Raw genomic sequence first — 113509 nt, 5'->3', positions numbered from 1 at the left:
GCCGACTACCGAGCCCCCCGCCAAACCGATGCCGACCCGCTTCAACCGCCGCGCGTGAAATGCCGCTTGTTGAAAACGCGGCAGCCCTTCTACATCCGCCCCATCCGCATCCAGATCGACTTGCATACCACCCCAGCCTGTTGTTGCCAAAACCCAGGCCTGTGGATAAGTCCCAGGCCGCTGCGAATATCACATTTCGTTACGATATAACGATGGTAATGAAATTTTCTCTTCGCACCTATCCTTTTGTCTGCACGGCAGTGTCTGTGGATAAGCCCTTTCCATGGGGCTTGACCAAAAGCGTACAACCGAAACATATTACGAGCATAATTTTTTTGTGCGATCTAACTTCCTGACCTGCCACCCGCACCCGACACGCTCTGAAGCGTTGCGTCAGGCGGCGATGAATGTGGAGGGGATGGCGACGCAGATCCAGTTTTATACGGTGGGAGTTTATGTTGGTTGTTCAACCGTCTTCGCGGGCAAGCCTCGCTCCCACATCAGTTATTCGGCGAACACAAAATGTATGCCTCACACAGATCCGTAGGAGCGAGGCTTGCCCGCGATCGACTCAATCCGGCAAATGCCCCAACGGCAATGGCCCGGGGGTTTTCACTGTGTGGATCGCGAAGTTGCTGCGAATGTCGCTGACGCCCGGCAGTTTGAGCAAACTGCCGGTGAGAAAGCGTTCATAGCCACGCAAGTCCGGCACCACGACTTGCAGCAAAAAGTCCGACTCGCCCGACACCAGAAACGCTGAAATCACCTCGGGCAACGCCGTCACCGCCTGGCGAAAAGCTTCGGCTTGAGCATCGTTATGCCGCTCGACCTTGACCCCGACAAACACCGTCAAACCCAGGCCCACCTCGTCGCGATCGAGGTTGGCCTGATAGCCGCGAATCACCCCGGCCTCTTCCAGCAATCGAACCCGACGCAAGCACGGCGAGGCCGAAAGACCGATCTCGTCGGCCAATTGTACGTTGCTCAGGCGTCCGTCTCGTTGCAGGGCCGCCAGGATTCGGCGGTCGTAGGCGTCCAGTTTCATGATTGGCATATCCTGACTGTTCTTGTTCATCACTTGGCAGATTATGCCAAGTCTAACCACTTTACTGGCTTACTACGCAAGCACCTACCCTGCCCGTCGGGCATAGACTTTGATCACCGAATCGATAACGAATGGGGTGGCAAGGTGGCAGAACTCTGGATGTTTTTTTTGGCTCTGGCGGTGGTGTATCTGCTGCCGGGCCCGGACATGATTCTGCTGCTGCAAACCGGCGCGCGTCAGGGCACAGCCACGGCGCTGGCGACTGCCGTGGGGCTGGCGATTGCCCGTGGTTGCCATGTGGCCTTGGCGGCGTTGGGCCTGGCGACCTTGTTCAAGGCCGCGCCCTGGACCTTTGAGGCGGTGCGCCTGGCGGGTGCCGCCTACCTGCTATGGCTGGGGGTTCAGTGTCTGCGCTCCAACATGTTGCCGAGCCTGAATTCAGCCGGTGCGTCCACCCGGACCTTGCTGTGGCGTGAAGCGATCCAGCGTGGGTTGCTGACCAACCTGCTTAACCCCAAGGCGTTGCTGTTTTGCTCGGTGCTGCTACCGCAGTTCATCGACCCGCAAGCCGGCCCGGTAGTGGCGCAGTTCGCCAGGCTTGGCGTGGTGCTGGTCATCGTTGGGCTGTTGTTTGACAGCTGTTACGCACTGGTCGGGACCAGGCTCGGCCGCTGGCTCGAACGCAGCCCCTCGGCGCAGCGGGTGCAGCAATGGCTGTTCGGCAGCTTGTTGATCGGTTTTGCCCTGCGCCTGACGTTCGTTCAGCAGGCGTAAAGCCCTGCACTTGGCAATCGGCCGGTACTTGCAGGATCTATGCGATGACTTCGGAATGAAACAAGGGCCTTTCAAGGCCCTTTGCGTCACTGGCCAGTACCCTGCTCAGCCAGGCTTGCGGGCAATGATGACCTGACTTTTCGCCACGACCGCGTCTAGCGCCTGCTTGATCTGCGCGCCACGCGGCGAGGACAGAACCGCCTGCCAGGTGTCGGCCCAGTGATTGAGCAGCGGATGATCGGCGTTGCCGAAGTCGACCTTGGCTTCCCAGAACAGCAGCATCCACATCGACCAGTAGAAACCGTACTGGCTGTGGCTGATCACTTCCAGACCGGCATCGCTGACCATCTGCTTGAACTGGTCTTCGCTGATGATCCGGATGTGGTTGGGTTTCTGGAAGTATTCGGGTGCAGCGATGTCTTTTTGCAGGTCTTCGGAGCTCGGATGCGGAACGCTCAACAGGTACAAAGCACCCGGTTTGCCGACTCGCACCAGCTCGCAAAGAAACTGCGCCGGATCGTCTACGTGTTCGATGACTTCAGTGGAGACGATACGTGTCGCGATGGCATCGGCCAGCGGCAGCGGGTTGCAATCAGTGACATGGGATTCGATATCGCGCGCCGGGGTGTCGCTCATGCGCTGGCGAGCGGCCTCGACTTTGGCCGCGTCGATATCGGCGATGATGATTTTCGCCCCGCGCATGGCACAGAAATGCACGTTACCGCCGTCACCGCAGCCGACATCCAGCACCGTATCTTCGGTGGTGATCGGGAATCCGCTGAACAGCTCGCCGGTTTGCTGATTGAACCAGCCGCTGAGCATCGCATCGTGCAGCCCCAGCATGTACGGGTCGACCTTGTCGGTCGAGGTCTGGGACTGCACTGGTTCGGGTACTTTGCCCGCCGTGAGTTTCTTCAAAAGGCTCAGCATGAGGTAGCTCCAGAGGGTTGGACGGCGGTTCGGCTGGCGTTCAAGCGCTCAACCCGGCGTGTGCCCCGGTTGCGCATGGGCAGCTCGATGAATCGATAATTGAGCTCGCTCAACAGGATGATCAGGGTCATGGCGAGGAGGATGGTCAATATGGGATGACCGGCCGGGCTCGGCAGCCCCGCCGACTGCAGCCGGAAACAGAGTTCGCGGACCAGCAAATAGGCCGGTACATGGATCAGATAGATCCCATAGGAGCGACTGCCGACCCAAGTAAGCAGGTTTTTCAGCGGGCCACGCGGGAACAGGTAATCGCGGTTGTAAGAGGCGACCCAGACCAGTACGGCGCAGAGGACTGCCATTGCGCCAATGCGGTAGCTGGCGAACGTGTAGGGTTCAGTACCCAACACGCTCAGCATCAGCCCGATGCCAATCAGCAACGGCACGCCGAGCCACGGACGCCGCAATACCGTGGGTTCCCAGCGAGCGTGGCTGGCGTGCGCACCCCAGATCGCCAGCAATACCCCGAGGGCCAGGGCATCGGTCCTGATCACCATCAGTAAAGGCGTACGCAGGGTGAGCAATTGCATGGCAACCAGCGCCAGCAGCGCCCAGACCAGGCGTTTGCGGAACACCAGAATGAACGCCGGCAGCAGCACATAAAACTGCTCTTCCAGCGACAGGCTCCAATAGACAAAGCTGGCCCCGTATTCATAGCGGAAGAAACTGTCGGCGAAACGGAAATTGGCAAACTGCAGAAAACCCGCCTGGGTCGCTTGAAGGTTGGCGGACAGGCTGCCGAAAGCCCCGGACTGATTGAGGAACGCGCACGCCAGCAGAATCAGCACCAGCCACAACCAGGCTGAAGGCAACAACCGGAAGGCCCGGCGAATCCAGAAATTGCGGGTCTGCTGCCAAAACTGCTGGCCCGAGGTGCAGCCTTGCAACACCGGGATCAGACTGCGGGCGATGACGTATCCGGAGATAACGAAAAACAGGTCAACGCCCCACCACGACTGAACGTGCGCATTGATGGCCTCCAGCAGCGGGACAGGCGTGGGGAACATGCTGCCCTGCAAGTGGTGAAACAGTACGCCGAGCACGGCAATCGCCCGCAGCAGCTCAATGTCCATGATTCGCTTGTTGTTCATCACGTGCGTCCTGCTTCTGGAGCGGATTGAGCAATGCCCGGTTTGCGCGCAATAATCACCTGACTTTTTGGCATGAACTGATCCAGCATGCGTTTGATGGCCAGCCCATCGGGCTGCGCCAGCAGGTCTTGCCAGGTTCTCGCCCAACTTTCCATCAGTGGCGGATACGGCGCCTGAATCCGGTCGCGTACAGCCCCACCAAGATCGCGCCCGGCGGCCCGTTCGCTGGCCCAGAAAAAAATCATGCCCATGACCCAGAAGAAGCCGCTGGCCTGACGATGCTCGATGACCAGGCCGGCGTCCTCGATCAACGCGGCGAAGCGCTCACGGGAGAAAATCTGAATGTGGTTGGGGGACTGGTAATAGCCCCGCGGCGCAATACCCTGTTGCAGATGCTCGCCCACGGCGTCCGGAACGCTGATCAAATACTGGGCGCCGGGGCGGCCCATTCTCACCAGTTCAGCCATGAACTGCTCGGGCTGGTCGACGTGCTCCAGCACTTCCATGCACACAATCTTGCTCGCACAACCGTCGGCCAAGGGCAGCGGCAGGCTGTTGCTGACCAGGCCCAGCGACGGAGCCTGTGTCTGAGCGCAAACCTGGCGGGCAAGGTCTCGAACCTTGTCGAATTCGCTGTCGGTGAAAATAACCGAAGCGCCCTGACGGACCGCGAACAGCGTCGCAACGCCCTCGCCGCAGCCTACGTCGAGCAGCGTATCGCTTGCACTGATGGCGAAACCTTTGAGCAGTTCGCCGCTGTCCGCCAGAAACCAGCCGTCATGCATGGCGTCGTGCAGACCAATATCACGCGGCGACACTGCGGGCGCGGGCGCAAGCAGCGGCTCAGCCTGTACACCACACAGACGTCTGAACAGTGCACGGATCATGCTTCCGGGGTTTCCACTGCTAGCGTCTTGCGACTATCGAACAGTTGCACGAAAAAGGCCTGCAAACGCTCCTGCGCATTGGCCTGGCTGCAGAACTTTTCCAGGCTGCGTACGGCATGCGCGGACATGTGTGCGTAGCGCTCGCCATCCAGTTTGGCCACCTCATAGCTGGCCCGATAAGCCGAACACAATGACGCCCAGTTGGTGATGTAGCGCAGGGTGCGAAACGCCTTGCGCGGATCATGGGGCCAGGCGGTCAGCTCTTCAGTGGAGTCGATGATGAAGCTGTTGTCCGCGTCCATGTAATCAATCATCGCCGTGGTGCAAGGCGCCACCGCAGGTTTGCCACAGGACATGAACTCCATCAGCGGCAGGCATTGTCCTTCGCCGTAGGAGGTATTCACCACGTAGCTGGTGGCTTGCACCAGGCGTTCATAGTCGGGGTCAGCCAGATAGCCGTAAATCAAGACGATCCGGCAACGGTAGGATTGATTCTTGTAGAGGTGGTGAAGGATATCGCTCAGCGCTTGCTCGGCATCGTGATGGGTCAGCTTCAACACCAGCGTTGCATCCTCCACCTCGCGGAACGAGACACAGAAAGCGCTGAGCATGTCTTCCCAGTTCTTGCGACCATCACTTGGGTTGAATACCGAGGTGTAGACCACGCCATCGAGTACCAGCTCACGATCCTGAACCGGAGCATCGAAATCGATTGCAGTGCCATTGCGCAAGTGCGCGGGCCCAAAGGCGCACAGATCGAGCTGGCGGCTGTCGACCAGCAGCCCCTTCAGATTGAGCTTGACCTGATGAGCCTGTGGCTGACGCTCAAGTTGTTGGCCCCGCGCTGCAAAACGATCCCAAACCGGGGCCGGGATGGCGCTGATGGGGTAGTCCGCGCCCATGGCGTCGCACACAGCTCTTACCGTGTAGCTGGAATGGGTAATCGCCGCGCCCGCTGCGCCAAGGACGTTGCGCCAATCGTTTCGGGGTTCGCCGTCCCAGCTTTCGTTGGGAATCGTGCTGAACTCCCAGGCAAACACCGGAATGGTCGGGCAGGCATAGTGGATCGGTGTGCGATGAGGCGGTGAAAACGATAGAAACACGCACTCTTCGCCACGGCCCAGACACTCACGGTACAAGTGATCCACCTGCTCGTCGGGGTCGATGATTTCCACCACCGTGCCCAGCCGCTCGAGCACCGGGCGGTATTCCTTGAGCACGAAGTAATAGCTGTATTCAGAGCGGCCAAGATTCTGCGCGATGGTGCTCTTGTTGGTTTCCGAATGAATGAGGATCAGCATGATGCGTTGTCCGCCACAGCGACTGTCGGTGCAGTCCCGAGCGCACCTGTCAGGGGAAGCTCGAAGAACGCCCAGAGACGCTTTTGTACGGGGGTGAAGGCGCAATAGTCACGCATGCGCTCAATCGCCGCACGGGACATGTTCTGGTAGACGTCCGGCTGTTCCTTGGCCATTCGATAGCTGTCCTGATAGGCAGTTTTCAGCGAGCCCCAGTCCGGTCGATGACGCAGGGTGCGATAGATAATGCGTGTGTCCTGCGGCCAGATCGTCAGCTCCTCGCTGGACTTGACGACAAAAGCCACTGTCTCATCGATGTAGTCTTCCATGGCGGTATGGTTCGGTGCGATCACCGGTTTGCCGCTGGCCATGAATTCCATCAGTGGCAGGCAAAGCCCCTCACAGCGTGAGGCGTTCACATAAAAACTGGCGGCCCCATACAGACGGGCATATTGCGGGTCATCGAGATAGCCATGCATGACGACCACCCGGCAGGCGAACGGCGAAAGCTGCGCCAGCAGAGTCATCAGCTCGGTGTAGTAGCAAGACAGATCGTTATGGGTGATCTTCAACACCAGCGTGGCATCGTCGATCTCACGAAAGGCCCAGCAGAAGGCGGTGATCAATTGATGCCAGTTCTTGCGGCCGTCCTTTGGGTTGAACACGCTGACATACACGACGCCATCCACCAGGGTTTCGACGCGCTGACTGGTGTCAGGCAGGTCCAACGCAGGTTGCTCCGGTTGCGGCACGGACTGAGGACCGGCCACACCCGGCAGGTACCTGGCCAAGCGTGAATGCTGCTTGTACGACAGCAGGTCGCGAATACCTTCCCAATACCACTGACTCAAATACAACGTACGGCTGGCAGGCCCCGACTGCGACTGGCCGCGAACCGCTTCCAGGCACCACAGGCGCAGGTAATGCTTGGCGATGACAAAGCGTCGCTGCCAGGTCAATGGCGGCGGCCGCAAGGCATCCAGCAGTTCCTGCTCCTCGGGGGTCAGCCGCGGTGCAAGCAGCGCATCGGGAGACAGACCGAGCAACCGTGTGTCGAGAATGCAGCCCTTGATGTCCAGGGTAGTCCCCGGATTGATCGGCGCGCTGGAGTACTGATCGCGAATGGTGGCGAAATTTTCCCAGAGCGGCGTGGGCAGTACCAGGACCGGAAAGTCCTCACCCAGCGCCCGACGGACGGCTCGAGCGGTGTGGCTCGATAACGTAATGACCCGGCCATGACGAGCAAGTGTACGGCTCCAGTCCTGATGCGGGTCGTTATCCCAGTGTTCGTCGGGGATCGAATCGAACTCCCAGGCCACCACGCAAATGGTCGGGCAGCTCAGGTCGGTCGGGGTTTTCTGGGGTGGCGTGAACGAAAGGAAGAGACTCTCCTGGCCTTCACGCAGGAGTTGCCGATAGAGCGGATCGACTTCAGCGGTCGACTGCACCACGTGAACCCGCCCAAGGCTTTCGAGTACCGGACGGTAGGCCTTGAGCACGAAGTAGTAACTGTACTCCGGACGGCCGAGGCTCTGGCTGATCGAACTGTCGTTTACGTCCGAGTAAAGAATAAAATTCATGGCATCCCACGATGAAGCCGCCGTTGGGCAACTTCACTCTATGACGGCAGAGCCATTGACGAAGTCCTGTATTTCCAGTGGCTTCGCCGATCGTCCTCATGCCCGTCTACGTTCTTGTTTTATTGGTCAGCTTTCCCTGGCCAAAAGCAGCCATGCTGATCGCTGGGCGGTCGCGACGAGGGGCATTCTAAACACATCCGTTGAGGGTTCGTGAACCGGCGGGCGACAAATTTTGCGCTACGCTGACGAGAACTGACTGGTCACAATTGGACTTATTGAAATTGCCGGGCAATTGGAACAGATTGTCTCAAAACAACTACAACAATAACTTCGCACGCCACTGAATCTGGAACAACTACTAGAAATTACCGGATTTTCTCAGCAAAGACTGGGGTGATTTGCCGAAGTTTGATAATTGAGGGGGCTGCTGTTTGAAGAAGCGTCTGTTCGTTACGGGTCTGACTGGATTCGTAGGACGTCACATCCAATCCCGTCTGAGTGCTCCCGATTCGGTTTGGGATCTCCTGCCTGTCGCGTCCGGCTATGACCTTTCCCAGCCACACAGCCTGGAAGACCTGTGGCCCGAAATGCCCGACGCCGTCATCCACCTGGCTGGCCAGACCTTCGTCCCCGAAGCGTTCCGTGATCCGGCCAAGACTCTGCACGTCAACTTGCTCGGGACGCTGAATTTGCTGCAGGCGCTCAAAGCCCGCGGCTTCAACGGCACCTTCCTGTATGTCAGCTCTGGCGACGTTTATGGCCAAGTGAGCGAATCCGCGCTGCCTATCGATGAAGACCAGTCGCCCTGCCCGCGTAACCCATATGCTGTCAGCAAGCTCTCGGCGGAATTTCTATGCCTGCAATGGGGGATGACCGAGGGCTGGCCGGTGATCGTCGCACGCCCCTTCAACCACATCGGTACCGGACAAAAGGACAGTTTCGTCATCGCCAGCGCCGCACGCCAGATCGCCAGGATCAAACAGGGTCTGCAAGAACCACGACTGGAAGTGGGCGATATCGACGTGACCCGCGACTTTCTCGATGTGAGCGACGTGGTGTCTGCCTATCTGGCCATGCTGCAGCTCGGCTCACCCGGTCAGACCTATAACGTCTGCTCAGGCAAAGAGCAAAGCATCCGCAGCTTGATCGCACAGCTGGCGGACATCGCACAGGTCGACATCGAATTGATTCAGGACCCTGCGCGTCTTCGCCGCGCAGAGCAGCGTCGCGTCTGTGGTAGCCATGCCAGGCTGCAACACGCCACTGGGTGGACACCTGAGATAACTACACAACAATCCTTGCGGGCGATCCTGTCCGACTGGGAGTCACGAGTACGCCAAGAATGACAAAAAGTGCACTGATCACTGGGATCACCGGACAAGACGGCGCCTATCTGGCCAAGCTGCTGCTCGACAAGGGTTATCAGGTCCACGGTCTGGTGGCGCGTCGCAGCAGCGATTCGCGCTGGCGCTTGCGTGAGATGGGTATCGAGGGCGAGATTCGCTATCTGGATGGCGACATGGCCGACGCCTGTTCAGTGCAGCGCGCGGTGATCAAGGCCGCTCCCGATGAAATCTACAACCTGGCGGCACAGAGCTTTGTCGCAGCCTCCTGGGATCAACCGGTGACCACCGGAATCGTCGATGGGCTGGGTGTGACCCACCTGCTCGAGGCGATCCGTCAGTTCAGTCCGCACACGCGTTTCTACCAGGCCTCCACCAGCGAAATGTTCGGCCTGATCCAGGCCGAGCAACAGGACGAGAACACTCCGTTCTATCCACGCAGCCCCTATGGTGTAGCCAAGCTCTACGGTCACTGGATCACGGTGAACTACCGCGAAAGCTTCAATTTGCACGCCAGCAGCGGGATTCTGTTCAACCACGAATCGCCCCTGCGCGGGATTGAATTCGTGACGCGCAAAGTGACCGATGCCGCCGCGCGTATCAAGCAGGGCAAACAGCAGGAGCTGCGCCTGGGGAATATCGACAGCAAGCGCGACTGGGGTTTTGCCGGCGATTACGTCGAGGCCATGTGGCTAATGCTGCAGCAGGAAAAGGCCGACGACTATGTGGTGGCGACCGGTGTCACCACCACTGTCCGTGAGATGTGCCGTATTGCGTTCGATCACGTCGGCCTGGACTACCGGGACTTTGTGAAAATCGATCAGGCATTCTTCCGTCCGGCCGAAGTTGACGTGTTGCTCGGCAACCCGGCCAAAGCGCAACGCGTCCTGGGCTGGAAGCCCAAAACCAATCTCGAGAATCTGATCCGCATGATGATGGATGCGGACATGAAACGCGTCGCCAAGGAGTAAGGCATGCTGATTCCTGTGATTCTTTCCGGTGGTGCCGGGACTCGTTTGTGGCCGGTTTCGCGCGAAGGTCATCCCAAGCCGTTCATGACCTTGCCCGATGGCCAGACCTTGCTGGGCAAGACCTACCGACGCGCGGCCGGGCTCCTGGCTGCGGGCGGCAATATCGTCACGGTGACCAACCGTGACTACTACTTTCAAAGCAAGGATCACTACCAGGCGGCCAGACTGGAACGCCACCGCGGGCACTTTCTCCTGGAGCCTGTGGGACGCAACACGGCACCGGCGATTGCTGCCGCTGCACTGTCCTTGCAAGCCTTGCACGGCGACGATGTGATTCTGGTGGTGATGCCGGCCGACCATCTGATTCAGAACGAAGACGCTTTCGGGCGCTCTGTCGAACATGCCGTACAGCTGGCGAAGGCTGGGCATCTGGTCACGTTCGGCATCACCCCGACCGCGCCGGAAACGGGTTTCGGTTACATCGAAACCGGCGAACAACTGGATGAGCAAGGCGCGGCCAGGGTTCAGCGCTTCGTCGAGAAGCCCGACCTGCAGACCGCGACCCACTACCTGGAAAGCGGCAATTTCCTATGGAACTCGGGCCTGTTCTGCTTCTCGGCCGCGACCTTGCTGGCTGAGTTGCAGATCCATGCGCCAGCGCTCCTGGAGCTAGGCAAAGCCTGCCTGGCGGCCAGCGCCCCGGTCGAGACAAGCGGGGGCATTCAGCAGGAATTGTCAGCGGCGCACTTCGCCGACATGCCGGATATCTCCATCGACTATGCCTTGATGGAGCTGTCCGACAAGGTTGTGGTGGTGCCTGCGGGTTTCGACTGGAGCGATATCGGCTCCTGGGGTGCGGTCAGCGACTTGATCAAGGCTGATGCCCAGAACAATCGGGCCAGTGGCGACGCGCTGTTCATCGACAGCCACAACAATTTTGTCCAGAGCGAAGGACGTCTGGTAGCCACGGTCGGCGTCGACAATCTGATCATCGTCGATACCGCCGATGCGGTTCTCGTCGCCCATGCCGATCGCGCGCAGGATGTGCGCAAGGTGGTGAAGCAACTCAAGGATAAAAAGCACGAAACCTATCGCCTGCACCGTACGGTCAGTCGCCCCTGGGGCACTTACACCGTGCTGGAGGAAGGTCCGCGCTTCAAGATCAAGCGCATTGTGGTGAAGCCTGGAGCCTCCCTCTCCCTGCAGATGCACCACCATCGCAATGAACACTGGGTCGTCGTCGAGGGCATGGCCAAGGTCACCAACAACGGCGACGGCTCGCACTTTGTCGCCAAAAACGAATCCACCTTCATTGCCGCCGGGCACAAGCATCGTCTGGAAAACCCGGGGGTGATCGACCTGGTCATCATTGAAGTTCAGAGCGGCGAGTACCTGGGAGAGGACGATATCGTTCGCTTCGAAGATAAATACGGAAGGACGGTCTGAATGCTGCTCAATCTGTACCGCTCGCTGTGGGGCTATCGGGGTTTCATCCTCGGTAGCGTCAAGCGAGAGTTCCAAGCCCGCTATCGCAACTCGCTGTTCGGTGCCCTTTGGACCGTCCTTAACCCGCTGTCGATGATCGTCGTCTACACGGTGATTTTTTCCCACGTGATGCGTGCGCGTCTTCCCGGCGTGGATGACGGGATGGCCTACAGCATTTACCTCTGCGCCGGTTTGCTGACCTGGGGACTGTTCTCCGAGATCACCCTGCGCAGCCAGAACATGTTTCTGGAAAATGCCAATCTGCTGAAGAAGATCAGTTTCCCGCGCATCTGCCTGCCGGTGATCGTGCTGCTCAATGCCGGGATCAACTTCGCAATTATTGTGTCGTTGTTCCTGGGCTTTCTGCTGATCACCGGGCGCCTTCCCGGTATGGCCTTGTTGGCATTGGTGCCGTTGCTGGCGTTACAGGTTATTTTCTCGGCCGGTCTGGGGATGATTCTCGGCGTGTTGAATGTGTTCTTCCGCGACGTCGGGCAGTTCTTCGGGATTTGCCTGCAATTCTGGTTCTGGTTTACGCCCATCGTCTATCCGATGTCGATTCTCCCGGAGCCGATCCAGCGGCTGCTCTGGCTCAACCCGATGACTGCCTTGATGGTGAGTTACCAGAACCTGTTTCTGTATGGTCAATGGCCGGTCTGGAGTTCGCTGTTGCCGGTCCTGATCATCGGCGTGCTGTTCTGTGTCCTGGGGCTGCGGCTATTCCGCCGACGAGTGGGTGAAATGGTGGATGAGCTCTGATGGGACACATACGCGTTAGTGGCCTGAGCAAGGCCTACAAGCAATATCCGACACGCTGGAGCCGCCTGCTCGAATGGATCATCCCCTTCTCTGCGGCGCGTCATCGCGAGCACTGGATCCTGCGTGACATCGACTTTGAAGTCGCCCCCGGTGAAGCCGTAGGGATCGTCGGGGTCAACGGTGCCGGCAAGAGCACCTTGCTGAAGATCATCACCGGTACCACCCAAGCCACTTGTGGACAACTTCAGGTGCAAGGACGGGTGGCCGCGCTACTGGAACTGGGCATGGGCTTCCACCCGGATTTCACTGGTCGCCAGAATGCCTTCATGGCTGGCCAGCTGCTGGGCATGCAGGTAGAGGAAATCGAGGCGCTGATGCCGGAAATCGAGGGTTTCGCGGAGATTGGCGAAGCCATTGATCACCCGGTGCGCACCTATTCGAGCGGCATGCAGATGCGTTTGGCCTTCAGTGTCGCGACTGCGCGTCGGCCGGATATTTTGATTGTCGATGAAGCGCTGTCGGTAGGCGACGCCTACTTCCAGCACAAGAGCTTCGAACGTATCCGCAGTTTTCGTCGAGCAGGAACGACCTTATTGATCGTTTCCCATGATCGTTCAGCGATCCAGTCGATCTGCGATTCCGCGATCCTTCTGGAAAACGGTCGCATGGCCATGCACGGTAAACCCGAAGAGGTCCTGGACTACTACAACGCCCTGATGGCCGAGCGCGAGGGCCAGACGGTGCGTCAGGAAATGCTCGCCACCGGCCAGGTCCAGACCATCTCCGGTACCGGTGAAGCAGGCATCTTGAGTGTGCGCCTGCTGGATGCACACGAGCGATCGGTGGAGGTCGCCGAGGTGGGCCAGCCGATGGTGCTGGAAGTGCAGGTCGAGGTACGCCAGGACATCGAGCGGCTGGTGCTGGGCTTCATGATCAAGGATCGCCTTGGACAGTCCATGTATGGCATCAACACCCATCGGCAGGGACAAGCACTGACGAACTTGAGTGCCGGTGAACGGGTCACGTTCCGATTTGCCTTCACCATGCGCCTGGGCAAGGGTAATTATTCCGTAGCCCTGAGCCTGTCGCGCCTGGACTCGCACCTGGACCGCAATTTCGAATGGCGAGACTACGGCCTGGTCTTCCATGTCCTCAACAACCGTCATGAAGACTTCGTCGGCTGCTCCTGGCTCGAAGCCCAAACCACGATCACCCGTTCGACCGTTGCCCCTGCCGGGTCAGTCGCCTTGCAGGCCACGCCATGACGCGCCTGTTGGTCGAATGTACCCATGTGTTCGAGCACCCCAAGGTCAACTCGGGTATTCAACGGGTGGTGCGCAATGTCATCAAGCAGTTGCCCGAGGCCGTGGAGGGTGTGGAATGCCTTCCGGTGGTGATACTCAAGGGCAAGCTCTACCGGGTGCTGAGTCTGGCACCGCTGGATACGCCTTTTTTCAATGCGCTGATGGGTTTCGGTACGCGCCTGGAGCGGGTCGCCCACAGGTTCTGGCAACTTCACCAAAACCTGGAACAACGCTGTCAGTCGCGTTTCGCCCGGCGCGCGCTGTACGTGATGTATCGGCTCACAGCGCTGGCCTGTTTCAGTGTGCCGTTACGTCTGATCGGGCTGGTGAACCAGAAACAACTGCCGAAACGTTGCACACCTTTGCAGCATCAGCCGGGTGATCAACTGGTGCTGCTGGATTCGTCCTGGCACGCCAACTTTTTTCCCATGGCCGAACAGCTCAAGCGTGAAGGGGTGGACATCGTCTCGGTAATCTACGACCTGATCCCGCTGACCCATCCACAGTTCTACGACACCCGGCTGGTGCAGATTTTCAACGAGTGGTTCGACTGGATCGCCAGAACTGCAGACGGATATGTCGCCATTTCGGCAACCGTGCGTGACCAGGTCCGCGAAGAGCTTCTGCGCAGGCTTGGACCGCAGCAGGTCAAAACGCTCTGGTTCGATTATTTCCACCTCGGTTCCGAACTGGACCTGAGCAACGATGGGGCAGTTGTGGAGCCGCGTCTTGTGCGGCTGTTCGAAGGGCAAGATCCGGTTTTCCTCATGGTCAGTACCATTGAGCCGCGCAAGAACCATGACTACTTGCTCGACGCCTTCGAACGCGCCTGGGCCGCGGGCTCAAACGCCCGGCTGTGCATTGCCGGGCGTATTGGCTGGAAGTGCGATGCGCTGGTCGACCGCGTTCGCCAGCACCCGGAGCTGAACAAGCGACTGTTCATGTTCAACACACTCACCGATAAAAGCCTTGAGCATGCCTATGCACAGGCAACAGCGCTGGTATTCCCGTCCTGGGTCGAAGGCTTTGGCTTGCCGCTGGTCGAAGCCATGCAGCGCGGGCTGCCGGCGATGGGCAGCGATATTCCGGTCTTTCGTGAGATTGGTGGCGAGTTCATGGCCTATTTCGATCTGGCCGATCCACAAAGCCTTGCCAATCTGGTTGCGCGCATGGAAAGCACTGGTGAGTTTCCGGCAGTGCGCAATGTCAGCGAGTGGCGCTGGCTGGGCTGGCGCGAGGCCAGTACCCAGTTTGTCGAACGCATCCAGCGCAACTTGAAGAAGGTGCCTGCGCCGGTAGAGAGGCAGCATGCGGATTGCCCTTAACGCACGGATTCTCCAGGCACCACGCACCGGCATAGGTCATTACCTGGCCGAACTGGCGACGGCCCTTATGGCAGAGCCGGACCTGGAGCTCTCGCTGTTCCATGGCTGGGGCTGGAGTGCTGCCCTGCCGGCCGCCGCCATGCCCGGCTATTCCCGAATGACACCTTGGTTGCGACGAGTACCGGGGGCCTACCAGGCCCGTCGTTGGCTGGAGCAGCGGCGCTTCGACCAAGGACAGTCCCAAGCCATCGATCTCTATCACGAGCCGAGCCTGTGGCCCCTGGCGTTCAAGGGTCCGACCATCATCACCCTGCACGACCTGACCCACCTGCACTATCCCTCGACCCAGCCATCGGCCCGGTTGAAAGAGATAGAGCGCCGACTTGGTCACGGCGTGCAGCAGGCACGATTGATTTTGACCGACTCGCAGTACGTGGCCGATGAAGCCCAGCGCTATTTTGGCCTTCCCCATGAACGCTTTGTCGTTGCACCGCTTGGGGTAGCCGCGCGCTTCCATCCACGCTCGATCGAGGCGTTGCAGGAGGCACTCACACCCCATGGAGTGCAACCGCAGGCGTATTTCCTCTGTGTAGGAACGCTGGAACCGCGCAAAAACCTGTCACTGGCCTTGCACGCTCACGCGCGATTGCCAGAGCTGATGCGTCAGCGTTTTCCTTTGCTGATTGTCGGAATGGCCGGTTGGGAACGTGGGCAGTTCAGTGATGAGTTGCAAAAGGCCTTGGCCTCCGGCTATGTCCGCCTGATGGGTTATCTGCCGGATGAACAGGTCGCACAGCTCGTGGCCGGTGCCAGAGCGCTGGTGTTCCCGTCTCTCTACGAGGGCTTTGGCCTTCCGGTTCTGGAAGCCATGGCCAGTGGTACTCCGGTGATCCTGACCCGACGCTCGGCAATGCCGGAGGTCGCAGGTGACGCGGGCAATTATATTGAACCTGACGATGTAGACGGCTTGCGCGACGCGATGAGCCGATTGATCGACGATCAAACGCATTGGCTGGAATGCCGAGAGGCTGGATTGCAGCAAGCGAAGCTTTTTTCCTGGGGGCGCTGCGCGAAGATAACAGCAGGCGCATACCGTCAGGCTATGGGAGGTTGAATGCGCGTTCTACATTTCTTCAAGACATACCTGCCTGACTCGGTCGGCGGTATCGAACAGGTCATCTTTCAGTTATGCGAAAGCGGATCCCGGCACGGCATTGAGAGCCAGGTTCTGACATTGAGCGCCGAGCCCACGCCTGCGGTCGTCAAGATCGGTCAGCATGAGGTGCATCGGGCCAAACTGGATGTGCAGTTCGCTTCCACCGGTTTTTCCTACAGTGTCTTCAAACAGTTTCGCGAAATGGCCGCGGAGGCGGACGTGGTCAACTACCACTTTCCTTGGCCATTCATGGACCTGGTGCATTTCATCAGCGCCACGAACAAACCGTGCGTGGTGACCTACCATTCGGACATCGTTCGTCAGCAACATTTGCTCAAAATGTACCGCCCACTGATGAATCGCTTCCTCAATAGCGCCGACCGGATTGTCGCCGCCTCGCCCAACTACTTCCATACCAGCGATGTCTTGCAGAACCACCGGGAAAAGACCCGGGTCATTGCTTATGGCTTGAACAAGTCAGGTTATCCACAACCCGAGCCGGAGCGCCTGGCCCATTGGCGGCAACGTCTGGGTGAACGCTTCTTCCTGTTCGTCGGTGTGATGCGTTATTACAAAGGACTGCATATCCTGCTCGATGCACTTAAAGAGGTGGATTACCCGGTCGTGATCGTCGGCGCAGGCCCGCTTGAGTCGGAGTTACATGCCCAGGCAGCCGCTCTGGGCTTGCGCAATCTGCACTTTCTAGGACGCCTGGGTGAAGAGGACAAAGTGGCGCTGCTACAACTGAGCTACGCGATCGTGTTCCCATCGCATCTGCGTTCCGAAGCGTTCGGTATCTCATTGCTTGAAGGCGCGATGTATGGAAAACCGATGATCTCCAGTGAGATCGGTACCGGGACCAGTTACATCAATATCCATGGCGAGACCGGTTTGGTCGTTCCCCCGAGTAATCCACAGGCCTTTCGTGAAGCAATGCGTACCTTGTGGGAAAACCCGCAGCGTGCGGCAGAAATGGGACAGCGAGCCGAAGCCCGCTATCGCCAACTGTTCACCGCCGATGAAATGGGCCGTAAATGGACAGAGTTGTACCAAGAGCTGTTGGAGGAAAAGGCACTTTCCTACGCATGACGTTGGTTGGCGCCAACTGCTGCCCAACGCCTAATCCTGCAAACGTGTCGTGGCCTGCTCCCAAGTTCCAGTCATTCGGCTATTGGGCGAGAAACCCTCGAACCGCCAGCGCAAACCCAGCGCTGCCGGTCGGCGCACCATGTGCTCCACATACAGCTTCCAGAGCCGCTCGGCGCCCTGAAAGGCACTGATTTGCGGCCCGTCGAGGATAATTTCGGTGCGCCCGCTGACCTGCAGCAAATCGCCCGAAGTGAAATCGATGAACAGCAAGCCGGCGCGCGGATTGAGCAACAGGTTGCCCAACGTATTGAAGTGCAAGTTGCCGGAGAAATCGGGAATGGTCAGGCAATTGCCGTCTACCTGGACGAAACCGCTCTGCCCTCCCCGATGAGAGACGTCCACCGAGCGTTGGTTTTCAACGTCAACGTAACTGGCGACAAAGAAGGTGTCGGCTCCACGAATCATCGCGCTCGCCTCGTCATCCAGTTGACTCAGACGCTGCACCACACGCATCGACGGATCTGCGACAGGCACCGATTCAAATTGGCGCAGCTGGATGTACTTAGGGCAATTGCCGAAAGCCTGTTGGACCGCCACGGTAAAGCCGTTATCGGCCATTTCGCCGACCTGGCCATTGATTCGGTTCCGCCGCCGCGTGTGCAACTCGATACCCAGCAGGCCGATAGCCGCGCCAGTGTGTAATTGAGCGGGGTCGTTCTGCCCTGGCAGACTGTCCAGCTGCAACAGGGCAGGCTCGGGAGAACAGGCAAAACCTGGTTGCCCCTCGAGAATACTGGCCCAAGGATTACCATCTACATCCACCGCGCCAAATAGCATGAAGGGCAATTGCTGATAGAACTGACGATGTTGATCAGGCAAGTAATTACGGATGACCTTGGGTCCGAACGCTTCCATACGCTCAGCGACACCGACGTGCGCCTGCAGCTGCTTTTCGCCGGCATGCCAGGGTGATTGAAGGTTCATCGCGTTTCTCCCCTGCGCCGAGGGCACAGTCTGAAGGGCACAGCCAGGCTGGGCCGCAGTCACTCATATCAGGCAGTCTGCAAGCCGGCCACCGTGCGCGGCATCGCCACAAAACCGGGCAAGGCTTCGATGCGTGCCAGCCAGGCCCGCACATTGGCATAGTCAGCCAGAGACACATTGCCTTCGGGCGCATGGGCGATATAGCTGTAGCCGGCGACATCAGCAATGGTCGGTTCATCACCCGCCAGATAGGCAGTGTGAGCCAGTTCCTGATCAATCACCTTGAGCAGGCTGTGGGAACGGGCGATCACCTCTTCAGCGTTGTAAGGCGCGCCAAACACAGTGATCAGTCGAGCCGTGGCCGGTCCTGAGGCAATCTGCCCGGCCGCGACCGACAACCAGCGCTGAACCTTGGCCGCACCGACCGGGTCCGCCGGCAACCAGCGGCCTTTGCCATATTTCTGCGCCAGGTACACCAGAATCGCGTTGGAGTCAGCCAGCACCACGCCTTGGTCATCGATGACCGGAACCTGGCCAAAAGAATTCAGCGCGAGGAAATCCGCCTGTTTGTGAGCACCGCTGACGAGATCGATGAACACCAGTTCAGTCGGCAGTTCGAGTAAGGACAGCATCAGCTCGACACGGTGAGCATGACCGGAGCGCGGGAAGTTATAGAGTTTGATGGCGGGCTTGGACATGGTGAACTCCGCGGGGCGATCGCGCAGTTCAGGAGAGATCCGCGCCGATGGGAGCTACCTTCCACTTTCGATTAAAACAACAGAATAACCAAAAAACACAATCCATTATTTCAACAGGTGCAATAAAGTGTCAGGCCTGCAACGCCGGATGTTCGCGAAGCGCCTTCACCGCAAAATCCACAAAGCTGCGCACCCGCGCTGGTGCCTTGCGCCCCCCCTGATACACCACATGGATCGGCAGCGGCGCCAGCTCAAAGTCTTGAAGAACGATTTCCAGCTCGCCTGCGGCCACCTTGCTGGCGACCTGATAAGACAGTACCCGGGTCAACCCCCAACCCAGACAAGCCGCAGTAATCGCCGCCTGATTCGCAGTGACCACCAAACGCGGCTCCGGACGAATGCTCAGGGCTGTTCCTTGCTCCACAAACTGCCAGCTCCTGACCTGCCCAATGGAAGAGGTAGCGACAATCCGTGCCTGGCACAGGTCATCAGGATGCCGAGGTCGACCGTGGCTTGCGAGGTAACCGGGAGACGCGCAGATCACACGTCGTACTTCACCCACCTGGATCGCGTGCAGATTGCTGTCCGGCAATTGTGCGATACGCACCGCGACATCAATCCCCTCCTCGACCATGTTCACCACACGGTCGACGAGTACGGCATTGATACTGACCTCGGGGAACTGATCAAGGTAACCGACCATCACTGGCGTCACGAATAGCTCACCGAACAACACCGGCGCCGTGACGGTCAGTTGCCCCCGGGGCTGGGCGTGGCTGCCTGCCGCCGAGGCTTCCGCCTCCTGGAGCTCAGCCAGAATGCGCCGGCAGTCTTCCAGATAACGCTGACCGGCCTCGCTCAGGTGAATACTGCGGGTAGTGCGCACCAGCAGCTGGGTGCCTATGCGCTTTTCCAGCGCCGCGACCGCCCGTGTGACGCTCGCAGCCGACATGCTCAAGCGCCGCGCGGCAGCAGAAAAACTCTGCTCTTGCGCCACGGTGAGGAACACCTGCATTTCCTGAAACCTGTCCATGGAGCAAACCTCTATTGGTGCCGAACAAAATATTGTGACAACGCAAGACCAAACCAGATAGCTGCCGAGATGTCAGCACTTTAGAGTGCACAGCAGTGTGGCTCATTGCGCCAATTCCAAATAATGGCATCAACCTACCGATCCAACAGAGTCCCAATAAAAAGAACAAGTATCGGAGGAGTCAGCGTGACCTCCCTCCCCAATACCTACTGGCAAAAGTGCATTCCAAACGGCTGTGTCGTTCAGTTCTGGTCGCGCCAAAGGAACGGGCCGGCGGCTCACAAGCGAACCGTCGGCCCGTGGCCTGCCGTCACGAGGAGCGGCGGACCGTTTTCGATGCGTGCGCCTGAGCGCTACCGATCACGACGCCTGCGCGACGCTGTACTGTGACGACAGGTAGCGCCGGATATCGTCGGGCGCGTTGATGAAGCGCGTGCCGTTGTGCTCCTGAACCGCGATGGACGTGTCCTTCGGTACCTGCCCGTTGCCGAGCACGATCACTGGCGCAGACTGGTTGTCTTCGCCGATCAGCGCGACGATCGCGTTGCGCGGACGAGGCGCGTCGATGTAAGCGACCTCGACCACGTCTCGAAGCTGTGGGAAGAAGCTCAGCAAGCCTTCGACGGATACCGAGTCGCCGCAGTAGAACGGGCCTTCGGCGCCGCTGAAGAAGCCCGGACGAAGAATGAGCAGTTTGTCTTTCATGATTGTCTCTCTGTGGGTGGGTGTAGAAAGTTGAGGTGATTTGGCGGCGATGCGCGTGATCGTCGCGTCGCAAACCGAAGCATCGATACGCGAATCTTCGACCTGCGCAAGGCGGGTCAGACTTCCATTCGTGTCAGCCCAGCGGCGCGCAGCCGTGAGAATGCGGCTTCGAGATCGGCGATCATGTCGTCCGGGTGCTCGAGGCCCGCGTGAATTCGTAGCAGCGGGCCTTCCCACGGCCATTGCGTCGCCGTGCGGGAGCTCGCCGGGTTCAACCGGAGAATCAGGCTCTCGAAACCGCCCCAGCTATAGCCCATGCCGAAGCAGGTCATGCCGTCGAGCATCGCGCGCATCGCTTCGTCCGATTGCGGATTCAGCACCACGCCGAACAGGCCGCTCGCACCCGTGAAATCGCGCTTCCACAGCGCGTGCCCAGGTGAATCCTGCCGCGCCGGATACAGGATCTGAGCGACTTCCGGCTGCTGCGCGAGCCATTCCGTCAGAGCATGCGCGTTGCGCTGGTGCCGCTCGAGCCGCAGCGACAGCGTGCGCAAGCCGCGCAGTGCGAGATACGCGTCGTCGCCGCTCACGGTCATGCCGAGCTGCCGATAGAAACGGTTGATCTTCGCAAAGAGCGCCTCGGTCGTGAGGATCGCGCCCATTAGCACGTCGGAGTGCCCGGAGATGTATTTCGTCGCCGCGTGAATCGATACGTCGACACCATGCTCGAATGAACGGAAATGCAGCGGCGTGGCCCAGGTGTTGTCCATCAGCACGATTGCGCCGTGCCGATGCGCGATCCGGCTGATCGCCGGAATGTCCTGCACCTCGAACGTCAGCGAGCCGGGCGACTCGACGAACACTGCGCGCGTGCTCGGACGTATCAGCGCTGCGATGTCCGCGCCGATCGACGGATTGTAGTACGTCGTTTCGATGCCCAGGCGCGCGAGCGTCTCGGCGCAGAACGCGCGAGTCGGATCGTAGACCGAGTCTGTCATCAGTAAATGATCGCCGGGACCGAGCACCGCGAGCAGCGATGTCGTGATCGCGCTGAGCCCGCTCGGCGTGAGCATCGCTCGATGCGCGCCTTCGAGGCGGGCGAGCGCGTTTTCGAGCGCGCGGGTGGTCGGACTGCCGCCGCGGCCGTATGCGTTCGGCGTGCCGCTCGCCGTTTTCAGCGCCTCGATGCTGTGAAAGAGCAACGTCGATTGCCGGTAGACCGGCGGGTTCACCGGCGCGCCGAGCTGGCTGTGCGTGCGGCCCTCGTGGACCAGAACGGTGTCGGTCGAATACGTGGTGTTCAAGGCGTGATCCTTTTTCGTCGGTTCAATCGAGGCGAATCAAGCGGTGCCGCATCGTCGCGGCAGTCGCTGTGCTTGAGGACATGTTAATTGCGCGAAGACGAAAATAGTTTCCAAAGAATGTCGCCGATCCAGATAAGATTAGAAAAAATTTCTACCTCGGAGGCGATATGGACAAACGCGATGCACAGATGCTCACGATGCTTCAGGCGGATGCGACGATCGGTCTGAACAACCTGGCGAAGGCGGTGAATCTGTCGCCGACGCCATGCTGGCGAAGGCTGCAGAAGCTGCGGGACGACGGCGTGATCTGCCGGCAGGTTGTGCTGTGCGATCCGGCCAAGCTGAACTTGGGGCTCACTGCATTCGTGACGGTGCGCTCGAACCAGCACGGCGATGCGTGGACATCGCATTTTGTCGAGGCTGTTTGTGCGATTCCGGAGATCATCGAGATCTACCGGATGAGCGGCGACGTCGATTACCTGCTCAAGGTCGTCGTGCCGAATATTGCCGGATACGACAGAGTCTACAAACGGCTGATCAAGAGCGTCGAGCTGATGGACGTGAGCTCGGCATTCGCGATGGAGGTGATCAAGCGCACGACCGCGCTGCCGACCGATTACATCGTGACGGAATGATGCGAACAGCGCCGCCCACGATCGGCGACGAGCGGCGCGTTCTGCGTTATTGCGGCGAGGAGACGGCCGTGAAGTCGAGCCCCGCCGCAGAGATCTGCTGCTCGAGCTCGAGGCCCGCGCGAACGTAGCCGAGCGCATTCGAGCTGCCAATCGGGATCACGTATGGGCGACGGCCTTCGTCGCGCAGACGCTGAGCCGCAGCGTCGAGCTGCCGGTCCGTAGTGTCGATGCGACACACGCCGCCCGGCGAGCAGGCCCGTCATCATCCCCGTCAGCGCGCATTCACCGTCCGGCCTTTGCCTTTATTAACCTTGGCTCTGATATAGCCCTCTTCCTCGAGTTTGTTTACCCACTTCCAGCAGGGGAGTTGTTGAAAGGTTGACGGCCTCGGCCAGTTCTTTGAGGAGGATGGTGGTATCGCGTTGCAAGAGGGAGAGGATGTGGCGATCGAAAATATCAATTCCTCTAATGACGGCAAATTGTAGAAATTTTTTCTAAAAACCGGCGTAAAGAGCAGGAAGTTTAAAACTCTTTTTCTGGTGGGCGACGGTAAAATTTATCCCATGAAACGTGCCCGGAGAGCCCCGAATATGAAGAAGATCATCACCACCCGCGCCGCTCCTGAGGCGATTGGCCCTTACTCGCAGGCCGTAAAATGCGCAGCCACCCTTTATGTTTCCGGTCAGATCGCCCTGGACCCACAGAGCATGCAAATGGTCGAAGGCATCGAAGCACAGGTCCGGCAAGCCTTTGCCAACCTGGGTGCGATTCTCGAAGAGGCCTCAATGGGCTTCGCCGATGTGGTCAAGCTGACCATCTACCTGACTGACTTGAGCCATTTCGCCTTGATCAATTCGGTGATGGAAGAGCTGTTCGCCAAACCCTATCCCGCACGAGCGGCGATCGGCGTGAGTAGCTTGCCGCGGGCAGCATTGGTGGAAATTGATGCGATCGCTGTGGCCGCATGCTGAGCCGGGGGAAAACCATGATGAATGAATGGATCCGGTCTGCGACCAGGAGTATCTCCTGCGACCTGTTACGCTCCGCCGACACCCATATCCACAAGCTGGACATTCCGGGGTTGAAGGGCGTCGACATCTACCTCAAGGACGAGAGCACACATCCAACCGGCAGCCTCAAGCACCGGCTGGCACGCTCGCTGTTCTTGCACGCCATTTGCAGCGGCAAGATCCGCGAGGGCACCCATGTGGTCGAGGCGTCCTCGGGTAGCACGGCCGTGTCCGAAGCCTATTTCGCCAAACTGCTTGGCCTGCCCTTCACCGCGGTCATGCCGCGCAACACCGCGAGCAAAAAGATCGTACAGGTTGAGCAGCTCGGCGGACGTTGCCACTTCGTCGATCAATCGTCCCAGGTCTATTCCGAGGCGCAGCGCCTGGCGCGCGAGAGCGATGGCCACTACATGGACCAGTTCACCTATGCCGAGCGGGCAACAGATTGGCGCGGCAACAACAATATAGCCGACAGCATCTTCCAGCAGATGACCGGCGAGCCACATCCCATTCCCCACGCGATTGTCATGAGTGCAGGCACCGGCGGCACCTCTTCGACCATCGGCCGCTACATCCGCTACAAGGGGCACGATACCCGATTGATAGTGGTGGACCCGGAGAACTCGGTGTTCTATGAAAGCTACCGAACAGGCGATTCAAGTCTCACCAGCACCCATAGCAGCCGCATCGAAGGCATCGGTCGTCCCCAGGTGGAGCCGTCCTTCCTGCCGGACGTGATCGACGACATGCTGAAGATTCCCGACGCTGCCAGCATCGCCACCCTCTACTGGCTGGAAAAGTTGCTCGGCAAGAAGGCCGGTGGCTCCACCGGTACCAATATGTGGGGCGCGCTGAGTGTTGCGTTGCGGATGCAGGAGCAAGGTCTGAAGGGCTCTATCGTGACCCTGATGTGCGATAGCGGCGAACGCTATCTGGACACCTACTACGACCATGACTGGGTCGCTCGTACTATCGGCGACATCACACCCTATTCGAAACAACTCGATCGCTATCTTTAGTCTTCGCAAGGTATTACCGACTATGAGCCAGAACAAGAGCAACTTTTCCACCCAAGTGATCCACGCCGGCGAACAGTCGACCTACGCGGACAACACGATCTTCCCGTCGATAGTTACCTCCAGTTCGTTCATCAAGCGCAGCCTTGACGACAGTCCAGACTATGCCTACGGGCGCGTCGGCAACCCCACCCGGCATGCCTACGAGAGCTGCATTGCACAGTTGGAGAGCGGCCGTGGTGCTGTGGCCTGCGCTTCGGGCATGGCTGCCACCGCCACCGTGCTCGAGCTCTTGCCGAAGGACTCCCATGTGATCGTGATGGCTGGCGTCTACGGTGGCACCTTCCGCCTGATGGAGGACTACCGCAGCAAGACCTCCGGGCTAAGCGCCAGCTACATTGACCTCAACGACCTTGAGGCCCTGGCAGCGAGCCGTCGCGACAACACCCGGATGATCTGGATCGAAACGCCGACCAACCCCCTGCTGCAACTGGTCGACATCCAGCGCGTGACAGAGTTCGCCCGCGCTCACGGCATCCTGACCTGCGTCGACAACACCTTCTGCTCGCCCTGGAACCAGCGCCCGATCGAGTACGGCGTCGACCTGGTGATGCACTCGGCGAGTAAATACATCGGGGGGCACTCCGACCTGATCGGTGGCGTGGTGGTCGCGGCTGACGAGTCACTATTCGCTCACCTGCGCTCCATCAGCATGGCCATCGGCGCGGTCCAGGGGCCGTTCGACTGCTATCTCGCCCTGCGCGGGCTGAAGACCCTTGACGTGCGCATGGAGCGCCAGTGCAGCAATGCGGCGAAGATTGCCCACTTCCTGAGCACTCACGCGCAGGTCGAGGAAGTATTTTACCCGGGGCTGGAAAGCCATCCGCAACACGCGCTGTGCAAACACCAGATGCGCTCCGGCGGCGCGGTGGTCTCGCTGAAGTTGAAGGCCGACCGTAAAGCGCTGACCCCCTTCATCGAGCAGTTGTCAATTTTTGTGCTGGCCGACTCCCTGGGCGGGGTGGAAAGCATGATCAACCACTCCTACAGCATGTCGCACAACTCCTTGAGCCATGAACAGAAGATCAGCCTCGGCATCACCGAGAACCTGATCCGGCTGTCCATCGGACTGGAGCACGTCGACGACCTGATCGCCGACTTGAGTGCGGGCTTCGAGCGGCTGCGTACTGCTTCGGCCGAATAACTAATACCACTATCGACAAGAGGCACCTCGACGTTCGCTCCACCCAATGCTGACTAAAACTGGAATGCTTTTTCACAATAATAAGGTCAAGAAAATGCAAACGAACCGCGTAGTCAAAGCCCACTGGAAAACTGCAGTACTGGCCCTGGCGCTTGCAACAAGTGTCTCGGCGTCAGCCGACCAACTCAGCGATATCAAGGCAAAGGGGGAGTTGGTCTGTGGTGTGCTCGGCACCGATGAGCCGTTCAGCTTCATGAAGAACCCGGCAACTCGCGAAATCGTGGGTTACGACGTGGATCTTTGCACTGCCATCGCCGCGAGCATCGGTGTCAAGCCGGTGGTGAAGCAATTGGCGAACACAGCACGCATACCCGAGCTGCAGCAGGGCCGTGTCGACCTCCTGACCGCCTCCTTGACCCATAGCAAGGAGCGTGAGGCATTGATCAACTTCTCGCTCTCGACCTTCATCACCGGTCAGAAGGTGATGGTCAAGGCTGACAGTGGCATTGATCAACTTGACCAGCTGGCAGGCAAGAAGATACTGACGATCAAAGGCACCACGATGGAGCAGAGCGTCAGATCGAAGATCCCCACCGCCCAGATCGTTTCGTTCGACACCAATCCTCAGGCCTTGCTCGCTCTGCAACAGGGCAAGGGTGTGGCTTACGCCAACGACGAGACTTCATTGGCCGGTAATTTCGCCAAGCTCGGTGATGCGGCAAAAGACTATCGGATCCTCCCGCAGAGCTTGTCGACCGAGCACTTGGCGTTGGGCCTGAAGAAAGGCGAGCCCGCCTTCCAGGAGCAGGTGAACAAGACTCTGCGTGATCTGGAGTCTTCCGGCGCGGCCGACAAGCTGTTCATAAAATGGTTTGGTCCGGACTCCAACATGAAGTTCGCCAGCCGGTCGTTCAAGATCGAAACCGACAACATCAACTGACTTGTTGAAGGCCCGGCCTTCGGCCGGGCCACGGGCCCATTTATGAATACGTTTGATTTGTCGATCGTGCTGTCCGGGCAGTATCAGGAATGGCTTGTCAGTGGCTTCCTGCTGTCCATCCAACTCGCCCTGATTACCTTGGTCATCGCGCTGCCTCTGGCTATCTTTCTGGCCGTCTTGCGGCTCGCTCCCTACGCCCCGTTACGAGGCATCGCGATCACCTACGTGGAAGCGATCCGCAACGTGCCGCTGCTGGCGCACATGCTGTTCTGGTATTTCGGCGCACCGGAGCTGCTGCCGGCCCCCATCAAGTCCTGGATTTACCAGCACAACATTGAGGCGGTCAGTGCGGTCATCGCCTTGGTGCTCTATACCGCGGCCTATATGGCCGAGGACATCCGCAGCGGCTTGCGTTCCATTCCCAAGGAGCAAATAGAGGCGGGCCGCACCCTCGGTTTTGGCTTTATCAGCACCATGCGCCTGGTGATCCTCCCGCAGTCGTTGCGGGTGACGGTGCCACCGCTGATCAGCCAGACGCTGAACCTGTGGAAGAACACCAGCATCGCCATGGTGATCGGCGTCGCTGAAATGATGTATCAGGCCCAGCAGGTGGAAAGCGCCACCTTCCGGGGGTTTGAGTCGTTCGCCGTAACCACCGCCGGTTATGTCAGCGTCTCGATCGCCATCACCCTGCTGTCCAGCTGGTACCAGCAACGCTATCCCGTACGGAGTGCCTGACGATGCTCGATATCATCCAAACCTATGGGCTGTACTACCTGATCGGCCAGTATCCGAACGGCCCTTTGGGTGGCTTGTTGATGACCCTGATTCTGGCGGCATTGGCACTGGTACTGGCCTTTCCAGTCGGGGTGCTGCTCGCACTTTGTCGCATCAGTCCATTCGCGTTTTTACGCGTGCCGGTCACTGGGTTGGTGCATGTACTACGTGGCACCCCGTTGTTGATGGTGATCTTCTGGGCCTATTTCCTCCTGCCGACTATTACCGGTCAACGCACCGATCAATTCGGCACCATGCTCGCAGCCTTGGTGATTTTCGATGGGGTCTACCTCGCCGAAATCATCCGCGCCGGAATTCTTGGATTGCCGCGCGGGCAAATGGAAAGCGCTCGCTCACTGGGCTTCTCGTACCTGGCCTCGATGCTGTTGGTGATACTGCCCCAGGCCTTTCGCAACATGCTGCCCTCCCTGGTGAATCAGTTCGTCTCCACCATCAAGGAGACCTCGCTGGGCTACATCATCAGCCTCTCCGAAGTGTCGTTCGTCGCATCGCAGATCAGCGCTCAGCTGCCGACCAAACCGGTCGAGATCTATGCACTACTCGGCCTCACTTACTTCGTCATGTGCTTCAGCCTGTCGCGCTTCGCCTTCTGGCTGGAAAAGCATCTCGCCGTCCGTTCTGCAAAGGTTTAATCCCATGATCAAACTAGAAAACGTCAACAAGTGGTACGGCAGCTACCATGCTCTGGCTGACATCAACGAAACCGTGGCCAAAGGTGAAGTGGTCGTGGTCTGTGGCCCGTCTGGTTCAGGCAAGTCGACGATGATTCGCACCCTCAACCGGCTGGAAGCCATCCAGAGTGGCAACATTTTCATCGACGGCGTGGACATCTATGAGCGCTCCGTCAGTGTCAATGCACTGCGTAGCCGGATCGGCTTCGTGTTCCAGCAGTTCAATCTGTTTCCACACCTCACCGTGTTGCAAAACTGCACCCTGGCACCGCGCCGCTTGCGCAAGCTGCCCGCCAAGGAAGCGGACGACCTGGCCATGAGCCTGCTGGAGCGCGTCGGCCTGGCCCACAAGGCCGGCGCTTATCCCGGTGAGCTCTCGGGCGGTCAGCAACAGCGCGTGGCCATCGCCAGGGCACTGGCGATGAACCCGCCGGTGATGCTGTTCGATGAGCCCACCTCCGCGCTGGATCCGGAAATGGTCGGCGAGGTGCTGCAAGCGATGAAAGGTTTGGCTAAGGAAGGTATGACCATGGTCTGCGTCACTCACGAGATGGGCTTCGCCCGCGAAGTGGCCGATCGAGTGATCTTCATGGATCAGGGCAAGGTGCTCGAACGCGCGACGCCCGAGACATTTTTCCAGCATCCAGAGCACCCGCGCGCGCAGCGCTTCCTGTCCGATATTCGCTCGCCATTGGCCGGCGGCGCTATGTCGCTGGCGTCTTGAATGGAGTGCAGCAGTGCGGCTCAACCGCCGCGCTGCTGTACGTTACCGGCAGTACTGACCCAGACGATCCGAGCGTGGAAAAGTGACTATGCAGTTTGACGTTAAACCTGTCTTCGACCCGGATAGCTGCACCTACAGCTACCTGATCAGCGACCCGAAGACCCGCCGCTGCGCGATCATCGACCCGGTGCTCGACTACGATGCCGCCGCCGCCCGCATCTCGTACGCCAGTGCCGACCGCCTGATCGAACAGGTGCGCACCAACGGGCTTGTGCTTGAGTGGATTCTGGAAACCCACGTGCATGCCGATCACCTCTCGGCCGCACGCTATCTGCAGGAGCAATTGGGCGGGCAGATCGGCATTGGCGATCGCATTCCTCAGGTACAGAGCACCTTCGCCAGGCTGTTCGACGCCGAAGACGGATTCAAGGCAGACGGCAGTCAGTTCGACCGCCTGTTCGCCGACAGCGAAACATTCCACATCGGTGAGTTGGCCGTCCGCGTACTGCACACCCCCGGCCATACTCCGGCTTGCGTGACCTATTTGATCGAAGATGCGGCTTTCGTCGGCGACACCCTGTTCATGCCCGACTGCGGCACGGCCCGCTGCGACTTTCCCGGTGGCGACGCACATCAGTTGTACCGTTCGATTGGCCGGCTGTTCGAGCTGCCAGGTAGCACCCGCCTGTTCATGTGCCACGATTACAAATCCCCCAGCCGCGACGTCTACCGTCACCAGACCACGGTGGACGAGGAGCGCGCGCACAACATCCATGTCGGCCAAGGCATCGGCGAAGTTGAATTCGTTGCCTTGCGCACTGCGCGTGACAAAACCCTGAATCAGCCCAGGCTGCTGCTGCCGTCAGTGCAGATCAACATGCGAGCCGGGGAGAGCCCCGTGGCGAAGGCCAATGGCATCAGCTACCTGAAGATTCCGCTCAATGTGTTCTGAATCCTTTTATTGAATTCAGGCAGCGCGACATGGATAACCTCTTTAAGAGTCTAAATGGCATGCAAGTCACCACTCATAGCAAAGATTTTGCAACAACCGGTCAAATAGCCCCGGAAGATCTCAACGAAGCGGCCAGGCTAGGGTTTAGCTCAATCATCTGTAACCGACCGGATCATGAAGGTGGCGCGGATCAACCTGCCAGCGCAGCCATTCAAGCCGAAGCCAAACGGCTGGGCCTGGACTTTGCCTATCTCCCGGTCCAGCCCAATAACATCAGCGACCGTGAAATCCAGCAGTTCGGCCAACTGTTGGGTACTCTACCTGCACCCGTTTTGGCGTTTTGTCGTACCGGTAATCGCTCAACCCAGCTCTACCAACAAGCGTCGGCGAGCGCCGCTCGCAGCGAAGTCGCCACAGGTCGCGCCGATATCAGCGCCGACATCGTGGTCATTGGTGGAGGATCGGCGGGCATCGGGGTCGTGGCAAGCCTGCTCAAGCGTGCTCCCGATCTGCAGATCACGCTCATTGAGCCCAATGACAAGCACTACTACCAACCGGCCTGGACGCTGGTTGGCGGGGGGGCGTATGACGTGCGCAAGACCGTCAGACCCATGTCGCAGGTCATTGCGCGTGGCGCAACCTGGATCAAGGCTGCTGTAGTCGAGGTCCTGCCAGACAGCAAGCGCCTGTCGCTGAGCGACGGTAAAAGCGTCGCTTATCAAAACCTCATCGTCTGCCCGGGGTTGAGGCTTGCCTGGGAAAAAATCGAAGGGCTGGAAGAAACCCTGGGCAAGAATGGGGTGACGTCCAACTACCGCTATGACCTATGCGCCTACACCTGGCAGCTGGTGAAGGGGTTACGCCGCGGTACAGCCCTCTTTTCCCAGCCAGCCATGCCGATCAAATGTGCCGGCGCCCCGCAAAAGGCCCTGTACCTTTCCTGCGATCATTGGCAAAAATCAGGCGTGCTGCAGGACATGGATGTCGAGTTCAATCTCGCTGGCGCAACGCTGTTCGGCGTGGCGGCCTTTGTCCCGCCACTGATGAAGTACATCGAGAAGTATCAAGCGCAGCTGAAATTCGGCTCGAATCTGGTCAAAGTCGACGGCCCGGCCAAAACAGCCTGGTTCGAAAGCCTGGACGAGCTCGGCAAGCCCACTCAGTGCGCCAAAAAATTCGACATGCTCCATGTGGTCCCGCCACAGGTGGCCCCCGACTTCATTCGCAGCAGCCCCTTGGCTGACTCAGCAGGCTGGTGCGAGGTAGATCCGGCGACGCTGCAACACAGCCGCTATCCGGACGTATTTGCGCTTGGCGATATCTGCTCCACCAGCAACGCCAAAACCGCTGCTGCAGCCCGCAAGCAAATCGTCGTAGTGGCCAACAACCTCCTGGCGTTGCGCCGCCATCAACCTATGTTGCTGCGCTACGACGGCTACGGGTCGTGCCCGCTCACGGTCGAAAAAGGCAAGGTGGTGCTCGCAGAGTTCGGCTACGGCGGGAAATTGCTGCCATCGTTCCCCCTGGACCCGACTGTAGCCCGGCAGTGCGCATGGTTCCTGAAAGCCAGATTCCTGCCCTGGTTTTACTGGAACGGCATGCTCAAGGGGCGTGAGTGGCTGACCAGTCTCTCCAAGGCTGAGTGAGGGTCCAGCATGCTACTTAGTGCAATGTTCGGGACAGTCATTGGCATCATTCTTGGCCTTACCGGTGCCGGTGGCGGCATTCTGGCCGTACCCGCACTGGTGATCGGCTTGGGCTGGTCCATGACGGCGGCAGCCCCTGTGGCGCTGTTTGCCGTCAGCGCTGCGGCGACGTTAGGGGCCATGGATGGACTCAGGAAAGGGCTGGTACGTTATCGTGCAGCCCTGGTGATGGCGCTGTTGGGCGCCGTGTTCTCGCCCCTGGGCGTGCACATTGCCCATTCGCTGCCCAACACTGTACTGATCTCCCTGTTCAGCATGGTGATGGTCGTTGTGGCGATACGCATGATTCGACAGACGCGCGGCAGTAAGGCTGAAACCGCAGACACTGAGCAGCGTTGGCAACACAAAAACTGCATGCTCAACCCTGAGACCGGCCGCCTACGCTGGACACTGAAATGCTCAACCACCTTAGCCCTCGTCGGCTCGCTCTCAGGGCTGTTAACGGGGATGCTCGGTGTGGGTGGAGGGTTCCTGATCGTGCCTGCATTTCAACAATTTTCAGACATCAGAATGCATGGCATCGTGGCTACCTCGCTCATGACCATTGCCCTGATCTCAGCCACTGCGGTGACGGGTGCTATTCACGCAGGTGCCCACATAACGGCTACAGGTGGGGTTTTTATAGCCACCAGTGTCGGCGGGATGCTGTTGGGAAGAATCATCTCCCCCAGGATTCCCGCCAAAGCCATACAACTCGGTTTTTCTGCGGTGTGCGTTGTGGTTGCTGGCTACCTGATGCTCAAAACCTGGATGTAGAAAACATAATCAGGATGGCCGCTGCTTACTTTTCCAGGGAGTGCGGCTGAATTACGTCTTCATCTGCCAGATGGCTGCGGGTATTCCATCCGGCGGCATTGCCTGACGTTGAATGCCCCCCAGCGACTACTACGCCTGGTTGGGAGAACCAAAGTCTGCACACGGCAACCAGACGAAAGCGGGATGAGGAAAACGGACAAACGGCTCTCTAAACAAGCAGAACCCCCCGAAAATCGGGGGGTTTAGGCATTGTGTCTAACTATGTTGTCTTGTGTCAGACAGACCGCTGGCTGTGGATAACTCACTCCACCGTTACAGATTTCGCCAGGTTGCGTGGCTGGTCAACGTCCGTGCCTTTGAGCACCGCGACGTAGTACGACAGCAGTTGCAGCGGGATGGTGTAGAGGATCGGCGACAGAATGTCGTGGATGTGTGGCATGTTGATAACGTGAGTACCTTCGCCATTGGTCATGCCGGCCTGTTCGTCAGCAAAGACGATCAACTCGCCGCCACGGGCGCGAACTTCCTGCAGGTTGGATTTGAGTTTCTCCAACAGCTCGTTGTTCGGCGCCACGGTGACCACCGGCATGTCGTTGTCGACCAGCGCCAATGGGCCGTGCTTCAGCTCACCGGCCGGATAAGCTTCAGCGTGAATGTAAGAGATTTCCTTGAGCTTGAGCGCACCTTCCATCGCCACAGGGTATTGCGCGCCACGGCCGAGGAACAGGGTGTGGTGTTTGTCGGCAAACAGCTCGGCAATTTTCTCGACCGTGCTGTCCATCGCCAGGGCTTCACCCAAGCGAGTCGGTAAGCGACGCAGCTCTTCAACCAGCTTGGCTTCCATACCATCTGCCAACGTGCCACGTACCTGGCCCAGGGACAGGGTCAGCAGCAACAGCCCGACCAGCTGAGTGGTGAAGGCTTTGGTCGAGGCCACGCCGATTTCGCGACCAGCCTGGGTCAGCAGGGTCAGATCGGACTCACGCACCAGTGAACTGATCCCAACGTTGCAGATCGCCAGGCTGGCGAGGAAGCCCAGCTCCTTGGCATTACGCAGCGCCGCCAAGGTGTCGGCAGTTTCGCCGGACTGCGAGATGGTCACGAACAGGGTGTCCGGTTGCACCACTACTTTTCGGTAGCGGAACTCGCTGGCGACTTCGACCTGGCACGGAATCCCGGCCAGCTCTTCCAGCCAGTAACGGGCAACCATACCGGCGTGATAGCTGGTACCGCAGGCGACGATCTGCACGTTACGGACCTTTGCAAACAGCTCTGCAGCCTGCTGACCGAATGCCTGGACCATTACCTGATTCTGGCTGAGACGACCTTCCAGCGTACGTTGCACCACAGACGGCTGTTCGTGGATTTCCTTGAGCATGAAGTGGCGGAACGCGCCCTTTTCGGCCGCTTCGGCGCCATCGCGATATTGCACGGCTTCGCGTTCGACCGACTGACCGTTGACGTCCCAGATCTGCACGCTATCGCGATGTATCTCAGCGATGTCGCCCTCTTCCAGGTACATGAAACGGTCGGTGACCTGCCGCAACGCCAATTGATCGGAAGCCAGGAAGTTTTCGCCCAGCCCCAGGCCGATCACCAACGGGCTGCCACTACGTGCCGCTACCAGGCGATCAGGTTGGCGGGCGCTGACAACCGCCAGGCCATAAGCGCCGTGCAGTTCTTTGACAGTGGCTTTGAGTGCCACGGTGAGGTCACTATGGTGTTTGAGTTTGTGGTCCAGCAGGTGGGCGATGACTTCGGTATCGGTCTCCGAAGTGAACACATAATCCAGCGCTTTCAATTGCTCGCGCAGAGCTTCATGGTTCTCGATGATGCCGTTGTGCACCACCGCCAGATCACCGGAGAAATGCGGGTGGGCATTGCGCTCGCACGGTGCGCCGTGAGTTGCCCAGCGAGTATGAGCGATACCGAGCCGACCTGTTAGCGGCTCACCGGCCAGGGCTTGCTCCAACTCGCTGACCTTGCCCGGGCGGCGAACGCGCTCAAGCTTGCCGGCATTACTGAAAACCGCCACGCCCGCGCTGTCATAACCGCGGTATTCCAGGCGCTTGAGGCCTTCGAGCAAAATGGCGGTGATATTCCGTTCAGCGACTGCGCCAACAATTCCACACATGCTATTTCTCCTGGCTGACTGCCGCGCAAATCAAGTTAATGCCGCGGGCCTGAATCTGTTCGCGTGCCTCGAGTGGCAAACGATCATCAGTAATAAGGGTATGGACGCTGCTCCATGGCAGCTCCAGGTTGGGGATTTTGCGGCCGATCTTGTCGGCCTCGACCATCACGATCACTTCACGGGCCACTTCCGCCATCACCCGGCTGAGGCCAAGCAGTTCGTTGAAAGTGGTGGTGCCACGAATCAGATCAATGCCATCGGCACCGATGAACAGCTGGTCGAAATCATAAGAGCGTAGTACCTGCTCGGCGACCTGCCCCTGGAAAGACTCTGAATGCGGGTCCCAGGTTCCGCCGGTCATCAACAGCACGGGTTCGTGCTCCAACTCGCTCAAGGCATTGGCAACATGCAGGGAGTTGGTCATGACCACCAGACCTGGCTGTTGGCCGAGTTCCGGGATCATCGCGGCGGTAGTGCTGCCGCTGTCGATAATGATCCGCGCGTGTTCGCGAATCCGCGTAACGGCGGCGCGTGCGATGGATTGCTTGAACTTCGAGACGGGCTGGCCGATCTCGCTGACCAACTCTTGCGGCATGGTGATCGCGCCACCATAGCGGCGCAACAACAGACCATTGCTCTCCAGGGCAGCCAGATCCTTGCGAATCGTGACTTCAGAGGTTTCGAAACGTTTGGCCAACTCATCCACACTGACTTCGCCCTGCTCATTGAGCAAAGCGAGAATGTTATGACGACGTTGTGGTGTATTTCGTTTCGACATGGACTTATAAGTTTCGTTTCGAAAGATAGCGAAGGCAATCAAAACCTATCTGAAGAAAATCGTCAAGCGGGCGGAATGAAAAAGATCTGTGGATAAAAGCATCGCGGGCAAGCCTCGCTCCTACAAATGATAACGTCTGTAGGAGCGAGGCTTGCCCGCGATAGCTATCTCATGAGCGCCACAGACGCCGAATCCGAAACGCTCTGTGGATAACTCAGCTCTTCTTGATTTTCACCGGCCGTTTCCAGCCATCGATATTGCGCTGACGAGCGCGGCCGACTGCCAACTGCTCGACACCCACGTCAGAAGTAATGGTCGAACCCGCCGCCGTGGTCGCTCCAGATGAGATATCCACAGGCGCCACCAACGAGTTGTTGGAGCCGATGAATACGTCTTCGCCCAGTATCGTCTTGAACTTGTTAGCGCCGTCATAGTTGCACGTGATGGTGCCAGCGCCAATATTGGTGCGCGCGCCGACCTCTGCGTCGCCCAGATAGGTCAAATGACCAGCCTTCGCGCCTTCGCCCAGATGGGCATTCTTCAGCTCTACAAAGTTACCCACATGGGCGCGGGCTTCCAGCACAGTCCCCGGACGCAGTCGAGCAAACGGGCCGGCATCACTGCCCTCGCCCAGGACTGCACCTTCGATATGACTATTGGCCTTGATTACCGCACCTTTGCGCAGGGTGCTGTCTTTGATCACGCAGTTCGGACCGATGACCACATCATCTTCGATGACCACCCGACCTTCGAGAATCACGTTGATGTCGATCAGCACATCACGACCGACACTGACTTCGCCACGCACATCAAGGCGCGCCGGGTCACGCAACGTCACGCCCAGCGCCATCAAGCGACGACCTTCACGCAATTGGTAATGGCGTTCCAGCTCAGCGAGTTGCTTGCGATCGTTGGCGCCCTGCACTTCCATGGCGTCATGGGGTTGCTCGGTGGCGACGACCAGACCATCGTTGACCGCCATTTCGATCACATCGGTCAGGTAGTACTCGCCCTGGACGTTGTTGTTCGACAAGCGGCCCAGCCAATCAGCCAAACGCGCGCCAGGCACCGCGAGAATCCCGGTGTTGCCTTCGCAAATGGCCTTCTCGGCGTCAGAGGCATCCTTGTGTTCGACGATGGCAGTGACGTTACCCTCGGCATCGCGGACGATCCGGCCGTAACCGGTCGGGTCTGCCAGGGTTACGGTCAACAGTCCGAGTTGTTCAGGGCTGGCTTTCTTCAGCAGACGCTGGAGCGTCTCAACTTCAATCAGTGGCACATCACCGTAAAGGATCAGCACATTTTCAGCCGTCAGAAACGGCAAAGCCTGAGCGACGGCGTGACCCGTGCCGAGCTGCTTGTCCTGCAAGACGAAATTCAGATCGTCTGCGGCGAAACGTTCGCGCACCACATCGGCACCATGGCCGATGACTACGTGGATGCGCTGTGGATCAAGTTGCCGGGCGCTGTGGATAACATGACCAAGCATGGAATTGCCCGCGACCGGGTGGAGAACTTTCGGCAGTGCCGAACGCATGCGAGTGCCTTGACCGGCAGCGAGAATAACGATTTCGAGAGACATGACTGGCTACCAATCCTGGGTGGTCAGCGGCTGTGACCAGAAAGTGAATTGCACAAAAAGAAAAAGGGTAGCCGAGGCTACCCTTTTTAATCAATCACACAAAAAGCTGATGGCTTAGCCGCCGAACTTCTTGCGGATCTGCTGGACGGTGCGCAGCTGAGCTGCAGCCTCGGCCAGACGAGCGGCAGCAGAACCGTAATCGAACTCCGCGCCTCTTTCATGCAGGGCCTTCTCGGCAGCCTTGACGGCTTCCTGAGCGGAGGCTTCGTCCAGGTCGGCAGCACGTTGCACAGTGTCGGCAAGAACCTTGACCATGTTCGGCTGAACCTCGAGGTAACCACCGGAGATGTAAAACACCTCGGCTTCCCCACCCTGTTTGATCAGGCGGATCGGACCCGGCTTCAGTTCAGTGATCAGCGGAGCGTGACCTAGAGCGATACCAAGATCACCCAGGCTGCCGTGCGCGATCACCATCTCGACCAGACCGGAAAAGATTTCTCCTTCCGCGCTGACGATATCGCAATGGACTGTCATAGCCATCTGCTTGCCTCAACCTGATTAGCGCCCGTTGCCGGGCGCCGGGATTACAGTTTTTTGGCTTTCTCGATCGCTTCTTCGATGCTGCCGACCATGTAGAACGCTTGTTCTGGCAGGTGGTCGTAGTCACCGTTGAGGATGCCTTTGAAGCCAGCAATGGTGTCTTTCAGGGAAACGTATTTACCCGAAGCACCGGTGAAGACTTCAGCCACGAAGAACGGCTGCGACAAGAAGCGCTGGATCTTACGAGCACGGTTTACCAACTGTTTGTCGGCTTCCGACAGCTCGTCCATACCCAGGATCGCAATGATGTCCTTCAGCTCTTTGTAGCGCTGCAACACATACTGCACGCCGCGAGCGGTGTCGTAGTGTTCCTGGCCGATAACCATCGGGTCCAGCTGGCGCGAAGTCGAGTCCAGTGGATCGACCGCTGGGTAGATACCCAGGGAAGCGATGTCACGGGACAGTACGACGGTGGCGTCCAAGTGGGCGAAGGTGGTCGCTGGCGACGGGTCGGTCAAGTCATCCGCCGGTACGTATACCGCCTGGATCGAAGTGATCGAACCTTCCTTGGTCGAAGTGATACGTTCTTGCAGAACGCCCATCTCTTCAGCCAGGGTCGGCTGGTAACCTACTGCCGAAGGCATACGGCCCAGCAGTGCGGATACTTCAGTACCGGCCAGGGTGTAACGATAGATGTTGTCGACGAACAACAGTACGTCGTTACCTTCGTCACGGAACTTCTCGGCCATGGTCAGGCCAGTCAGTGCTACGCGCAGACGGTTACCCGGCGGCTCGTTCATCTGACCGTAAACCAGTGCAACTTTGTCCAGAACGTTGGAATCCTTCATCTCGTGGTAGAAGTCGTTACCCTCACGGGTACGCTCACCCACACCGGCGAACACGGAATAACCGCTGTGCTCGATGGCGATGTTACGGATCAGTTCCATCATGTTTACGGTTTTGCCTACACCGGCACCACCGAACAGACCGACTTTACCACCCTTGGCGAACGGGCAAACCAGGTCGATAACCTTGATACCGGTTTCCAGCAGGTCGTTGCCGCCAGCTTGTTCAGCGAAGGATGGCGCAGGACGGTGAATGCCCCAGCGCTCTTCGGTGTCAATCGGGCCTGCTTCGTCGATCGGGTTGCCCAGAACGTCCATGATCCGGCCCAGAGTCGCTTTACCGACCGGTACGGAGATGGCTGCGCCGGAGTCGATAACGCCCAGACCGCGCTTCAAGCCTTCGGTGGAACCCATCGCAATGGTACGAACTACGCCGTCGCCCAGCTGTTGCTGAACTTCCAGGGTAGTTTCCGCGCCTTGTACTTTCAGCGCGTTGTAGATGCTCGGTACGCTGTCGCGTGGAAATTCCACGTCGATAACGGCGCCGATGATTTGAACGATACGTCCGCTACTCATAGCTGGATCCTCTGAATATTTGAACCGTTAAACCGCGGCAGCGCCGCCGACGATTTCCGAGATCTCTTGGGTGATCGCAGCCTGACGCGCCTTGTTGTAGATCAGCTGCAAATCGCTGATCAAATCACCGGCGTTGTCGGTAGCGTTCTTCATCGCGATCATCCGCGCTGCTTGTTCAGCTGCGTTGTTCTCGACCACCGCCTGGTACACCTGCGACTCCACGTAGCGCACCATCAAGCCGTCAAGCAGCTCTTTGGCGTCTGGTTCGTAGAGGTAGTCCCAGTGATGCTTGAGTTCTTTTTCCGGGGTCGCCACCAATGGAATCAACTGCTCCACGGTAGGCTGTTGCGTCATGGTGTTGATGAACTTGTTGGATACCACGGACAGGCGGTCAATACGGCCGTCCAGGTAGGCATCCAGCATCACCTTGACGCTGCCGATCAGATCATTGATCGACGGCTCTTCACCCAGGTGGCTGATAGCAGCGACTACGTTACCGCCGAAGTTGCGGAAAAATGCCGCACCTTTGCTGCCGACCACGCACAGATCGATCTCTACGCCGCGTTCGCGGTTTACCGCCATGTCCTTGATCAAAGCCTTGAACAGGTTGGTATTCAAACCACCGCACAAACCACGGTCACTGCTCACTACGACATAACCGACGCGCTTGGTTTCGCGGTCGATCATGAACGGGTGGCGATATTCCGGGTTGGCGTTGGCCAGATGACCAATAACCTGGCGGATGCGCTCCGCGTAAGGACGGCTAGCAGCCATGCGCATTTGTGCCTTGCGCATTTTGCTGACCGCCACTTTTTCCATGGCGCTGGTGATCTTTTGCGTGCTTTTGATGCTCGCAATCTTACTGCGAATCTCTTTTGCGCCTGCCATGTAACACCTATCAGGTTAGCAAGCGGGAGCCTCTCGGCCCCCGCTGCGGCTTACCAGGTTTGGGTGGCCTTGAACTTTTCGATACCGGCTTTGAGGCCAGCGTCGATTTCGTCATTGAAGTCACCCTTCACGTTGATCTTCGCCATCAAATCGGCGTGATCGCGGTTGAAGTAAGCAATCATGGCCTGCTCGAAGCTACCGATTTTTTGAATCTCGACGTCAACCAGGAAGCCACGTTCAGCGGCATACAGGGACAACGACATGTCGGCGATGGACATCGGCGCATATTGCTTCTGCTTCATCAGCTCGGTAACGCGCTGACCATGCTCAAGCTGCTTGCGAGTGGCTTCGTCCAGGTCAGAAGCGAACTGAGCAAATGCAGCCAGTTCACGGTACTGAGCCAGAGCGGTACGGATACCACCGGAAAGCTTCTTGATGATCTTGGTCTGAGCGGCACCACCCACACGGGATACCGAAACACCGGCGTTCACAGCCGGACGGATCCCGGAGTTGAACATGGCCGATTCCAGGAAGATCTGACCGTCGGTGATGGAAATCACGTTGGTCGGAACGAACGCGGAAACGTCGCCAGCCTGGGTTTCAATGATTGGCAGAGCGGTCAAAGAACCGGTCTTGCCAGTCACGGCACCGTTGGTGAACTTCTCTACGTACTCTTCCGAAACGCGGGATGCACGCTCCAGCAGACGGGAGTGGAGATAGAACACGTCGCCTGGGTAAGCTTCACGGCCTGGTGGACGGCGCAGCAGCAGGGAAATCTGGCGGTAGGCCACTGCTTGCTTGGAGAGATCGTCATAAACGATCAGCGCGTCTTCACCGCGGTCACGGAAGTATTCGCCCATGGTGCAACCGGAGTACGGTGCCAGGAATTGCAGCGCAGGAGATTCGGAAGCACTGGCAGCCACGATGATCGTGTTTGCCAGGGCGCCGTTTTCTTCCAGCTTGCGAACCACGTTAGCGATGGTCGATTGTTTCTGACCGATTGCTACGTAGACGCAAAAGATGCCGCTGTTTTTCTGGTTGATGATCGCGTCGATCGCCAGAGCGGTTTTACCGATCTGACGGTCACCGATGATCAGCTCACGCTGGCCACGGCCGACAGGGATCATGGCATCGACAGCCTTGTAGCCAGTCTGTACAGGCTGGTCTACCGACTTACGCCAAATCACGCCTGGTGCAACTTTCTCGACCGCATCGGTCTCGGTGTTGTTCAGCGGACCTTTGCCGTCAACTGGGTTACCCAGTGCGTCGACTACGCGACCCAGCAGTTCCTTACCAACTGGAACTTCGAGGATGCGGCCAGTGCACTTGGCGCTCATGCCTTCAGCCAGAGACTGGTAAGAGCCCAATACAACGGCGCCTACAGAGTCTTGCTCCAGGTTGAGGGCCATACCGAAGACGCCGCCCGGAAACTCGATCATCTCGCCGTACATAACGTCGGCCAGACCGTGAATCCGCACGATACCGTCAGATACGCTGACGACAGTGCCTTCGTTACGGGCTTGGGAGGTCACATCGAGCTTGTCGATGCGGCCCTTGATAATTTCACTTATTTCGGAAGGATTGAGTTGCTGCATTGCTCTGCTGCCCCTTCAAACTCAAGATTTCAATGCTTCGGCAAGGTTCGCGAGTTTGCCGCGAATCGAGCCATCGATAACCAGGTCGCCGGCGCGAATGATGACACCACCGATAAGGGTGGCATCCTCCGCAACTTGCAGGCGCACTTCCCGGTCGAGTCGTGCACTGAGAACCTTGGCGAGTTTGTCTTGCTGTTCTTGGTTCAATGCAAAAGCACTGGTGACTTCCACGTCTACCGATTTCTCTTGTTCGGCCTTGTACAGGTCAAACAGAGCGGCGATCTCCGGCAAAAGCTGAAGACGGTCGTTCTCGGCTGCAACGTGAATGAAGTTCTGTACCTTCACATCAAACTTCTCGCCACACACGTCAATAAACGTGGTGGCCTTGTCTGCGCTCGTCAGTCGCGGGGCCTTGAGCACGCGCTGCATGGTGTCGTCTTGCGACACTGCTGCAGCCAGGCCGAGCATGGCTGACCAAGAGGCCAGCTGCTGGTGGGCCTGGGCGTGCTCGAAGGCTGCCTTAGCGTAAGGTCGGGCCAACGTGGTCAGTTCTGCCATGATCGCCCTCGCTTAAATTTCAGCAGCCAGTTTGTTAACCAGCTCCGCGTGCGCGTTTTGATCGATTGTGGCACCCAGGATCTTCTCGGCACCGCCAACGGCCAGAGCACCCAGTTGGGCACGCAGCGCGTCTTTGACACCATTCAGTTCCTGCTCGATCTCGGCCTGAGCCTGAACCTTCACACGTTCAGCATCGACACGGGCTTTATCAACAGCCTCATCGACGATCTGATTACCGCGTTTCTTGGCTTGCTCAATGATTTCGGCTGCCTGAGCTTTTGCTTCGCGCAGTTGTTGACCCACTTTATCTTGGGCCAATTCCAGGTCGCGAGCTGCTCGGGCGGCAGCGTCCAGTCCATCCGCGATCTTCTTCTGACGTTCGTGCAAAGCCGCGATGACCGGAGGCCACACGAACTTCATGCAAAACAGTACAAAAATGAAGAACGCAACGGACTGGCCAATCAGGGTTGCATTAATGTTCACGCCAACACCTCGCTCGTTCGTTGTCCATCACACTTGCTCAACTCGAAAAACCGAGTAATTAGTGAGCGAGTTGACCAACGAAAGGGTTCGCGAAGGTGAAGAACAGAGCGATACCAACGCCGATCATGGTTACGGCGTCGAGCAGACCGGCAACGATGAACATTTTAACTTGCAGCATTGGAACCATTTCTGGCTGACGCGCTGCGCCTTCCAGGAACTTGCCGCCCAACAGGCCGAAACCAATTGCGGTACCCAGTGCGCCCAGGCCGATCAACAGTGCAACAGCGATAGCGGTTAGACCAACTACAGTTTCCATCTTTCCTCCCGACTTTTACGTCGTATGGTTTAGGTTTTTTAGATTAAAGCGGTAAAACAAAATCGTTTGATACATCAGCCCCAATGGGCACCCTCGCGCCAAAACGAGAGGGTCATCAGACTCGCCAGGCGGGTCTTAATGGTTCTCTTCGTGCGCCATCGACAGATAGACGATGCTGAGCATCATGAAGATAAACGCTTGCAGGGTGATGATCAGGATGTGGAATACAGCCCACGCCCATTGCAGCACCACGCCCAGGCCGCTGAGCCAGAGCAGGCCGCTGCCGAACATGACAGCGATCAGGATGAACACCAGCTCGCCAGCGTACATGTTGCCGAACAGACGCAGTGCCAGAGAGATCGGTTTGGCAACCAGCGTCACGAATTCAAGCAGGAAGTTCACCGGAATCAGCAGAGCCTGAACGAAAATGTTCTTGCTGCCGAACGGGTGAAGGGTCAGTTCGCCGATGAAACCGCCGATGCCCTTGACCTTGATGCTATAGCAAATGATCAACGCGAACACCGACAGGGACATGCCCAGAGTCGCGTTCGGGTCAGTGGTCGCAACGGCGCGGAAGACCAGATGTTGGTCCCCGGAAATCATTGCGGCCAGTTTAGGAATCCAGTCGACCGGTACCAGGTCGATAGCGTTCATCAGGAATACCCAGACAAAAATCGTCAGGGCCAATGGCGCGATCAACGGGTTACGGCCGTGAAAGGTGTCTTTCACGCTGCCGTCGACGAACTCGATCAGAACTTCAACAAAGTTTTGCAAAGCACCTGGTTGACCGGAAGTCGCCTTCTTTGCCGCCATGCGGAAAAGAAGGACGAAAATCAGACCCAACGCAACAGACCAGCCGAGGGTATCGACGTGGAATGCCCAGAAGCCCATTTCTTTGGCTTCTGCTGCGGTGTGGGCAAAACCCCAGCCACCGTTAGGTAGATGACCGAAGGTCAGGTTCTGCAAGTGGTGCTGGATATAGCCCGAAGCGGTTTCTGCTGCCATGGTTGCCTCAAACGCCCTAAGGTCTCGAAAGTCTTGTTTTCATTAGCAGGGGAGCGAACCAGCTGACCAGTTGGGTCAGCACGAAGACGCCAAATACAGCTAATGGCGCCAATGGCTTCACACCTGCAAACGTCAGTGCAAACAGCACAGCCGTCAAAATCAGTTTGCCCGCCTCGCCAGCATAAAAAGACCGGACGATGGCTTGAGCTGCTCGGGCGCCGGAAAACCGAAATGCCCTGTGAGCGAAATACACATTGGGCAGCAAGGCTATCAGTCCTCCGCAGAGTCCCGAGTATCCGGCTACGACTCCATGCCATCGCCAGAGCGCCAAAGCGGCGAGCAGCAAAACGACAAATTGAGCCAATAACACCGGAAATACCGCCAAGCGATGGAACGGCAAGCGGTTTGGCGTGCGGCTTTCCATCACTATTGCCCCCCAAGGGCCGGCTACCAAAATTCAATAACTTGGCATAATTTGTGCCGACAAAATGCGCGCAGAGTATAGGGGCGGTTCTGCCCCTATTCAACTGCCAGGTAGTGATTTCCGTCTGCGCGCTACATATGGTTTTGTTTCAGCGGATGTGTGCGAGAACGCCTTGCAACTCATCGAGTGAGTTATAACCGATGACCAACTGTCCTTTGCCCTTCTTTCCGTGGCGGATCTGCACCGCAGAGCCCAGGCGCTCAGCCAGACGCTGCTCGAGACGGGCAATATCAGGGTCAGGTTTGGTGGGTTCGGCAGGCTCCTGTTTACCACTCAACCACTGGCGAACCAGGGCTTCAGTCTGGCGAACAGTCAGGCCACGTGCGACAACGTGTCGCGCCCCTTCAACCTGTTGATTTTCCGGCAAACCCAGCAATGCACGTGCATGACCCATTTCCAGGTCACCATGGGACAGCATCGTCTTGATTACTTCAGGCAACGTGATCAAGCGCAGCAAGTTGGCCACGGTCACGCGGGATTTACCCACCGCTTCGGCGACTTGCTGCTGAGTCAGCTGGAATTCCTGCTGCAAGCGCTGCAGGGCGACCGCTTCCTCGATAGGGTTGAGGTCTTCGCGCTGGATGTTCTCAATCAGCGCCATGGCGATCGCGGTCTCATCCGGCACATCGCGCACCATCGCCGGGATGGTTTCCTGACCGGCTTGTTGACTGGCACGCCAGCGGCGTTCGCCAGCAATGATTTCAAAGCGACCACCACCGATCGGGCGAACCACAATCGGCTGCATCACACCCTGTGCCTTGATCGACTGAGCCAGTTCTTCCAGCGCTTGTGGATCCATGTCCCGACGTGGCTGGTATTTGCCACGTTGAATCAGGTCCAACGGCAAGTGCTGCAGCTCACGCTGATCTGCCTGTACCGCCTGCTCTTCCAGCAAGCTGACAGTCGGACCACTCAGCAGTGCATCCAGTCCACGTCCGAGACCTCGTTTCTTGACGGCCATGGGGATTCCTTAAGTTGCCTGAGCAGCGGCGGTGCGTGAGTTTTTGCGTTGGCGACGAACCATCTCGCCCGCCAGGGCCAGATAGGCCAGCGCGCCACGGGATTGTTTGTCGTACGCCAGAGCCGGCATGCCATAACTCGGTGCTTCGGCCAGACGAATGTTGCGCGGAATCACAGTGTCGTACAGCTGCTCACCGAAGTGTTCCTTGAGCTGGGCTGAAACGTCGTTCATCAGGCTCAGGCGCGGGTCATACATGGTCCGCAGCAAGCCTTCGATTTTCAGGTTCGGGTTCAGCAGTTCAGCGATACGCTTGATGTTATCCACAAGGTCGCTCAGACCTTCCAGTGCGAAATACTCGCACTGCATGGGGATAATCACGCCATCGGAAGCCACCAGAGCGTTGAGCGTGAGCATCGACAGCGATGGCGGGCAGTCGATCAGAATGTAATCGTAATTCTCACGGATCGGCGCCAGGGCGCTGCGCAGACGGCTTTCTTTCATCTGCATTTCCAGCAGAACGACTTCTGCCGCAGTCAGATCGCGGTTGGCCGGTAGCAGTTGATAACCGCCATGCTCGGAAAAATGCATGGCCTGGGCCAGATCGCATTCACCGATCAGCAGGTCATAGACCGAATTTTCCAGGCCGTGTTTATCCACACCGCTACCCATGGTGGCGTTGCCCTGTGGATCGAGATCGATCAACAGCACCCGACGCTTGGTCGCGACCAGGGATGCTGCGAGGTTGATGCAGGTGGTGGTCTTGCCCACACCACCCTTTTGGTTCGCTATCGCGAATACCTTAGCCATTCTTGCTTGTGTTCCCAATCATGCCGTGCGGCGCAGTATCAGCAGATGGCGTTGGCCTTGGCAACCAGGTACGGCCAGGGCGTGTTCGCTATCGAGGTGGAAGTCTGCCGGCAATGCTACCAGCTCATCCGCAGGATGAACGCCCTTCATTGCCAGCCAACGTGTGTCGCTATCGCCCAAGTGGCGAGTCCAATTGCTGAAGTTCTCCATACTGCTGAACGCCCGGGAAATGATCCCGTTGAATGGCAGTTCAGGCTGGAAGGCTTCGACGCGACTGTGGATAACTTGCAGGTTATCCAGTTTTAGTTCGAGTTTGACCTGGGTCAGAAAACGGGTTTTCTTGCCATTGCTGTCCAGGCAGGTCACTTGGGACTCGGGAAACAGGATTGCCAACGGGATGCCAGGCATCCCGCCGCCACTACCGACATCCAGCCAGCGACCGTTTTCGATGAAGGACATCACGCTCAGGCTGTCGAGCAAATGCCGTGAAACCATTTCGTCCGGATCACGTACTGCCGTGAGGTTGTAAGCCTTGTTCCATTTTATCAACAGGGCCAGGTAGTCCAGCAGCTGCGCATGTTGGGCGTCTGTCAGGCTGACACCCAGCTGGCGAGCGCCTGTGGATAACTCTTCGGCGTGTTGCGAGGTGACCAACGAACTCAAGCGCTTTGCTCCAACTGACGGCCCGCGCCGCGTTTTTTCAAATGAATCATCAGCAGCGAAATCGCTGCCGGGGTAACGCCCGGAATCCGCGAAGCCTGGCCCAGGGTCTCCGGGCGGGTCGCGCCGAGCTTGCTTTGAATCTCTTTGGAAAGCCCCGAGATGTTCGTGTAATCGATATCCACAGGCAACCTGGTGTCTTCGCTGGCCCGCAGTCGAGCGATTTCATCTTGCTGGCGATCGATGTAGCCGGCGTATTTGGTCTTGATTTCAACCTGCTCGGCGACTTGTGGATCTTCCGTGCCCGCGCCAGTCACCGAGATCAGACCAGCGTAGTCGATTTCCGGACGGGTCAGCAGGTTCAGCAAGTTGTATTCGTGAGTCAGCGGCGTGCCGAATTTTTCAGAGATTGCATCGCCTTGTTCGGTGCCAGGGCGAACCCAGGTACTTTTCAGACGCTGTTCTTCCAGCTCGATGCTTTCGCGTTTCTTGCAGAAAGCCGCCCAACGCACGTCATCCACCAGACCCAATTCGCGACCTTTTTCGGTCAAACGCAGGTCCGCGTTGTCTTCGCGCAGGATCAAGCGGTATTCGGCGCGGGAGGTGAACATCCGGTACGGTTCCTGAGTACCCAGGGTAATCAGGTCGTCGACCAATACGCCGATGTATGCCTCGTCGCGACGCGGGCACCAGCTGTCTTTGCCCTGGGCACGCAGTGCCGCGTTGGTGCCGGCCAGCAAACCCTGGGCACCGGCTTCTTCGTAACCGGTGGTGCCGTTGATCTGCCCGGCGAAGAACAGACCGCCGATGACTTTGGTTTCCAGGCTGTACTTCAGGTCTCGCGGATCGAAGTAGTCGTACTCGATGGCGTAGCCCGGGCGAACAATGTGAGCGTTTTCCATGCCACGGATCGATTGCACGATCTGCAGCTGCACATCAAACGGCAAGGATGTGGATATCCCGTTCGGGTACAGCTCGTGAGTGGTCAATCCTTCCGGTTCGATGAAGACCTGGTGGCTTTCCTTGTCGGCAAAGCGGTGGATCTTGTCTTCGATCGACGGGCAGTAACGCGGACCGATACCTTCGATCACCCCGGAATACATCGGCGAACGATCGAGGTTCGAGGCGATGATCTCGTGTGTACGGGCATTGGTGTGGGTAATCCAGCAACTGACCTGCGCTGGATGCTGTTCTTTGGACCCCAGGAACGACATCACCGGAATCGGCGTATCGCCGGGTTGCTCGGTCATTACCGAAAAGTCCACAGAGCGGCCATCGATACGCGGTGGCGTACCGGTTTTCAGGCGACCCACGCGCAAAGGCAGTTCACGCAGACGATGTGCCAGGGCGATCGACGGTGGATCGCCGGCACGACCGCCGGAATAATTCTGCATCCCGATGTGGATAAGTCCGCCGAGGAAGGTGCCAGTGGTCAACACCACGGAGTCTGCGAAGAAACGCAGGCCCATTTGGGTGACAACACCACGCACTTGTTCCTGTTCAACGATCAGGTCATCGGCAGCCTGTTGAAATATCCACAGGTTCGGCTGGTTCTCGAGAATCTCGCGTACAGCGGCCTTGTACAGAACGCGGTCGGCCTGGGCACGAGTAGCGCGCACGGCTGGGCCTTTGCGGCTGTTCAACACACGAAACTGAATACCACCTTTATCGGTAGCCATGGCCATCGCGCCACCAAGGGCATCGATTTCCTTGACCAGATGGCTCTTGCCGATCCCGCCAATCGCGGGATTGCAGCTCATTGCTCCGAGGGTTTCCACGTTATGCGTAAGCAGCAGGGTTTTTACCCCCATGCGTGCTGACGCAAGTGCAGCCTCGGTACCGGCATGACCGCCGCCGATGACGATCACTTCAAAACGGGAAGGGAAATCCACCACGCACCTCGTGCCTGCTTCTATGGGTTATTCGGATAGACCGGCAAGTATAGGGACTTCGACCTTCTTAAAGAACCCTTTGCACAAAATTTAACCAGCTGTGGATGAATCACAGATAATAGAAATTAAAAGAGAGAGATTTAATAAATCTTTGTTTTTATGTTTATTTCTACTGAGCCTGTATTCTGTGGATAGATCTATACAGGCCTTTATTTTCAATGTGTACAGAGATTTATAAGTCTGTGGTTAGGTGGCAATGAGGCCCTTGGATAACCGGTTTAAGCCTGTGGGTAAAAGTGATGGTTGTCCACAGGCGGGGTTTTCCTCAGTTTTCTGGCCCTGTTATCAACTGAGCCTAAGGGCGGTTATTCACAGGGCTTAATCCACAGAAAAGCGCTGAATGGAACAAATTCCACCCACGGCGAAACCACCGAAGCGGTCGATGCCGCCTGCGGTTTAAATAATTTGGAGAAATGTGCAGAGGTGGGAGCCTGGCTTGCCAGCAAACGATGCGATGCGGTTTGTCAGATAGGCCGCTTCGCGAGCAAGCTTGGCTCCTGCAGAGGGAATGGTGAGGTTATTTGCCGATGCAGAAGCTGGAAAAGATACGGCCAAGCAGATCATCGGAACTGAATGCACCGGTAATCTCACCCAAAGCCTGCTGGGCCTGACGCAAATCTTCCGCCAGAAGCTCACCAGCACCAGCGAGGGTCAATTGCGCACGACCATGCTCGAGTGAGGTACTGGCATGGCGCAAAGCTTCCAGATGTCGCCTGCGAGCACTGAAGCTGCTTTCCGAGGTCTGCTCATAGCCCATGCAAGCTTTGAGGTGATCGCGAAGCAACTCCAGGCCTTCGCCGGCAGACCTGGCGCTCAGGCTGATAGTCACGTGGCCATCCTCACTGACTTCCAGCGCGATCGCTTCCCCCGTCAGGTCGGCCTTATTGCGAATCAAGGTTACTTTTGCCGGATCCGGTCGCTGCTCCAGGAACTCAGGCCACAGCGAAAACGGATCAAGAGCTTCGGGGGCGGTGGCATCGACCACCAACAAGATCCGATCAGCTTCACCAATAGCCTTTAGAGCTCGCTCGACGCCAATTTTTTCGACCTGGTCATCGGTGTCGCGTAACCCTGCAGTATCGACCACATGCAGCGGCATGCCATCAATGTGGATATGTTCGCGAAGGATATCCCGAGTGGTTCCGGCAATTTCCGTGACGATCGCCGCTTCACGCCCGGCCAGCGCATTGAGCAGACTGGATTTGCCGGCATTTGGCCGACCGGCGATCACTACGGTCATGCCATCACGCAGCAATGCCCCTTGCCCGGCTTCACGCAGTACTGTTGATAACTCGTCACGCACCGTATCGAGCATCTTCAACACATGGCCATCGGCAAGGAAGTCGATTTCCTCCTCCGGGAAATCAATCGCCGCTTCGACATAGATACGCAGGCTGATCAGCTGTTCCGTGAGGTTATGCACACGCTGCGAAAACGCGCCTTGCAACGAACGCAAAGCATTTCGTGCGGCCTGTGTAGAACTGGCTTCAATCAGGTCGGCGATGGCTTCAGCCTGAGCCAGGTCGAGTTTGTCGTTAAGAAACGCTCGTTCGCTGAATTCCCCCGGACGGGCCAGACGGCAGCCCAATTGCAGACAGCGCTGAAGCAGCATATCGAGCACGATCGGACCACCGTGGCCCTGGAGCTCGAGCACGTCTTCGCCGGTAAATGAATTCGGCCCCGGGAAATATAGGGCAATGCCTTCATCCAGAACTTCGTCCTGCTCGCTGAGGAACGGGCCGTAGTGCGCAAAACGCGGTTTCAGTTCACGGCCGCTGAAGGCTTTCGCGGCGATGCTTGCGAGCGGTCCGGAGATTCGGACGATGCCCACACCGCCACGACCTTGAGCGGTAGCGACGGCAGCGATGGTTTCACGAGGGACGCTCATAACCCAATATCCAGACAAAAGTGACAGATAGCAAAACGCCCCACTAGGGGGCGTTTTCAGTGGTTATCAACAGAGTAAGTTACGCAGCGGCTTTTTTGGTAGCAGCTTCGATCTTACGCGTGATGTACCACTGTTGTGTGATCGACAGACAGTTGTTGACCACCCAGTACAGCACCAGACCAGCCGGGAACCACAGGAAGAAGAAGGTGAAGATGATAGGCATCAGCTTCATCACCTTGGCCTGCATCGGATCCGGAGGAGTCGGGTTCAACTGCTGCTGGATGAACATGGTGGCACCCATGATGATCGGCAGAATGAAGAACGGATCCTTGATCGACAGGTCAGTAATCCACAGCATGAAGGGTGCCTGGCGCATTTCCACGCTTTCCAGGAGAACCCAGTACAGCGAGAGGAAAACCGGCATTTGCACAAGAATCGGCAAGCATCCACCCAGCGGGTTGATCTTCTCTTTCTTGTACAACTCCATCATCGACTGCGACAGTTTCTGCCGGTCATCACCATGTTGCTCTTTCAGAGCCGCCAATTTCGGCGCTACTGCACGCATGCGTGCCATGGATTTGTAACTGGCTGCCGACAGCGGGAAGAAGAGCCCTTTGATCAGCATGGTCAGGAAGATGATCGACCAGCCCCAGTTACCGACCAGCGCGTGGATATGTTGCAGCAACCAGAAGATCGGCTGGGCAATGAACCACAGAATGCCGTAGTCGACAGTCAATTCCAGGCCTGGGGACAACTCTTTCAGTACGGCCTGGCTTTTCGGACCGGCATAAAGCGTAGCGGTCGTTTCAGCCTTGGCGCCTGGCGCAACGGTCAACGCCGGGCCAGTGTAACCAATGATGTAGTTACCTTTGCTGTCTTTACGGGTCTGGACGATGTTGCTTTCGCCTTTCGCCGGAATCCACGCAGTCACGAAGTAGTGCTGCAACCAGGCAACCCAACCACCTTGAACGGTTTCTTTCAGCGAGCCTTTGTCCATGTCCTTCATCGACACTTTCTTGTACGGCTCGGAACTTGTCCACAGGGCAGCGCCCAGGTAAGTAGCGGTGCCGGTAGCAGTGCTGGAAGAAGGATCGGCGCTATTGTCACGCTTCAATTGCGCGAACATTGCACCGGACCAAGGCTGAGCGCTTTGGTTGTCGATCAGGTAGGAAACGCCTACATCGTACAGACCACGCTTCAAGGTGAAGCGCTTGATGTAATTGACGCCGCCGGCGCTGTATTTCAGGTCGACGATCAGTTGGTCCTGACCGTCAGCCAGTTGATAAGTCTTCTTCTCGGACGAGAATACCGGGCGACCCGATGAACTGGCATCCGGACCGTTGGTCCCGATCAGACCGCTTTGCGCCAGATAGGTCCGCTCACCGCCGTTATCGAACAGCTGGAATGGAATTTCCGGGTGATCCTGACGACGTGGATACAGCGGCAGCTTCAGCTGGGCGATATCACCACCTTGTGGATCGATAGCCAGGTCGAGCACATCCGTTTTGATCTGGATGAGGTCTTTGCTTGCAGCCACTGGAGCTTCGGCTGGTGCACTGGTATCGCTTGCCGCGCGTGGAATGTCGTCACTAACGGAGGCGTTATTGCCAGTCGCCGTTTCCGGTAGGCCCGGTGCGGTAGTACTGGCGGCAACATTCTGAGTCGGCAGGGCAGCCTGACCATAGTCCTGGTTCCATTTAAGAACCATAACGTAGGACACGATTGCCAGGGCGACGATCAGGATCGTGCGTTTAATATCCATGATTACTCGGCCATCGAAGAAGAACGGGAGGTAGGGATAGATGGAACCGGGTCATAACCACCGGGATTCCACGGATGACAGCGACCTAAACGACGAAAGGCCAGCCAGCCACCGCGCAGAAGGCCATGATTTTCTATGGCTTCGTACGCGTAGCAGGAACAACTGGGGTAGAAACGACAGTGACTGGCCATCAGAGGACTAATGGCATAGCGGTAAAACTGGATCGGAACGAGTGCCAGTTTACGCATCGGGACTGTCTACCCCTACAGTTTCGGTTTTGACTGCTGGTACCGGCTTGCTGCGTGCCAGACGTTTCCAGAGTTTGCCGAAATGCTGAATCAATTCGGGGTTTTCTACGTCACCCAAACCTTTGCGCGCGACGATAACGATGTCCCAACCGACCAGAGAATCCTGGTGGAGGCGAAACGATTCGCGCATCAGACGTTTGAGGCGATTGCGCTCAACGGAGAGCTTTACGCTCTTCTTGCCGATCACTAACCCCAGACGGGGGTGATCCAGATCGTTGTTACGCGCAAGGAGCAGGAGATTTTTCCCCGGAACCTTGCCGGTGGGGGAGTCAAAGACTGCCTTGAAATGCCGGGGTGTAAGCAGACGCTTTTCCCGACTGAAGTCCTGACTCACCACCAGTACCGGATTATCAAACTGCCAGACGCGCACGACCTTTGGCGCGGCGACGCGACAGGACTGCACGGCCGTTTTTGGTAGCCATGCGAGCACGGAAGCCGTGAGTACGGGCGCGTTTGATGGTGCTTGGTTGGAAAGTACGTTTCATGTCGTGTTACCTGGTTCGTCCACAACGGGCCGGAATGGCCCCCGTTTTAAGAGACCGGCGATTCTAGAGAAAGCAAGCCTCTAGGTCAATTTCCAACCAGCTTTTCCTTAAATTAGATGTCTGTGGGTTTTTGCCGTCTGACAGAGGGTGGCCAGATATAGAAATAAAGAAGGGAATTATTTAAAGCTTTTCTGTAAAGCTTATAAAAGCTAGGGCCGCCGGCATCTGTGGATAAGTACCTTCAAGCCTTACATCACTTGATGTACAGAGAATGACAACCATGGTGAGAAACGGTGTTCTGCCTGTGCTGCGCTATCGGATAAGCTGTGTGTGGAATGCCATGTTATCCACAGGCAGGTTATCCACCGGGTTTGCCCCCCACTTGTACAACGAGCTCAGGCGGGCTTATCCACAGAGCTTATACACATACCATTGGTCGTGTTTTTTATGGATAAGGCGTTGATTCTTCATGACCTGTCAGCAACCTACATGTGGATAAGTGTGCGTCTGGTCGCTACAATGGCGGCTGTTTTTGCCTCACCGGCTTTCAACTTAGGGGATATCCGTGTCAGTGGAACTTTGGCAGCAGTGCGTGGAGCTTCTGCGCGATGAGCTGCCTGCCCAGCAATTCAACACCTGGATCCGTCCACTACAGGTCGAAGCCGAGGGCGACGAGTTGCGTGTCTACGCACCGAATCGTTTTGTTCTCGATTGGGTCAACGAAAAGTACCTGGGCCGCGTGCTCGAGCTACTTGATGAGCATGGCAATGGCCTGGCGCCTGCGCTTTCCTTATTAATAGGTAGCAAACGCAGCTCGGCACCTCGTGCTGCGCCTAATGCACCTTTGGCTGCGGCGGCGTCTCAAGCCCAGGCTGCGGCGACACCTGTGGTCAATGCCCCGGTGCCGACTGCGCCAGCCAAACGCTCTACGCAAAAGGTTGCCCAGGTCAGTGAAGAGCCTTCTCGCGACAGCTTCGACCCAATGGCCGGCGCCAGCTCGCAACAAGCCCCGGTACGCTCCGAGCAGCGCACCGTGCAGGTTGAAGGCGCGCTAAAGCACACCAGTTACCTGAACCGCACCTTCACCTTCGAGAATTTCGTCGAAGGTAAGTCCAACCAATTGGCCCGGGCTGCTGCCTGGCAGGTCGCGGACAATCCCAAGCATGGGTATAACCCGCTCTTCCTTTATGGTGGGGTTGGTCTGGGTAAAACCCACTTGATGCATGCTGTGGGTAACCATCTATTAAAGAAGAACCCGAATGCCAAGGTTGTGTACCTGCATTCCGAGCGCTTCGTCGCGGACATGGTCAAAGCGTTGCAGCTCAACGCGATCAACGAGTTCAAGCGCTTCTACCGTTCGGTCGATGCGCTGCTGATCGATGACATCCAGTTCTTCGCCCGCAAGGAACGTTCCCAGGAAGAGTTCTTCCACACGTTCAACGCACTGCTTGAAGGTGGCCAGCAGGTCATTCTTACCAGTGACCGTTACCCTAAAGAGATTGAAGGGCTTGAAGAGCGTTTGAAGTCGCGCTTCGGTTGGGGGTTGACGGTTGCCGTGGAGCCGCCGGAACTGGAAACCCGCGTTGCGATTCTGATGAAGAAAGCCGATCAGGCCAAAGTCGATCTGCCCCATGACGCTGCGTTCTTTATTGCCCAGCGTATTCGCTCCAACGTACGTGAGCTGGAGGGTGCACTTAAACGTGTTATCGCCCACTCGCACTTCATGGGCCGCGACATCACCATCGAGTTGATTCGTGAATCCCTGAAAGACCTGCTGGCACTGCAAGATAAGCTTGTATCTGTGGATAATATTCAGCGCACTGTCGCTGAGTACTACAAGATCAAGATTTCCGATCTGCTGTCCAAGCGTCGTTCGCGCTCGGTCGCACGTCCACGCCAGGTAGCGATGGCATTGTCCAAAGAGCTGACCAACCACAGTCTGCCGGAAATCGGCGATGTGTTCGGTGGCCGAGATCACACCACGGTCTTGCACGCATGCCGCAAGATCAACGAGCTCAAGGAATCCGACGCGGACATCCGCGAGGACTACAAGAACCTGCTGCGTACACTGACCACTTGATGAAGACCAGCGCAGCTTATTAAGGCAAGGGACTAGACCATGCATTTCACCATTCAACGCGAAGCCCTGTTGAAACCCCTGCAACTGGTCGCAGGCGTCGTTGAGCGCCGACAGACCTTGCCGGTGCTTTCCAACGTGCTGTTGGTTGTCGAAGGCCAGCAACTGTCGCTGACCGGTACTGACCTGGAAGTCGAGCTGGTCGGTCGCGTGCAACTCGAAGAGCCTGCCGAGTCAGGAGAAATTACCGTTCCTGCACGCAAGCTGATGGATATCTGCAAGAGCCTGCCAAACGACGCCTTGATCGATATCAAGGTCGACGAGCAGAAGCTTGTGGTGAAAGCCGGCCGTAGCCGCTTCACCTTGTCCACGTTGCCAGCCAATGATTTCCCGACTGTCGAAGAAGGCCCGGGTTCGCTGACCTGCACACTTGCGCAAAGCAAACTGCGTCGTTTGATCGAACGCACCAGCTTCGCCATGGCTCAGCAGGACGTTCGCTACTACCTCAACGGTATGTTGCTCGAAGTGTCCGCCGGCATCATCCGCGCGGTGGCTACCGACGGTCACCGTCTGGCGATGTGCTCGATGCAAGCCGATATTGGCCAGACCGATCGCCACCAGGTGATTGTGCCGCGCAAAGGTATTCTGGAGCTGGCTCGCTTGCTGACAGAGCCTGAGGGGCTGGTAAGCATCGTACTGGGTCAGCATCACATCCGTGCGACCACCGGTGAATTCACCTTCACTTCCAAACTGGTTGACGGCAAGTTCCCGGACTACGAGCGCGTTCTGCCTAAAGGCGGTGACAAGCTCGTTCTGGGCGATCGTCAGGCGTTGCGTGAAGCGTTCAGCCGTACTGCGATCCTCTCCAACGAGAAGTACCGTGGTATTCGTCTGCAATTGGCCAACGGCCAGTTGAAGATCCAGGCGAATAACCCTGAGCAGGAAGAAGCCGAAGAAGAAGTCGGCGTGGAGTACAACGGCGGCTCGCTGGAAATCGGTTTCAACGTGAGCTACCTGCTAGATGTGTTGGGCGTGATGACTACTGAACAAGTACGTTTGATTCTGTCCGACTCCAACAGCAGTGCGTTGGTACAAGAGTCTGATAACGACGACTCGGCTTACGTTGTTATGCCGATGCGCCTGTAATCATGTTCAGCAGAAGCTAGATGTCCCTCAGTCGCGTCTCGGTCACCGCGGTGCGCAATTTGCACCCGGTGACCTTCTCCCCTTCCCCTCGCATCAACATTCTTTACGGCGCCAACGGCAGCGGCAAAACCAGCGTTCTGGAAGCCATCCATCTGCTAGGGCTCGCTCGTTCGTTCCGCAGTGCCCGTCTGTTGCCGGTTATTCAATATGAGCAATTGGCGTGCACCGTGTTTGGTCAGGTTGAATTGGCTGAGGGTGGGCACAGCGCCTTGGGGATTTCCCGTGATCGCCAAGGGGAGTTTCAAATCCGCATCGACGGGCAGAACGCTCGCAGTGCGGCTCAGCTGGCTGAAATACTGCCATTGCAATTGATCAATCCGGACAGCTTCCGATTGTTGGAAGGCGCTCCAAAAATCCGTCGACAGTTTCTGGACTGGGGTGTGTTCCACGTGGAACCACGTTTCATGTCTACTTGGCAGCGGCTGCAGAAGGCCCTTCGGCAGCGAAACTCATGGCTGCGGCATGGTACACTTGACGCCGTTTCGCAAGCGGTTTGGGACAGGGAACTGTGCCAGGCCAGCGCTGAAATTGATGAATACCGCCGCGCTTATATCAAAGCCTTGAAACCAGTCTTTGAACAGACCTTAAGCGAACTGGTTGAGCTCGAGGGCTTAACGCTTAGCTATTACCGAGGCTGGGATAAGGAGCGAGAGCTGAGTGCAGTGCTCGCCACATCCCTTCATCGGGATCAGCAAATGGGACATACCCAGGCCGGACCACAACGTGCTGATTTGCGTCTTAGATTGGGCGCACATAACGCCGCGGATATCTTGTCCCGCGGTCAGCAGAAGTTGGTGGTCTGTGCGTTGCGGATTGCCCAAGGGCATTTGGTCAGCCAAGCCCGGCGTGGCCAATGTATTTATCTAGTGGATGACTTACCGTCCGAACTGGACGAGCAGCACCGCCGCGCACTTTGCCGCTTGTTGGAAGACTTACGCTGCCAGGTGTTTATCACCTGTGTAGACCACGAATTATTGAGGGAAGGCTGGCAGACGGAAACGCCAGTCGCTCTGTTCCACGTGGAACAGGGCCGTATCACCCAGACCCACGACCATCGGGAGTGAAGGCATGAGCGAAGAAAATACGTACGACTCAACCAGCATCAAAGTGCTGAAAGGCCTGGATGCCGTACGCAAACGTCCCGGTATGTACATTGGTGACACCGACGATGGCAGCGGTCTGCACCACATGGTGTTCGAGGTGGTCGATAACTCGATCGACGAAGCTTTGGCCGGCCATTGCGACGACATCAGCATTATTATCCACCCGGACGAGTCCATCACCGTACGCGACAACGGTCGCGGCATTCCGGTAGACGTGCATAAAGAAGAAGGCGTTTCGGCAGCCGAGGTCATCATGACCGTACTGCACGCCGGCGGTAAGTTCGATGACAACTCCTACAAAGTCTCCGGCGGTTTGCACGGTGTAGGTGTCTCGGTAGTGAACGCTCTTTCCGAGTTGCTGGTGCTGACGGTTCGTCGCAGCGGCAAGATCTGGGAACAAACCTACGTTCACGGTGTTCCTCAAGAGCCGATGAAAATCGTCGGTGAGACCGAATCCACCGGTACCCAGATTCACTTCAAACCCTCTGATCTGACCTTCAAGAACATCCACTTCAGCTGGGACATTCTGGCCAAGCGGATTCGTGAACTGTCTTTCCTGAACTCCGGTGTCGGTATCGTCCTCAAGGATGAACGCAGCGGCAAGGAAGAACTGTTCAAGTACGAAGGCGGTCTGCGTGCGTTCGTTGAATACCTGAATACCAACCGGACTGCGGTCAATCAGGTGTTCCACTTCAACGTCCAGCGTGAAGATGGCATCGGTGTAGAAATTGCCCTGCAGTGGAACGACAGCTTCAACGAGAACCTGTTGTGCTTCACCAACAACATCCCGCAGCGCGATGGCGGTACTCACCTGGTGGGGTTCCGTTCGGCGCTGACCCGTAACCTGAATACCTACATCGAAGCGGAAGGTCTGGCGAAGAAACATAAAGTCGCGACCACCGGTGACGATGCCCGTGAAGGTTTGACGGCGATTATTTCGGTCAAGGTGCCAGATCCGAAGTTCAGCTCCCAGACCAAAGACAAGCTGGTTTCTTCCGAAGTGAAGACCGCTGTCGAACAGGAAATGGGCAAGTACTTCTCCGACTTCCTGTTGGAAAACCCTAACGAAGCCAAGCTGGTTGTCGGCAAAATGATCGACGCCGCACGTGCTCGTGAAGCGGCGCGTAAAGCCCGTGAGATGACCCGTCGTAAAGGTGCGCTGGATATCGCCGGCCTGCCGGGCAAACTGGCTGACTGCCAGGAGAAAGACCCTGCCCTTTCCGAGCTGTACCTGGTGGAAGGTGACTCTGCTGGCGGTTCCGCCAAGCAGGGACGTAACCGCAAGACTCAAGCGATTCTGCCTCTGAAAGGTAAAATCCTTAACGTTGAAAAAGCCCGCTTCGACAAGATGATTTCCTCGCAAGAGGTTGGCACTTTGATCACTGCGCTGGGCTGCGGCATCGGTCGCGACGAGTACAACATCGAAAAGTTGCGTTACCACAACATCATCATCATGACCGATGCTGACGTCGACGGTTCGCACATCCGCACATTGCTGCTGACCTTCTTCTTCCGTCAGTTGCCTGAGCTGATCGAGCGTGGCTACATCTATATCGCTCAGCCACCGTTGTACAAAGTGAAGAAAGGCAAGCAAGAGCAATACATCAAAGACGACGACGCCATGGAAGAGTACATGACGCAGTCGGCGCTTGAAGACGCGAGCCTGCACCTGAACGAAGAAGCTCCGGGTATTTCCGGTGAAGCGCTTGAGCGTCTGGTGAATGACTTCCGCATGGTGATGAAGACTCTCAAGCGTTTGTCGCGCCTGTATCCACAGGAACTGACCGAGCACTTCATCTACCTGCCAGCGGTGAGCATGGATCAACTGTCCGATCACGCAGCAATGCAGGATTGGCTGGCCCAGTACGAAGTCCGTCTGCGCACTGTGGAGAAATCCGGCCTGGTCTACAAAGCCAGCCTGCGTGAAGACCGTGAGCGTAACGTCTGGCTGCCAGAGGTCGAACTGATCTCCCACGGCCTGTCGAACTACATCACCTTCAACCGCGACTTCTTCGGCAGCAATGACTACAAGACTGTCGTCACCCTTGGCGCTCAATTGAGCACCTTGCTGGACGAAGGCGCATATATTCAACGCGGCGAGCGCAAGAAAGCCGTCACCGAGTTCAAGGAAGCTTTGGACTGGTTGATGGCTGAAAGCACCAAGCGTCACACCATCCAGCGCTACAAAGGTCTCGGTGAGATGAACCCGGACCAGCTTTGGGAAACCACCATGGACCCAAGCGTGCGTCGTATGCTGAAAGTGACGATCGAAGATGCCATCGGTGCCGACCAGATCTTCAACACCCTGATGGGTGATGCGGTTGAGCCACGTCGTGACTTCATCGAAACCAACGCCTTGGCGGTGTCCAACCTGGACTTCTGATCAGGTGTGATCTGCTGAAATAAAAAAAGCCAACGCTCAGCGTTGGCTTTTTTTATGCGTTGAGTTGATGTCACTGAAGAAGCTTGCGCCCTACTCGCTCGCGGGATGGACGCTTTCAAGTCGATAGCCGTAACCGTAAATGGTCAGCAGCTGCCAGCCTCGATCAGCGGTCAGGCCTAGCTTGTTTCGCAATCGATAGATATGTGTATCCAGAGGACGAGAAGACACCATTTCTTCATGGGTCCAGAAACGCTCGTAGAGATATTCCCGGGATAACGGGCGGCCCAGGTTGGCAAACAGGCAGCGTGCCAGGCGGTATTCGCGCTCGGTAAAACTGATGGGCTTACCGGCACGGGTGACGGTCAATTCAGCATCGTCGAATTCGAGATCATTGAAGCTCTGCACTTCGTTAGCCGTTGAACGTTGCAGGCCATGCCGGCGCAATACAGCCGACACCCGCGCCTTGAGCTCGTTGGGTCGGAACGGCTTGCTGACGTAATCGTCGGCTCCCGCATTCAGTGCCTGAACGATGTCGCTCTCCGCGTCGCGGCTAGTGAGCATGATCGCAGCTGGTGGCGCTTCCATGTGTTCGCGAGTCCAGCGCAGCAGTGACAAACCACTGAGGTCGGGCAGTTGCCAGTCGAGGATCAACAGATCGAATGTTTCTCGTCGTAACTGACGCAGCAAATCTTCGCCTCGTTCAAAGCTGTGCAACGTCCAGGGTTGTTCTCTCGTGGCCGGGATCTGTCGCAGTGTCTGTTCCACCCGCCGTAGCTCGGCGGGCTCGTCATCCAATATTGCGACACGCATGCAGGGTAGTTCCTTCATCTCGGAGAGTGCGATTGCTTTTTGAAACGTCCTACGGCGCTGAGTTTAGGCTGATAGTTCGAATCTGAACAATTATGGGAATTTGCTCGAGCATCCTTACGGCTCGGTACGCTGATGTCAATTAGCCGGTAGCTGACAGGAGCACTGTTATTGCCAGTGTTTTTTCCGCAGAACGATACCGAAACCCTCAAGGAAAAGGACATGGGGAACAACATGCTTCGTATAGGTCGAAAACAGATCGCGAAGGTTGTAAATGGCAGGGATTTAACCAGGCTGACATCGCTGGTTCTCGCTGCATACCTGGGACTCGGGTTGGGAGCCGAGCAGTCCACGACCGTACATCACGTCAATGAAGTAATAACTGAATGGTATTTCAGCCCCGATGATTCACGAGGATTCGCTCCCGTGAATTATCCACAGGCTGAGTTTAGCCAGACCACACAGCCCATTCTGCGTGAAGAACAACAGCGTTGGGTGCTCTGAACCCGGATTCAGAATTCTGAACAAATATTGCAAACCGACTTTATGCGCCTTGTCAGTAGGTAAATTCCTTATCGCTGAGTGGCACACTGGGGCATAGGAAATGCTCCGACACAGGGAGTGTTTCCGTCGATCTGGCGGGCACCGGATCGCGAGCTTGCTTGGGATCTGCGGTAGGGGGGAAAAATGGAGTGCTTGCTCACGCTGGAAAGCCGGGTCGAACCTTAGATCTGACTGCGACACAGGGATGTGTCATCCCTCGCTCAATCAGCGAGGCTGACACATCTCCCTTATCTCGACTTCTGCAGCCTCACGTGAAGGGCTAGCCTGATTATGGCTATCTGCCACTGAGCCCGGTCAGGTATGGTGTGTAAGGCTGATGAAACAGTTTTCCTGGCCCGACTTCCAGAAGAGCGTGAAAGCAAATCCAATGAAACAAATTACCTCTTTGCAATTTCGACGCCTGGGCTCCTGCCTGTTGCTTCTTGGCGGGTTGATGAGTCTGTTCGTACAGCCCGCATCGGCTGCCTTTTTCGCCGTCAAACGTTTGCCTTATATCGATGAAAACCAACAGTGTCGTGGTCAGCCACTGCCGGCCACCGTTGAGCACCTGACCGGCGAGGCCTGGAAACTCGATATCAAAGGGAATCAGGTGCCTTTGGAAGAAGGCATGAACATCGACGAACAGGAAGGCGTGAAGACCTCCCCTTCGGCTTTCGTCAGCTTGTCTTTGGGCGATGGATCTCGCGTGGTTCTGCCCTCCAGTTCTCAGGTTACGTTGCACCTGAATGAAGAACGCTCCATTCCACAGGTCATTCTTGAGCAAGGTCAGGTCGAGTCCTATGTGATCAAGCGTGCGAGCGACTACGACCGCTTCCAGATAGTGACCCCGGTCGGCGTGCTAGGGGTGCGAGGCACGCATTTCCGTGTGCGCAATGACGATGGGCTGTCACTGATTGAAGTGCTCAATGGTCAGGTCGCAGTCAATCGGGATGGCAGCGCTATAGATGCTGTAAAAAGAAGCTCGACCAAGCCTCCCGCCAAAAAAACGGTAGCACCTGTCGCTGACGAAGCTCAGGTCATGGCACGGCAAGGTTTGCGAATTCAGAAAGAAGGCAAGCTAACCCCGGTCGACTTGTTACCTGCCCCCCAGCTGATGGGGCAGGCCGGCCAACAGGGTGATACGCCAGTCTGGAAGTTGATCATGAAACCTCTGGAGGGGGCTAAGCGCTATCGAGCCCAGGTCGCGACCGACACCGACTTCTTGAACATTAAGCAGGAACAGTTTTCCAGCACACCCGAAGTTAACTTCAGCGGCCTGAAGGCATTTTTCTACCATGTCCGTCTCTCTGCGTTCGACGAGCACGGGCTGGAAGGAGATACTGGGGTGTATGACATTTTCTATTACCCCCGTACGACTCGTGCCCAATAACGTCTCGGCATTCTGCCGATGAAGGGCTGGCAAGGGGCCGATAGCCGTGAATCGACTCAGGCCCAGCGTCTGTTTCGCGGCCTGGTGCGTGAATGGTTGTGGGTCAGTTTGATCCTGCTGCCCTTGACGGCCGTCTTGTCCCTGAGCCACGGTCTGACGCTGAACAATCTTTTGTATGACAGCCTGCGTCGCTTGAGCCCGTTGCCCGTCGACCCGAAAATTCTCATCGTTACCATCGACGACTACAGCCTGCAGCAGCTTGGCCAGTGGCCATGGCCCCGCGACCTGCACGCACAGTTACTGGATCGGCTCAGTGCGGCGAATGCCAAGGGTGTCTTGTTCGACATCATCTTCAGCGAGCCGGCCAGCGTTCCGGAAAACGACCAACGCCTGGCCCAGGCGCTCTGCCGAGCCGGGAATGTCTTCGTGCCGTTGCTTCGGGAAGGTGTCGCCCGTTACGGGCAAACTCTTGGCGAAATCGAACCGGTACCACCGCTACGCAGCTGCGCCAAGGGTATCGGGCATATCAACGCCGAGGCGGATGCCGATGGCATCGTGCGCAGTGTGTATTTGCGCGAAGGACCTGCGCACAATCCAAGGGCCCAACTGGCCTGGCTTCTCTATGAGTTGACCCAGCCTATCGATAAGCAGATGCCGGGCTCGCCCTCCTCGTTGACGGCTCAGGGTTGGGAGCGAGCCTATAGGATTCTTGTTCCTTTCATCAGTGCCAACGCCGGTTTCCCCAGCGTCCCTTACGTCAGTGTGTTGCGGGGCGAAGTCCCCCCCGAGTTGCTGCGTGATCGCTTGATCCTGATTGGCTCCACCGCCCCGGGTCTGGGAGACCGTTATGTCACGCCGCAGTCGGCGAGTCTCGGAACGACACCCGGCATCGAGATACAGGCCAATATTCTTAATGGCTTGTTGCAAAAGCGCTGCATCGTCCCCTTGGGCGATGGTTTGGCGATTGCGCTGTCGTTGTCCGTCGTTGCGTTTCTGCTTGGCTTGCTGTTGTTACGTCCACGGCATGCGCTTTGGCTGACTCTGGGTTGCATGGGAGGTGCTCTGCTGGCGTCCTGCCTGTTGTTGCGACTGGGCTGGTGGTGGTCACCGGCCGCCAGCCTGCTGGGGTTATTACTGGGTTATCTGATCTGGAACTGGCGTCGCTTGAGCGTTGTGCTGGCCTACTTCGGCTGGGAACTGGCGCGCCTCGACAGTGAGCCCAAGGTGCTTCCGGAACGCCGCCGTACTCAGGCCCCGGCTGGAGATCGGCTGCAGGGGCAGATTGTCGCGCTGGAACAGGCCATGACCCGCACCCGTGACACGCGTCGCTTTATCGCCGACGGGCTGGAGTATCTTCCGGTAGCCACGCTGATCAGCGATCCGCATGGGCAGATCCTGCTGGCAAACCGCAATGCCCGCGCATTGTTCTCCAATAGCCTGGTTGGCGAAAACCTGCTCGATCAACTGGCCAGTCTCGGCTACCCAAGCTTGATCGATGGCGCACGGCCGCCGTTGTCGGCGCTGGAGACTGTCGAGTTCCGCGACACGCAGGAGCGTAGCTTGCGCCTGGACCTGGCTGCGCTGTTACCGGTGGGAGGCGAGATGGCGATTGGCTGGTTGCTCAGCCTCACGGACTTGAGCGTCGAGCGCGATGCCGAGCAGCAACGGGCGGTGCTGTTGCGCTTTCTTTCCCATGACTTGCGTGCACCGCATTCGGCAATCCTGGCCTTACTCGATATACAACGCCACCAAGCGCCTGGCGATTCACAGGTGTTCAACCAGATCGAGCTGCAAGTACGCAGGGCCTTGAGCCTTACCGAGGCGTTTGTGCAGTTGGCGAAAGCCGAGTCGGAGGCCTATCAATTCGAGCCAAGCATATTCGCGATGCTGATACTGGATGCATTCGATCAGGCCATGACCTTCGCCCAGCTAAAGAATGTTCAGCTTGTTCACGATCTGGATGAAGAGGCGGAAGGGATGGTCTCGGCTGACCAATCCCTGCTGACCCGTGCACTGTTCAATCTGCTGGAAAACGCCATCAAATACAGCCCGGCAGGTTCGCGTATCACGGTGCATATGAGTTGCATTGAAGGCTGGTTGAGCTGCGAGATCGCGGATCAGGGCAAAGGTATCGCCGCCGATGAGCTGCCTCGGCTGTTCAGCCAGTACCAACGATTTGCTTCGGCCCAAGGCAGTGATGGTCTGGGGCTGGGACTTTCAATGGTCAAAGCAGTCGTCGATCGGCATGGCGGAAGGATTTTCTGTGAAAGCATGGTGGGGCAAGGCACCACCTTCAGTCTTCAGCTTCCCCTGCTGGAGGAGTGATATTCAACAGGCAAAGAAAACCGGTCTCAAGGACTAATGCCGGTCAGTTAAGGAATTTTAAGTTCAGCACTGTCCCCCGTAGCAGCTGCCGAAGGCTGCGTCCGGCGGCGAAGCCGTCGCAAATCCTGCTTCCACGATTTGTCTGGAATACCGCAGTGACTGTTTTACGACTGCTGCGCAGCCGGACGCAGGCTTCGCCAGCTGCTACGGTTCGCGTAATGCCTTAACTGACTGGCATTGGTCTCAAGGACCGGTTTTTTTATTGCCATAAAAACTTATGCACGTTTTTTGTCGTTTTATTAGCTTAAGAAATATCTATATAAATCATATAGTTATTTGATGAAACAGGCGGTTTTCAACAAAACGGTACACAGGTTATCCACAAAATCTCAGACAGCCATTTTTTCCGGTTCAGCGGTGATGGGCGGCAGGGAGCCCATGTCTCGTTGAGCCTGCTCGTTCCAGGCTGCAACCCGGTCATTGAGTTCGGCAATAGCACGCGGCCCGGCGCCTTCGGCATACATCGGTGCGCCGATGACCACTGTGATAGTGCCAGCCTTTTTAGCCCAGCCGGTCTTCGGCCAGAACTTGCCGGCGTTGTGCGCAATCGGCAGAACCGGTAGTGCAGCGTTGACCGCTAACGCCGTACCGCCCCGGGAAAACTTGCCGAGTGTGCCGAATGGAACACGCGTGCCTTCCGGAAAGATCAGCACCCAGACACCATCCTTGAGCAGCTCGTCGCCCTTCTTGGCCACATGCTTGAGCGCTGCCTTGGGGTTGTCACGGTCGATGGCAATCGGACGCAACATGGCCATGGCCCAGCCGAAAAACGGCACATAGAGCAACTCGCGCTTGAGCACCTGGCTCAAGGGCTGGAAGTAGGCCGAGAGGAAGAACGTCTCCCAGGTACTTTGATGGTTAGACAGAATCACGCATGGCTGTTCGGGCACGTTCTCGGCGCCCTTCACTTCAAAGCGGATATCGAGAAATACCTTGCTCAACCACAGCGCACAACGGCACCAGTACACGTTGATAAAACGATAACGTGCCTTGAACGGTAAAAAAGGCGCGATAAAAAAGCTGAGGCTGCACCAGAGCAACGAGGTGGTGCCCAGCAGCAGGTAAAAGAAGAAAGTTCTGATTGCCTGCAGGATCGACATAGCGGCATTTGCCTATTAAAAGCGCACTCCGGAACTGTCCTTGGTCAGGATGTCAGAAGCGCTCTATTTGTGGATAAGTTCAGTTGCGCACAAGTTCTGCGGCAACCGCCGCCAGATCGTCAAAAATCAAGGTGCCCACCGGTAGGTTTTTGCCCAGTGTCTCTTCGCCTTTCCCGGTTTTAACCAAAACTGGCTGAGAGTCGACGGCTTTTGCGGCTTCCAGGTCACCGAGACTGTCGCCGACAAACCATAGGCTGGTCAGCGCCACGTCGTAATGAGCAGCGATGGTTTTGAGCATGCCGGGTTTCGGCTTGCGGCAATCGCAGCCTTCATCGGGTCCGTGAGGACAATAGACGACGAGCCCGAGTTCGCCACCCTGCTCCGCCACCAGCGAGCGCAAGCGCTCGTGCATGGCGTCCAGGGTCGCGACATCGTAGTAGCCGCGAGCGATACCGGACTGGTTGGTAGCAACCGCTACCGTCCAGCCGGCTTTGCTCAACTGCGCGATGGCTTCGATCGAGCCGGGGAGCGGAATCCACTCCTCCACCGACTTGATATAAGCGTCGGAGTCGTAATTGATCACCCCGTCCCGATCGAGAATCAGCAGTTTCAAGCCCCGCTCCTTAAACCATTAGCCCAGCAGCGAAATATCGGCAACACCGAGGAACAACCCACGCAAACGTGCCAGCAACGCATAACGGTTGGCACGCACCTTGGCGTCTTCAGCATTAACCATCACGGCTTCGAAGAACGCATCGACCGGCTCGCGCAACGCTGCCAGACGCGCCAGCGATTCACTGTACTGACGCGCCGCAGCCATTGGCTGGACCGCCTGATCAGCCTGCTGGATCGCCGAGTACAGCGAGAACTCATTGGCGTTGTCGAAGTACTTGGCTTCGACGGTGCTCGGGATCGAGCCTTCGGCCTTGCTCAGCAGGTTCGATACGCGCTTGTTCACGGCAGCCAATGCAGCCGCTTCCGGCAATTTGCGGAACGCTTGCACCGCTTGCACGCGCTGATCGAAGTCCAGAGCCGAACCCGGTTTCAGGGCACGTACCGAGAGGTAGGTGGCGACATCCACGCCTTCGTCTTCGTAACGGGCACGCAGACGGTCGAAGATGAACTCCAGCACCGAATCAGCCAGGCCGGCAGCCTTGACCTTGGCGCCGAACGCGGCGACGGCGAAGGCCACGGCGTCGGTCAGGTCCAGCTCGAGCTTCTTGTCGATCAGGATCCGCAACACGCCGAGCGCGGCACGGCGCAGGGCATACGGGTCTTTGCTACCGGTTGGCAGCATGCCGACGCCGAAGATGCCGACCAGGGTGTCGAGCTTGTCGGCGATCGCCACGGCCGCACCGGTCAGGGTGGTCGGCAGTTCAGCGCCGGCACCGCGCGGCATGTATTGCTCGTTCAGCGCCAGTGCGACGTCTTGCGGCTCGCCATCGTTGAGGGCGTAGTAGTAACCGGCGACACCTTGCATCTCCGGGAACTCACCGACCATCTCGGTTGCCAGATCACACTTGGACAGCAGGCCGGCCCGCGCCGCCCATTGAGCGTTGCCGCCAATGTGTGGCGCGATGAACGCGGCAAGTTTGGAAACGCGCTCGGCCTTGTCATAGACGCTGCCGAGTTTTTCCTGGAACACCACGTTCTGCAGGCGCAGGTTGAAGTCTTCGAGTTTCTGCTTCTTGTCTTGCTTGAAGAAGAATTCGGCGTCGGTCAGGCGTGGGCGAACCACTTTCTCGTTACCGTCGATGATCTGCTGCGGGTCTTTGCTCTCGATGTTGGCCACGGTAATGAAACGTGGCAGCAACTTGCCGTCGGCATCCAGCAGGCAGAAGTACTTCTGGTTGTCCTGCATGGTGGTGATCAGAGCTTCTTGCGGCACATCGAGGAAACGCTCCTCGAACGAGCACACCAGCGGTACTGGCCATTCCACCAGCGCGGTCACTTCGTCGAGCAGGCTCGGCGGCACAATCGCAGTGCCTTCCTGCATCGTTGCCAGCTCGGTGGTGCGCTTGCTGATCAGCTCGCGGCGCTCATTGGCATCGGCCAATACGTACGCGGCGCGCAGATCGTTCAGGTAGTTGGCAGGCGAAGTGATGCGCACGCTTTGCGGGTGATGGAAGCGGTGACCACGGGAGTCGCGACCGGCCTTCTGAGCAAGGATGGTGCAGTCGATAACCTGGTCACCGAGCAGCATCACCAGCCACTGCGTCGGGCGAACGAATTCTTCCTTGCGAGCGCCCCAGCGCATGCGCTTCGGAATCGGCAGGTCGTTCAGGGAGTCCTCGACGATAGTCGGTAGCAGACTGGCGGTCGGCTTGCCTTCGATACGTTGGCTGTAGCGCAGTTTCGCACCGCTCTGATCGATTTCGCTCAGGTCAACGCCGCACTTCTTGGCGAAGCCCAGGGCGGCCTGGGTCGGGTTGCCTTCGGCATCGAAGGCGGCCTGACGTGGCGGGCCGTCGAGGTTGATGCTGCGATCCGGCTGTTGGGTGGCCAGTTTGGTGATCAGCACGGCCAGACGACGCGGTGCGGCGTAGACCTGCTTGGCTTCAAAGCCCAGGCCAGCGGCCAGCAGGCCCTTCTCGATACCGGCGAGGAACGCATCGGCCAAGGTGTTCAGGGCCTTGGGTGGCAGCTCTTCGGTGCCCAGTTCAACCAGGAAATCTTGAGCACTCATTGTGCAGCCTCCAGCTTAGCCAACACTTCATCACGCAAATCCGGGGTCGCCATCGGGAAGCCCAGCTTGGCACGAGCCAGCAAGTAGGCTTGCGCAACGGAACGCGCCAGGGTGCGTACACGCAGAATGTATTGCTGACGCGCCGTCACCGAGATCGCCCGGCGTGCATCCAGCAGGTTGAAGGTGTGCGAGGCCTTCAGCACCATTTCATAGCTTGGCAGTGGCAGCGGTTGATCGAGCTCGATCAGGCGCTTGGCTTCGCTTTCATAGAAGTCGAACAGTTCGAACAGCTTCTCGACGTTGGCGTGTTCGAAGTTGTAGGTCGACTGCTCCACTTCGTTCTGGTGGAACACATCGCCGTAGGTCACTTTGCCGAACGGACCGTCAGCCCAGACCAGATCGTAGACCGAATCCACGCCTTGCAGGTACATGGCCAGACGCTCGAGACCGTAGGTGATCTCGCCGGTCACTGGGTAGCACTCGATGCCGCCCGCTGCCTGGAAGTAGGTGAACTGGGTCACTTCCATGCCGTTGAGCCAGACTTCCCAGCCCAGACCCCAGGCGCCGAGGGTCGGCGATTCCCAGTTGTCTTCGACGAAACGGATGTCGTGCACCAATGGGTCAAGGCCCACGTGCTTGAGCGAGCCCAGGTACAGTTCCTGGAAATTGTCCGGGTTCGGCTTCAGGACTACCTGGAACTGGTAGTAGTGCTGCAGACGGTTCGGGTTTTCGCCGTAGCGGCCGTCAGTCGGGCGACGACTGGGCTGCACATAAGCGGCGTTCCAGGTTTCCGGGCCGATGGCGCGCAGAAACGTGGCGGTATGGAAAGTGCCGGCGCCTACTTCCATATCGTAGGGCTGAAGTACCACACAACCTTGCTCGGCCCAGTATTGCTGGAGGGCGAGGATCAAGTCTTGGAAGGTACGCACGGCTGGCGTAGGCTGGCTCACGAAATTCACCTGTTTCTTGGGCTGCGATTTAAAGAGCGGGAGTATACCCGATTCGTTCGTCCGCACGCCCCCTGGAGCCTTATGCCACGCTGCTTTTGGTGTTCCGAAGATCCGCTGTACATGGCTTATCACGATCAAGAGTGGGGCGTACCGCTACGCGATGCGCAGCGCTTGTTCGAGTTGCTTTTGCTCGAAGGGTTCCAGGCCGGTCTGTCATGGATCACCGTGCTGAGGAAACGCGAACGCTACCGTGAGGCGCTGTTCGGCTTCGACGTGCAGCGCGTGGCGCAGATGAGCGACGCCGAAATCGACGATTTGATGCTCGATCCGGGGATCATTCGCAACCGTCTCAAACTCAATGCCGCCCGGCGCAATGCCCAGGCCTGGATGGCGCTGGAAGACCCGGTGGCGCTGCTCTGGTCGTTTGTCGGCGGCGTCCCGAAGATCAATCATTTCAAGGATCGCAGCGAAGTGCCGGCCGTGACGCCCGAGGCCGAAGCGATGAGCAAAGGTTTGAAGAAAGCCGGCTTCACGTTTGTCGGCCCGACCATTTGCTATGCCCTGATGCAGGCCTCGGGGATGGTCATGGATCACACCACCGATTGTGATCGCTACGCCATCTTGCGCAGTGGGCGGTTAGAATAGCCGGCTCGCGATACGGATCATTACGTCGGTTCAGAAGATCAGGAGTGACCTGTGGATAAGTTTAAAGGCGCCTTGCTGGTAGGCGCTCTGCGGTTGTTTGCCCTGCTCCCGTGGCGGGCGGTGCAAGCGGTAGGCGCGGCAATTGGCTGGGTCATGTGGAAAACCCCCAGCCGTTCCCGCGACGTGGTGCGCATCAACCTCGCCAAATGTTTCCCGGAGATGGACGCCGCCGAGCGTGAGCGTCTGGTCGGGCAAAGCCTGATGGATATTGGCAAGTCGCTGACCGAAAGCGCCTGTGCCTGGATCTGGCCTGCCCAACGCTCTATCGACCTGGTGCGTGAAGTCGAAGGTCTGGATGTACTGAAAGAAGCGTTGGCCTCAGGCAAGGGCGTGGTCGGTATCACCAGCCACCTCGGCAACTGGGAAGTGTTGAATCACTTCTATTGCAGTCAGTGCAAACCGATCATTTTCTATCGGCCACCCAAACTCAAGGCTGTGGATGAGTTGCTGCGCAAGCAGCGGGTGCAATTGGGCAACCGCGTCGCGGCGTCCACCAAGGAAGGCATCCTCAGCGTTATCAAGGAAGTGCGCAAAGGTGGTGCGGTGGGCATCCCGGCTGACCCGGAACCGGCCGAATCCGCCGGGATTTTCGTGCCGTTCTTCGCGACCAAGGCGCTGACCAGCAAATTCGTGCCGAACATGCTCGCGGGCGGCAAAGCGGTCGGTGTGTTCCTGCATGCCCTGCGCCTGCCCGACGGTTCTGGCTACAAAGTGATCCTCGAAGCCGCGCCAGAAGCCATGTACAGCACCGATACCGAGACTTCCTGCGCGGCGATGAGCCAGGTCGTCGAGAAATACGTGCGGGCTTATCCGAGCCAATACATGTGGAGCATGAAGCGCTTCAAGAAACGTCCGGCGGGCGAGGCGCGCTGGTACTGAGTCTTATCCCGGGCAGGCCTCGCGCCTACAGCTAACTGGCATGATCTGTGGATAGTTTTGGATTCAATGTTATCCACAGCAGTTTGAACAAGGGCGCAGCAGATGTCCGATCACCGCAAATCCTTTCGCATTAAAATCCAGCACGAAAGCTTTGGCGAGTGCCTGGGCCAGACACGCAATCTCTCGGCCAGCAGCGTATACGTGAAACATCCGGCACTCTCGGCGTTGACCAAGGGCGCGGTGGTCTATGGGCAGGTGCAAGACTTGCCGGTGGCTGCGCCGTGGGTGAGTATGGAAGTGGTACAGGTCGACGCCGAAGGCATAGGACTGCGTTATCTCTGAACTGACTGTTTTTTGATCACTTAGCCTGGCGATCAAGCTTCTTCAAAAACACCGTCATTTCCTTTTCCGCCTGTTTGTCGCCATGAGCGCGCGCGGCTTCGAGCCCCTGTTCCCAAGCCTTACGGGCGGCCGGATAGTCCGCCAACGCCAAATGCGCCTTGCCCAGCAGCTTCCAGGCAGCGGAATACTTCGGATCGAAACACACACAGCGTTGCAGATGCTCGGCCGCTTTGGCGTTCTCGCCCAAATCCAGATAGCCCTTGCCCAGACCGAAGCGCAGCAGCGAGTTATCCACACCCTTGGCGAGCATTTTTTCCAGGGATTCGATCATGGGGCAGTGTCCTTCAGTTGATGATCGTTCCCACGCTGCGCATGGGGATGCATCCCGTGACGCTGCGCGTCACATCCGGAGCGGACGCAGAGCGCCCATGGCGGCATTTCCACGCAGAGCGTGGGAACGATCTATTTGTGTGGGTCAAAAAAAGCTCAGGCCAACGTGGAACAGCTTCTCCACATCGCGGATATGTTTTTTATCCACAAGGAACAGAATCACATGGTCGCCGGTCTCGATCACCGTGTCATCGTGGGCGATGATGACTTCTTCGTCGCGAATAATCGCGCCAATGGTGGTTCCCGGAGGCAAACCGATGTTTTCGATGGCGCGGCCGATCACTTTGCTCGACTTGGCATCGCCATGGGCAATCGCTTCAATGGCTTCCGCTGCACCACGGCGCAACGAGTGAACGCTGACGATATCGCCGCGACGCACGTGGGCCAGCAAGGTGCCGATGGTTGCCAACTGCGGGCTGATGGCGATATCGATGTCGCCACCCTGGATCAGGTCGACATAGGCCGGGTTGTTGATGATGGTCATCACTTTTTTCGCGCCCAGGCGTTTGGCCAGCAGCGACGACATGATGTTGGCTTCGTCATCGTTAGTCAGCGCCAGGAAGATATCGGCGTCAGCGATGTTCTCTTCCAGCAACAAGTCGCGGTCTGATGCGCTGCCCTGCAACACCACGGTGCTGTCGAGGGTATCGGAGAGGTGGCGGCAACGCACCGGGTTCATCTCGATGATCTTCACCTGATAACGGCTTTCGATGGCTTCGGCCAAGCGCTCGCCAATCTGCCCGCCACCAGCAATCACGATGCGTTTGTAGCTTTCATCGAGGCGGCGCATTTCACTCATTACTGCACGAATATTCGCTTTTGCGGCGATGAAAAATACTTCGTCGTCGACCTCAATTATCGTATCGCCCTGGGGCAGGATCGGTCGGTCACGGCGGAAGATGGCTGCAACACGGGTTTCGACATTGGGCATGTGCTCGCGCAACTGCCGCAGTTGCTGACCCACCAGCGGTCCGCCGTAGTAAGCCTTGACCGCCACCAGTTGCGCCTTGCCTTCAGCGAAGTCGATCACTTGCAAGGCACCGGGATGTTCGATCAGGCGCTTGATGTAATTAGTGACGACCTGTTCCGGACTGATCAACACGTCGACCGGAATGGCGTCGTTGTCGAACAGGCCGGCGCGAGTCAAGTAGGCGGCTTCGCGCACGCGAGCGATTTTGGTCGGGGTGTGGAACAGGGTGTGGGCGACCTGACAGGCGATCATGTTGGTTTCGTCGCTGCTGGTCACCGCCACCAGCATGTCGGCATCGTCGGCGCCAGCCTGACGCAGCACTGTCGGGAACGAGCCGCGGCCTTGCACGGTGCGGATATCGAGCCGATCACCGAGATCGCGCAAGCGTTCGCCGTCCGTGTCGACCACGGTGATGTCGTTGGCTTCGCTGGCCAGGTGTTCCGCCAGCGTACCGCCGACCTGCCCTGCGCCGAGGATGATGATTTTCATCCACTCACTCCCTTGAAACCGGTTAACCGCGTGCAGCGGCGATCTTGATCAGCTTGGCATAGTAAAAACCGTCATGGCCGCCCTCTTGTGCCAGCAACTGCCGGCCGTGGGGTTGTTTCAGACCTGCTGCAGGCTGCCCGAGCTGGCCGGCGATGTCCAACTCACGAGCGCCCGGGGTACGGGTGAGGAAGGCTTCGATGACTTCGGTGTTCTCGGTCGGCAAGGTCGAGCAGGTGGCATACAGCAGGATGCCGCCGACGTCGAGGGTCGGCCACAGGGCGTCGAGCAGTTCGCCTTGCAGCACGGCCAACGCGGCGATGTCGTCAGGTTGACGGGTCAGTTTGATGTCCGGGTGACGGCGGATCACCCCAGTGGCCGAGCATGGCGCGTCCAGCAGAATCCGCTGGAACGGCTTGCCGTCCCACCAGGCAGCGGTGTCGCGACCATCGGCGGCAATCAGCTCGGCGCTGAGGCCAAGACGCTCAAGGTTCTCTTGCACTCGCACCAGGCGCTTGGCTTCCAGATCCACCGCCACCACACCGGCCAGTTTCGGTTCGATTTCCATGATGTGGCAGGTCTTGCCGCCCGGGGCGCAGCAGGCGTCGAGCACTCGTTGGCCCGGCGCCAGGTCCAGCAGGTCGGCGGCCAGTTGCGCGGCTTCGTCCTGCACGCTGATCCAGCCTTCGGCGAAGCCCGGCAGGTTGCGTACATCACCCGGCTCGTCGAGGACAATGCCGTCCTGGCTGTAGAGGCAAGGTTTGCCGACCACACCGGCGTCGCTCAGCAGCTTGAGATAAGCATCGCGAGAATGGTGGCGGCGATTGACCCGCAGAATCATCGGCGGATGGGCGTTGTTCGCCGCGCAGATGGCTTCCCACTGTTCAGGCCAGAAGGCCTTGAGGGATTTTTGCAGCCAGCGCGGATGGGCGGTGCGCACCACCGGGTCCTGTTCCAGCTCGCTCAGCAGCGCTTCGCTTTCGCGCTGAGCACGGCGCAGCACTGCGTTGAGCAGGGCCTTGGCCCAGGGTTTTTTCAACTTTTCAGCGCAACCGACGGTTTCGCCGATGGCGGCGTGGGCCGGCACGCGGGTGTAGAGCAATTGGTAGAGACCGACCAACAGCAACGCCTCGACATCGGCGTCTGCAGCCTTGAACGGCTTTTGCAGCAGCTTGGCCGCCAATGCCGATAAGCGCGGTTGCCAGCGGGCGGTGCCAAAGGCCAGATCCTGGGTGAAACCACGATCACGTATTTCCACCTTGTCCAGTTGCGTCGGCAAGGAGCTGTTGAGTGAGGCTTTACCGTTGAGTACAGCCGTCAGGGCTTTGGCGGCGGCCAGACGCGGGTTCATTGGGCATCCACCGCTTGACCCAGCACGGTACCGACGGCGAATTTCTCGCGGCGGCTATTGAACAAGTCGCTGAAGTTCAGCGCCTTGCCGCCGGGCAATTGCAGACGGGTCAGGCACAAGGCCTGCTCGCCGCAAGCGACGATCAGGCCGTCCTTGCTGGCGCTGAGAACCTCACCCGGCGCGCCTTGGCCATCGGCGAGGTTCGCAGAGAGGACTTTCAGGGCTTCGCCATTGAGGGTGCTGTGGCAGATCGGCCAAGGATTGAACGCGCGAACCAGGCGTTCCAGCTCGACGGCCGGACGGTTCCAGTCGATGCGCGCTTCGTCCTTGTTCAGCTTGTGAGCGTAGGTGGCGAGGCTGTCGTCTTGCACTTCGCCTTCCAGAGTGCCTGCGGCCAGACCGGCGATGGCCTGAACCACGGCCGGCGGGCCCATCTCGGCGAGACGGTCATGCAGGCTGCCGCCGGTGTCGTCGGCGCTGATCGGGGTGGTGACCTTGAGCAGCATCGGCCCAGTGTCCAGGCCTGCTTCCATACGCATCACCGTCACACCGCTTTGGGTATCACCGGCTTCGACGGCGCGCTGAATCGGCGCCGCACCGCGCCAGCGTGGCAGCAACGAAGCGTGGCTGTTGATGCAGCCCAGGCGTGGGATATCCAGCACCACTTGCGGCAGGATCAGGCCGTACGCCACCACCACCAGCAAGTCCGGCTTCAGAGCCGCAAGTTCAGCCTGGGCCGCTGCGTCGCGCAGGGTCGGTGGCTGCAAAACGGCAATGTTGTGCTGCTCGGCGAGTTGCTTGACCGGGCTTGGCATCAGCTTTTGCCCACGGCCCGCCGGACGGTCCGGCTGGGTGTAGACCGCAACGATCTCATAAGGGCTGTCGAGCAGGGCCTTGAGGTGTTCGGCGGCAAATTCGGGGGTGCCGGCAAAGACGATGCGCAGTGGCTCAGTCATGTGAGAAGTCTCGCAAAAGAAAAAGGCTTGCCGCAGCAAGCCTTTGGAAGAAGGGAATCAAGCGTGCTGGCGATGTAGTTTTTCCAGCTTTTTCTTGATCCGGTCGCGTTTGAGCGTGGACAGGTAGTCGACGAACAACTTGCCATTGAGGTGATCGCATTCGTGCTGAATGCACACCGCCAGCAGGCCGTCGGCGATGAGCTCATAAGGCTGGCCGTCACGGTCCAGTGCGTGGATCTTCACGCGCTGCGGGCGATCGACGTTTTCGTAGAAGCCCGGTACCGAGAGGCAGCCTTCCTGATACTGGCCCATCTCGTCAGTCAGGACTTCAAACTCGGGGTTGATGAACACCCGTGGCTCGCTGCGGTCTTCGGAGAGGTCCATGACCACCACGCGTTTGTGCACGTTGACCTGGGTCGCAGCCAGGCCGATGCCGGGTGCTTCATACATTGTTTCAAACATGTCATCGACCAACTGACGCACTTCGTCGTCCACTACAGCCACAGGTTTGGCGATAGTGCGCAGGCGCGAGTCAGGGAATTCGAGGATGTCTAAAATGGCCATAGGCGTAATTGCTGCACGTGTGAGTAAAGTCAAAGTCGGTGCCTGGTGGGTCCGTAGACTCAGGCTGCCGTTGTAAAACGTTCTCCTGGAAGGGAGCAAGCCTCGGGGGGCTCTGGCGTTTCACGCGAACGTACATAATAAAGGGATTCACTGCATGAGGAAATCACTACTCGCCCTGCTGCTGTTGGCCTTGGCCGGTATCGCGCAGGCGCAAGTGCAACTCAAGGACGGTTTTCCACAGCATTACACCGTAGTGGCTGGTGACACACTCTGGGATATTTCCGGGAAATTTCTCCGGGAACCCTGGAAGTGGCCGCAGATCTGGCAGGTCAATCCGCACATTGAAAACCCCAATCTCCTCTACCCCGGCGACTCGCTGTCACTGGTCTACGTCAACGGCCAGCCACGCTTGACCCTCAATCGTGGGGCTTCACGGGGCACCATCACACTATCACCGCAAATCCGCCGCACGCCGGTGGCCGATGCCGTTGCGAGCGTTCCTCTGCAGACGATCAACAGCTTCTTGCTGAATAACCGTATCGTCGACACGGTCGAGGTGTTCGACAAGGCGCCATACATCGTCGCCGGCGATGCCGAGCGGGTGCTCAGTGGTACGGGCGACCGAATCTATGCCCGCGGCAAGTTCGGCCCGGCGCAATCGGTCTATGGCATCTTCCGTCAGGGTAAGGTCTACATAGACCCACAGAGTAAAGAGTTCCTTGGGATCAACGCCGACGATATCGGCGCCGGTGAAATCGTTGCCACTGAAGGTGATGTCGCCACGCTGGCCCTGCAACGCACGACCCAGGAGGTTCGCCTCGGCGACCGATTGTTCAGTGGCGAGGAACGGGCGATCAATTCGAATTTTATGCCCAGCTCGCCACAAAACGGGATCAACGGCGTGATTATCGATGTGCCACGCGGTGTGACGCAGATTGGCGTGCTCGACGTGGTGACCCTGAACAAGGGCTATCGTGATGGCTTGGTCGAAGGCAACGTGCTGGCGGTGATGAAAACCGGGGAAACCGTTCGTGATCGCGTGACGGGCAGCGAGGTGAAAATCCCCGATGAGCGCGCCGGATTGCTGATGGTGTTCCGCACTTATGAAAAGCTCAGCTATGGCCTGGTATTGAATGCATCGCGCTCTTTGGCGGTGATGGACAAGGTCAAAAATCCTTAAAAAAACGGAAACTCTCAACAAGTTACCAACAGACTTATCCACAGCTTGTTCCTGTCTGAGCAGGACTTATAACGATCAAGGATGATCCTATGTCGCTGTCTGCTATATCCCCGGTTTCCCCTGCGGAGCTGGAGGCCCGTTTGCGTTTGCACCGTCTGCCGGAGCTCGGCCCCCGACGTTTTCATAAGCTGCTCGACGCCTTTGGTTCGGCCTGCGCAGCCATCAGCGCACCCGCTGGTGCCTGGCGCTCATTGGGCCTGCCTGCTGCGTGCGCCGAGGCCCGACGCAGTGCCGATGTCCGTGACGGTGCCAGCCATGCATTGGCCTGGCTTGAACGTGCGGACCAGCATTTACTGATGTGGGACCAGCCGGGCTACCCTGCTCTGCTGGCCGAGCTGTGCGACGCCCCGCCGCTGTTATTCGTTGCCGGCGATCCGGACATTCTTGAAAAACCACAGCTGGCGATGGTCGGCAGTCGTCGTGCTTCGCGGCCTGGAATGGATACTGCCGCGGCGTTTTCCCGCAGCCTTGCCGGTGCCGGTTTTGTCATCACCAGCGGCTTGGCGCTGGGCATCGACGGCGCCGCGCATCAGGCCGCTCTGGACGTGGGCGGGCTGACCGTCGGCGTGCTGGGCACAGGGCTGGAAAGTTTTTATCCACAGCGCAACCGTCAACTCGCCGAAGCGATGATTGCCCAAGGCAGCGCGGTGGTTTCCGAGTTCCCGCTGGACGCCGGGCCGCACGCCAGCAACTTCCCTCGGCGCAATCGGATCATCAGCGGTTTGTCCCTGGGCGTGCTGGTGATTGAGGCCAGTGTTGCCAGCGGTTCGTTGATTACCGCGCGGCTGGCAGCCGAACAGGGCCGCGAGGTGTATGCGATTCCTGGGTCGATCCATCATCCCGGTGCCCGCGGTTGTCATCAGCTAATCCGCGATGGCGCGGTACTGGTGGAAACCATCGAACATGTTCTCGAAGCCCTGCGTGGCTGGCAAAACCTGGCACCATCCGAGGTGGTGCCAGTGAAGGCCGATCACCCATTGTTGCGCTTGCTACATGCAGCGCCGCACACCAGCGAAGCCTTGGCTGGCGCCAGTGGTTGGGCTTTACCGAAGGTATTGGCGGCATTAACCGAGCTGGAGATGGACGGCCGGGCAGTTTGCGAAAGCGGACGCTGGTTTGCGCGCGTAAGCTAGGTTTTGTAACGAAGATCGGTAAACTGCGCTCAGCCTTATTCCGGAGAGTCAGCAATGGTCAGCAGTTGGCGTGTGCAACAAGCCGCACGAGAAATTCGCGCAGGGGCGGTGATTGCCTATCCAACCGAAGCCGTCTGGGGCCTGGGTTGCGACCCGTGGAACGAAGAGGCGGTGGATCGCCTGTTGGCGATCAAGTCGCGATCTGTGGATAAAGGTCTGATCCTGATCGCTGACAACATCCGTCAGTTCGATTTTCTTTTCGAAGACTTCCCGCAAGCCTGGATGGACCGTATGGCCAGCACCTGGCCGGGGCCCAATACCTGGCTGGTGCCGCACCAGGGCATGCTGCCGGAATGGATCACCGGGGTTCACGACACGGTGGCCTTGCGAGTCAGTGATCACCCACAAGTTCGCGACTTATGCGCACTGGTCGGGCCGCTGGTATCGACCTCGGCCAACCCCCAGGGCCGGCCGGCGGCGCGTACTCGGATTCGCGTGGAGCAATACTTCCGCGGGCAAATCGACATGGTGCTGGGTGGGAATCTGGGCGGCCGCAAGAATCCGAGCCTGATTCGTGATCTGGCGACCGGCAAGATCGTTCGCCCGGGTTGAAGTCGCAGTAGAACTCCTGTTAATTGATCGTTCCTACGCTCCGCGTGGGAATGCCTCAATGGACGCTCTGCGTCCGCTCTAGATGTGACGCGGAGCGTCACGGGATGCATTCCCACGCGGGAGCGTGGGAACGATCAACGATCAGGCGGTCAGCTTACGGCAACAGAATCGTCGACCCGGTCGTACGCCGTGCCGACAACTCGGTCTGGGCCTTGGCCGCTTCTACCAGTGGATAACGCTGGCTGATATCAACCTTGATTTTGCCGCTGATGATCATCCCGAACAGCTCATCGGCCATGGCTTGCAGGTTCTCGGCGTTGTTGGCGTAAGTCGCCAGCGTCGGCCGGGTCACGTACAACGAGCCCTTTGCCGCCAGAATCCCCAGATTCACGCCATCCACCGCGCCCGAGGCGTTGCCGAAGCTCACCACCAGGCCTCGTGGCGCTACGCTGTCCAGCGAGGTGAGCCAGGTGTCTTTGCCGACGCCGTCGTAGACCACCGGGCATTTTTTGCCGTCAGTCAATTCCAGCACACGCTGTGCGACGTCTTCCTTGCTGTAGTCGATGGTCTCCCAGGCGCCGAGGGATTTGGCGAGGGCGGCTTTTTCAGGCGAGCTGACCGTACCGATCAGCTTCACGCCCAGCGCCTTGGCCCATTGGCAGGCGAGCGAGCCGACACCGCCAGCGGCGGCGTGGAACAAGATGGTTTCGCCACCTTTCAGGTCATAGGTTTGACGCAGCAGGTATTGCACGGTCAGGCCTTTGAGCATCACGCCCGCAGCTTGTTCGAAGCTGATGGCATCCGGCAAATGCACCAGATTGCTCGCCGGCAGTACATGCACATCGCTGTAAGCGCCCAGTGGACCGCTGCCATAGGCCACGCGGTCGCCGACTTTGAATTGAGTGACTTCGCTGCCGACCGCCTCGACCACGCCGGCGCCTTCGGCACCCAGGCCCGAGGGCAAGGATGGCGGTGCATACAGGCCGCTGCGGAAGTAGGTGTCGATGAAATTCAGGCCGATGGCCTTGTTGCTGACGCGAACTTGTTGCGGACCCGGTGCTGGCGGTTGGTAGTCTACATACTCGAGTACTTCGGGGCCGCCATGGGCACGGAACTGGATACGTTTGGCCATCTGCAATCTCCTTGGGGCTTTTCGCGAAAGGTCCCTATCGGACTCCTAAGCTTGACCTTCGTCAACTGCGGTGGGGCAAGTTGCGGTGTTATGCTACGCGCCCATTTGCGTCGGCTTCACGTTCCGTTCGAAGCGCCGCGTAGCTTTGCCCGATTCAAGGTGATGCCATGAATACTCGCACCGAGGCCGTAAAAGCTTACCTGCTTGACCTGCAAGACCGTATTTGCGCTGCTCTGGAAGCCGAAGACGCTGGCACTCGCTTCGTCGAAGACGCCTGGACCCGGCCTGCCGGTGGTGGTGGTCGCACCCGGGTGATCGAGAACGGTCAGGTCATTGAAAAAGGCGGTGTCAATTTTTCTCATGTGTTCGGCAGCGGGCTACCGCCATCTGCCAGTGCCCATCGGCCAGAACTGGCCGGGCGCGGTTTTGAAGCCCTTGGTATATCGCTGGTGATTCACCCGCACAACCCTCATGTGCCAACTTCCCACGCCAATGTGCGATTTTTCATCGCCGAGAAAGAGGGCGAAGAGCCGGTCTGGTGGTTCGGCGGCGGCTTCGACCTGACTCCGTATTACGGCAACGAAGAAGACTGCGTGCACTGGCACCGGGTCGCCGAGCAGGCTTGCGCGCCATTCGGGCCGGACGTTTACTCGCGTTACAAGGCTTGGTGCGACAGCTATTTTTACATCAAGCATCGCCACGAGCCGCGGGGCATTGGCGGCCTGTTTTTCGATGACCTGAACGAGTGGGACTTCGACACCAGCTTCGCCTTCATGCGCGCTATTGGTGACGCCTACATCGAGGCGTACCTGCCGATCGTCCAGCGCCGCAAGGCCGAGGCGTACACCGAGAAACAGCGGGAATTCCAGGAGTATCGCCGGGGTCGCTATGTCGAGTTCAACCTGGTGTATGACCGTGGCACGCTGTTCGGCCTGCAATCGGGCGGGCGTACCGAGTCGATCCTGATGTCGCTGCCACCGCAAGTGCGCTGGGGTTACGATTGGAAAGCCGAGCCTGGCAGCGAAGAAGCGCGTCTGACCGAATACTTTCTGCAGGACCGTGATTGGCTGGCCAAGGGCTGACAGTTTTACACCGTCAGGACCAACGCCAAGATCGCAGCCTCCGGCAGCTCCTACAAATGAGGAATGTGTTTGATGGACCGTTACGTCGTATTCGGTAACCCGATTGGCCACAGCAAATCGCCGCTGATCCACCGCCTGTTTGCCGAGCAGACCGCTCAGCGGCTGGACTACAGCACCTTGCTGGCGCCGCTCGACGACTTTTCCGGCTGCGCTCAGGCGTTTTTCCTTGAGGGCCTGGGCGCCAACGTCACAGTGCCATTCAAGGAAGAAGCCTATCGCCTGGCCAACAGCCTGACGCCACGGGCGCAGCGGGCCGGCGCGGTCAACACCTTGAGCAAACTCGCCGACGGCAGCCTGCTGGGGGATAACACCGACGGTGCCGGGCTGGTGCGGGATCTGACGGTCAATGCCGGATTCAGCCTGCGGGGCAAACGCATTTTGCTGCTGGGTGCTGGCGGCGCGGTGCGCGGTGCGCTGGAGCCGTTACTGGCCGAGCAGCCATCGTCGGTGATCATCGCCAACCGTACGGTGGAAAAAGCCGAATTGCTGGCTGAGTTGTTCGCCGATCTCGGTCCGGTGTCCGCCAGCGGTTTTGACTGGCTGCAAGAGCCGGTGGACCTGATCATCAACGCTACATCTGCCAGCCTGTCAGGCGATGTACCACCGATTGCCAGCAGCCTGATCGAGCCGGGCAAGACCTTTTGCTACGACATGATGTACAGCAAGGAACCGACCTCGTTCTGCCATTGGGCCAGTGAGCATGGCGCGGCGGTAGCAATGGATGGCTTGGGGATGTTGGCGGAACAAGCAGCCGAAGCGTTCTATCTATGGCGTGGCGTGCGCCCGGATACTGCGCCGGTGCTGGCGGAATTGCGCAGGCAGTTGGCGTTGTAACTGGCGGCGCGGGCTTTTGTGTTCAGTCTTCAAACCGAATCGGGCATTTCTCCGCCCCTTCCAGCTTCCTCAGCTCTTCCACCACCTGCGGCCGTGCTCGCCGCAGGGTCAGGCTACGGTCCTGCCGCAGCAACCGCCGTGCTTCCTGATGGAGCATTTCCACCCCGGAATAGTCGATGAAGTTGATCTGCTGCGCATCGATCACCACCCGTGAGCCGTGGAGACTTTGCAGGCGTACTTGCAGGTAGTGGCTGGCGCCGAAGAAGATCGAGCCGCCGACCCGCAGAATGTCTTCGTCGCCGTCGCGCCACTGCTGCACTCGCGGTTGCGAAGTGCGTTTGAGGTAGAAGAACAGCGACACCAGTACCCCGGCGTAGATCGCGGTCTGTAACTCCAGCAACAGGGTTGCGACGCAGGTCAGCGCCATGACCGCGAACTCAGAGCGGCTGACCCGGAACAACGACCGAATACCGCGATGATCCACCAACCCCCAACTGATCAGCAAAATGCTCCCGGCCATGCTCGGGATTGGGATATGCGCGATCAACGACGCGCCGGTCACGGCGAACAACGCCACCCATAACGCGGAAAATACCCCGGCCAACGGCGAGCAAGCGCCGGCTTCGTAGCTCAGACCCGAGCGGGTGAAAGAGCCGGCCGACAGAGAACCCGAGAAGAGCCCTCCAACGATATTGGACAAGCCCTGAGCGCGAACTTCCTGATTGGCGTCGAGAAGTTGCTGCGAACGGGCGGACAACGAGCGGGCGATCGACAGGCTGGTGACCAGGCCGAGCATCCCCACCGCTACGGCGCTGGGCAGCAGGCGCAGCACCAGATCAAGATCCAGCGGCAGCGGGCTGAAGGGCGGTAGTTTGCCGACGAACGAGCTCACTAGCTTCACATGACCAAACATCGCCGGCCACAGCCAGACCACCAGGGCGCTCAAGGCCAACGTGATCAGCAATGTCGGCCAGCGCGGCAGCAGGAGTTTGAGAACGATGCCCAACACCAAGGTGCTAATGCCCAGAACCAATGACGGTCGGTCCAGAGCGCCAATATGGCTGATCAGCGACATCAGACCGTTCAGAGCAGTGGCCTGATTCGCAAGATCGAGCCCCAGCAGGTTGGGTAATTGCCCAAGGGCGATGACCACCGCGGCGCCAAGGGTGAAGCCCAGTACCACCGAGTGGGAGACGAAATTTACCAGCGCGCCGAAGCGCAGCATGCCCAGCAGCCACTGGAAAGCCCCGGCAAGGAACGTTAGCAACAGGATCAGGGTGATGTAGTCCTGCGAACCGGGTACGGCCAATGGACTGACGCTGGCATACAGCACAATGGAAATCGCCGCCGTCGGGCCGCAGATCAGATGCCAGGACGAGCCCCACAGGCAGGCGATCAGCACCGGAATGATTGCCGCGTACAAGCCATACTCGGGCGGCAGGCCGGCGATCAGCGCATAGGCGATGGATTGCGGTAGCGCCAGAATCGCTCCGCTCAGGCCGACAATCACGTCGCGGCCGACGCTGGCGCGGGTTTGCCGTGGCATCCAGCTCAGGAAGGGGAAGAGTTTATGGCGGTTGAGCCAGGCCATGGGTCCTCTCGGTCGGGATATGCAAAAAGCGTAAGGGTGAAGTTTCAAAGGGCTGGATGCAAGGTTGGGTTTGATCGTTCCCACGCGCAGCAGAAGGAATGCCGCTAAGGACGCTCCGCGTCCGCTCTGGATGTGACGCGCAGCATCACGGGATGCATTCCCACGCAGAGCGTGGGAACGATCACCTCGCCATCACTCAAAGCTTCGCCTTCACCGCCACCAACGCATCCTTCCCATCGACGGTCTTCACCCCATCCAGCCACTTGTCCAGCACTGCGGGGTTGGCCTTGATCCAGGCTTTGGCGGCGTCGGCGTTGCTGACTTTCTTGTTCACCACCTCGGCCATGATGCTGTTCTCCATTTCCTGGGTGAAACTCAGATTGGTCAGCAGTTTGCCGACGTTCGGGCAGGCCTGTGCATAACCTTTGCGGGTCAGGGTGTAGACGCTGCCGGTGTCGCCGAAGTACTTCTCGCCGCCTTTCAGATAGTGCATTTTCAATTGCACGTTCATCGGGTGTGGGGTCCAGCCGAGGAAGGTCACGAATTTCTGTTTCTTAACTGCGCGGGACACTTCGGCCAGCATTGCTTGCTCGCTGGATTCGATCAGCTTCCACTGACCCAGCTCGAAGTCGTTTTTCTTGATGATGTCCTGCAACGAGATGTTCGCTGGCGCGCCGGAGCCGATGCCGTAGATCTTCTTGTCGACTTTTTCAGGGAATTGGTCGGCATATTTATTCAGGTCGGCAAAATTATGCACACCCGCGTCCCAGACGTAATCCGGCACTGCCAGCGTGAATTCGGTGCCGTCCAGGTTCTTCGCCAGTTGGGTGACGTCACCATTGGCCACGAACTTGTCGTAGAAGCCCTGCTGCGCCGGCATCCAGTTACCCATGAAGACATCTACCTGGCCGTCCTTGAGCCCGCCAAAGGTAATCGGCACCGCCAGCGTGTCGACCTTGGCCTTGTAGCCCATGCCATCTAACAGAAAACCGGTGATGGCGTTGGTCGCGGCGATGTCGCTCCAGCCCGGGTCGGCCATTTTCACCGTGTCGCAGCTCTGCTCGGCGTAGGCCGAAACACTGCTCAGGGCCAATAGCCCCGCGCTCAGTACTGTGGATAACCGTTGCATGCTCTTCCCCTTACGTTATTGGTTTTGGCAGGGTTGTGGATAACGAGCCTTGCGCTCCAGATCGTCGAGGTCGATGTGGTTGCGCATGTATTGCTGACTGGCGTCGACCAGCGGCTGGTGATCCCAGCTCTTCAGCTTCCCGGTGGTCAGCGCCTGGGCGACAAAGCGCCGGCGTCGCTGGCTGGCGAGCACCTGTTGGTGAATCGCCGGGATATCCCATTTCGCCCGCGCTTCGGCGAGAAAATCGTCGAACAGTTGCCGATGTTGCGGCGAATGGCTGAGTTCTTCCTGTTCACGCGGGTCGTTGTGTACGTCGAAGAGAAGGCAGGGGTCGTCTTCGCTGTAGATGAATTTCCAGGCACCGCGGCGAATCATCATCAGCGGGCTGATGGTGCCTTCGGCCATGTACTCGCCAAAGACTTCGTCGTGGCCGGCCTGGCCCAACAAGTGCGGGACCAGTGAGCGGCCGTCCAGTGGCAGACCGGGTTCCAGCTCACCACCGGCCAGCTCCACCAGGGTCGGGAGCAAATCGGCGGTGGACACCGCAGCGCGGACCCGTCCTGCGCCGAATTGCCCCGGAGCACTGACCAGCAGCGGCACGCGGGCAGCCATTTCGAACCAGTGCATTTTGTACCAGAGCCCGCGCTCGCCGAGCATGTCGCCGTGGTCGCCGGAGAACACAATGATGGTGTCGTCGATTAGCCCGGTTTCCTCAAGCGTTTGCAGGAGTTTGCCGACGTTGCTGTCGATATAGCTGCATGCGCCAAAATAGGCACGGCGCGCGTCGCGGATTTTATCCACAGGCAGCGGCTTGTCCCACAAGTCGTAGACCTTGAGTAGACGCTGGGAATGCGGATCGAGACGGGTCTGCTCCGGCGTCTGCGGCAGTGGAATGTCTTCGTCGCGGTACAGGTCCCAAAACGCTTTGGGAATGGTGTACGGGTCGTGGGGGTGAGTCATCGAAACGGTCAGGCAGAACGGCTGATCGCCATCCTCGCGGATATGGTCGAACAGGTACTGCTGAGCCTTGAACACCACCTCTTCATCGAAATCCAGCTGATTGGTACGCACACATGGCCCGGCTTGCAGCACCGAGGACATGTTGTGATACCAGCTCGGGCGTACATCCGGCTCGTCCCAGTTCACCGACCAGCCGTAGTCGGCCGGGTAGATGTCGCTGGTCAGGCGTTCTTCGTAACCGTGCAGTTGATCCGGGCCGCAAAAGTGCATCTTGCCCGACAGCGCCGTGCGGTAACCGAGGCGACGCAGGTAGTGGGCATAAGTCGGCACATCGGCGGGGAAATCGGCCGCGTTGTCGTAGGCGCCGATCTTGCTCGGTAACTGTCCGCTGACCAGGGTAAAGCGCGAAGGCGCACAGAGCGGGCTGTTGCAGTAGGCGGCGTCGAACACCACGCCTTGCGCGGCGAGGCGGCTCAAATTGGGCAATTTGATGGGCGATGGGCCGTAGAATGGCAACATTGGCGCGGCCATTTGATCGGCCATGATGAAAAGAATGTTCTTGCGCTTCATGTGATCGCGGCATTCCATAGTGAATATTTATGCGAAAGTGCTGTGATCGAGAATGGAGCCCACGCACTTGGTGGTAAAGCCCATGCACGGCAATGACTAGGATAAGTACAGCTTATGTATGACGCTCTTGGCGATTTGTCCCTGGACCTGTTTCGCGCCTTCGAAGCCGCGGCCCGCCACCGCAGCTTTACCGCAGCGGCGGTGGAGCTCGGCACGACCCAGCCGGCCGTGAGCCAGCAGATCAAGCGGCTCGAGGAGCAACTGGGCACGCGCCTGTTCGACCGGATCTATCGCGGCATTGAACTGACCGAGGCCGGAACGATTCTGTTCGAACAGGTGCAGGCCGGATTGCAAAGCATTGACGCCGGCTTGAGCGCGATCAGCGCCCAGCATCAGCATGAGGTGTTACAGGTCGCGACTGACTTTGCCTTCGCCGCCTACTGGCTGATGCCGCGCCTGCAGCGCTTCCATGAAGCCAACCCGCAGGTCGACGTCAGCCTGGTCACCAGCGAGCGCAGTCATAACATGCTGCGCACGGATATCGATGTCGCCGTTTTGTTTGGCGATGGGCGATTCAAACAGGGTGAAAGCCATTGGCTGTTCAGCGAAGAAGTGTTTCCGGTGTGCAGCCCGCAGTTGCTCGAGGATCGCTCGACGCCCTTGCCTGCTCATTCGCTACTGGAGTTTCCACTGCTGCATCTGCGCGGTGAAAACAGCAGCCATTGGTTCGACTGGAGTGGCGTGTTTCGCGAGTTGGGCATTGCTTCAGCGCCTGCCCCGGGACCATTGCGCTTCGACAACTACACACTGTTGATCCAGGCGGCGATTGCCGGCCAAGGCGTGGCCATCGGTTGGCGCCACCTTGTGGATAACTTGTTGGAGCAGGGCTGGCTCTGTCGGCCGATAGCCGAAACGGCGATCTCACGTTTCGGCTATTACGTGGTTTTGCCCCAGCGCAAACGCCGCGGGCCGCTGATCCAGACGTTCGTCGATTGGTTGATGGCCGAGCAGGCCAGCAGTGCCGAATCGCTGACGGGTGTGGCCCTGCCGTCTATTGCGGTTTAGCGTCTGTCGCTACGAAACACACGTGCTCGCGGATGTGCAGATTCAGGCGCAGCTCATCGGCAATCCCGACTGCGACGCGGTTGAGCCGCTCAAGCACTGGGGCCAGCCCCGGCTCAAGGTGGCTGCTGACCCGGCTGAAATGTTCGATGGTCAGTCCGGCCACACCTCGCGGCGCGTTCACCAGCGTCCAGTGCAAGGTGCTGGCCTGCAGGGCTTCGAGGATTTCTTCGGCGGCGTGGTGTTGTAGGGGATCCCCCTCTTCCGGGTCATCCAGCACCGCAAAGCCCCCCACTAGAAACAACCGATGGATGCCCATTGCCTGCATTCCGACGATCAACGCATCGACGGCGCGGACCTGCTCTACCGGGTCGGGCGTCGTGGTTTTTTCGACGTGTTCATGACTCATCGGCAGTCCCGGTGCATCCAGCAGGCAGATCACTGCCGAACAGCCGGCGACGCTTTGCTTGACCCGTTCGGCATCGAACAGATTTCCGGTTTTGGTGCGCAAACCCGGGCGCGGTGCCAGAGCCGTCAGGTCATCGAGAATGGCGATGACTTCATGTTGGCGCCGCAGCATCTCAGCCATCAGCGCACTGCCGAGGCTACTCATGGCACCATAGAGCACCAGTTTGACCACCGGGGTTTCGGCGTTTTTCATGGCTGAACTTCCTTCTTTCCCACAAGTATAGGTGCTGACCTGTGGGCAACCGGAGGGGTTCGACATTGTCGCGAGGGTTTCAGATGCAACGAATCAAGGGCTACCACGCCCATGTCTATTTCGACGCCAACACTATCGATCAGGCCCGAGCCCTGTGTGAGCAGGCTGCGCAGTTATTTCCGCTGAAGATGGGGCGTGTGCATGAACGGCCAGTCGGCCCGCACCCGGACTGGAGCTGCCAGTTGGCCTTCGCCCCTGAGTATTTCGGCGACGTCCTGCCGTGGCTGGCGCTTAATCGCAAAGGCCTGGTGGTGTTTGTGCACCCCGATACCGGGGATAACCTGGCGGACCATGCCGAGCATGCCATTTGGATGGGGGCGGTAAGGCCGCTGGATTTGTCTATTTTTTGAGCAGTGCGATCGTTCCCACGCTCTGCGTGGGAATGCTTCAACGGACGCTCCGCGTCCGCTTCGACTGTGACGCGGAGCGTCACGGGCTGCATTCCCACGCGGAGCGTGGGAACGATCATTGGGGCGGGGGCGTCGGAGATTTCCTTCAACTTCTAGCGCCATGCATGAACTTGTGGAGCCTTGGATCGGGCACTAATCTGCGTCCGTCACCGCAAAATCGGTGACACGGACGTGCAAGTCCGGCTCGGTTCACAATCGGTTATGGCTATTCATCGAGCATTTTTTTATGCTCGCGAATCGTTATGGCGGCTGTGTGTGGGAGGCCTTTGGGTCTGCCGGGTTCCGAGACCGGTCTTGCACACCTATACACAGCCGCCACCTCTTTCGAAGCAAGCGAAACGGTGTCGGCTCCTTAATCTCGGAATCACATCATGTTCAAACCAACACCGAATCCCCCCGAAACCCTAAGCACCTCCCCCTACGAATCCCTCGATTCGACCAAACTCAACGACGCCGCCGAGCGCGCTCTTGATCATCACTTGGGCTCTAAACCTGACACCCAGCGCTTCGTCGGCACCCGCCCCGGCACACTGTTTATGGTGTCACCCGAAGCCAACACCGAAACCCTGTTGACCAACGCTTACGAGACACTCGCCTCGGTCAACGCCATGGCCTGCGATCTGGCCTTTGACCTCGAAGGCTCGCGTCGACATGTGGCGTTGGCCATCCAGCAGATGGTCGAGTTGGGCCAACTGCTGGTGAACCGGGCGCTGGACCTCGAAAACCCGGTGCACTGACGCGCGGGTCTTTGTGATCGTGTGATCGTTCCCACGCTCTGCGTGGGAATGCAGCCCGTGACGCTCTGCGTCACATTCGAGAGCGGACGCAGAGCGTCCAGTGAGGCCTCCCCACGCGGGAGCGTGGGTACGATCCTTGAGTCAATACAACACCCCTTCCAGAATTTCATAAACGATCCCGGTACCCACGGCGATCAGCACCACATCGGCCCCCATGCGCCGCCATTCATAACCGGGGTAATACGGCAGGTGGGACAGCGCGCGATCGTCCAGGCGTTCGCCGTAGTAGCCGTGAGGCAACGGCTGGCCCCGGACCAGATAGATGCCGTGTGGCGGTGGTGCGCCGCGGACAAACCACCCGTGGTTTTCACGAATGACCTGGCGGACCGGGCCGAAGTCCCGAGGTGGACCTGCGCGATGATTGTCGTCACGGTTGTAGCCGCGATGATCATAGTCTCGGTGTTCGTGTTGCCAGCCGCCGTGGTCATGATCGTCGCGCTCGTCGGCCATCACATGCACAAGCGGGCTGACGCTCAGCATCAGCACGCCCAGGCTGGCAATCAGACGTTTCGGCATTTTCATCAGGTCTTCCTCACAGCACGAACAGCAAAAAGGGGTTCAGAACCCGGTTCTGAACCCCTCGGTCTTGCTATTTAGTCTGTGGCTTAAGGCTTTGATTCCTCTGTATCAGGAACTTTACCTTCAGCTGACGCGGGCTTTACGCACGCCTTCGGACAGTGCTGAACACAGGCTGAGGACACCGCTGACGGCCTGCTCGGAAGTTGTGGCATTGGCGATCTGGTCGATCAGCGCCGAACCCACCACAACACCGTCAGCCAAGCGAGCGATGGCTGCAGCCTGTTCTGGCGTGCGGATGCCGAAACCGATGCTGATCGGCAGATCGGTATGACGGCGCAACCGCGCAACGGCTTCTTCGACGTGCTCCAGAGTCGCGGAACCTGCACCGGTCACACCGGCCACCGAAACGTAGTAAACGAAGCCGGAACTGCCGTTGAGAACAGTCGGCAGACGCGCATCGTCGGTGGTCGGCGTGGTCAGGCGGATAAAGTCCAGGCCAGCGGCCTGGGCCGGGTCGCAGAGTTCGCCGTTATGCTCCGGTGGCAGGTCGACGACGATCAAACCATCGACACCCGCCTCTTTCGCCTCAGCGATAAAGCGCGGCACGCCGTAGTGGTGGATCGGGTTGAAGTAACCCATCAGCACCAGCGGAGTGTCGCTGTTGCCGGAGCGGAACTCGCGGACCATTTGCAGGGTTTTGGCCAGGTTCTGATGGGCCCCCAGCGCACGGATGTTGGCCAGTTGAATCGCCGGGCCATCGGCCATTGGATCGGTGAAGGGCATGCCCAGCTCGATCACGTCGGCGCCGGCGCCCGGCAAGCCTTTGAGGATCGCCAGGGACGTGTCATAGCCCGGATCGCCGGCGGTGATGAAGGTCACCAGGGCGGCGCGGTTCTGTTCTTTGAGTTCGGCAAAGCGTGTTTGCAGGCGGCTCATTAGTGTTTCTCCTGCTGGGACTGTTCCATGTGGTGCATCACGGTTTGCATGTCTTTGTCGCCACGGCCGGAGAGGTTGACCACCATCAGGTGATCTTTGGGCAGGGTTGGCGCGCGTTTGAACACTTCAGCCAGGGCGTGGGCGCTTTCCAGCGCCGGGATGATGCCTTCCAGACGGCAGCATTTGTGGAATGCGTCGAGAGCTTCGTGATCGGTGATCGAGGTGTATTCGACGCGGCCGATGTCATGCAACCAGGCGTGTTCAGGGCCGATACCAGGGTAGTCCAGGCCGGCGGAAATCGAGTGGGCGTCGATGATCTGGCCGTCGTCGTCCTGCAGCAGGAAGGTCCGGTTGCCGTGCAGCACGCCCGGCAGACCGCCGTTCAGGCTGGCGGCGTGTTTGCCGGTTTCGATGCCGTGACCGGCAGCTTCGACACCGATGATTTTCACACTGGTGTCATCGAGGAACGGGTGGAACAGGCCCATGGCGTTGGAACCGCCGCCGATGCAGGCCACCAGGCTATCGGGCAGACGGCCTTCTTGTGCCTGGAGCTGGTCGCGGGTTTCCTTGCCTATGACGGCCTGGAAGTCGCGAACCATCGCTGGGTATGGGTGCGGACCGGCCACAGTACCGATCAGGTAGAACGTACTGTCGACGTTGGTCACCCAGTCACGCAGAGCTTCGTTCATCGCGTCTTTGAGGGTACCAGTGCCGGCGACCACCGGGATCACTTCGGCACCCAGTAATTTCATGCGGAATACGTTGGCTTGCTGGCGTTCGATGTCGGTGGTGCCCATGTAGATCACGCAATCGAGGCCAAAGCGTGCGGCCACGGTGGCAGTAGCCACGCCGTGCATGCCGGCGCCGGTTTCGGCGATGATGCGTTTCTTGCCCATGCGCCGGGCCAGGAGGATCTGGCCGATGCAGTTGTTGATCTTGTGCGCGCCGGTGTGGTTGAGCTCTTCACGCTTGAGGTAGATCTTGGCGCCGCCGCAGAATTCGGTCAGGCGCTCGGCGTAATACAGTGGGCTTGGACGGCCGACGTAATCGCGCTGGAAGTAGGCCAGTTCTTCGATAAATGCTGGATCTTCCTTGGCTGCTTCGTATTCGCGGGCCAGGTCGAGGATCAACGGCATCAGGGTTTCGGCCACGTAGCGGCCGCCGAACGCGCCAAACAGGCCGTTGGCATCGGGGCCGCTGCGCAGATTGGATGGGGTCGTAGTCTGGGTCATGGGGCGCTCCATCGAATGGGTGGAAGAACAATGGCGTTCACTCTACCCCTGACGATCCGGGCTGAAAACCGATAAGATCGCCGAAACCTGTCAGGAAAACTCACAGATCACATGAGCCATGACCTTCCCCCGTTGAACGCCCTGCGCGCCTTCGAAGCGACTGCCCGATTGAACAGCGTTAGTCAGGCTGCCGACCAGCTGCACGTTACCCACGGCGCCGTTAGCCGGCAATTGAAGGTGCTCGAAGAGCATCTCGGCGTGAGCCTTTTTATCAAGGATGGGCGCGGCCTTAAACTCACAGATGCCGGTATGCGATTGCGTGACGCCAGCAGCGACGCCTTCGAGCGCCTGCGCACGGTTTGTGCCGAGTTGACTCAAGGCGGTGCTGACGCGCCGTTCGTACTTGGTTGTTCGGGTAGTTTGCTGGCGCGCTGGTTCATTCCGCGTCTGGGGCGATTGAATGCCGATTTGCCGGACCTGCGTTTGCATCTGTCGGCCGGTGAAGGCGATCTCGATCCACGACGGCCGGGGCTGGACGCCTTGCTGGTGTTCGCCGAGCCGCCGTGGCCGGCGGATATGCAAGTGTATACGCTTGCGAGCGAACGCATCGGCCCAGTAATGAGCCCGCTTTTCGCCGGTTATGAGCAGTTACGTCAAGCACCGGCCGAAGCGTTGCAGCGTGAGGCGTTACTGCACACCACTTCCCGCCCGCAAGCCTGGCCCAATTGGGCACGACAAAGCGGCATCGACGTAAAAACGTTGAAGTTCGGTCAGGGGTTCGAGCATTTGTATTATTTGCTGGAAGCCGCGGTGGCAGGCCTTGGGGTGGCGATTGCCCCTGAGCCGTTAGTGGCCGAGGACGTACGAGCCGGTCGCCTGGTTGCGCCGTGGGGCTTTTGTGAAACCCAGGCACAACTGGCGTTGTGGTTACCCAAGCGCGCCGCGGACGGGCGCGCTCGGCAGTTGGCGCAATGGCTCAAGCATGAGCTGCGCCAACCGACTTGAGCAGGCTCTCGATCTCGGCTTCGATGCTGTGCAATGAGGTTTTACGTAATAAGGTGGTGGTCATGATGACGCTCCTGCATTGATGATCAGTGGCGTGTGTTGTTTGGGACTTCAGGGGGGGGAAAGAGCAGTAAATCTGAACGTTCTCGTGGGAACGGCCTGCAGAAGAAATAAGAAAAATCACTGCTAGGCTGTATTTCACACCCTAAGGAGAACGCCATGAGTGACCATCACACCTACAAGAAAGTCGAACTGGTTGGCTCTTCCCTCAACAGCATTGAAGACGCCATCAACAACGCTCTGGCTCAGGCCAGTAAAAGCATCAAATTCATGGAATGGTTCGAAGTGATCGAAACCCGTGGGCATATCAAGGACGGCAAGGCAGCACACTTCCAGGTCACTCTCAAAGTCGGATTCCGGATTGCCAGTAGCTGAGATTGAGCTAGGCTTCTGAGCCTGTGCGCTGGCCGATTGCCATAGTGAATGGCAAAGCGCCACAGACGTGAGCGCGTCAGCGTCGAACGTTGACGCCTCTTTTTGATCCGACCAGGGAATGTGACCGATGAAGAAATTTATTTTGGCGATAGGTCTGCTGAGCATTGCGGGGACAGCCCTTGCTGCAGGCAAATCGTGCGAAACACTGAAAGGCGAGATTGCGGCGAAACTCGATGCCAGGCACGTTTCTGGCTATTCGCTGGACATCGTTGATAAAGGCGCTGCGGCTGGTGGGAAAGTGGTCGGTAAGTGCGAAAGCGGCAGCAAGGTCATCGTCTACAAGAAGTAGGATTGTTCCCCCCCTTGTAGATGGAAAAGCCGACGCGGTTGCGTCGGCTTTTTTTATTGATTCGCCCCGAATCCTGTTCTCGGCGCTCCATTTGATCCGGTTCAGCCTTTCATGACCTGCGCCAACAATTCGTAGGAATGCAGTCGATCGGCATGCTCGTACAAATCACAGGTGAAAATCAGCTCATCGGCACCTGTCTGTTCGATCAGCACTTCCAGTTTCGCGCGGATTTTCTCCGGGCTACCGACCATCGCCAGACCAAGGAAGCTCGCCACCGCTTCTTTCTCATGGGGCAACCACAGGCCGTCCATGGTTTTCACGGGTGCGCGCTGCACCAGACTTTGGCCGCGCATCAGGGCCAGAATCCGTTGATAGACCGAGGTCGCCAGGTAATCGGCCTGCTCGTCGGTATCCGCGGCCACCAGCGGCACGCCGAGCATCACGTAAGGCTTGTCGAGCACTGCCGAAGGCTTGAAGTGATTACGGTAGACGCGAATGGCTTCGTGCATATAGCGCGGTGCGAAATGCGAGGCGAAGGCGTAGGGCAAACCGCGCTCCCCGGCCAGTTGCGCACTGAACAGACTTGAACCCAGCAGCCAGACCGGCACGTGGGTGCCGGTGCCCGGAACGGCGATCACTTTTTGATCAGGTGTGCGCGGGCCGAGGTATCTCATCAGTTCGGCCACATCTTCGGGGAAGTCGTCGGCGCTGCCGGAACGTTCACGGCGCAGGGCACGGGCGGTCATCTGGTCGGAACCGGGTGCGCGGCCCAAGCCGAGGTCGATCCGGCCCGGATACAGGCTTTCCAGGGTTCCGAACTGCTCGGCGATCACCAATGGGGCGTGATTGGGCAGCATCACACCGCCGGAGCCCACGCGAATGGTCGAGGTACCGCCGGCCAGATAACCGAGCAGCACGGAAGTCGCGGAGCTGGCGATACCGTCCATATTGTGGTGTTCGGCGACCCAGAAACGGTTGTAGCCGAATTTCTCGACGTGTTGCGCCAGGTCCAGCGAGTTGCGCAGCGATTGCGCCGGGCTGCCATCCGCGCGGACCGGAACCAGGTCGAGGGTCGAGAACTTGATGTCAGACAGTCGTTTCATAAGCCTGCTTCTCCGTTGGGTGTGCAGGCTTTTGTCACGAGCCAAAACCTGCCGATTTCTATAAGCGTGTTCTATGCAATGTGGGCATATACCCGAGATTCAATAGCAGAGCTGATTTTGCCTGCCAGATAAGCGGTTTGATCCGACAAGGTGAACTCTGCCAGACCTTCTATTCTCAGAACCCTAGTAACGGAAAACCATGAAGGCGCGATCCTTCGCGCTGGATCTTGAGGAGGCACAGATGAGTATCAAAAAGAAAGCATCGGCTCATTGGGTCGGTGATCTGAAGACTGGGCTTGGCTCCATCTCGACCGAAACCGGGGCTCTGAGAAATGCACCTTATGGCTTCAAGGCACGCTTCGAAGGCGGCCCGGGCACCAACCCGGAAGAGCTGATCGGTGCAGCTCATGCGGGTTGTTTCTCCATGGCCTTTTCGATGATTCTCGGCGAGGCCAACCTCAAAGCCACCAGCATTGATACCAATGCCGAGGTGACGCTGGATCAGGTGGACGGTGGCTTTGCAATTACCGCCGTGCATCTGACGCTCAAGGCGAAAATCCCAGGCGCCAGTCAGCAGCAATTCGACGAGCTGAGCAAAAAAGCCAAAGAAGGTTGCCCGGTGTCGAAGGTGTTGAATGCCAGGATCACGCTTGATGGGACGTTGTTAGACTGATCCAGAAGTCTGGTGTGACGTAAAAGATCGCAGCCTCTGGGCAGCTCCTGTAGGTGCTGCCCAGAGGCTGCGATCTTTTTGGGTGTCCCCCCGGATTTGAGCCAAATCAGAACTCGGTTTGCGAAACTGTGGTCGAATGAGTGCGTGCGGCTTCTGCGTATGACAGTGCGCGCCGCATCAAGGGAGTTTTGACCATGAAACGTTTTGCTTTGGCGATTATCTGTTGCGCGCTGACCACCTCGGCCCTGGCGGCAACGAAGTCTTGTGAAGAGCTCAAGGCCGAGATCGAAGCAAAGATTCAGGCCAACAACGTGGCGTCCTACACGTTGGAGATCGTGAGTAATGACGAGGTGCATGATCAGAATATGGTGGTCGGCACCTGCGAAAACGGCACCAGGAAAATCATCTATCAGAAGAACGACCGTTAAGCCCTGTTACGGTACGCAATTGACCATCCGATCTTCTGCCACGATCTCGCCTTTGGCGTTATACAGCCGGGCGCTGGCGTCGAAGGACAGCGAGCGGGCTTCCAGTCGGTAACGCTGGCCCGCCTCGAAGTGGTCGTAGCGCACTGTCAGGTAACAGAGGCGCACCCGCGGTTGTATCATCATGCCTAATTTACCTGCAAATGTTTCGAAATCGAAGCGCACTACCAGTTCATGGCTGCCGGGTGTGACCTGAAAAAAACGCCCGTCGCTCAACCGCTGGTGATCCAGACGCTCGGCCAATATCACCCTGGCGCCGGGGGTCGGGGTGGCGAGGTCGATCCAGGCTTGTTGCGGATCGACACTCGGTAAAGGGCTGGTGCAGGCACTGAGAGTGGTCAGGGCGAGTAAAAGCAAAGACTGGCGCATGATGTCGGCGATTGAGATCAAGATACATTTAGCATAGCTCCGATCAGCTTCGTTGACAGCCTCTGGGGTGTCCTTGACCTACTACCCTCATCTGCTGGTCATAGAGCTTGGCCCATGGCCGGAAGCCGATGTTCCCGGCGTGCAGTTGATAACGTTGACCGGCGTTGAAGTCATTGAATTTCACACTCAACTGACAGTCGCGCCAAAGCCGTTCGGTGTCCGGACCGATATTGGTCGGCTCTACCGAGAATTGGTAACGAACAGTCAACTCATGGCTACCGGGCTGAACTTCGAAATAGCGCTTGTCGGTTGAGGTTTTTCCGTCGACTTTCAGCGCTTGCAGCGTCGTGTCCTGATGCGCTTTGAGATCGATCCAGGCTTGCGCCGGATCAGGGGTGGGCAGACCAGCACAGCCAGCTAACATCAGCAGGCCACCCATCAGCATTAACACGCGCATAGCGAAGCTCCAGGAAGGCGAGATAGTCTTGCAGCAGACATTCACGGGATGGTTCGATTTGGATAGGCAGCAGCGTATGAGCCATGGGGTACTCGACCGTCTTTTATGGCTTTTGTTTCCAGGGTTGTTGCTTTTGCTGCTGAACGGTTGTTCCAGCGTCAGTTATTACAGTCAATTGGCCAGCGGTCAGTGGCAGCTACTGCAGGCCCGCGAGCCTGTGGCCAAGGTGATTGCCGACCCTGCTCGTGACCCGAAGCTGCGCGAGCGTCTGGCCCAATCGCAGAAAGCCCGCGACTTCGCCAGTGAGCACTTGCACCTGCCCAATAACAAAAGCTATCGCCTGTACGCCGATATCGGCCGGCCTTATGTGGTGTGGAACGTGTTCGCCACGGCCGAGTTTTCCCTGACGCCGCAACATCATTGTTTCCCGATTGCCGGTTGTGTCGCCTATCGCGGTTATTACAGCCAGGGCGCGGCGCGAGGTGAGGCGGCGTTGCAACGCCAGCAAGGCATGGATGTGTCGATCAGCGGCGTCGAGGCCTATTCGACCCTGGGCTGGTTCAACGATCCGATTATCAATTCGATGATGGGTTGGGGTGATGAGCGACTGGCGACGCTGATCTTCCATGAGTTGGCGCACCAGCGTTTTTATGTGAAGGACGACACCGAGTTCAACGAGTCTTTCGCCAACTTCGTCGAGCAGGAAGGCACTCGCCAGTGGCGTGCGGCCCGCGGGTTGCCGCCAGCCAGCGAGGCTGATGTGCAGCAGCGGGATCAGTTTATCCAGCTGCTTCTGGACACCCGCACACGGCTTGAGCGGCTGTATGCATCAGCGCTGCCGACCACGCAGATGCGCCAGCGCAAAGCTGAGGAGTTCGAGCGGTTGCGCCGCGACTATCGACAACTGCGTGACAGCCAATGGGCCGGTGCGAATCGTTACGACGCCTGGATCAACGCGCCAATGAATAACGCTCGGTTGCTGCCCTTCGGACTCTACGATCAGTGGGTGCCGGCGTTTGCGGCGTTGTTAAGGCAGTCGGGTGGGGATTGGGTGAGGTTTTATGGCGAAGTGGAAAAGCTGGGGGCCTTGCCGGTTGAGCAGCGCAGGGCGGCGCTGAAATCGTTGGCCGGCTCCAAAATACCACTGGCAGTACAAAAGCCATCGCGGGCAAGTCGGATCGCCGCACCGCTCGCTCCTACGGGGTCAATCGGCGGCGGTTAGACATCCTGTAGGAGCGAGCTTGCTCGCGATTCGATTTGATTAGCGCTGCAAAAACGCCTGATGCAACTCAGCCAGCGTCTCGAAGTGATAAGCCGGCTGCTCAGCGCTTAATTCTTCACGGCTACCAAAGCCGTAGCCCACAGCTGCCGCATCCAGCCCGTTGCGCCTGGCGCCGATGAGGTCGTGTTTGCGGTCGCCGATCATCAGTGTGTCGCTTGGGTCGAGACCTTCTTCGGCCAGCAGATGGCAGATCAGCTCGACTTTATCGGTACGGGTGCCGTCCAGTTCGCTGCCGTAGATCACTTTGAAGTGCCTGGCGAAATCAAAGTGTCGGGCAATTTCCCGCGCAAACACCCAAGGTTTCGAGGTCGCGATATACAGCTGCCGCCCTTGCCCGCTCAGGGTTTCAAGCAGTGGCGTGACACCGTCAAACACGCGGTTTTCATACAGCCCGGTGACCTTGAAGCGCTCACGATAGAAATTCACCGCCTCCCAGGCCCTGGCCTCGTCGAAGTTATAGAACTGCATGAAAGCCTGCAGCAGCGGCGGGCCGATAAAGTGTTCAAGCCTGGTCAGGTCCGGCTCATCAATGCCCAGTTTGCTCAGCGCGAACTGGATTGAACGTGTAATGCCTTCGCGAGGGTCGGTCAGGGTGCCATCGAGGTCGAACAAAACAGTTTGGTAATGCATGGTGATTCCTGAGTAATAGCGCTAGCCACACAGGCCGCTAGGGTCAAGCCTGGTCGTAGCCTTCGGCCAGATGGAGATCCTTGAGCTTCACGTAATTGGCCGCGCTGTAGGTGAAAAAGGCGCGCTCTTTGTCAGTCAGCGGCCGGACCTGTTTGACCGGGCTGCCCACATAGAGAAAACCGCTCTCCAGGCACTTGCCTGGTGGTACCAGACTGCCGGCACCGATGATTACGTCGTCTTCCACCACCGCGCCGTCCATGACAATGCTGCCCATGCCAATCAGGATTCGGCTGCCAACAGTGCAGCCGTGGAGCATCACTTTGTGGGCGATGGTCACATCATCACCGATCAGCAGAGGGAAACCGTCCGGATTGAAGGGACCTGCGTGAGTGATGTGCAACACGCAGCCGTCCTGCACGCTGGTGCGCTCCCCGATGCGGATGCGGTGCATGTCGCCGCGGATCACCGTCAACGGCCAGATCGAGCTGTCAGCACCGATTTCAACGTCGCCGATGACCACCGCCGAGCAGTCGACAAAAGCCCGCTCGCCCAGTGTAGGCGTGTGGTTCTGGTAGGTGCGAATGGCCAAGTTGCGTTACCTCTGTGACATTTATTAATGGGGTTGATAGCTGCGGTGAGCGTCGATTGTAATTAAGATGGCCCAATGTTTCTTCCAGCCAAGGTGCCAAACCGTGAGCGTGAACAACCCTCTTCTGCAGCCCTACGACCTGCCGCCGTTCTCGGCGATCCGCGCCGAGCATGTGCAACCGGCCATTGAACAGATCCTCGCTGACAACCGCGCCGCTATCGCTGGCATCCTCGAAAGTCAGGGCAAACAGCCTACCTGGGCCGGTCTGGTGCTGGCCATGGATGAACTCAACGATCGCCTGGGCTCTGCCTGGAGTCCGGTCAGCCATCTGAATGCCGTATGCAATAGTGCTGAACTGCGCGAGGCTTACGAGTCCTGCCTGCCAGCACTGAGCGCCTACGCCACCGAGTTGGGCCAGAACCGCGAATTGTTCGAGGCCTATGAAGCGCTGGTCAACAGCCCGGAAGCGGCCGGTTTCGAGGTCGCGCAAAAAACCATTCTTGAACACGCGCTGCGTGACTTCCGTCTGTCGGGTATCGATTTGCCTGCGCCTGAGCAAAAGCGTTACGCCGAGGTCCAGAGCAAACTGTCCGAGCTGGCCAGCCGTTTCTCTAACCAATTGCTCGATGCCACCCAAGCCTGGACCAAACACATCACTGACGAAGCAGCCCTTGCCGGCCTGACCGATTCGGCCAAGGCGCAAATGGCCGCCGCCGCCCAGGCCAAAGACCTGGAAGGCTGGCTGATCAGCCTGGAATTCCCAAGCTACTTCGCGGTGATGACCTACGCGCATGACCGCGCATTGCGCGAAGAAGTCTACGCCGCTTACTGCACCCGTGCGTCGGACCAAGGCCCGAAGGCCGGTCAGAACGATAACAGCCCGGTGATGGAAGAGATCCTCGACCTGCGTCAGGAGCTTGCAAAACTATTGGGTTTCACCAGTTTCTCGGAGCTGAGCCTGGCGACCAAAATGGCCGAGTCCAGCGATCAGGTGCTGAGCTTCCTGCGCGATCTGGCCAAGCGCAGCAAACCGTTCGCCGCGCGGGATCTGGAGCAACTGAAGGCTTACGCCGCTGAACAGGGCTGCCCGGATCTACAAAGCTGGGACAGCGGTTTTTACGGCGAAAAACTCCGTGAACAACGTTACAGCGTCGCCCAGGAAGCCCTGCGTGCGTACTTCCCGATCGATAAAGTACTGAGCGGCCTGTTTGCCATCGTCCAGCGTCTGTATGGCATCGAAATCGCCGAGTTGAAAGAATTCGACACGTGGCACCCGGACGTTCGCCTGTTCGAAATCAAGGAAAATGGCGAGCACGTCGGGCGCTTCTTCTTCGATCTGTATGCCCGCGCCAACAAGCGTGGCGGTGCCTGGATGGACGGCGCTCGCGACCGTCGCCGTACTGCTGAAGGCGTGCTGCAAAACCCGGTGGCGAATCTGGTCTGCAACTTCACCCCGGCGGTCGGCGGCAAGCCTGCGCTGCTGACCCACGATGAAGTCACCACTCTGTTCCACGAATTCGGTCACGGTCTGCATCACCTGCTGACCCGCGTCGAATACTCCGGTGTGTCCGGTATCAACGGCGTGGCGTGGGATGCGGTCGAGTTGCCAAGTCAGTTCATGGAAAACTGGTGCTGGGAGCCGGAAGGCCTGGCGCTGATTTCCGGTCATTACGAAACCGGCGAGCCGCTGCCGCAGGACTTGCTGCAAAAAATGCTCGCAGCGAAAAACTTCCAGTCCGGGCTGATGATGGTTCGTCAGTTGGAATTCTCGATGTTCGACTTCGAACTCCACTCCACTCATGGCGACGGCCGCAGCGTGCTGCAAGTGCTCGAACGCGTGCGCGACGAAGTTTCGGTCATGCGTCCGCCGGCCTATAACCGCTTCCCTAACAGCTTTGCGCACATCTTCGCTGGCGGTTACGCGGCGGGTTACTACAGCTACAAATGGGCTGAAGTGCTATCGGCTGATGCATTCTCGAGGTTCGAGGAAGAAGGTGTGTTCAACGCCGACACCGGTCGCGCGTTCCGCGAAGCGATTCTGGCGCGCGGCGGTTCTCAGGAGCCGATGGTGCTGTTCGTCGATTTCCGCGGACGTGCGCCGTCAATTGACGCACTCTTGCGCCACAGCGGCCTGAGTGAGGACGCGGCAGCATGAGTGACAGGCCTGTGAGTAAAACCAAAAAACGCTTCATCGCCGGGGCAGTCTGCCCGGCGTGCAGCGAGCCGGACAAATTGATGATGTGGAGCGAAGACGACGTGCCGCACCGCGAATGCGTGGCCTGCGGTTATAGCGACACGCTCAACGAGCAAGGTCTGTCGGTACCCAAGGAGTTGGGTACGCGGGTCAATACTTCAGCGTTGAAAGTGCCGGATGCCAAGGTGCAGACCGTGCAGTTTTTCCCCAATCCGAAGTTGAAAAAAGATTGACGATCCCCTCGACCTGCCAGTCTCCCACGGGGCTTGGCAGGTTTTCTCGCAGAGTGCTTATTGCGTGTCGGCGGCTTTGAACCAGCTTTTGACCGAGCAGGTGGCGAACACACTGGTACTGCACGCACCGCTGACCAGCGCAGCGCGCAGCTTTTCGATGTCAGCCTTCATCATGTAGCGAATCCCGTCCTTGAAGTGGGTGCTGTCGCCAAAGCCGCCTTGGGTCATTTCGTTCAAGGCGTCCTCCTTGCTCCAGCCCTGCACCACCACCCGGTACATCGCGGCCATCAGACCGGTGCGGTCCGAGCCATGTTTGCAGTGAATCAGTACCGGACCTTTGCTTTCAGCGGACTTGATTGCCCGCAAGGCCCTCAGTACCTCGGCGTCATCGACATGGTTGGTTTTATACGACAGGTGCACCTGGGTAATGCCCGGTGCCGACAACCAGTTGGAGTCGGACTCCGGCAGGAAGTTGATGACCGTCCCGACCTTGAGTTTTTCCAGCGACGGCACCGCTGCGCGATCGGGTAGCGTGCTGCGGTAGAGCGTCGGGGACATCTGGTAGAGGTTGTACTGCGCGTCGACCGGCTGAGCCCATTCGGCGGGGCGGGTCGACTGGGTTTCGTCAGCCTGAACCTGAGCTATCGCAAAGAGCGCCATGAAAGAAAAGCACAGTGCGGGTAAGACGCGGGTTTTCGACATGCGTGAGGGGGCCGTGAATGAGAAATGGGCGAGTGGAATCTAGCGTGGGGCCGAATGGGTCAAAGGCCCGTGAGTGGCTTGTCAAAGAATCGTGAAGTCTGTTGGGACGGCGGGATTATCGAAAACTCTGCAATTTTAAGCTGAATCGATTCATCTTTATGCTTAGCCTGCTACCATTTGTAACTAAAATTTGCTGATGTGCTCTTTTCCTTCGGGTTGAGCTCGACCCACATCGCTGCCAAAAAAACGACAAGCTGCTCTTTAGATGCGGCTGATAAATCCGTGAATGCCTGATGAGGTGCACCCATGTCCGATCAAGATCGAGACAACCCGCGGCGTGAGTTTTTACGCAAATCCCTGACCTTGATCCCTGTGGTCACCGTTGCCAGCACTGCGCTGGGCAGCTCCGTGCTGCTGGCGGCACCTGAGGCGGCTCCTGCCAACCCGGGCAAGACGCCTGTCAGCAGCGCTGCCTATGAGCCGGTTTTTTTTACCGCCCAAGAGTGGGCGTTTATCCAGGCTGCGGTCGCGCGTCTGATTCCCGCCGACGAACAAGGCCCGGGAGCCCTCCAGGCGGGTGTGCCTGAATACATCGACCGGCAAATGAACACGCCTTACGCCGCTGGAGCCTTGTGGTACATGCAAGGGCCATTCAATGCCGACGCGGCACCGGAAATGGGCTGGCAGAGCAAGTTGGTGCCCAAAGAGATCTATCGCCTGGGTATTGCTGCGACGGATGCGTGGTCAAAAACGCTCAACGGTAAGCTATTTGCTGCGCAAGACAGCGCTACCCAGGACGATTTGCTCAAGCAACTTGAGGCCGGCCAAGCGCAATTCGACAGCGTACCGTCGAAGATTTTCTTCAACATCCTGCTGCAAAACACCAAGGAAGGGTTCTTCTGCGACCCGATCCACGGTGGCAATAAAGGCATGGTCGGCTGGACCATGATCGGTTTCCCCGGCGCTCGCGCCGATTTCATGGATTGGGTGGAACGCAACGAGCAATACCCCTTCCCGGCAGTGTCGATTCGCGGCGAGAGGGCTTGAGCATGGCAACTGTAATGAAGAAGGTCGACGCAGTGATCGTTGGTTTCGGCTGGACCGGCGCAATCATGGCCAAGGAGCTGACGGAAGCAGGCCTCAATGTGCTGGCGCTGGAGCGCGGGCCGATGCAGGACACCTACCCCGACGGCAACTATCCACAGGTCATCGACGAACTCACTTACAGCGTGCGTAAAAAACTCTTTCAGGACATATCGAAAGAGACCGTCACCATTCGCCATAGCGTGAATGACGTCGCCCTGCCGAATCGCCAACTCGGCGCCTTTCTGCCGGGTAATGGCGTCGGTGGCGCTGGTTTGCACTGGTCCGGCGTGCACTTTCGGGTCGACCCGATCGAGTTGCGCATGCGCAGTCATTACGAAGAGCGCTATGGCAAAAGCTTCATCCCCAAGGACATGACCATCCAGGACTTCGGTGTCAGTTACGAAGAACTGGAGCCGTTTTTCGACTATGCCGAAAAAGTCTTTGGCACTTCGGGCCAGGCCTGGACCGTGAATGGTCAGGTGGTGGGCGAAGGCAAAGGCGGCAACCCTTACGCGCCAGATCGTTCGAATCATTTCCCACTGCAATCGCAGAAGAACACCTACTCCGCGCAGTTGTTCCAGAAAGCCGCCAATGCCGTGGGTTACAAACCCTACAACTTGCCATCCGCCAATACCTCGGGGCCATACACCAACCCTTACGGTGCGCAGATGGGCCCCTGCAACTTCTGTGGTTTTTGCAGCGGCTACGTCTGCTACATGTATTCCAAAGCCTCGCCGAACGTGAACATCCTGCCAGCGCTCAAGCCGCTGCCGAACTTCGAGTTGCGGCCTAACTCCCACGTGCTCAAGGTCAATCTCGACAGCACCAGGACCAAGGCTACCGGCGTCACCTATATCGACGCCCAGGGCCGGGAGATTGAGCAGCCAGCGGATCTGGTAATCCTGGGTGCGTTCCAGCTCCACAACGTACGGTTGATGCTGCTTTCCGGCATTGGCAAGCCTTATGACCCGATCAGCGGCGAAGGCGTGGTGGGCAAGAATTTCGCGTATCAGAACCTGGCCACCATCAAGGCCTACTTCGACAAGGATGTGCACACCAACAACTTCATTGGCGCTGGCGGCAATGGTGTGGCGGTGGATGATTTCAATGCCGACAATTTCGACCATGGCCCCCACGGTTTCGTCGGCGGTTCGCCGATGTGGGTCAACCAGGCCGGTAGTCGGCCGATTGCCGGGACCTCCAACCCACCGGGCACTCCGGCCTGGGGCAGTGCCTGGAAACGAGCGACAGCCGATTACTACACCCATCAGGTGTCGATGGATGCCCACGGTGCGCATCAGTCCTACCGTGGCAACTACCTCGATCTCGATCCGGTGTACCGCGATGCCTACGGCCTACCGCTGCTGCGGATGACCTTCGACTGGCAAGAAAACGACATCAAGATGAATCGCTTCATGGTCGGGAAGATGAGCAAGATCGCCGAAGCGATGAATCCCAAGGCCATCGCCCTGCTTGGCAAGAAAGTCGGCGAACACTTCAACACCGCGGCCTACCAGACCACTCATCTCAATGGTGGCGCGATCATGGGCACCAATCCGAAAACCAGTGCGCTCAATCGCTACCTCCAGAGCTGGGACGTGCATAACGTCTTTGTTCCCGGCGCATCGGCTTTCCCGCAAGGTTTGGGTTACAACCCCACCGGTCTGGTGGCTGCGTTGACTTACTGGTCGGCCCGAGCGATCCGTGAGCAATACCTGAAGAACCCCGGCCCGCTGGTTCAGGCTTAAGGAGCGATGACCATGAAAGCACTCGTTATCGCGACCTTTACGCTGTTGAGCAGCCTGTCGGCATTGGCTGCTGAAGTTGATCAACAAGCGCTGATCAGTCAGGGCCAATACCTGGCTCGCGCCGGAGACTGTGTGGCCTGCCACACCGCCAAGGGTGGCAAACCCTTTGCGGGCGGGCTGGCGATGGAAACGCCGATCGGCACCATTTACTCCACTAACATCACGCCGGACAAAACCGGCATTGGCGAATACAGCTTCGAAGACTTCGACAAGGCCGTGCGCCACGGCGTCGCGAAAAGCGGTAGTACACTTTACCCGGCCATGCCATACCCATCCTATGCGCGCGTCAGCGAAGCGGATATGCAGGCGCTATATGCCTACTTCATGAAGGGCGTTGCACCAGTGGTTCGGGACAATAAAGACAGCGACATTCCCTGGCCGTTGAGCATGCGTTGGCCATTGGCGATGTGGCGCGGGATGTTCGCGCCGAGCGTCAAGGACTATCAGGCCGTCGCAGGTGAAGACCCTGTGGTCAGCCGTGGTGCGTACCTGGTGGACGGTCTCGGCCATTGCGGTGCCTGCCATACGCCGCGAGCCCTGACCATGCAGGAAAAAGCCTTGAGCGCCAATGAAGGCCGTGAGTTTCTCTCGGGCAGCGCGCCACTGGAAGGCTGGATTGCGAAGAGCCTGAGGGGTGACCACAAGGACGGTCTCGGCAGTTGGAGCGAAGAGCAGCTGGTGCAGTTTCTCAAGACCGGCCGCAGTGATCGCAGTGCAGTGTTCGGTGGCATGAGCGATGTGGTGCTCCACAGCATGCAGTACATGACGAATGATGACCTCACCGCGATCGCTCGTTACCTCAAGTCACTGCCATCCAATGACCCCAACGACCAGCCGCACCCCTACGACAAGCAGGTCGCCCAGGCATTGTGGAAAGGTGACGACAGCAAACCCGGGGCGTCGGTCTACATCGATAACTGCGCTGCCTGCCACCGTACTGACGGTCACGGTTACACGCGAGTATTCCCGGCGTTGGCGGGCAATCCGGTGTTGCAGTCAGATGACCCAACCTCGTTGATTCATATTGTTCTGAAGGGCGGCACCTTGCCCGCTACCCACACGGCGCCTTCGACCTTCACCATGCCCGCGTTTGCCTGGCGGTTGTCCGATCAGGAGGTGGCCGATGTGGTCAACTTTATTCGCAGTAGTTGGGGCAACAAGGAGGCCGAAGTTAAGCCCGGTGAAGTAGCCGCCTTGCGCAAAGATGAGATGAAAACCATGTCGGGGGACAATGTAGGGCAAATAACAAAAAATAATTAATGTTTGTTTGATGGCTGTCACTTGAACCTGTGCGGCGACGCGCCGCACAGGTTTACTCTGAAACACCGCTGAAGTGCCGAATGGTACTGGCCAGAACTCTGACGCTCTAATACTGTATGTGTATACAGCTTAGAGGCCCGTTCGATGTTCACTCCCCTGCCTCCTCGCGGACGCGGCACCGCGACCAATCCGCACAACCGCTTCGCGCCGAACCGCTCGGTCGCCGAGGACGACGGCTGGTATCAGGAAGCGCCGATGACGCAAGGCACCGAGGTGCGCATCGAGACGGCGAAAACCATCATCACTCGCAACAACTCGCCAGACTTGCCCTTCGATCGTTCGATCAATCCCTATCGTGGCTGCGAGCACGGCTGTATTTACTGCTATGCACGGCCCAGTCATGCCTATTGGGACTTGTCGCCAGGGCTGGATTTCGAGACCAAGCTGATTGCCAAGACCAACGCCGCCGCTGTGCTGGAGCAGCAGCTTTCCAAGCGCGGTTATAAGTGCGCGCCCATCAATCTTGGGTCCAATACTGATCCTTATCAGCCAATCGAGCGCGAGCACAAAATCACTCGGCGAACCCTGGAAGTGCTGCTGCGATACCGCCATCCGGTGACTATCATCACCAAAGGCTCATTGATTCTTCGTGATCTGGACCTGCTCGTCGAGCTGGCGCAACAACGGTTGGTGGCGGTGATGATCAGCCTGACCACGCTCGATGATGAGCTCAAACGCATCCTCGAACCGCGAGCTGCTGCACCAAAGGCCAGGTTGCGGGCGATCAAGGTCATGCGTGAAGCGGGTATTACGGTAGGCGTGCTGTGCTCACCGATGATTCCGATGATCAACGACAGCGAACTGGAAAGTCTGCTTGGCGAAGCCCACGCCGCTGGCGCACAAAGCGCGGCCTACATGATGCTGCGCCTGCCGCTGGAGGTCGCGCCGCTGTTCGAGGAGTGGCTGGCCGCCCACTACCCGCAGCGTGCAGCCCATGTGCTGAGCCTGATTCGCCAGAGCCGAGGCGGTGAGCTGTACGACAGCCGTTATGGAGCGCGAATGCGCGGCGAAGGACCGTTTGCCGATCTTCTGGCGCAACGGTTTGCCAAAGCCATCAAGCGTCTGGGGCTCAATCGAGGGGAGGGATTCAATCTCGATTGCGAGGCTTTTTGTCCGCCGGGCGGCCAGATGTCATTGCTTTGAGAGGAATTGGCCTATCGTTGAATAGTGCCAATAATAGTGAGGCAGCTGGTACTCTGGTCACGTTTTTCCATGAGCGAAAGTGGCGGACTAGAGCGTTTGATTCAGTTCGAGTCAAGTTTTGGCGGTTACCGTATTCATATAGTGACTGATTGGTCACGATCATTGAGCTGAGTGTTTTTTAGCCAGGCACTGACCCTGTGCTGCTGAAAAATTCCCTTAATCCGTCAAAGAGGATGAATCATGCGTGACAAGGATAAACAGCCGTTGGCTGCGTCGGCTTCAGCCCTTGCGGAGGCTGAAAGCGCCGATGCAGCGCTGCAGCATATCGTTGACGGCTTTCTGCACTTCCATCACGAGATCTTCCCGCAACAGGAAGAACTCTTCAAAAAACTCGCCACAGCCCAACGGCCAAGGGCGATGTTCATCGCGTGTGCCGATTCGCGCATCGTCCCGGAATTGATTACCCAAAGCGCTCCGGGCGACCTGTTCGTGACCCGCAACGTGGGCAACGTGGTGCCGCCTTATGGCCAAATGAATGGTGGTGTCTCCACGGCCATCGAATATGCGGTACTGGCGCTCGGCGTGCAGCACATCATCATTTGCGGACACTCGGATTGTGGAGCGATGCGCGCGGTGCTCAACCCGCAAAGCCTGGAAAAAATGCCCACCGTCAAAGCCTGGCTGCTCCATGCGGAGGTGGCCAAGACAATGGTTCAGGACAACTGCGATTGTGCGGACGAAAACGAAAGCATGCAGGTGCTGACCCAGGAAAACGTCATCGCCCAATTGCAGCATTTGCGCACTCACCCTTCGGTGGCGTCGCGCATGGCTAGCGGTCACCTGTTTATCCATGGTTGGGTTTACAGCATCGAAACCAGTGAAATCAAAGCCTACGACGCGGACCAGGGCTGTTTCCTGCCTCTGGATGGCAGCCATCCGATTCCCGTTGCGACGCCCAAAGCGCGCTTCTAATCTGCTACCCCTGTGTGGTTTGGCTGCGGACGACAGTTGGCATGGGTTCAGCCGGAGTTTGAACCCAAGGCTGTTGCCCAGGGCAAGATCGCAGCCGAGGCAACTCACCGACCGCGAGGCGGGCACAAAACCCGTAGCAGTTGCCGAAGGCTACGTTCGGCTGCGAAGCGGTCGCAATACAGCAACCGCCTACTTACAGAAAGAATGAAAGCGCTGGATTTACGGCTGCTTCGCAGCCGCACGTAGCCTGACGGCAACTGCTACGAGAGCAGGATGTGCCTGAAATTGCTTAATTGGTCAGCTCCTGCTCAAACAGCCGGCGTATCCAGCTCCAGCTCTACGCCCAGTTGGCGCGACAGGCACGGCCAGCGTTTCCACGCAGCTCCAGTGTCCGGGCTGTTGAGTTTTTCGCGGTAAGCCTCGACGGATTCCAGCGCGAAGCTCTCTTCATTGAGCATTTCGTCTACGGCGTGGTGCACGGCCTCATCCAGTTGGTTGGCGAATGTTTCGCCGATCAGCTGGTGGGCAATCAGGTTGGCGACAGTCATATCCAGAGGGATCAATGGCTGACCGAAATGCTTGATGTAGAGATCGTTGACCTCTTCGACCAGTCGATGAGCCAGATAGGCTTCGTCCAGCAGGCTATCAAGGCCTTCATGGCCGGCCATGATTGCCGGTGGCTGGATGAAGAACTGTTCGGCGATTTTCAGAACCGGTTTGATCTGGTCTTCGATACCCGCTTCACGCGCCACTTCGTTGGCCGCGTCGAGCAGGTCCGGGACTTGTTCTATATAAGCTGTGACAAAACGGGTCAAAACGCCCTTGGCGTCGGCATCGGACAGTTGGATGGCCGGATGAAGGTGCGGCAATTGAGTTTCCAGCTGACGCGTCAAATGGCCGGTCTGGGCCTCATGTTGATGGGCACGTTGGATCTGCTCGCGCAATGCGGCGGTGTTCATGAAAACTCCAGGGAACAAGGCAATGAAATAGGGAAGACATAAGTTAGCTTGCGTGCAAAAACTGCTAAGACGCATTTGTCATAATTATTTCATGGTTATGCGCTAGCGCTATATCGATTTGCCACCATTCGTCAGGTATCCCTCTCCATCCGTGGTCTCTGGCACAAGGCCGGCGTGTCTCAGTTGATTTACGCCATCGCGTTGCGAGGTCGAAGTCGCTGTCTATACTCGGGTCTGTATGAAGTTAGCTGATAACGCCCGGCTGCAGGTGCAGCCAAGGCGTGGCGGTTTAAGTTCGTAGTCTAGGCAGCCACTCCCTTGGCCGCAGGTGAAAGCCGGCGGGATAAAAAGAACGATAAGGGGAACCCGCGATGATGCGACATCCACAAGTCTGGATGGGCCTTGTGTTGTGGTCGATATTCAGCCAGGCGCAAGCCGCCTGGACCGTGAATATGGCGCCAGGGGCTACTGAGGTGAGTCACGCGGTATTCGACCTGCACATGACCATTTTCTGGATCTGTGTGGTGATTGGCATCATCGTCTTCGGTGCCATGTTCTGGTCGATGATCGTCCACCGTCGCTCCACCGGCCAGGTAGCTGCCAAATTTCATGAAAGTACGACGGTCGAGATCCTCTGGACTGTGGTTCCGTTCGTGATTCTGGTGGCAATGGCCGTTCCCGCGACCATAACCATGATCAAAATGTACGACACCAGTGAGCCGGATGTGGACATCCAAGTCACCGGCTATCAGTGGAAATGGCATTACAAATACCTCGGGCAGGACGTTGAGTTCTTCAGCAACCTGGCCACCCCCGCCGAACAGATTCATAACCTGGCCACCAAAGGCGAACACTATCTGCTGGAAGTCGATCAGCCGCTGGTGTTGCCGGTTGGCGCCAAGGTGCGGTTTCTGGTGACCGCTGCCGACGTCATCCACTCCTGGTGGGTGCCGGCGTTCGCGGTCAAGCGCGATGCGATTCCGGGGTTCGTCAACGAAGCCTGGACCCGGGTCGACAAGCCCGGTATCTACCGTGGCCAGTGTTCGGAGTTGTGCGGCAAGGACCACGGTTTCATGCCGGTTGTGGTCGAGGTCAAGAGCAAGGCTGATTACGACACCTGGCTGGCTGACCGCAAAGCCGAGAGCTCCAGGCTTAAAGAGCTGACCAGCAAAGAGTGGACGCTCGACGAACTGGTGGCTCGCGGCGACAAGGTCTATCACACCACTTGCGTCGCTTGTCACCAGGCTGAAGGCCAGGGCCTGCCGCCAATGTTTCCGGCGCTCAAGGACTCGCCGATTGCTACCGGACCAAAAGAAGATCACCTGCACCGCGTCTACTTCGGCAAGCCCGGCACCGCTATGGCGGCGTTCGGCAAACAGCTTTCGGAAGTCGATATCGCTGCTGTCGTGACCTACGAGCGCAACGCCTGGGGCAACAAGAAAGGCGACATGGTGACACCTAAGGATGTTCTGGCTCTGAAACAGGCGCAAAGCCAATGACCCAGTCTATTGCGTGCTTCAGGAACCGCTTGGGGCTTGTCGCCCCGGATCGTCCAGCCCACCCGTTTGCAGGAGACAGGACATGAATGCTGTGAGCGATGACCACGGTCATGCAATCGTTGATGCCCACGCCCACGGTCCCGCCAAGGGCCTGATGCGCTGGGTGCTGACCACCAACCACAAAGACATCGGGACGCTGTACCTGTGGTTCAGCTTCAGCATGTTCCTGCTCGGCGGCTCGTTCGCCATGGTGATCCGTGCCGAGTTGTTCCAGCCGGGGCTGCAAATCGTCCAGCCAGAGTTCTTCAACCAGATGACCACCATGCACGGTCTGGTCATGGTCTTCGGTGCGGTGATGCCAGCGTTCGTCGGCCTCGCCAACTGGATGATCCCGTTGATGATCGGCGCGCCGGACATGGCCCTGCCACGGATGAACAACTTCAGTTTCTGGCTGTTGCCGGCTGCTTTCCTGTTGTTGGTGTCGACCCTGTTCATGCCCGGTGGCGGGCCGAACTTCGGCTGGACCTTCTACGCACCTTTGTCCACGACCTACGCGCCGGAAAGCGTGACTTTCTTCATCTTCGCCATTCACCTGATGGGCATCAGCTCGATCATGGGCGCTATCAACGTGATCGCCACCATCCTCAACCTGCGTGCTCCGGGCATGACGTTGATGAAAATGCCGCTGTTCGTCTGGACATGGCTGATCACCGCGTTCCTGTTGATCGCGGTGATGCCGGTGCTGGCCGGTTGCGTGACCATGATGTTGATGGACATCCACTTTGGCACCAGTTTCTTCAGTGCCGCCGGTGGTGGTGATCCGGTGCTGTTCCAGCACGTATTCTGGTTCTTCGGTCACCCCGAGGTGTACATCATGATTTTGCCGGCCTTCGGTGCCGTCAGTTCGATCATTCCGGCCTTTTCGCGCAAGCCGCTGTTTGGTTACACCTCGATGGTCTACGCCACGGCGAGTATCGCTTTTCTGTCGTTCATCGTCTGGGCACACCATATGTTCGTGGTGGGCATTCCGTTGGTGGGCGAGCTGTTCTTCATGTACGCCACGCTGCTGATCGCGGTGCCGACCGGGGTCAAGGTGTTCAACTGGGTCAGCACCATGTGGCAGGGTTCGCTGACCTTCGAGACGCCAATGCTGTTCGCGGTGGCGTTCGTGATCCTGTTCACCATCGGCGGTTTCTCCGGGCTGATGCTGGCCATCGCTCCGGCGGACTTCCAGTACCAGGACACCTACTTCGTGGTCGCGCACTTCCACTACGTGCTGGTGCCGGGGGCTATCTTCGGGATCTTCGCCTCGGCCTATTACTGGCTGCCGAAATGGACCGGGCACATGTACGACGAAACCCTGGGCAAGCTGCATTTCTGGCTGTCCTTCATCGGCATGAACATGGCGTTCTTCCCGATGCACTTCGTGGGACTTGCAGGGATGCCGCGGCGGATTCCGGATTACAACCTGCAATTCGCCGACTTCAACATGGTGTCCTCGATCGGAGCTTTTACGTTCGGTGCGACCCAGATCTTCTTCCTGTTCATCGTGATCAAGACCATTCGCGGCGGTGAGCCGGCACCGGCCAAGCCTTGGGAAGGTGCGCAGGGTCTGGAGTGGAGCATCCCGTCACCGGCGCCGTATCACACGTTTGTTACTCCGCCGGAAGTGAAATGAACGCGTTTACCTGTGAGGTCTGCGCTCATGGCTGACTCAATTTCGCTCAAACGACTGGTCACTCGACTGCTGATGGTGGTGGTAGCGATGTTTGCTTTCGGATTCGCCCTGGTGCCGATCTACGACGTGATGTGCAAGGCTTTCGGTATCAACGGCAAAACCGCCGGGCAATACGAGGGTGAGCAGGTGGTCGACACTTCGCGGCAGATCCGTGTGCAGTTTCTGTCGACCAATGCCGTGGACATGGTCTGGGGCTTCTATCCCAAGGCCGATGACATGGTGATCCATCCCGGCGCGGTGAACGAAATGCTGTTTGTCGCCTATAACCCGACCGATCACCCGATGAGTGCCCAGGCGATTCCGAGCATTTCTCCAGGCGATGTGGCGGTGTATTTCCACAAGACCGAA

General features: G+C 58.3%; 111 protein-coding genes and 5 pseudogenes (2 of these 116 running past the window's edge). 56 read left to right on the top strand and 60 right to left on the bottom strand.

Going from position 1 to position 113509, the window contains the following annotated elements; all coding sequences use genetic code 11:
• Positions 1 to 126: the 5' end (the start) of a protease modulator HflK gene (hflK, locus tag AC07W5_RS00855; protein ID WP_495022625.1), read on the bottom strand. It extends 1839 nt beyond the left edge of the window; only the first 126 of its 1965 coding nucleotides appear in the window; the start codon lies at positions 124 to 126; the stop codon falls past the left edge of the window.
• Positions 127 to 352: 226 nt separating this feature from the next.
• On the opposite strand from hflK, the pseudogene AC07W5_RS00850 reads away from it, so the two are divergent.
• A pseudogene (locus tag AC07W5_RS00850) lies at positions 353 to 430 on the top strand (hypothetical protein); the annotation flags it as partial.
• A 141-nt stretch (positions 431 to 571) separates the two neighbouring features.
• Here the strand turns inward: AC07W5_RS00850 and AC07W5_RS00845 are convergent.
• The gene (locus AC07W5_RS00845) at positions 572 to 1045 is read right to left on the bottom strand and encodes an Lrp/AsnC family transcriptional regulator (protein WP_494991002.1); all 474 of its coding nucleotides are present in this window, start codon (positions 1043 to 1045) and stop codon (positions 572 to 574) included.
• Between the two features lie 144 nt (positions 1046 to 1189).
• On the opposite strand from AC07W5_RS00845, the gene AC07W5_RS00840 reads away from it, so the two are divergent.
• Positions 1190 to 1819 (top strand): LysE family translocator, encoded by a 630-nt coding sequence (locus tag AC07W5_RS00840; RefSeq protein ID WP_495010490.1) that lies wholly within the window; start codon positions 1190 to 1192, stop codon positions 1817 to 1819.
• Between the two features lie 105 nt (positions 1820 to 1924).
• Here the strand turns inward: AC07W5_RS00840 and AC07W5_RS00835 are convergent, their stop codons facing one another.
• From AC07W5_RS00835 to AC07W5_RS00815, 5 genes are read right to left on the bottom strand one after another with little or no spacing between them, the layout of a single operon-like run.
• The gene (locus AC07W5_RS00835) at positions 1925 to 2749 is read right to left on the bottom strand and encodes a class I SAM-dependent methyltransferase (RefSeq protein ID WP_494991004.1); all 825 of its coding nucleotides are present in this window, start codon (positions 2747 to 2749) and stop codon (positions 1925 to 1927) included.
• The gene (locus AC07W5_RS00830; protein ID WP_495022624.1) at positions 2743 to 3897 is read right to left on the bottom strand and encodes an acyltransferase family protein; all 1155 of its coding nucleotides are present in this window, start codon (positions 3895 to 3897) and stop codon (positions 2743 to 2745) included. The genes AC07W5_RS00835 and AC07W5_RS00830 overlap by 7 nt, the downstream gene beginning before the upstream one ends.
• The gene (locus AC07W5_RS00825; RefSeq protein WP_495022623.1) at positions 3897 to 4784 is read right to left on the bottom strand and encodes a class I SAM-dependent methyltransferase; all 888 of its coding nucleotides are present in this window, start codon (positions 4782 to 4784) and stop codon (positions 3897 to 3899) included. The genes AC07W5_RS00830 and AC07W5_RS00825 overlap by 1 nt, the downstream gene beginning before the upstream one ends.
• Positions 4781 to 6085, bottom strand: a complete 1305-nt coding sequence (locus tag AC07W5_RS00820) for a glycosyltransferase (protein WP_495010493.1) — start codon at positions 6083 to 6085, stop codon at positions 4781 to 4783. Before AC07W5_RS00820 ends, AC07W5_RS00825 begins: the two co-directional genes overlap by 4 nt.
• Positions 6079 to 7662 (bottom strand): glycosyltransferase, encoded by a 1584-nt coding sequence (locus AC07W5_RS00815; RefSeq protein ID WP_495010494.1) that lies wholly within the window; start codon positions 7660 to 7662, stop codon positions 6079 to 6081. Before AC07W5_RS00815 ends, AC07W5_RS00820 begins: the two co-directional genes overlap by 7 nt.
• Positions 7663 to 8093: 431 nt before the next feature.
• On the opposite strand from AC07W5_RS00815, the gene AC07W5_RS00810 reads away from it, so the two are divergent.
• The 8 genes from AC07W5_RS00810 to AC07W5_RS00775 are packed head-to-tail and all read left to right on the top strand — an operon-like array spanning position 8094 to position 17094.
• Positions 8094 to 9008, top strand: coding sequence for a GDP-mannose 4,6-dehydratase (locus AC07W5_RS00810; protein WP_495022622.1), 915 nt, complete (start codon positions 8094 to 8096; stop codon positions 9006 to 9008).
• Positions 9005 to 9976: a GDP-mannose 4,6-dehydratase gene (gene gmd, locus AC07W5_RS00805; protein ID WP_494991010.1), complete on the top strand. Its 972-nt coding sequence runs from the start codon at positions 9005 to 9007 to the stop codon at positions 9974 to 9976. The genes AC07W5_RS00810 and gmd overlap by 4 nt, the downstream gene beginning before the upstream one ends.
• A gap of 3 nt (positions 9977 to 9979) precedes the next feature.
• A complete protein-coding gene (locus AC07W5_RS00800) occupies positions 9980 to 11422 on the top strand; it encodes a mannose-1-phosphate guanylyltransferase/mannose-6-phosphate isomerase (RefSeq protein WP_494991011.1) in 1443 nt (480 codons plus the stop codon).
• Positions 11423 to 12220, top strand: a complete 798-nt coding sequence (locus AC07W5_RS00795; protein ID WP_494991012.1) for an ABC transporter permease — start codon at positions 11423 to 11425, stop codon at positions 12218 to 12220.
• Positions 12220 to 13485, top strand: a complete 1266-nt coding sequence (locus AC07W5_RS00790) for an ABC transporter ATP-binding protein (protein WP_494991013.1) — start codon at positions 12220 to 12222, stop codon at positions 13483 to 13485. Before AC07W5_RS00795 ends, AC07W5_RS00790 begins: the two co-directional genes overlap by 1 nt.
• A complete protein-coding gene (locus AC07W5_RS00785) occupies positions 13482 to 14849 on the top strand; it encodes a glycosyltransferase family 4 protein (protein WP_495022621.1) in 1368 nt (455 codons plus the stop codon). The genes AC07W5_RS00790 and AC07W5_RS00785 overlap by 4 nt, the downstream gene beginning before the upstream one ends.
• Positions 14833 to 15963, top strand: a complete 1131-nt coding sequence (locus tag AC07W5_RS00780; protein ID WP_495022620.1) for a glycosyltransferase family 4 protein — start codon at positions 14833 to 14835, stop codon at positions 15961 to 15963. Before AC07W5_RS00785 ends, AC07W5_RS00780 begins: the two co-directional genes overlap by 17 nt.
• Positions 15964 to 17094: a glycosyltransferase family 4 protein gene (locus AC07W5_RS00775; RefSeq protein ID WP_495010500.1), complete on the top strand. Its 1131-nt coding sequence runs from the start codon at positions 15964 to 15966 to the stop codon at positions 17092 to 17094. It abuts the gene before it with no gap.
• A gap of 33 nt (positions 17095 to 17127) precedes the next feature.
• On the opposite strand, the pseudogene AC07W5_RS00770 reads toward AC07W5_RS00775, so the two are convergent.
• The 5 genes and pseudogenes from AC07W5_RS00770 to metC all read right to left on the bottom strand — a co-directional run.
• Positions 17128 to 18078, bottom strand: a pseudogene (locus AC07W5_RS00770) (FAD-binding oxidoreductase); the annotation flags it as partial.
• Between the two features lie 68 nt (positions 18079 to 18146).
• Positions 18147 to 18776 (bottom strand): glutathione S-transferase family protein, encoded by a 630-nt coding sequence (locus AC07W5_RS00765; RefSeq protein ID WP_495022619.1) that lies wholly within the window; start codon positions 18774 to 18776, stop codon positions 18147 to 18149.
• A gap of 130 nt (positions 18777 to 18906) precedes the next feature.
• Entirely contained in the window at positions 18907 to 19809 is a 903-nt protein-coding gene (locus AC07W5_RS00760) for a LysR family transcriptional regulator (protein WP_495022618.1), read from the bottom strand.
• 360 nt (positions 19810 to 20169) lie between these two features.
• Complete coding sequence (locus AC07W5_RS00755; RefSeq protein ID WP_495022617.1) at positions 20170 to 20514, bottom strand: DUF3088 domain-containing protein; 345 nt, start codon at positions 20512 to 20514, stop codon at positions 20170 to 20172.
• Between the two features lie 116 nt (positions 20515 to 20630).
• Positions 20631 to 21818, bottom strand: coding sequence for a cystathionine beta-lyase (metC, locus tag AC07W5_RS00750; protein ID WP_495022616.1), 1188 nt, complete (start codon positions 21816 to 21818; stop codon positions 20631 to 20633).
• A gap of 167 nt (positions 21819 to 21985) precedes the next feature.
• Between metC and AC07W5_RS00745 the strand changes: the two genes are divergently transcribed.
• A complete protein-coding gene (locus AC07W5_RS00745; RefSeq protein WP_494991021.1) occupies positions 21986 to 22453 on the top strand; it encodes an Lrp/AsnC family transcriptional regulator in 468 nt (155 codons plus the stop codon).
• Positions 22454 to 22514: 61 nt separating this feature from the next.
• Here AC07W5_RS00745 and AC07W5_RS00740 read toward each other — a convergent pair.
• A pseudogene (locus AC07W5_RS00740) lies at positions 22515 to 22673 on the bottom strand (D-cysteine desulfhydrase); the annotation flags it as partial.
• Between the two features lie 87 nt (positions 22674 to 22760).
• Positions 22761 to 22914, bottom strand: a pseudogene (locus AC07W5_RS00735) (Lrp/AsnC family transcriptional regulator); the annotation flags it as partial.
• Between the two features lie 129 nt (positions 22915 to 23043).
• Between AC07W5_RS00735 and AC07W5_RS00730 the strand changes: the two are divergent.
• The 11 genes and pseudogenes from AC07W5_RS00730 (at position 23044) to AC07W5_RS00680 (ending at position 32230) form a co-directional block, all read left to right on the top strand.
• Complete coding sequence (locus AC07W5_RS00730; protein ID WP_495022615.1) at positions 23044 to 23424, top strand: Rid family detoxifying hydrolase; 381 nt, start codon at positions 23044 to 23046, stop codon at positions 23422 to 23424.
• A gap of 14 nt (positions 23425 to 23438) precedes the next feature.
• The gene (locus AC07W5_RS00725; protein ID WP_494991023.1) at positions 23439 to 24482 is read left to right on the top strand and encodes a PLP-dependent cysteine synthase family protein; all 1044 of its coding nucleotides are present in this window, start codon (positions 23439 to 23441) and stop codon (positions 24480 to 24482) included.
• Between the two features lie 22 nt (positions 24483 to 24504).
• The gene (locus AC07W5_RS00720) at positions 24505 to 25683 is read left to right on the top strand and encodes a trans-sulfuration enzyme family protein (RefSeq protein ID WP_495022614.1); all 1179 of its coding nucleotides are present in this window, start codon (positions 24505 to 24507) and stop codon (positions 25681 to 25683) included.
• Positions 25684 to 25777: 94 nt separating this feature from the next.
• Positions 25778 to 26623 carry an ABC transporter substrate-binding protein gene (locus AC07W5_RS00715; RefSeq protein ID WP_494991025.1) on the top strand — a complete coding sequence of 282 codons (846 nt, stop codon included), beginning with the start codon at positions 25778 to 25780 and terminating at the stop codon, positions 26621 to 26623.
• 42 nt (positions 26624 to 26665) lie between these two features.
• Positions 26666 to 27361: an amino acid ABC transporter permease gene (locus tag AC07W5_RS00710; RefSeq protein ID WP_495022613.1), complete on the top strand. Its 696-nt coding sequence runs from the start codon at positions 26666 to 26668 to the stop codon at positions 27359 to 27361.
• Between the two features lie 2 nt (positions 27362 to 27363).
• Positions 27364 to 28053 (top strand): amino acid ABC transporter permease, encoded by a 690-nt coding sequence (locus AC07W5_RS00705; RefSeq protein WP_494991027.1) that lies wholly within the window; start codon positions 27364 to 27366, stop codon positions 28051 to 28053.
• A 4-nt stretch (positions 28054 to 28057) separates the two neighbouring features.
• Complete coding sequence (locus tag AC07W5_RS00700) at positions 28058 to 28816, top strand: amino acid ABC transporter ATP-binding protein (RefSeq protein ID WP_495022612.1); 759 nt, start codon at positions 28058 to 28060, stop codon at positions 28814 to 28816.
• A gap of 88 nt (positions 28817 to 28904) precedes the next feature.
• Positions 28905 to 29768, top strand: a complete 864-nt coding sequence (locus AC07W5_RS00695) for an MBL fold metallo-hydrolase (RefSeq protein WP_495022611.1) — start codon at positions 28905 to 28907, stop codon at positions 29766 to 29768.
• Positions 29769 to 29797: 29 nt separating this feature from the next.
• Positions 29798 to 30154: pseudogene (locus AC07W5_RS00690) on the top strand (protein tyrosine phosphatase family protein); the annotation flags it as partial.
• Positions 30155 to 30196: 42 nt separating this feature from the next.
• The gene (locus tag AC07W5_RS00685) at positions 30197 to 31414 is read left to right on the top strand and encodes an NAD(P)/FAD-dependent oxidoreductase (protein ID WP_495010569.1); all 1218 of its coding nucleotides are present in this window, start codon (positions 30197 to 30199) and stop codon (positions 31412 to 31414) included.
• Positions 31415 to 31423: 9 nt separating this feature from the next.
• Positions 31424 to 32230 (top strand): sulfite exporter TauE/SafE family protein, encoded by an 807-nt coding sequence (locus AC07W5_RS00680; RefSeq protein WP_494991031.1) that lies wholly within the window; start codon positions 31424 to 31426, stop codon positions 32228 to 32230.
• Between the two features lie 301 nt (positions 32231 to 32531).
• Here AC07W5_RS00680 and glmS read toward each other — a convergent pair whose 3' ends face one another.
• The 21 genes from glmS to rpmH all read right to left on the bottom strand — a co-directional run bounded on the left by glmS (position 32532) and on the right by rpmH (position 52837).
• Complete coding sequence (glmS, locus tag AC07W5_RS00675) at positions 32532 to 34364, bottom strand: glutamine--fructose-6-phosphate transaminase (isomerizing) (RefSeq protein ID WP_494991032.1); 1833 nt, start codon at positions 34362 to 34364, stop codon at positions 32532 to 32534.
• 1 nt (position 34365) lies between these two features.
• A complete protein-coding gene (locus AC07W5_RS00670) occupies positions 34366 to 35142 on the bottom strand; it encodes a DeoR/GlpR family DNA-binding transcription regulator (protein ID WP_494991033.1) in 777 nt (258 codons plus the stop codon).
• Positions 35143 to 35356: 214 nt separating this feature from the next.
• Positions 35357 to 36724 carry a bifunctional UDP-N-acetylglucosamine diphosphorylase/glucosamine-1-phosphate N-acetyltransferase GlmU gene (gene glmU, locus AC07W5_RS00665; RefSeq protein ID WP_495010505.1) on the bottom strand — a complete coding sequence of 456 codons (1368 nt, stop codon included), beginning with the start codon at positions 36722 to 36724 and terminating at the stop codon, positions 35357 to 35359.
• 114 nt (positions 36725 to 36838) lie between these two features.
• On the bottom strand, positions 36839 to 37264 hold the full coding sequence (locus AC07W5_RS00660; protein WP_494991035.1) for a F0F1 ATP synthase subunit epsilon: 426 nt from the start codon (positions 37262 to 37264) through the stop codon (positions 36839 to 36841).
• 44 nt (positions 37265 to 37308) lie between these two features.
• Complete coding sequence (atpD, locus tag AC07W5_RS00655) at positions 37309 to 38685, bottom strand: F0F1 ATP synthase subunit beta (RefSeq protein WP_494991036.1); 1377 nt, start codon at positions 38683 to 38685, stop codon at positions 37309 to 37311.
• 27 nt (positions 38686 to 38712) lie between these two features.
• Complete coding sequence (gene atpG / locus AC07W5_RS00650; RefSeq protein WP_494991037.1) at positions 38713 to 39573, bottom strand: F0F1 ATP synthase subunit gamma; 861 nt, start codon at positions 39571 to 39573, stop codon at positions 38713 to 38715.
• Between the two features lie 50 nt (positions 39574 to 39623).
• A complete protein-coding gene (atpA, locus tag AC07W5_RS00645; protein WP_494991038.1) occupies positions 39624 to 41168 on the bottom strand; it encodes a F0F1 ATP synthase subunit alpha in 1545 nt (514 codons plus the stop codon).
• 21 nt (positions 41169 to 41189) lie between these two features.
• Positions 41190 to 41726 (bottom strand): F0F1 ATP synthase subunit delta, encoded by a 537-nt coding sequence (locus AC07W5_RS00640; protein WP_495010506.1) that lies wholly within the window; start codon positions 41724 to 41726, stop codon positions 41190 to 41192.
• Between the two features lie 12 nt (positions 41727 to 41738).
• Positions 41739 to 42209, bottom strand: coding sequence for a F0F1 ATP synthase subunit B (locus AC07W5_RS00635; protein WP_494991040.1), 471 nt, complete (start codon positions 42207 to 42209; stop codon positions 41739 to 41741).
• 58 nt (positions 42210 to 42267) lie between these two features.
• The gene (gene atpE, locus AC07W5_RS00630; protein WP_019694395.1) at positions 42268 to 42525 is read right to left on the bottom strand and encodes a F0F1 ATP synthase subunit C; all 258 of its coding nucleotides are present in this window, start codon (positions 42523 to 42525) and stop codon (positions 42268 to 42270) included.
• A gap of 135 nt (positions 42526 to 42660) precedes the next feature.
• A complete protein-coding gene (gene atpB / locus AC07W5_RS00625; RefSeq protein WP_494991041.1) occupies positions 42661 to 43530 on the bottom strand; it encodes a F0F1 ATP synthase subunit A in 870 nt (289 codons plus the stop codon).
• 16 nt (positions 43531 to 43546) lie between these two features.
• Positions 43547 to 43954, bottom strand: a complete 408-nt coding sequence (locus AC07W5_RS00620; protein WP_494991042.1) for a F0F1 ATP synthase subunit I — start codon at positions 43952 to 43954, stop codon at positions 43547 to 43549.
• Between the two features lie 148 nt (positions 43955 to 44102).
• Positions 44103 to 44975 (bottom strand): ParB/RepB/Spo0J family partition protein, encoded by an 873-nt coding sequence (locus tag AC07W5_RS00615; RefSeq protein ID WP_495010507.1) that lies wholly within the window; start codon positions 44973 to 44975, stop codon positions 44103 to 44105.
• 9 nt (positions 44976 to 44984) lie between these two features.
• A complete protein-coding gene (locus AC07W5_RS00610; protein WP_494991044.1) occupies positions 44985 to 45782 on the bottom strand; it encodes a ParA family protein in 798 nt (265 codons plus the stop codon).
• 18 nt (positions 45783 to 45800) lie between these two features.
• Complete coding sequence (rsmG, locus tag AC07W5_RS00605; protein WP_494991045.1) at positions 45801 to 46445, bottom strand: 16S rRNA (guanine(527)-N(7))-methyltransferase RsmG; 645 nt, start codon at positions 46443 to 46445, stop codon at positions 45801 to 45803.
• Positions 46442 to 48334: a tRNA uridine-5-carboxymethylaminomethyl(34) synthesis enzyme MnmG gene (mnmG, locus tag AC07W5_RS00600; RefSeq protein WP_494991046.1), complete on the bottom strand. Its 1893-nt coding sequence runs from the start codon at positions 48332 to 48334 to the stop codon at positions 46442 to 46444. The genes rsmG and mnmG overlap by 4 nt, the downstream gene beginning before the upstream one ends.
• A 577-nt stretch (positions 48335 to 48911) precedes the next feature.
• Complete coding sequence (gene mnmE / locus AC07W5_RS00595) at positions 48912 to 50282, bottom strand: tRNA uridine-5-carboxymethylaminomethyl(34) synthesis GTPase MnmE (protein ID WP_494991047.1); 1371 nt, start codon at positions 50280 to 50282, stop codon at positions 48912 to 48914.
• A 79-nt stretch (positions 50283 to 50361) separates the two neighbouring features.
• Positions 50362 to 52044: a membrane protein insertase YidC gene (gene yidC, locus AC07W5_RS00590; protein WP_494991048.1), complete on the bottom strand. Its 1683-nt coding sequence runs from the start codon at positions 52042 to 52044 to the stop codon at positions 50362 to 50364.
• Between the two features lie 2 nt (positions 52045 to 52046).
• Positions 52047 to 52292 carry a membrane protein insertion efficiency factor YidD gene (yidD, locus tag AC07W5_RS00585; protein WP_074872215.1) on the bottom strand — a complete coding sequence of 82 codons (246 nt, stop codon included), beginning with the start codon at positions 52290 to 52292 and terminating at the stop codon, positions 52047 to 52049.
• A complete protein-coding gene (gene rnpA / locus AC07W5_RS00580; RefSeq protein WP_208492426.1) occupies positions 52285 to 52686 on the bottom strand; it encodes a ribonuclease P protein component in 402 nt (133 codons plus the stop codon). The genes yidD and rnpA overlap by 8 nt, the downstream gene beginning before the upstream one ends.
• Positions 52687 to 52702: 16 nt before the next feature.
• Positions 52703 to 52837, bottom strand: coding sequence for a 50S ribosomal protein L34 (rpmH, locus tag AC07W5_RS00575; protein ID WP_003213577.1), 135 nt, complete (start codon positions 52835 to 52837; stop codon positions 52703 to 52705).
• A 565-nt stretch (positions 52838 to 53402) separates the two neighbouring features.
• Between rpmH and dnaA the strand changes: the two genes are divergently transcribed.
• From dnaA to gyrB, 4 genes are read left to right on the top strand one after another with little or no spacing between them, the layout of a single operon-like run.
• Positions 53403 to 54917, top strand: coding sequence for a chromosomal replication initiator protein DnaA (gene dnaA / locus AC07W5_RS00570; protein ID WP_495010508.1), 1515 nt, complete (start codon positions 53403 to 53405; stop codon positions 54915 to 54917).
• 39 nt (positions 54918 to 54956) lie between these two features.
• Positions 54957 to 56060 carry a DNA polymerase III subunit beta gene (dnaN, locus tag AC07W5_RS00565; protein WP_495010509.1) on the top strand — a complete coding sequence of 368 codons (1104 nt, stop codon included), beginning with the start codon at positions 54957 to 54959 and terminating at the stop codon, positions 56058 to 56060.
• 20 nt (positions 56061 to 56080) lie between these two features.
• A complete protein-coding gene (recF, locus tag AC07W5_RS00560; RefSeq protein WP_494991051.1) occupies positions 56081 to 57184 on the top strand; it encodes a DNA replication/repair protein RecF in 1104 nt (367 codons plus the stop codon).
• Between the two features lie 4 nt (positions 57185 to 57188).
• Positions 57189 to 59606, top strand: coding sequence for a DNA topoisomerase (ATP-hydrolyzing) subunit B (gyrB, locus tag AC07W5_RS00555; RefSeq protein WP_495010510.1), 2418 nt, complete (start codon positions 57189 to 57191; stop codon positions 59604 to 59606).
• Between the two features lie 90 nt (positions 59607 to 59696).
• On the opposite strand, the gene AC07W5_RS00550 is transcribed toward gyrB, so the two are convergent.
• Positions 59697 to 60416 carry a response regulator transcription factor gene (locus tag AC07W5_RS00550; protein ID WP_495010511.1) on the bottom strand — a complete coding sequence of 240 codons (720 nt, stop codon included), beginning with the start codon at positions 60414 to 60416 and terminating at the stop codon, positions 59697 to 59699.
• A gap of 168 nt (positions 60417 to 60584) precedes the next feature.
• On the opposite strand from AC07W5_RS00550, the gene AC07W5_RS00545 reads away from it, so the two are divergent.
• The 3 genes from AC07W5_RS00545 to AC07W5_RS00535 all read left to right on the top strand — a co-directional run bounded on the left by AC07W5_RS00545 (position 60585) and on the right by AC07W5_RS00535 (position 64671).
• Positions 60585 to 60917 (top strand): hypothetical protein, encoded by a 333-nt coding sequence (locus AC07W5_RS00545; RefSeq protein WP_495022610.1) that lies wholly within the window; start codon positions 60585 to 60587, stop codon positions 60915 to 60917.
• A 493-nt stretch (positions 60918 to 61410) separates the two neighbouring features.
• Entirely contained in the window at positions 61411 to 62346 is a 936-nt protein-coding gene (locus AC07W5_RS00540; RefSeq protein WP_495022791.1) for a FecR family protein, read from the top strand.
• Between the two features lie 18 nt (positions 62347 to 62364).
• Positions 62365 to 64671: a CHASE2 domain-containing protein gene (locus AC07W5_RS00535; RefSeq protein WP_495022609.1), complete on the top strand. Its 2307-nt coding sequence runs from the start codon at positions 62365 to 62367 to the stop codon at positions 64669 to 64671.
• Positions 64672 to 65060: 389 nt separating this feature from the next.
• On the opposite strand, the gene AC07W5_RS00530 is transcribed toward AC07W5_RS00535, so the two are convergent.
• The 4 genes from AC07W5_RS00530 to glyQ form a co-directional block, all read right to left on the bottom strand.
• Positions 65061 to 65831 (bottom strand): lysophospholipid acyltransferase family protein, encoded by a 771-nt coding sequence (locus AC07W5_RS00530; RefSeq protein WP_494991069.1) that lies wholly within the window; start codon positions 65829 to 65831, stop codon positions 65061 to 65063.
• Positions 65832 to 65910: 79 nt separating this feature from the next.
• The gene (gmhB, locus tag AC07W5_RS00525; RefSeq protein WP_494991070.1) at positions 65911 to 66444 is read right to left on the bottom strand and encodes a D-glycero-beta-D-manno-heptose 1,7-bisphosphate 7-phosphatase; all 534 of its coding nucleotides are present in this window, start codon (positions 66442 to 66444) and stop codon (positions 65911 to 65913) included.
• A gap of 18 nt (positions 66445 to 66462) precedes the next feature.
• Positions 66463 to 68517 carry a glycine--tRNA ligase subunit beta gene (gene glyS, locus AC07W5_RS00520; protein WP_495022608.1) on the bottom strand — a complete coding sequence of 685 codons (2055 nt, stop codon included), beginning with the start codon at positions 68515 to 68517 and terminating at the stop codon, positions 66463 to 66465.
• Entirely contained in the window at positions 68514 to 69467 is a 954-nt protein-coding gene (glyQ, locus tag AC07W5_RS00515) for a glycine--tRNA ligase subunit alpha (RefSeq protein ID WP_031319418.1), read from the bottom strand. Before glyQ ends, glyS begins: the two co-directional genes overlap by 4 nt.
• Positions 69468 to 69548: 81 nt before the next feature.
• On the opposite strand from glyQ, the gene AC07W5_RS00510 reads away from it, so the two are divergent.
• The 3 genes from AC07W5_RS00510 to AC07W5_RS00500 all read left to right on the top strand — a co-directional run bounded on the left by AC07W5_RS00510 (position 69549) and on the right by AC07W5_RS00500 (position 71393).
• A complete protein-coding gene (locus AC07W5_RS00510) occupies positions 69549 to 70112 on the top strand; it encodes a DNA-3-methyladenine glycosylase I (protein WP_493062793.1) in 564 nt (187 codons plus the stop codon).
• Between the two features lie 51 nt (positions 70113 to 70163).
• On the top strand, positions 70164 to 71051 hold the full coding sequence (locus tag AC07W5_RS00505; protein WP_495010516.1) for a lysophospholipid acyltransferase: 888 nt from the start codon (positions 70164 to 70166) through the stop codon (positions 71049 to 71051).
• Positions 71052 to 71153: 102 nt separating this feature from the next.
• A complete protein-coding gene (locus tag AC07W5_RS00500) occupies positions 71154 to 71393 on the top strand; it encodes a PilZ domain-containing protein (protein ID WP_495010517.1) in 240 nt (79 codons plus the stop codon).
• A 16-nt stretch (positions 71394 to 71409) separates the two neighbouring features.
• Here the strand turns inward: AC07W5_RS00500 and AC07W5_RS00495 are convergent, their stop codons facing one another.
• The 5 genes from AC07W5_RS00495 to def form a co-directional block, all read right to left on the bottom strand.
• Entirely contained in the window at positions 71410 to 71724 is a 315-nt protein-coding gene (locus AC07W5_RS00495) for a tetratricopeptide repeat protein (protein WP_494991074.1), read from the bottom strand.
• Positions 71725 to 71868: 144 nt separating this feature from the next.
• A complete protein-coding gene (trkA, locus tag AC07W5_RS00490) occupies positions 71869 to 73242 on the bottom strand; it encodes a Trk system potassium transporter TrkA (RefSeq protein ID WP_494991075.1) in 1374 nt (457 codons plus the stop codon).
• A 22-nt stretch (positions 73243 to 73264) separates the two neighbouring features.
• Positions 73265 to 74590, bottom strand: a complete 1326-nt coding sequence (rsmB, locus tag AC07W5_RS00485) for a 16S rRNA (cytosine(967)-C(5))-methyltransferase RsmB (RefSeq protein ID WP_495022607.1) — start codon at positions 74588 to 74590, stop codon at positions 73265 to 73267.
• A complete protein-coding gene (fmt, locus tag AC07W5_RS00480) occupies positions 74587 to 75546 on the bottom strand; it encodes a methionyl-tRNA formyltransferase (RefSeq protein ID WP_494991077.1) in 960 nt (319 codons plus the stop codon). Before fmt ends, rsmB begins: the two co-directional genes overlap by 4 nt.
• Before the next feature lie 57 nt (positions 75547 to 75603).
• A complete protein-coding gene (gene def / locus AC07W5_RS00475) occupies positions 75604 to 76110 on the bottom strand; it encodes a peptide deformylase (RefSeq protein ID WP_494991078.1) in 507 nt (168 codons plus the stop codon).
• 154 nt (positions 76111 to 76264) lie between these two features.
• Between def and AC07W5_RS00470 the strand changes: the two genes are divergently transcribed.
• The 3 genes from AC07W5_RS00470 (at position 76265) to tsaC (ending at position 79095) form a co-directional block, all read left to right on the top strand.
• Entirely contained in the window at positions 76265 to 77290 is a 1026-nt protein-coding gene (locus AC07W5_RS00470) for a LysM peptidoglycan-binding domain-containing protein (RefSeq protein ID WP_495022606.1), read from the top strand.
• A gap of 89 nt (positions 77291 to 77379) precedes the next feature.
• Positions 77380 to 78483 (top strand): DNA-processing protein DprA, encoded by a 1104-nt coding sequence (dprA, locus tag AC07W5_RS00465; protein ID WP_494991080.1) that lies wholly within the window; start codon positions 77380 to 77382, stop codon positions 78481 to 78483.
• Positions 78484 to 78537: 54 nt separating this feature from the next.
• Positions 78538 to 79095, top strand: coding sequence for an L-threonylcarbamoyladenylate synthase type 1 TsaC (gene tsaC, locus AC07W5_RS00460; protein WP_494991081.1), 558 nt, complete (start codon positions 78538 to 78540; stop codon positions 79093 to 79095).
• 154 nt (positions 79096 to 79249) lie between these two features.
• On the opposite strand, the gene AC07W5_RS00455 is transcribed toward tsaC, so the two are convergent.
• Positions 79250 to 80227 (bottom strand): NADPH:quinone reductase, encoded by a 978-nt coding sequence (locus AC07W5_RS00455; RefSeq protein WP_495022605.1) that lies wholly within the window; start codon positions 80225 to 80227, stop codon positions 79250 to 79252.
• Between the two features lie 167 nt (positions 80228 to 80394).
• On the opposite strand from AC07W5_RS00455, the gene hemF reads away from it, so the two are divergent.
• Positions 80395 to 81309 (top strand): oxygen-dependent coproporphyrinogen oxidase, encoded by a 915-nt coding sequence (gene hemF, locus AC07W5_RS00450; RefSeq protein ID WP_494991083.1) that lies wholly within the window; start codon positions 80395 to 80397, stop codon positions 81307 to 81309.
• Positions 81310 to 81381: 72 nt separating this feature from the next.
• A complete protein-coding gene (gene aroE, locus AC07W5_RS00445; RefSeq protein ID WP_494991084.1) occupies positions 81382 to 82203 on the top strand; it encodes a shikimate dehydrogenase in 822 nt (273 codons plus the stop codon).
• 22 nt (positions 82204 to 82225) lie between these two features.
• Here the strand turns inward: aroE and AC07W5_RS00440 are convergent, their stop codons facing one another.
• The 3 genes from AC07W5_RS00440 to betC form a co-directional block, all read right to left on the bottom strand.
• Positions 82226 to 83794: a SulP family inorganic anion transporter gene (locus tag AC07W5_RS00440; RefSeq protein WP_495022604.1), complete on the bottom strand. Its 1569-nt coding sequence runs from the start codon at positions 83792 to 83794 to the stop codon at positions 82226 to 82228.
• 196 nt (positions 83795 to 83990) lie between these two features.
• Entirely contained in the window at positions 83991 to 84923 is a 933-nt protein-coding gene (gene choX, locus AC07W5_RS00435; RefSeq protein WP_495010523.1) for a choline ABC transporter substrate-binding protein, read from the bottom strand.
• 15 nt (positions 84924 to 84938) lie between these two features.
• Entirely contained in the window at positions 84939 to 86453 is a 1515-nt protein-coding gene (gene betC / locus AC07W5_RS00430) for a choline-sulfatase (protein ID WP_495022603.1), read from the bottom strand.
• Positions 86454 to 86567: 114 nt separating this feature from the next.
• Here betC and AC07W5_RS00425 point away from each other — a divergent pair, with 114 nt between their 5' ends.
• On the top strand, positions 86568 to 87518 hold the full coding sequence (locus tag AC07W5_RS00425) for a choline sulfate utilization transcriptional regulator (RefSeq protein ID WP_494991088.1): 951 nt from the start codon (positions 86568 to 86570) through the stop codon (positions 87516 to 87518).
• On the opposite strand, the gene AC07W5_RS00420 is transcribed toward AC07W5_RS00425, so the two are convergent.
• Positions 87505 to 88176, bottom strand: a complete 672-nt coding sequence (locus AC07W5_RS00420; RefSeq protein WP_494991089.1) for an NAD(P)-dependent oxidoreductase — start codon at positions 88174 to 88176, stop codon at positions 87505 to 87507. The two genes, AC07W5_RS00425 and AC07W5_RS00420, sit on opposite strands and share 14 nt — an antisense overlap.
• A gap of 83 nt (positions 88177 to 88259) precedes the next feature.
• Between AC07W5_RS00420 and AC07W5_RS00415 the strand changes: the two genes are divergently transcribed.
• Complete coding sequence (locus AC07W5_RS00415; protein WP_495010526.1) at positions 88260 to 88586, top strand: DOPA 4,5-dioxygenase family protein; 327 nt, start codon at positions 88260 to 88262, stop codon at positions 88584 to 88586.
• A 431-nt stretch (positions 88587 to 89017) separates the two neighbouring features.
• Positions 89018 to 89383 (top strand): DUF6124 family protein, encoded by a 366-nt coding sequence (locus AC07W5_RS00410; RefSeq protein WP_495010527.1) that lies wholly within the window; start codon positions 89018 to 89020, stop codon positions 89381 to 89383.
• Positions 89384 to 89524: 141 nt separating this feature from the next.
• Here the strand turns inward: AC07W5_RS00410 and AC07W5_RS00405 are convergent, their stop codons facing one another.
• From AC07W5_RS00405 to trpB, 3 genes are all read right to left on the bottom strand, one after another.
• On the bottom strand, positions 89525 to 89965 hold the full coding sequence (locus AC07W5_RS00405) for an anti-virulence regulator CigR family protein (protein ID WP_495022602.1): 441 nt from the start codon (positions 89963 to 89965) through the stop codon (positions 89525 to 89527).
• A gap of 120 nt (positions 89966 to 90085) precedes the next feature.
• Positions 90086 to 90898, bottom strand: coding sequence for a tryptophan synthase subunit alpha (trpA, locus tag AC07W5_RS00400; protein WP_495022601.1), 813 nt, complete (start codon positions 90896 to 90898; stop codon positions 90086 to 90088).
• Positions 90898 to 92130, bottom strand: a complete 1233-nt coding sequence (trpB, locus tag AC07W5_RS00395) for a tryptophan synthase subunit beta (protein WP_494991094.1) — start codon at positions 92128 to 92130, stop codon at positions 90898 to 90900. The genes trpA and trpB overlap by 1 nt, the downstream gene beginning before the upstream one ends.
• Positions 92131 to 92241: 111 nt before the next feature.
• On the opposite strand from trpB, the gene AC07W5_RS00390 reads away from it, so the two are divergent.
• The 3 genes from AC07W5_RS00390 (at position 92242) to AC07W5_RS00380 (ending at position 93919) form a co-directional block, all read left to right on the top strand.
• A complete protein-coding gene (locus AC07W5_RS00390; protein WP_495022600.1) occupies positions 92242 to 93135 on the top strand; it encodes a LysR family transcriptional regulator in 894 nt (297 codons plus the stop codon).
• A 219-nt stretch (positions 93136 to 93354) separates the two neighbouring features.
• Positions 93355 to 93570, top strand: coding sequence for a dodecin (locus AC07W5_RS00385; RefSeq protein ID WP_495022599.1), 216 nt, complete (start codon positions 93355 to 93357; stop codon positions 93568 to 93570).
• A 127-nt stretch (positions 93571 to 93697) separates the two neighbouring features.
• Positions 93698 to 93919: a DUF1161 domain-containing protein gene (locus tag AC07W5_RS00380; RefSeq protein WP_494991097.1), complete on the top strand. Its 222-nt coding sequence runs from the start codon at positions 93698 to 93700 to the stop codon at positions 93917 to 93919.
• 101 nt (positions 93920 to 94020) lie between these two features.
• Here AC07W5_RS00380 and AC07W5_RS00375 read toward each other — a convergent pair whose 3' ends face one another.
• Positions 94021 to 95022, bottom strand: a complete 1002-nt coding sequence (locus AC07W5_RS00375) for an LLM class flavin-dependent oxidoreductase (RefSeq protein WP_494991098.1) — start codon at positions 95020 to 95022, stop codon at positions 94021 to 94023.
• A gap of 241 nt (positions 95023 to 95263) precedes the next feature.
• On the opposite strand from AC07W5_RS00375, the gene AC07W5_RS00370 reads away from it, so the two are divergent.
• Together AC07W5_RS00370 and AC07W5_RS00365 are read left to right on the top strand one after the other, a co-directional pair.
• A complete protein-coding gene (locus AC07W5_RS00370; protein ID WP_494991099.1) occupies positions 95264 to 95695 on the top strand; it encodes an OsmC family protein in 432 nt (143 codons plus the stop codon).
• A 194-nt stretch (positions 95696 to 95889) separates the two neighbouring features.
• Positions 95890 to 96123, top strand: a complete 234-nt coding sequence (locus tag AC07W5_RS00365) for a DUF1161 domain-containing protein (RefSeq protein WP_495022598.1) — start codon at positions 95890 to 95892, stop codon at positions 96121 to 96123.
• A gap of 6 nt (positions 96124 to 96129) precedes the next feature.
• Here the strand turns inward: AC07W5_RS00365 and AC07W5_RS00360 are convergent, their stop codons facing one another.
• The gene (locus AC07W5_RS00360; protein ID WP_494991101.1) at positions 96130 to 96549 is read right to left on the bottom strand and encodes a PA0061/PA0062 family lipoprotein; all 420 of its coding nucleotides are present in this window, start codon (positions 96547 to 96549) and stop codon (positions 96130 to 96132) included.
• Between the two features lie 43 nt (positions 96550 to 96592).
• Positions 96593 to 97006 carry a PA0061/PA0062 family lipoprotein gene (locus tag AC07W5_RS00355; protein WP_495022597.1) on the bottom strand — a complete coding sequence of 138 codons (414 nt, stop codon included), beginning with the start codon at positions 97004 to 97006 and terminating at the stop codon, positions 96593 to 96595.
• 76 nt (positions 97007 to 97082) lie between these two features.
• Here AC07W5_RS00355 and AC07W5_RS00350 point away from each other — a divergent pair, with 76 nt between their 5' ends.
• Positions 97083 to 98228, top strand: a complete 1146-nt coding sequence (locus AC07W5_RS00350; RefSeq protein ID WP_495022596.1) for an aminopeptidase — start codon at positions 97083 to 97085, stop codon at positions 98226 to 98228.
• Positions 98229 to 98267: 39 nt separating this feature from the next.
• On the opposite strand, the gene AC07W5_RS00345 is transcribed toward AC07W5_RS00350, so the two are convergent.
• Positions 98268 to 98918, bottom strand: coding sequence for an HAD family hydrolase (locus AC07W5_RS00345; RefSeq protein ID WP_495010535.1), 651 nt, complete (start codon positions 98916 to 98918; stop codon positions 98268 to 98270).
• 43 nt (positions 98919 to 98961) lie between these two features.
• Positions 98962 to 99507 carry a gamma carbonic anhydrase family protein gene (locus tag AC07W5_RS00340; protein ID WP_494991106.1) on the bottom strand — a complete coding sequence of 182 codons (546 nt, stop codon included), beginning with the start codon at positions 99505 to 99507 and terminating at the stop codon, positions 98962 to 98964.
• Between the two features lie 103 nt (positions 99508 to 99610).
• Here AC07W5_RS00340 and prlC point away from each other — a divergent pair, with 103 nt between their 5' ends.
• Complete coding sequence (gene prlC, locus AC07W5_RS00335; RefSeq protein WP_495022595.1) at positions 99611 to 101662, top strand: oligopeptidase A; 2052 nt, start codon at positions 99611 to 99613, stop codon at positions 101660 to 101662.
• Positions 101659 to 101934, top strand: coding sequence for a YheV family putative zinc ribbon protein (locus tag AC07W5_RS00330; RefSeq protein ID WP_494991108.1), 276 nt, complete (start codon positions 101659 to 101661; stop codon positions 101932 to 101934). The genes prlC and AC07W5_RS00330 overlap by 4 nt, the downstream gene beginning before the upstream one ends.
• Positions 101935 to 101991: 57 nt before the next feature.
• Here AC07W5_RS00330 and AC07W5_RS00325 read toward each other — a convergent pair whose 3' ends face one another.
• Complete coding sequence (locus AC07W5_RS00325) at positions 101992 to 102636, bottom strand: dual specificity protein phosphatase family protein (RefSeq protein ID WP_494991109.1); 645 nt, start codon at positions 102634 to 102636, stop codon at positions 101992 to 101994.
• Positions 102637 to 102942: 306 nt separating this feature from the next.
• Between AC07W5_RS00325 and AC07W5_RS00320 the strand changes: the two genes are divergently transcribed.
• The 5 genes from AC07W5_RS00320 (at position 102943) to AC07W5_RS00300 (ending at position 108965) form a co-directional block, all read left to right on the top strand.
• A complete protein-coding gene (locus AC07W5_RS00320) occupies positions 102943 to 103683 on the top strand; it encodes a gluconate 2-dehydrogenase subunit 3 family protein (protein ID WP_494991110.1) in 741 nt (246 codons plus the stop codon).
• Positions 103684 to 103685: 2 nt separating this feature from the next.
• Positions 103686 to 105470 (top strand): GMC family oxidoreductase, encoded by a 1785-nt coding sequence (locus AC07W5_RS00315; protein WP_494991111.1) that lies wholly within the window; start codon positions 103686 to 103688, stop codon positions 105468 to 105470.
• A gap of 12 nt (positions 105471 to 105482) precedes the next feature.
• Positions 105483 to 106790 (top strand): c-type cytochrome, encoded by a 1308-nt coding sequence (locus AC07W5_RS00310; RefSeq protein WP_495022594.1) that lies wholly within the window; start codon positions 105483 to 105485, stop codon positions 106788 to 106790.
• Between the two features lie 144 nt (positions 106791 to 106934).
• The gene (locus AC07W5_RS00305) at positions 106935 to 107993 is read left to right on the top strand and encodes a PA0069 family radical SAM protein (RefSeq protein WP_495010539.1); all 1059 of its coding nucleotides are present in this window, start codon (positions 106935 to 106937) and stop codon (positions 107991 to 107993) included.
• 240 nt (positions 107994 to 108233) lie between these two features.
• Positions 108234 to 108965 carry a carbonic anhydrase gene (locus AC07W5_RS00300; RefSeq protein WP_494991114.1) on the top strand — a complete coding sequence of 244 codons (732 nt, stop codon included), beginning with the start codon at positions 108234 to 108236 and terminating at the stop codon, positions 108963 to 108965.
• Between the two features lie 308 nt (positions 108966 to 109273).
• Here the strand turns inward: AC07W5_RS00300 and AC07W5_RS00295 are convergent, their stop codons facing one another.
• A complete protein-coding gene (locus AC07W5_RS00295; RefSeq protein ID WP_494991115.1) occupies positions 109274 to 109924 on the bottom strand; it encodes a hypothetical protein in 651 nt (216 codons plus the stop codon).
• Positions 109925 to 110295: 371 nt separating this feature from the next.
• On the opposite strand from AC07W5_RS00295, the gene coxB reads away from it, so the two are divergent.
• From coxB to AC07W5_RS00280, 3 genes are all read left to right on the top strand, one after another.
• A complete protein-coding gene (gene coxB, locus AC07W5_RS00290; protein ID WP_494991116.1) occupies positions 110296 to 111423 on the top strand; it encodes a cytochrome c oxidase subunit II in 1128 nt (375 codons plus the stop codon).
• Positions 111424 to 111505: 82 nt separating this feature from the next.
• Positions 111506 to 113101: a cytochrome c oxidase subunit I gene (ctaD, locus tag AC07W5_RS00285; RefSeq protein ID WP_494991117.1), complete on the top strand. Its 1596-nt coding sequence runs from the start codon at positions 111506 to 111508 to the stop codon at positions 113099 to 113101.
• A 27-nt stretch (positions 113102 to 113128) separates the two neighbouring features.
• Positions 113129 to 113509 carry the 5' portion of a cytochrome c oxidase assembly protein gene (locus AC07W5_RS00280; RefSeq protein ID WP_494991118.1) on the top strand. Its footprint extends 171 nt past the window's final position, so only the first 381 of its 552 coding nucleotides appear in the window; the start codon lies at positions 113129 to 113131; its stop codon lies beyond the right edge, outside the window.

The organism is Pseudomonas sp. GW821-FHT01E05, from assembly GCF_059422425.1.
The sequence above is the reverse complement of the archived record's forward strand: the minus strand, read 5'-3'. Positions and strand labels throughout refer to the sequence as shown.

Bases quoted from the DNA above. Each gene is read 5' to 3' on its own strand.
- AC07W5_RS00845 (WP_494991002.1), bottom strand. From the start codon at position 1,045: ATGAAACTGGACGCCTACGACCGCCGAATCCTGGCGGCCCTGCAACGA.
- AC07W5_RS00835 (WP_494991004.1), bottom strand. From the start codon at position 2,749: ATGCTGAGCCTTTTGAAGAAACTCACGGCGGGCAAAGTACCCGAACCA.
- AC07W5_RS00830 (WP_495022624.1), bottom strand. From the start codon at position 3,897: ATGAACAACAAGCGAATCATGGACATTGAGCTGCTGCGGGCGATTGCC.
- AC07W5_RS00825 (WP_495022623.1), bottom strand. From the start codon at position 4,784: ATGATCCGTGCACTGTTCAGACGTCTGTGTGGTGTACAGGCTGAGCCG.
- AC07W5_RS00820 (WP_495010493.1), bottom strand. From the start codon at position 6,085: ATGCTGATCCTCATTCATTCGGAAACCAACAAGAGCACCATCGCGCAG.
- AC07W5_RS00815 (WP_495010494.1), bottom strand. From the start codon at position 7,662: ATGAATTTTATTCTTTACTCGGACGTAAACGACAGTTCGATCAGCCAG.
- gmd (WP_494991010.1), top strand. From the start codon at position 9,005: ATGACAAAAAGTGCACTGATCACTGGGATCACCGGACAAGACGGCGCC.
- AC07W5_RS00800 (WP_494991011.1), top strand. From the start codon at position 9,980: ATGCTGATTCCTGTGATTCTTTCCGGTGGTGCCGGGACTCGTTTGTGG.
- AC07W5_RS00795 (WP_494991012.1), top strand. From the start codon at position 11,423: ATGCTGCTCAATCTGTACCGCTCGCTGTGGGGCTATCGGGGTTTCATC.
- AC07W5_RS00790 (WP_494991013.1), top strand. From the start codon at position 12,220: ATGGGACACATACGCGTTAGTGGCCTGAGCAAGGCCTACAAGCAATAT.
- AC07W5_RS00785 (WP_495022621.1), top strand. From the start codon at position 13,482: ATGACGCGCCTGTTGGTCGAATGTACCCATGTGTTCGAGCACCCCAAG.
- AC07W5_RS00780 (WP_495022620.1), top strand. From the start codon at position 14,833: ATGCGGATTGCCCTTAACGCACGGATTCTCCAGGCACCACGCACCGGC.
- AC07W5_RS00775 (WP_495010500.1), top strand. From the start codon at position 15,964: ATGCGCGTTCTACATTTCTTCAAGACATACCTGCCTGACTCGGTCGGC.
- AC07W5_RS00765 (WP_495022619.1), bottom strand. From the start codon at position 18,776: ATGTCCAAGCCCGCCATCAAACTCTATAACTTCCCGCGCTCCGGTCAT.
- AC07W5_RS00760 (WP_495022618.1), bottom strand. From the start codon at position 19,809: ATGGACAGGTTTCAGGAAATGCAGGTGTTCCTCACCGTGGCGCAAGAG.
- AC07W5_RS00755 (WP_495022617.1), bottom strand. From the start codon at position 20,514: ATGAAAGACAAACTGCTCATTCTTCGTCCGGGCTTCTTCAGCGGCGCC.
- AC07W5_RS00745 (WP_494991021.1), top strand. From the start codon at position 21,986: ATGGACAAACGCGATGCACAGATGCTCACGATGCTTCAGGCGGATGCG.
- AC07W5_RS00730 (WP_495022615.1), top strand. From the start codon at position 23,044: ATGAAGAAGATCATCACCACCCGCGCCGCTCCTGAGGCGATTGGCCCT.
- AC07W5_RS00725 (WP_494991023.1), top strand. From the start codon at position 23,439: ATGATGAATGAATGGATCCGGTCTGCGACCAGGAGTATCTCCTGCGAC.
- AC07W5_RS00720 (WP_495022614.1), top strand. From the start codon at position 24,505: ATGAGCCAGAACAAGAGCAACTTTTCCACCCAAGTGATCCACGCCGGC.
- AC07W5_RS00715 (WP_494991025.1), top strand. From the start codon at position 25,778: ATGCAAACGAACCGCGTAGTCAAAGCCCACTGGAAAACTGCAGTACTG.
- AC07W5_RS00710 (WP_495022613.1), top strand. From the start codon at position 26,666: ATGAATACGTTTGATTTGTCGATCGTGCTGTCCGGGCAGTATCAGGAA.
- AC07W5_RS00705 (WP_494991027.1), top strand. From the start codon at position 27,364: ATGCTCGATATCATCCAAACCTATGGGCTGTACTACCTGATCGGCCAG.
- AC07W5_RS00700 (WP_495022612.1), top strand. From the start codon at position 28,058: ATGATCAAACTAGAAAACGTCAACAAGTGGTACGGCAGCTACCATGCT.
- AC07W5_RS00695 (WP_495022611.1), top strand. From the start codon at position 28,905: ATGCAGTTTGACGTTAAACCTGTCTTCGACCCGGATAGCTGCACCTAC.
- AC07W5_RS00680 (WP_494991031.1), top strand. From the start codon at position 31,424: ATGCTACTTAGTGCAATGTTCGGGACAGTCATTGGCATCATTCTTGGC.
- glmS (WP_494991032.1), bottom strand. From the start codon at position 34,364: ATGTGTGGAATTGTTGGCGCAGTCGCTGAACGGAATATCACCGCCATT.
- AC07W5_RS00670 (WP_494991033.1), bottom strand. From the start codon at position 35,142: ATGTCGAAACGAAATACACCACAACGTCGTCATAACATTCTCGCTTTG.
- glmU (WP_495010505.1), bottom strand. From the start codon at position 36,724: ATGTCTCTCGAAATCGTTATTCTCGCTGCCGGTCAAGGCACTCGCATG.
- AC07W5_RS00660 (WP_494991035.1), bottom strand. From the start codon at position 37,264: ATGGCTATGACAGTCCATTGCGATATCGTCAGCGCGGAAGGAGAAATC.
- atpD (WP_494991036.1), bottom strand. From the start codon at position 38,685: ATGAGTAGCGGACGTATCGTTCAAATCATCGGCGCCGTTATCGACGTG.
- atpG (WP_494991037.1), bottom strand. From the start codon at position 39,573: ATGGCAGGCGCAAAAGAGATTCGCAGTAAGATTGCGAGCATCAAAAGC.
- atpA (WP_494991038.1), bottom strand. From the start codon at position 41,168: ATGCAGCAACTCAATCCTTCCGAAATAAGTGAAATTATCAAGGGCCGC.
- AC07W5_RS00640 (WP_495010506.1), bottom strand. From the start codon at position 41,726: ATGGCAGAACTGACCACGTTGGCCCGACCTTACGCTAAGGCAGCCTTC.
- atpE (WP_019694395.1), bottom strand. From the start codon at position 42,525: ATGGAAACTGTAGTTGGTCTAACCGCTATCGCTGTTGCACTGTTGATC.
- atpB (WP_494991041.1), bottom strand. From the start codon at position 43,530: ATGGCAGCAGAAACCGCTTCGGGCTATATCCAGCACCACTTGCAGAAC.
- AC07W5_RS00620 (WP_494991042.1), bottom strand. From the start codon at position 43,954: ATGGAAAGCCGCACGCCAAACCGCTTGCCGTTCCATCGCTTGGCGGTA.
- AC07W5_RS00615 (WP_495010507.1), bottom strand. From the start codon at position 44,975: ATGGCCGTCAAGAAACGAGGTCTCGGACGTGGACTGGATGCACTGCTG.
- AC07W5_RS00610 (WP_494991044.1), bottom strand. From the start codon at position 45,782: ATGGCTAAGGTATTCGCGATAGCGAACCAAAAGGGTGGTGTGGGCAAG.
- mnmE (WP_494991047.1), bottom strand. From the start codon at position 50,282: ATGAGCGTCCCTCGTGAAACCATCGCTGCCGTCGCTACCGCTCAAGGT.
- yidC (WP_494991048.1), bottom strand. From the start codon at position 52,044: ATGGATATTAAACGCACGATCCTGATCGTCGCCCTGGCAATCGTGTCC.
- yidD (WP_074872215.1), bottom strand. From the start codon at position 52,292: ATGCGTAAACTGGCACTCGTTCCGATCCAGTTTTACCGCTATGCCATT.
- rpmH (WP_003213577.1), bottom strand. From the start codon at position 52,837: ATGAAACGTACTTTCCAACCAAGCACCATCAAACGCGCCCGTACTCAC.
- dnaN (WP_495010509.1), top strand. From the start codon at position 54,957: ATGCATTTCACCATTCAACGCGAAGCCCTGTTGAAACCCCTGCAACTG.
- recF (WP_494991051.1), top strand. From the start codon at position 56,081: ATGTCCCTCAGTCGCGTCTCGGTCACCGCGGTGCGCAATTTGCACCCG.
- gyrB (WP_495010510.1), top strand. From the start codon at position 57,189: ATGAGCGAAGAAAATACGTACGACTCAACCAGCATCAAAGTGCTGAAA.
- AC07W5_RS00550 (WP_495010511.1), bottom strand. From the start codon at position 60,416: ATGCGTGTCGCAATATTGGATGACGAGCCCGCCGAGCTACGGCGGGTG.
- AC07W5_RS00540 (WP_495022791.1), top strand. From the start codon at position 61,411: ATGAGTCTGTTCGTACAGCCCGCATCGGCTGCCTTTTTCGCCGTCAAA.
- AC07W5_RS00535 (WP_495022609.1), top strand. From the start codon at position 62,365: ATGAAGGGCTGGCAAGGGGCCGATAGCCGTGAATCGACTCAGGCCCAG.
- AC07W5_RS00530 (WP_494991069.1), bottom strand. From the start codon at position 65,831: ATGTCGATCCTGCAGGCAATCAGAACTTTCTTCTTTTACCTGCTGCTG.
- glyS (WP_495022608.1), bottom strand. From the start codon at position 68,517: ATGAGTGCTCAAGATTTCCTGGTTGAACTGGGCACCGAAGAGCTGCCA.
- AC07W5_RS00510 (WP_493062793.1), top strand. From the start codon at position 69,549: ATGCCACGCTGCTTTTGGTGTTCCGAAGATCCGCTGTACATGGCTTAT.
- AC07W5_RS00500 (WP_495010517.1), top strand. From the start codon at position 71,154: ATGTCCGATCACCGCAAATCCTTTCGCATTAAAATCCAGCACGAAAGC.
- AC07W5_RS00495 (WP_494991074.1), bottom strand. From the start codon at position 71,724: ATGATCGAATCCCTGGAAAAAATGCTCGCCAAGGGTGTGGATAACTCG.
- trkA (WP_494991075.1), bottom strand. From the start codon at position 73,242: ATGAAAATCATCATCCTCGGCGCAGGGCAGGTCGGCGGTACGCTGGCG.
- rsmB (WP_495022607.1), bottom strand. From the start codon at position 74,590: ATGAACCCGCGTCTGGCCGCCGCCAAAGCCCTGACGGCTGTACTCAAC.
- fmt (WP_494991077.1), bottom strand. From the start codon at position 75,546: ATGACTGAGCCACTGCGCATCGTCTTTGCCGGCACCCCCGAATTTGCC.
- def (WP_494991078.1), bottom strand. From the start codon at position 76,110: ATGGCCATTTTAGACATCCTCGAATTCCCTGACTCGCGCCTGCGCACT.
- AC07W5_RS00470 (WP_495022606.1), top strand. From the start codon at position 76,265: ATGAGGAAATCACTACTCGCCCTGCTGCTGTTGGCCTTGGCCGGTATC.
- dprA (WP_494991080.1), top strand. From the start codon at position 77,380: ATGTCGCTGTCTGCTATATCCCCGGTTTCCCCTGCGGAGCTGGAGGCC.
- tsaC (WP_494991081.1), top strand. From the start codon at position 78,538: ATGGTCAGCAGTTGGCGTGTGCAACAAGCCGCACGAGAAATTCGCGCA.
- AC07W5_RS00455 (WP_495022605.1), bottom strand. From the start codon at position 80,227: ATGGCCAAACGTATCCAGTTCCGTGCCCATGGCGGCCCCGAAGTACTC.
- hemF (WP_494991083.1), top strand. From the start codon at position 80,395: ATGAATACTCGCACCGAGGCCGTAAAAGCTTACCTGCTTGACCTGCAA.
- aroE (WP_494991084.1), top strand. From the start codon at position 81,382: ATGGACCGTTACGTCGTATTCGGTAACCCGATTGGCCACAGCAAATCG.
- AC07W5_RS00440 (WP_495022604.1), bottom strand. From the start codon at position 83,794: ATGGCCTGGCTCAACCGCCATAAACTCTTCCCCTTCCTGAGCTGGATG.
- choX (WP_495010523.1), bottom strand. From the start codon at position 84,923: ATGCAACGGTTATCCACAGTACTGAGCGCGGGGCTATTGGCCCTGAGC.
- betC (WP_495022603.1), bottom strand. From the start codon at position 86,453: ATGAAGCGCAAGAACATTCTTTTCATCATGGCCGATCAAATGGCCGCG.
- AC07W5_RS00425 (WP_494991088.1), top strand. From the start codon at position 86,568: ATGTATGACGCTCTTGGCGATTTGTCCCTGGACCTGTTTCGCGCCTTC.
- AC07W5_RS00420 (WP_494991089.1), bottom strand. From the start codon at position 88,176: ATGAAAAACGCCGAAACCCCGGTGGTCAAACTGGTGCTCTATGGTGCC.
- AC07W5_RS00415 (WP_495010526.1), top strand. From the start codon at position 88,260: ATGCAACGAATCAAGGGCTACCACGCCCATGTCTATTTCGACGCCAAC.
- AC07W5_RS00410 (WP_495010527.1), top strand. From the start codon at position 89,018: ATGTTCAAACCAACACCGAATCCCCCCGAAACCCTAAGCACCTCCCCC.
- AC07W5_RS00405 (WP_495022602.1), bottom strand. From the start codon at position 89,965: ATGAAAATGCCGAAACGTCTGATTGCCAGCCTGGGCGTGCTGATGCTG.
- trpA (WP_495022601.1), bottom strand. From the start codon at position 90,898: ATGAGCCGCCTGCAAACACGCTTTGCCGAACTCAAAGAACAGAACCGC.
- trpB (WP_494991094.1), bottom strand. From the start codon at position 92,130: ATGACCCAGACTACGACCCCATCCAATCTGCGCAGCGGCCCCGATGCC.
- AC07W5_RS00390 (WP_495022600.1), top strand. From the start codon at position 92,242: ATGAGCCATGACCTTCCCCCGTTGAACGCCCTGCGCGCCTTCGAAGCG.
- AC07W5_RS00385 (WP_495022599.1), top strand. From the start codon at position 93,355: ATGAGTGACCATCACACCTACAAGAAAGTCGAACTGGTTGGCTCTTCC.
- AC07W5_RS00380 (WP_494991097.1), top strand. From the start codon at position 93,698: ATGAAGAAATTTATTTTGGCGATAGGTCTGCTGAGCATTGCGGGGACA.
- AC07W5_RS00375 (WP_494991098.1), bottom strand. From the start codon at position 95,022: ATGAAACGACTGTCTGACATCAAGTTCTCGACCCTCGACCTGGTTCCG.
- AC07W5_RS00370 (WP_494991099.1), top strand. From the start codon at position 95,264: ATGAGTATCAAAAAGAAAGCATCGGCTCATTGGGTCGGTGATCTGAAG.
- AC07W5_RS00365 (WP_495022598.1), top strand. From the start codon at position 95,890: ATGAAACGTTTTGCTTTGGCGATTATCTGTTGCGCGCTGACCACCTCG.
- AC07W5_RS00360 (WP_494991101.1), bottom strand. From the start codon at position 96,549: ATGCGCCAGTCTTTGCTTTTACTCGCCCTGACCACTCTCAGTGCCTGC.
- AC07W5_RS00355 (WP_495022597.1), bottom strand. From the start codon at position 97,006: ATGCGCGTGTTAATGCTGATGGGTGGCCTGCTGATGTTAGCTGGCTGT.
- AC07W5_RS00350 (WP_495022596.1), top strand. From the start codon at position 97,083: ATGAGCCATGGGGTACTCGACCGTCTTTTATGGCTTTTGTTTCCAGGG.
- AC07W5_RS00345 (WP_495010535.1), bottom strand. From the start codon at position 98,918: ATGCATTACCAAACTGTTTTGTTCGACCTCGATGGCACCCTGACCGAC.
- AC07W5_RS00330 (WP_494991108.1), top strand. From the start codon at position 101,659: ATGAGTGACAGGCCTGTGAGTAAAACCAAAAAACGCTTCATCGCCGGG.
- AC07W5_RS00325 (WP_494991109.1), bottom strand. From the start codon at position 102,636: ATGTCGAAAACCCGCGTCTTACCCGCACTGTGCTTTTCTTTCATGGCG.
- AC07W5_RS00320 (WP_494991110.1), top strand. From the start codon at position 102,943: ATGTCCGATCAAGATCGAGACAACCCGCGGCGTGAGTTTTTACGCAAA.
- AC07W5_RS00315 (WP_494991111.1), top strand. From the start codon at position 103,686: ATGGCAACTGTAATGAAGAAGGTCGACGCAGTGATCGTTGGTTTCGGC.
- AC07W5_RS00310 (WP_495022594.1), top strand. From the start codon at position 105,483: ATGAAAGCACTCGTTATCGCGACCTTTACGCTGTTGAGCAGCCTGTCG.
- AC07W5_RS00305 (WP_495010539.1), top strand. From the start codon at position 106,935: ATGTTCACTCCCCTGCCTCCTCGCGGACGCGGCACCGCGACCAATCCG.
- AC07W5_RS00300 (WP_494991114.1), top strand. From the start codon at position 108,234: ATGCGTGACAAGGATAAACAGCCGTTGGCTGCGTCGGCTTCAGCCCTT.
- AC07W5_RS00295 (WP_494991115.1), bottom strand. From the start codon at position 109,924: ATGAACACCGCCGCATTGCGCGAGCAGATCCAACGTGCCCATCAACAT.
- coxB (WP_494991116.1), top strand. From the start codon at position 110,296: ATGATGCGACATCCACAAGTCTGGATGGGCCTTGTGTTGTGGTCGATA.
- ctaD (WP_494991117.1), top strand. From the start codon at position 111,506: ATGAATGCTGTGAGCGATGACCACGGTCATGCAATCGTTGATGCCCAC.